We start from the raw sequence: 115,343 nt of genomic DNA on the forward strand, positions 1-115,343 counted from the left end.
CCTTCAGTTTCTTGAATTTCTCTTCCCACACCGCTAGGTTTTCCTTGTGATTTTCTATGTTGTTTAACACGTCTTTGACCAAAGGATTGGTTTTATCGATATTCGAGAAAAATTGAAGATTATTTTCAAGTTGGTTGATTTCTCCTCTTAGTTCATCAATTTTTTTACGGATAAAATGGTGTTCATTATCCAGAAGTCTCGTGTCGTCCGGTTGGGAGAGATGCTCCAATTTGTTTTCAAACTTGATCATTTCCACTTCAGACTTGTCCATTTTTAAATTATTGAACAAACTATCCACCATTTTATTGAATTTACCTTCAATGAAACGTTTGTTTTGTGGCACAGGTCCTAAGGCATTCCACTCTTCGGTCTTTTGTTTAATGGTTTCTAAATCCTGCTCCGCTACGCCACTTAATTTTAATTCCTTCAAATTATCAAGTAACTTTGCTTTCTTTTCAAACGCCTCTGTTTGACCTTTATCGGCAGCATTGCGTTCAGCATTGAGCTTATCAAAATAATGGTTGCAAGCCGCTTTGAAGCGCTTCCAAATCTTGTCGCTATCCTTTCTTGGGACGTGGCCAATGTTTTTCCATTCATTCTGAATGTTCTTCATCAATGGTGTGACCGTGTCAAAATCATCACTGTCCTTATTGTCTTCAGCTGTTTTGATCAGTTCCAATTTCTTTTGTAAGTTGGTATACTGGTCTTTTTTTAGGCCTTTATAAAACGTATTTTTCTTCTTGTTGAACGTCCTTACGGCGCCTTTAAATTTTGCCCATGTGGCTTCATTCACCTTGATTGGCACTTTTCCTGCATTGAAAAACTCAGTACGCAAGCCTTCAATAACTTTTATTTTATTTTGCCACCCTTGATGTGAACTCACCTCATCCTTGGCTATTTCCTCAATTTTAGCAATGATTGCTTCTTTTTTCTCAAGGTTGCCTTCATGCGCTTTATCCACATTGGCGTAATAGGCCTGTCGTTTATCGTGAATGGTTTTGGTAGCATTACTAAAACGTTCCCAAATGGCTTCTCTGTGCTCTTTGTCAACAGGACCTAAATCTTCTTTCCACATTTTATGGAGTACTTGAAGCTCTCTGAACGCTCTGTTTGAATTGTCATCTTTCGCCAATTCTTCAGCACGATCTATAATTTTGAGCTTCTGATCGAGATTGTGTTTAAAGTCCATGTCGCGCAAATCGCGATTGAGATGCAAAAAGTCATAGAAAATCTCCACATGGTGGTGGTAGGTGTTCCATGCGTTATTGTATTTGTCTCTAGGAATTGGGCCGGCAATACGCCATTCTTCCTGTAAATCCTTAAAATGTTTATAGGTGGTGTTGATATTTTCCTCAACATTGATGAGGCCTTTAATGTCCTCAATAATGCGTAATCTGTTTTCTAAATTAGATTTAAGATTGGTCTCTAAAGTCTTGTAGTAGGCAGTTAGATTATTTTTGTAATCCTTATATAATGCATTAAAACGTTTTTTTAGCGGACTGGAATAAAAGAAATCAATCTCACTGCCGCCTTCGCTTAAAAATTCTTCCTTCTTTTCTTCAAGTATTTCAGAAAACTTGGAGTTAAATTCCGTTTTGATCTCATCTATATGAGATTTTACGGTTTGTACTTTTTTATTTTTGAGTAAGTTTTCAAACTCATCTGCCAACTGCTCCATGGACATGGCATGATAATCTTTGTCTTCTAGGGTATGACGCTCAACATTGCTTTCGTCTTCGGCATCTTCAGCGTTGGACTCTTCAATTTCATCCACATGGGTATCTTTAGTCGTCTGCGCAGGTGTTTCTTCTAAAGGCGTTGTTGCTTCCTTCTCCGTTTCTGAAGCTGCATCTGCTTTCTCTTCCTCGTTTGGTGTTTCGGCAGTTATAGCTTCAGTGTTAGATTCTTCAATTTCATCCACATGCGTATCTTTCTTCTGCGCTGGTGTTTCTTCTGAAGTAGTTTCTGAAGTAGTTGTTGTTTCCGTCTCAGTTTCTGGAGTTGCATCTGCTTTCTCTCCCTCGTTTGAGGTTTCGGGAGTAACAGTTTCAGTGGTGCCATCATTATCTTCAACAGATACTAATGGTTCTTTTTTTTCAGTGGAAGCCCTATCTTCTTTTGGGGAGTTTTGGTCTTCAGTACCTGTTTTTTCAGTAGTGATAGCCTCGTGTTTTAAATTCTCATTTCCATCTGCATCATGCAGGTTATCTTTCTCTGACATTGTCGTAATGATTAAAGTTCTTGGTGTTGTAAAGAAGTAAATATACTAACAACCCCTTAGATAACAAAAGAGAAAGTTAGTTTTAGGCTAATTTGATTATTTGTTCCAAATTTCCCATGCCTTTTCTGCTTGGTATTCCAACATCTTAGAACCATTGCATAGTGTGGCACCCTTAATTTCACCACAAATCAAAAATTTTGTTTGGATGGGGTTATAAATCAAATCATAAAGAAGATGCTCCTTGGTGATCCCGTCATACGGAATATCAGGACATTCATTGACCTTAGGATGTGTGCCAATTGGAGTGCAGTTGATAATGATTTGGTGGTTTTTGATAATATCCTCAGTCAGGTCAGTATATAAAAAATTTGCGATAGGATTGGAACTTCTGGAGACATACTCAAAATTGATTTTTAGTTTGTTCAGGGCGTAAGCGATTGCTTTAGATGCGCCACCAGTGCCTAAAATCAGAGCATTCTTATGATGTGGTTTTAAAAACGGTTGGATGGATTTTTTAAACCCGTAATAATCGGTGTTAAAGCCTTTCGTTTTTCCGGAAGGATACCGTTTAATGGTGTTGACGGCTCCAATTTTTTCTGCCGTTTTATGAAGTTCATTTAGATAAGGAATGACCTGTTCTTTATAAGGAATGGTCACATTCAGTCCCAATATGTTTTTATCCTGTTCTAGAATTTTGGAGAATTTTGAAATGTCTTCAATATCAAAATTTTCGTATGTATAGTGCAGGTTTTCATTTTCAAACTTGGCCGTGAAATGGGCTTTTGAAAATGAATAGGCAATATTTTTACCGATGAGGCCAAATTTAGGCATCGACTTTTCTCGTTCTGTGTCCATACCATTCTAATGCTAAAACAATTGCAATTCCAACTACAATATACGCAATTGCCAAATAAGTCTCACTGTTTAAATCGGGAATAAATCGCTCGTAATTTGAGACTACTTTTTTACCTGCTGAGTCATAGATAAATGCGCCGTTATCAGTCAATCTGTATACGGTGTTTTTCCATGGCCAAACTACGCCCAAGGAGCCCACAATAAAGCCGATAATGGAGGCTGTGGTAATGCTTTTGTAATGCTTTAGGATATAACTCAAAATGTGCGAAAACGTGACCAGGCCTGTCACAGACCCGAGTGTAAAAACGATTAATACTTGTAATAGCGTAATGCGCTCAGAGTTGCGGAACACGCTAAAATCGCCCACGATAATCTCATAGAATGTATCTGAAAGCGCGTTGACGGAATCGACCAACAGAAGCACATAATTTCCCAAAAGGATCAATATAAAAGAGCCCGAAAAGCCTGGTAAGGTCATCCCTGAAACACTTATGATTCCGCAGAAAAACACAAAAAATAGATTGTCGTTTTCTTTGGCAGGATCTAAAAAACTAATACCAACGCCTAAAAGAATACCTATAGCGAGCGAGAGTATGGTTTTATAGTTCCAGTCGTTAAAATCTTTATTGATGTAGTAAATAGAACCGATGATCATTCCAAAAAAAAGACTCCATACATACAGTTCAGAATGGATAAGAAAATAATCGAGGATTTTGGAGATGCTGAAGTAGCTCACAATCATTCCAAGAAACAGCAGACTCAAAAAGCGTCCGTTGATGTAATTGAAAAAACTTTTGAATCTTCCGTTGAAAAATAGTTTAAAGGCCGTTTTATTTACTTTTTGAAGCGAATAAATAAACTCCTCGTAAAACCCAGCCACAAAGGCGACGACACCCCCAGATACCCCGGGCACTTTATTTGCAGCACCCATACCCAAGCCTTTAATGACCAGGAAAAGTCTATCTGTAAAGGTTCTGGTGCTTTGCATTTACCGAGTTTTGGAGCCTACTTTTTCGAGTATGAAGATAGTCAAAAATCCGACAACCATCACTCCGGTGGCCAGTGCTATTTGTGGGTCTAATGCGTGATTGATGTCTGAAAAGTGAGCAGGCCAGACGCTCTTTTCTGAGACCATTTTAAACGTCTCAAAATCATTGATTTGTTTCTGGTAGACTTCAATGGTACCTAAGTCTGTAATTTGTTCAATGGAAACCGTCTTTCCAGTCGATTTTTCTAAGACGGTCAAGGTTTCCTTCCAAGGCCAAATCTTGTTTAAGGACCCAAATATAAAGCCGGTCAATACTGCCAAGGTGGTGTTCTTATAGTTTTTGAATAACCATTTGAGAACCCTGCTAAAACTTAGAAGCCCGATCACAGCTCCAACAGTAAAAATGATAATCTTCTTGAGATCAAAATCATGTAGGGCATCACTGAGTGTCTTGTAGGCTCCCAAAATCACCAAAATAAATGACCCTGAAATACCGGGTAAAATCATGGCGCAAATAGCCAAAGCGCCCGCAAAGAACAAAAAGACAGCGCTGTCATTGTTGGCCATTGACGGCAGGGTGGTGATATAAAAGGCGGCAAGAGTACCCGAAATTATGGAAACAACGGTTCCCAAATGCCAATTTTCAATTTGTTTGCCTACAAAAAATATACTGGCAACAATGAGTCCAAAAAAGAAGGACCAAATTAAGACAGGATGGTGTTCAATCAAATATTTTGCAAGCCTCATAAAGGAGACAAAACTGATGATGATGCCAGTCAATAAAGCCACCAAAAAGTTGCCATTGAGCTGTGTCCAAAAAGCCGCAAAACCTTGTTTTCTGAGGGTTTTGAGCAAGCTCAAATTTACGCCGCTGATGGTGTTTATCAATTCTTCGTAAATACCCGAAATGAAAGCGATTGTACCGCCGGAAACCCCTGGAACAGCGTCTGCTGCTCCCATAGCAATTCCTTTAAGTGATATGAATAGGTAATCTGATAAGCGTCTTTGCATCTTTTATGTTACATGTAAGAGGCGTAAAGATATATAAATTTACTTGGAGGCTTTTTTGGAATTTGAAATAATATTTACCACCATTTGATGATCTGCAATTAAAGGAAATAGTTCCTGTAAAATAAAATGGAACTCTGAGTCAAGAAGCAATCCGTTTTTGAGATGGTAGTGTCCTTTTTCGTTTTCTAAAAGGGTATAATAGATGCCTGCCAAACGGTATTCAATCTCAGCGGTTTCTGGATAAAACTCAGCTGCCTGAATAAGATTAAATGCTGAAGCTTCATACTCGCCCAAACCAATAAGCGCGTCAGCTCTTGCAAGCCACGTTTCGAGTTCATAATTACCCAGGTCCAAGGTTTTTTTGTAGCCGCGTTCTGCTTCTTCAATAAAATTTAAGCGGTGATTAATTTGCGCATAAAGTTTCCAATACATCACATTATCGCCGTCGATATTTATCGCCTTGTTAATGTAATACAGCGCTTTGTGGTAATCTTTCTTTTTATTGTAAAAGCGGGTAATCGAGATCCATCCCTTGTCCAATAAAGGATCTTCATGGACCGTTTTAAAATAGTATTGGACGGCCAAATCATCAGACCCTAATTTTTCATAGCAATTTCCAATCCGCAATAAAGCGAAGGATGTTGGTTCATCTAAGGCCAAAGTGACGTTGTAGTTTTCTATAGCTTCATCATATTTTTTCATTTTCTCCAATACTTTTCCTTTTTCAAGATAAGCCCCTACAAAGGTGTCATCAGATATAATAGCAAACTCAAATGCAGCTAAAGCTTTTGGGTAATCTTTTAGGGTGAAGTATTGTTTACCCAATTGGTGCCATGCCACTTCACAATAAGGATTTTCATCCAAATAACGGTTTAGGAAGTCGATGGCTTCTTCATTAAGGTCTAAAAATTCAAAACAATAGATAATATTGTACAGCGCTGAATAATCTTCAAAATCCAACTCCAAACATTTGATAAAATACGTTTTGGCATTTTCAAACTGGTCCATAAACAGATACTCCATGCCAATCAATGCAAATAAATCGGCATCGTCTTCATCTGAATCAGTTAAATTCAGGGCAATTTTTAGCGTATCAATCGCCTTTTCATGTTCATCACGTTTTGATAAAATACTTGCTTTTTGAATATAGATTTCTTCATTGGAGGGCTCCAAAATATAAAGCTCATCTAAAAGTTTTTCTGCTTGTGGCAACTTGTCTTCCAAGATGTAAATTTCTACGTGAAAAAGTTTTAGAATTATAGATGATGGATGTTGTTCCAGTCCTAATTTGACAGCTTTCTTTGCGAGTGCAATTCTGCCATTTTCAAAATAGAATTGAATGATATTTTCAAATTCACTTGAATCAAAAAACAACACATTGTTTGTTTTCAGCATTGATTCGAACTTGGTTAGCGAATAATTATTGTCGTCGTCATGTTGACTGAACTCCATAAGCACTTTGTATTGTTCGTTGAATTAAATGTAACGTTATCATTAGTTAAATGTGATTTTTAAGCCGAATGTTTTCAACAAATTAATTAACAGAGAGGCCGTGAATCATTACCTATTTGGTCGGAAGTCTGTTCAGCAATGGCTTACAGAGGTAAAACAGGCCTAAAATTTTGATGAAATTTCGTCCAAAACTTCGATGATTATCTTACAACCCTTGATGATTTCGTCGTTTGTAATGGTTAAAGGTGGTGTTAACCGTACAGCTTTGGGCTCAAAAAGCAACCAAAAAAGAATCAAACCTTTGTTTTGTGCCTTTAAAATCAGTTGGTTCGTGATCTCTGCTGATGGTGTAAGGGCAGCCAGCATCAATCCGCGTCCCCTGATTTCTGTAATCAGTGGGTGGACCAAATGCGTTCTGAAAACTTGCTCCTTTTCGAGAGCTTCCGCCATCAAATTACTTTCTGTAATTTCTTTAACTGTTGCCAATGCGGCCGCGGCAATTACGGGGTGGCCACCAAATGTTGTAATATGTCCTAATTTAGGAAGATTTTGCAAAGTGTGCATCATGGATCTGGACGCTGTAAAAGCACCAATTGGCATCCCGCCTCCAAGTCCTTTTCCGGTAACTAAAATATCAGGAATACAGTTGTAATGCTCAAAACCAAATAATTTTCCCGTACGTCCTATCCCGGGTTGAATTTCGTCCAAAATTAATAGGGCGCCAACTTCATCACAACGGGTTCTCACTTTAGTCAAATAATTATTGCGAGGCTCTATGAAACCTGCACCACCTTGAATGGTTTCTAAAATGACTGCAGCCGTTTTGGGAGTGATCTGTTTTAAATCGTCTGTATTATTGAAGGTGATAAAATGGACATCCGGTATTAATGGCCTAAACGCTTGCTTGCGCTCTTCATAACCCATCACACTCATTGACCCCATAGTATTGCCGTGATAAGCGTGATGTGCAGAGATTATTTGACTTCGACCTGTTGCGCGTCGTGCCAATTTTAAAGCGCCTTCAATGGCTTCAGTTCCTGAATTGACAAGGTAGGTGCATTCCAAAGATTCCGGTAAGTGTTCCGCCAATAATTTAGCAAGTTCTACAGCGGGTTGTTGAATATATTCGCCATACACCATAACATGCATGTATTTGTCCAACTGATCTTTGATGGCGTTAACCACCTTAGGGTGACGATGCCCCAAACTGCAAGCTGAAACACCTGCAACAAAATCGAGATAGGCCTTATTATTGGTATCATAAACATAACATCCTTCAGCATGCGAAACTTCCATGGCCAAAGGATGGGGTGTGGTTTGGGCTTGGTACTGTAAAAATTCGCTCGTCATTTTAGTTGTCCTTTTTTGTCGGTTTTTGCAACGTATTTACTTTTGTTGAATCTGCTTTTTTAAGAGCTTCCTTTGGAATGGTACGGGATGCTTTTTGCTCGTCATCCTGTTTTGCATCTTTTGGTTTTGCGTCTTCCACACGTTTCAATAAGGCGTCATCAAAAAATTCTTCCTGCGGCACATACTCTCCTAAACCCTTAATTATAGGCAGTACTAAAGGCGGATCGTCCTTAAATAAATCCTCAACACTTTTGGGGCGTTCTTCTTCCCGCCAGTCAAAACCTCTTAATTTTCGGGCATTTTCAGGGAATTTGGATTCTGGATAAATATCGCCATCAACCTGATCAATCAAGGTGATAATTTTATAATCTTCTACAAATTTGAGATTTATTTTTCCAGATTTCGATTTGTTAATACCAATTAATTCCTGATTGTCATCTCTTGAATAGTTGATGACTTCAGCATTTTTAATGATGTCTACGTTATTCAGATCATTGTCTTTAAAAAGTCCGATGAGTCTAAGGCCTTTGATCTGATTAAAGCCATCACCAAGAGTGTCTTTACTGATTAGGAAAGCATTCTCAAACACCAAAAGTGAATCCAACTGCTCTGATTGAGGGTTTGAGATCAGGTGGATGGTATCTCCCGTCATTTGATTGTCAATGCTCCATAGCACCGGCCGGCGTTTTACAGTGAAGGCGTCAGTAGAAGAGAAGCGTTTCAAATTAATGAGCTGTGTGAGTCCAGATTTATGATCGGCATGGATGGAATCTGCTTTTCCGCTCAAATCGCTTTTGAATATTTTGGCATTATAATACGCTCTAGTGATGCGGTGCTCAGGCTTTCCTGTAACCATAAGGGTGTCACTGTGCATGTAAATGGAATCGTTTTCTTGAACAGTTATAGCAAGAGCGCGTTTGGTGATAAAAACAGAATCCTTTGCGCGCCATATTTCGGCATAATGGCCACGTGCAACACTATTATTAATGGTGTCTGTCACTTTAATATTGTTGGTTGCCGAAGCAAAACTGATTTTCCTATCAAAATACATGCTATCTCCTTCAAAAACACGATTCTCATAGTTGATTTTTGAGTTTTTGACAAAATACCCAGTATCAGTATTGGTATTGTAAAAGCCACGCTCGGCATAAATGGTATTGGATTCTCCCACAATAGTAGTAGGTCCGTAAAGGTAGGCGTATCCTGTTTCAGTGTAGAAATCGAGATGCACTGTTTTTAGAGTGTATTTCGGATTGACCAAAACCACATCTTGTACAAACTGGTATTTTTTGCTGGCCATATAATACCTACCAATTTGGCTGGTAATGGTTCCTGAAGTGTCTCTTACAACCTTTCCTTTACTTCTGTAATAGGCTTGCTGTTTAACACGGTCAAAATGAAGCGTATCAGTAGTCAAAACAGATTTTGGTTCTTTCAGCACCACGTCTCCACTTGCAAATGCCAATTGGGTCTTACCGCTATACTCGGCATATTTGGCAGTCATGGCAATGGTATCGCCCTGCGTCATGAGGACATTACTGTAGGCTTCAATAAAATCTTCCTTCTCGTAATAGATGGCCAGGTCGCACCACAGATTAATGCCTTCATGGGTAAAATGGACCTGTTGGGTATTGTCTCTTGTAAATACGGAAACCCCAGGGCCTCTTAAGCTGTCAGAATCGACAAAACCAGCATATTCCACGCGGATTTTCTTGAGCTTTTCCGTTTGTGCAGTTGCAGACAGACTGAAGCATAAAAACAAGACTGAAAAAAGGTATAAAGCTCTCAATATGTGACGAATGATTTTCAAAAGTAACTAAAGTAACTGGGTAATTGAGGTATTATTTGCCTTTAACATAAATTTACAACCAGTATCTACCTAATGATAAGGTCCTCAGGCACGAATCACCACTACCGAGAATGGCTTAAAAATCACCCTAATTGATATTTTATGGAATTACAACACCGCAGCTGATTGTCGGCCTTCACATTTCTCAAATTTTAAAGCATATGAATCCTTTTGCTTCTTGATACGTGAAATTAATAACTATAAATTATCTTATAATAGTCTGTTTTCTGTCCGGACCAACAGAAACAATCGTAATTGGTGTTTCAAGTTCTTTCTCCAAAAATTCAATATAGTCCATTAAAGCCTTCGGCATATTGGAAGCATCAGTCATTTCAGTCAAATCTTCATTCCATCCCTTAAAATCAGTATAGATGGGGGTGACGTTTTCTGCCTCAATATTATATGGGAAATGCTGAATTTCTTCGCCTTTATACTTATATGAGGTACATACTTTTAGGGTTTTAAATCCTGAAAGCACATCACCTTTCATCATGATCAATTTAGTGACGCCATTTACTTGACATGCGTAACGTAAGGCCACCAAATCTAACCAACCACAACGACGGGAACGTCCAGTAGTAGCGCCAAATTCATTGCCAACACGACCCATAGTTTCTCCAGCTTCATCAAACAATTCCGTAGGGAAAGGTCCTGAACCAACTCTTGTGGTATAGGCTTTAAAAATACCATAGACTTCGCCAATTTTATTTGGCGCAATACCTAGGCCGGTACAAGCTCCGGCAGCAGTAGTATTTGACGAGGTTACAAATGGATAGGTTCCAAAATCTATGTCCAACAATGAACCTTGTGCGCCTTCTGCCAAAATAGATTTGCCATCTTTTTGAGCTTGGTGTAAGTATTCTTCAGAATCAATAAATGTCAATGTTTTTAATACGTCAATCGATTTAAAAAACTCATTTTCAAGTTCTTGCAAATCATATTGGACATCAACATTGTAAAAGGCAATCATCGCTTCATGCTTATCGGCCAAAGCACGGTATTTATCTTTCCAGTCTGCTAATTCAATATCTCCAACTCTAATCCCATTTCTGCCAGTTTTGTCCATATATGTTGGACCAATACCTTTAAGGGTAGAGCCAATTTTAGCTTTTCCTTTAGAAGCTTCACTTGCAGCATCAAGCAAACGGTGGGTAGGTAAAATGATGTGGGCTTTACGGGAAATCAACAACGATTTTCTATAATCCACACCTTGTTCTTCAAGTTTGTCCAATTCTTTATTGAAAATAACAGGATCAATAACGACACCGTTACCTACTAAGTTGATTGTACCATCATGAAAGATTCCTGATGGAATGGTATGCAGCACGTGTTTTTTACCGTTGAAAACCAAAGTATGTCCAGCATTTGGACCACCTTGAAAGCGTGCAATAATATTATAATTTGAGGTCAATACATCGACAATTTTTCCTTTGCCTTCGTCGCCCCATTGTAATCCTAGTAGTAAATCTACTGCCATTATTAAGATTCTTTAGGTTCGTTTTTTGTTCCGTAAAAATAAAGTGAGTGGTTGGTAATAGAGATGTCAAATACCTCTTCAATCGTTTTTTTGATCGATTGGATTCTCGGATCGCAGAATTCGAAAACCTCACCAGTATCCGTTAAGATGACATGGTCGTGTTGTTTATCAAAATAGGATTTTTCATAGTGCGCCTGATTTTGCCCAAACTGATGTTTGCGTACCAAGGCACATTCCAATAACAATTCAATGGTATTGTAGAGAGTCGCGCGGCTCACCCGATAGTTTTTATTTTTCATTTTGATATAGAGAGATTCTATATCAAAATGTTCTTCACTATCATAAATTTCTTGAAGTATGGCATAGCGCTCAGGTGTTTTTCTATGCCCTCTGCTTTCCAAAAAAGTGGTGAACACGTTTTTAACTATTTCCTGATTGTTATGTTTTGTTTTTGAACTCATAATTTACGTTGGCAAATTTACACTTTTTAAACTCTTGTCACCTTATCAATCCCGTTAATTTTTTTTAGATTCTCCATCAGTTTTTTGAGCATTGTACTATTATTTACGATGACGTTAATTTTTCCGGAAAAGATGCCATCATCACTTTGAAAACTTATGCTTTTCATATTGACATGCATGTTGTCAGAAATGACTTTAGTGATGGTGTTTACCAAGCCCATATTATCAATTCCAGACAAGGTTATTTGCGCGGCAAATTCTTGCTGTGAAGAGTCAATCCATTTGGCCTGCATGATTCTATACGCATAGTTGGATTGAAGGCTCAAGGCATTGGGACAATTTTTTTTATGGACTTTTATACCTTCATTAATCGTCAAAAAGCCGAACACTTCATCCCCTGGGATTGGATTACAGCAGGCCGAAAGTTTATAATCCAGTTTTTCTTCCTCCTTTCCAAATACCAACATGTCATATTTAGCTGTAATTTCATCTTTATCAATATTCTGAACCACCGTTGGTTTGCGGATCTTACTTTTGATATAGCTCATAAATGCATTGCTGCGTGACGAAGCGAAATCTTTGAGCATGGGATTATTGATAGAACCAATGCCAACTCTATAAAAGAGGTCTAAACTTGTTTTGAGCTTAAAAAAGACAACCATTTCATTGATGGACTTTTCATCCAAAGCAATTTTGAGTTGTTTTAATTTCCGTCTTAAAATTTCCTTGCCATCTTCGGCAACGTCTTTCTTTTCATCTTTTAACGAGGATTTTATTTTGCTTCGCGCTCTTGCCGTAGTGGCATAATCCAGCCAATTTCTATTGGGTTTTATGTTTTCTGAGGTCAAAATTTCTACCTGATCGCCACTTAGCAGTTCATGACTTAAGGGTACCAGTTTTCCATTGACTTTTGCCCCTCTCGTTTTCATGCCAATTTCAGTATGGATGCTGAACGCAAAATCGAGGGGAGTGGCGCCTTTTGGTAAGGATTTTAAATCGCCTTTTGGTGAAAATACATAGATTTCCTTTGAATATAAATTGAGCTTAAATTGCTCCACAAAATCAACGGCGTTGGTCTCATTACTTTCCAAGGCTTCTTGGAGTTTATCTATCCAGGTATCCAGAGCGTCTTCAGCGTTTCCTTCTTTGTATTTATAGTGCGCAGCATAGCCTTTTTCGGCAATCTCATTCATGCGCTCACTTCTAATTTGGACTTCTACCCAGCGTCCTTTTGGGCCCATCACCGTGATATGTAAAGCTTCATATCCTGTTGATTTAGGTGAAGAAATCCAATCACGCAAGCGGATAGGGTTGGGGATAAAATGATCTGTTACAATAGAATAGATTTTCCAGGCGAGAAATTTTTCATTTGCAAAATCAGATTTGTAAATAATTCTTACGGCAAACTTATCATACACTTCATCAAAAGAAACCCCCTGTTTGAGCATCTTTCTTCGGATGGAATAAATAGATTTTGGACGTCCTTTAATATCATAGTTCAAACCTTCCTTATCCAAAGAATCCACAATTACTTTAGAAAATGCATTGATATAGGCGTCTTGCTCTTCTTTACTTTCCTTTATTTTATTGTTAATGTTATGATACACTTCAGGCTCTGTATATTTCAGGCCAAGATCTTCAAGTTCACTTTTTATGTTATAAAGTCCAATCCTGTGGGCCAATGGCGCATAGATATACAAGGTTTCAGATGCTATTTTTTCCTGCTTGTCAGTACGCATGGAATCCATGGTCTGCATGTTATGGAGCCGATCCGCAATTTTGATGATAATGACGCGCACATCATCATTGAGCGTTAAAAGCATTTTTCTGAAATTCTCAGCTTGTGTGGAGACGTCTGTCTCCTTGCTCAAAGACGATATTTTGGTCAATCCGTCCACAATTAAGGATACAGTTTTGCCAAAGGTATTTTCTATAAAGTTATGCGTATACTCAGGATTGTCTTCAACAACATCATGCAATAGGGCTGCAGCAATACATGTGGCGTCCAGCCCAATTTCCTGTGCTACAATTTTTGCCACCGCAATGGGGTGAAAGATATATGCTTCTCCTGATTTGCGGCGCTGATTTTTATGGGCATCAACAGCAACGTCAAAAGCTTTTCTTATCAGTTTTTTATCAGTAACGGTAAGCGTTTGGTAACTTACTTTAAGCAGCTCTTTGTAGGCCTTTGCAATGGCAGCATTTTCCTTTTCTATATCAACTTCTGTCATAAATTAAATGTAAGACAAAGAATGGAAATGGACAATGTTTTTTGTAGAATTTGACTACACCGCTATAAGATTTTGAGAATGATCATCATACAAAGTTTCTAAGTCAAACTTTCGCTCTATATAGTCAATTGTTAAGCAAAAAGAATCTTAGTTTTGACCCAAATTTCTAATAGTCCCAAATCAATCTTTATGTCTTTTGAACGTATACAGGAAAAATTGAAGATCCTTGCTGATGCTGCAAAATATGATGTTTCCTGCGCCTCAAGTGGCAGTAAACGCAGCAATATCAATAAGGGTCTTGGTGATGCTACTGGTATGGGCATTTGCCATTCTTACACTGAAGATGGGCGTTGTGTGTCTTTACTTAAAATTTTATTGACCAACTATTGTATTTTCGACTGTGCCTATTGTGTGACACGCAAAAGCAATGACATTAAACGCGCAGCATTTCAGGTGCAGGAAGTAGTGGATTTGACCATAAATTTTTACCGTCGCAATTATATTGAAGGCTTATTCTTAAGTTCTGGAATATTTAAAAGTGCCGATTATACCATGGAGCGTTTAGTAGCGGTGGCCAAAAAACTGCGTCTCGAAGAAAATTTCAATGGCTATATCCATTTAAAATCCATCCCTGGAGCATCAGATGAGTTGATGAAGGAGGCCGGATTGTATGCCGATAGATTGAGTGTCAATATTGAAATCCCCACTAAGGAGGGTTTGAAATTATTAGCACCAGAAAAAAATCGTGAAGATTTTATAAAACCAATGCTTAAAGTCAAGAATGAAATTATACAATACCAATCTGAGAAGAAAATTATCAAAAGCACTCCCACGTTTGCTCCTGCAGGTCAAAGCACGCAAATGATCATTGGCGCCAGTGGTGAAAGTGATCAGCAAATAATGTGGACCTCCAATTATTTCTATAAGAAGTTCAACTTAAAACGGGTATACTATTCGGGGTACATTCCTATAAGTCATGATCCTCGCTTACCTCAAATTGGCACAGATGTGCCCATGTTGCGTGAAAATAGATTGTATCAAACGGATTGGTTAATGCGTTTTTATGGCTTTGAAGTTCATGAGATTTTAAATAATGAACATCAAAATCTCGACTTGGATGTCGATCCAAAATTAGGATGGGCCTTAAGAAATATGGCACATTTTCCTGTTGATGTCAATAAAGCAGACAAATTTATGTTGGCACGTATCCCAGGATTGGGGATGAAGTCAGTGCATAAAATACTTCAAGCGAGACAATTCAGGAACTTAAATTGGGACCATCTTAAACTTATGGGGGTCGCATTGAACAGGGCTAAATATTTTCTGGTTTGTGATTCGAGAGACTTTGAAAGGCGAGATTTAACAGGGCCTCAATTGAAATCGATCATCTTACAAAATACGACCAGTAAATATCAAAATATCTTGAGTCCGCAATTGAATTTATTTGGATAGATGCTAAATTCAGAGGAATATACTCTTAGTTACGATGGCACTTTTGATGGGTTCCTAACCTGTGTATTCCATAGTTACGAACAGAAAATGTCAAACGTCACGTTTCAAAGAAATCAGCATGTTCAGCAATCACTCTTTGGGAGTACAATTGAAATTATTACGGATTTAGAAAAAGCCGATCGGGTTTGGAAAGGCATCAAAAGCAAAACTAGTGCAAGAGGAAGTTTAAGGGTATATACTGCATTTTTAAGTGAGCAAGCACAAATTGAAGCGCTTTTGCTAAACTATATCCAACAAGCTTTTATTAGTGTATTACCTATGGATTTTGATTTTGCCAATGAGACGGTTTTGAAAGTGTCTCAGATTGCCAAAAGTGTGGGACGGGAAAAGCACAGAATGGAAGCTTTTGTCCGTTTTAAATTGACCACAGACGGCATTTACTTCGCAAATATAGAACCTGATTTTGATGTTCTGCCACTCATTTCTAAACATTTCAAAAGCCGATATGCGGATCAAAAATGGATTATTTATGATCTTAAGCGTAATTATGGATTGTATTATGATTTGAAAAGGGTAGAGATGATGCAGTTGGCATTGCCAGACGATTATGATCCAACAAAAACCAAAACCGACTTTTTTACTAATTCTGAGATTGAATTTCAAACTTTATGGCAAGACTATTTTGAGAGTACCAATATCGCCTCGAGAAAAAACATGAAACTACACGTGCAGCATGTTCCGAAACGGTATTGGAAGTATTTGAGTGAAAAATTGCGCTAAGTTTTTCCTTCAGTTACTCAAAACCGAACATCTCCTTTTGTCGTAGATAGACTGTGAGAAAAATTCTTCTTTTAGTCGTCTTATTTCCATCTGTTCTATTTTCCCAAAAATTGGATCATACAGCGTCCTATAGAGACATTCCATCTGAACGCTATTTCCGTTTCAACTACGATAATGATTATTTTGATGCTACAGACAGAAACTATACCCAAGGTTATAGCTTTGAGCTGGTGTTGCCTGTTTTGGAAAAGAATCCCATCAACAGGTTGTTAATAGCTCCAAAGGAAAATTCAAAGCGTTATGGGGTGGCCGTTGAACATATTGGGTATACGCCGCATTATTATGAACGTCCAGAAATACAGGACGGCGACCGGCCTTTTGCTGCGGCAATCATGCTGAAAAGTTTTGTGATAACAACCAATTCCTCAAAAAAATCAAGACTAAGCTCCTCATTAAGTTTGGGACTCATTGGCCCTGGAGCTTTTGGCAAAGAGATGCAAGTGGGCATCCATAAAGCTACAGGAAATGATATTCCATTGGGCTGGAAGCACCAAATAAAGAATGATGTGGTCGTAAACTACAATGTGCATTATGAAAAACAAGTGTTGAGATATGAAAATATATGGTCTGTGCAAGCCGACGCGTCTGCAAATTTGGGCACTTTATTTACAAATGCCTCCATTGGGGTTAATAGTTCTTTCGGGATATTGAATCAGCCTTTTTCTGCCAACACCGAAAGAAAATTTAAATTATATGCCTATATACATCCTGCTGTTTCTGTGATCGGTTATGATGCCACCTTGCAGGGTGGTGTGCTCAATAAAGAAAGTCCTTATATTATCGATAGCAGTGCGGTGGAACGTTTAACGGCGCAATTTAATTACGGACTTGTGCTCCAAACCCGAACGCTTTACTTTGAATATGCTCGCTCACTTATTACCCGAGAATTTGAGACAGGTACGCCAGCAGGTTGGGGCGGGATTAAGATTGGATTTACGTTTTAGGATTTCCATTTTATCCTATTTCTGAAGTAACTTCTCTTGACATTATTAAAAGTAAGCAATAGTTTATGGCTAACTTTGCAGGATATAAAAACTTTATTTTCTTACTATTTATGTCCCAAATGCTATTTAACCCTTTCAAGGATTTGATTTTTGACCCACATTTCTGCTTTCTTTCAGGAACTTTGACCAATGACACCATGACCGTTTTTCCTGAGTGGTTAATGGATCATTTCAAATTTGGTGATGAAAGAATCGAGATGATGGATAAGGCAAAGACCTATACCTATGAAGATCTCAGACTGCCATGTTCTCCTGTAGTGAAAAAAGCGTTTGAAATATTGGACGTAAAAATTCAGGAGGCTTATAAAACCGGTTTTGAAGGTATGGCCGCTCTTGATGATGTGTTGTTATTTCAATGGACGGGCAGGATGGTCTACGGATTACTCTACTACGAAATGGTTTATGAAAGAGACCGACTCCTAAAAAAAGGGGAAGACTTTGAACTATCAGCAGCTCTTAGGGAGCGCTTTGGCAACTTCCACCTCATGCTGCAATCTGTAATAGAACCTATCTCGTTTATTGGGAAAAAACCATGGAGTATTGTTGTCTTTCCGCTAAAATACTCAGCCGATATTTTTAGCTATCGTGATGATGCTGTCAACTTAATGTTTTCGTTTGGCGTTAACGGATTTGGTTTTATTGCGTGTTTGCAAGATAATGGCGTTATTATGGAGAAGCAAAAAGAAATCCTCCAAAAAATACGAAGGTCACGTTTTGCATCCCTTACAGTTTGAGGAGCTATTCGCGAGGTTTCATTATTCAGATTATATAGTACAGCACCAACCTAAATACGAAGTTGTATACCAAAATAATAATACGACCATCGAAGTCAAAACAGATGTTAAACCGCCACTTTTCGGGTTTTGGAATGAGGATATTTTTGCTCAATTGCTCGCCAATTATTGGCAAGTTTACGGTATTACTAAAGAGCATATTTTGCAACCTCAAAGGCCATTACTAAGTTTTCTTGAAAACCCTTATACCAAAGATTTTGTTGATCCGGAATCCATCAGCCTGCCGTTTTAAACGGATGTTGGGGCAAATTATCGGTAAATGTAAATCGTCGTAAATAAAAAAATTGGTAAGAAACCCTTAATCGGTTTTTAAAATCATTAGTTATCTGTTGCAGGTGTGATCATAATGTGTGAACGATGGGTGTTGGCATCCATTAACCATGGCATTCCCGGTGCTCCTGGCTTGGTAGGCAAACCCGTTTCAGCACCAGTCATATAAGGTTTGTACAACACATATCTGATTTTACTATTTTTCAATACGCCACTTTCAATATCGTGATCTTCTTTTTTTGCAGTCACCATATAAGCAGCAGCGGGCTCTTTTGGCATCATTAACGTTCCTGCGTCGATTTCCTGTTTGCGGGTGTCCCGTTTTTCAACTTCAGTTTGTCCTTCAGCAATCAGTTCACGACCTCTCGCCATGTAAGCTTCCAATTTATCACTATAGCAAGACACACTGATGCCTTCTCTATTTGGATCGGAGGCCAAACAGATCATGCCGTTGTGGCCCTCACGTAGGGTGACGAGTTCTCCTTTTTGGTTGTAGCCCAAAACTTTAGCACCTTCTTGGTGCATTTCAGGACACGCATAAAGCGCCGTTTTGATTTGACTTTCGGCAGACGGGATCTTAGATTGACCAATAACCGATGAGAAACAAATCATCATTGATAAAAGAAATAAATTTTTCATATTTGAGTTTTTTGAATGGACTGGTTAAGTTACGAAATTTATGCGATACGATTGGTCTTGAAATTTGTTTCTTATTTATGAGGTGAATCATGTATACGAAGGTTTGTAAAGAATGAGTTTTTTTGGATTTGAAGGAATAAAAAAATCTCAGATCAATAAATAACCTGAGATTCTGAAACTTAAACAGTTTATGACATATTGATCTATTCAGTCAATTTAATTTTTTCTTTATTCTCAAATCGAAAGTCGTGTAGAACTTTTAAATCAATCTTAATTTTTTCTTTCCATTCTGCAACTTGTTGTTTGTTTCGCCCTGTATCTGTATCTCTCATTAAAGTCAGCCTCATTTCAGAGAGTTCAGACATGATTTCATTATTAATTTTATTGATGATATCAAATCCTTTGGTCAACTGACTCTTGTTTTTCAATACTCTTTTTCTGAAATTACGAGCTTGAATTTCAGCCAGATCAAATTGCATTTGTTGGAAGTCGAGTTGTTCTTGAATGTTTTCAACTCTGGAAGTGTCAATATAAGAGGCATTTCCTAAAAAAATATTCCCTACTTTTTGGTTCATATTCTTCTTCATGAAATCGAATCCTCCAATAGCGTGAGTAATCATAAACTGGCTGAAGGCAACCTCGTTATTCGCTTCACTCACTTTGATCTTGAAATCATCCAAGCTAAGCCTTGTTTCTGAGCTCCATCTCTTTTGACCATCTTGCAATTCTTGACCGAAACTCAAATTTAAGCTTGTGATAGCTAATATAATGCCTAAAAAAACACGCTTTAAAAAGCTACTATCAACTTCTAAGGAATCTAATTTCATAAAAAAAATGATTATCGTTTGAGTGACTAATTTAGAGAATTAGAATGGCTATACAATTTGATCTATAATTCTCATTAAATGCGGGTTTAGTAGAGGTTCTGCAGGAAAAAAAAATATATTTGATGATCGTTGATAAAACACATTAACTGTGACAAATTTATTTTTTATCATAAAAATAACCATTAAAAAGTAATGTCAGCTGTCTTTCAATGAATTCTGGATCGGTTGGTTCTTTTTCCTTATTCGGCATTAATTTCTTGTAAAAAACAATTTCATTTTTTTCTGAGTCAAAGATGAAAGCATGTAATGTTAAATTCGATTTGATTGGAGAGGGCACAACCATTCCTAAAGTTAAAATTCCAACAGCAAGGCCCTTTGCCACTTGCCCACCATAATTTCCTTTTCTTCGTCCAAAACCGGTTGCAACAGTTGAAAGCGCAAAGCGCTGGTTGTTGGTTTCCATAAGGGAGTCAATAGCTGGTGTTAGCGGAATGTCTTTCAAGTTTCTCTGCTGGCCAATCAGTTGGGCCAAATAACCCATTTCATTTTCAACTCTTGTTTTGAGCGCATTATTTTCAATGACAATTTTTTTGGTCAATGGTAAACTGGATTTGTTTTCGGTTATTAAAGAATCCAATTTTGCTCTCGTGATACCCGACAGAGAGTCACTGAAAGTCGGCTTATTTCCTTTTTCAATGTATTGGATGTATGCGGAGGGTTCAAAGTAACCAAGTTTTGAAATCTCACTAGCAGTAACTGAGTTTGTTAAGAATTTATTTGTGCCGCATGATGTCAAGATCAATGCTGATGCAAAAATCAGGAGTTTTTTCATGTATAAGTTAATTAAATAGTTATTGGCAAGCCATTATTAAGAGCCAAAGTAATTAATTTACCAACACATGTATAAAATTATTTAGTGTATTATTTTGAAATTAAGACGGTCACGAAAAATTTGTAACAAGTAGTTTTTTAAAAATTCCTACAGTCGCAAAAATATTGAACTTGCCTAGACGAGAAAATAATTTAAACTCTGGTCTGCTTAGTTCTTAACCCGTAATAACTTATTAAGTTCAACAAGAAACCTATTGTAAACAAGCCTCCTGAAATTAAACTAAGTCTTCCCGATTCTGGATATTTAATTATTAAAAACATTGAAATAGCGAAAGCTATTAGACTTAGTGGGTAGATTACTTTTTGCATGTCTTTGAGGATTATTAGTGTTAGAAGTTCAATTTACGATTTTTAAGTTAATCTTTTTTAAAATTATTTTATTCAAATACAAATCTAAAAGAGAAGAGAATATAGATCGTTTATTTTGTATGAAGTACTTGAGGTTCTTTTTGTTACTCATCTGAAACTGTTAGATATGATCCTGATATTCTAATGTCTGGGTTCAATTTTAATACATCTGAAATCATTTCTTTATTATTTTCAGCCGCAATATATACTTCGTCATGAGCATTAAACTTAATTATTAATCCAATTTTAGATAGTGCTGTTATAATTCCGATGCGCAAAGTTTTTCCTTGAATTATTTCTACTATGGCAGAAGTATCAATTTCACCTCTTAAAAAACCAGTGCGATAGATTAATTTGTTGTTTTTGATGGTATACGGAGTGATGAAATAAATCCAAAACGCTAAAATTATTGGGATCAACAGTGGTAAAAGGATAAGAGGTTTTTCCATGAAGGTATTCTTGTCGAGAAAGAAGATAGCTGTAGGTAGAACTAAGGCACCAATCAAGAGATAATTGATGAATCCTTTCCTTTTTTTGGTTTGTAAGTTTTCTTAACAAACACTCTCTAAAAACAAAAATTAAATCGTCTTATCATAAAGTACTAACATATTATCGATCATGGTATTCTCAGAAAAATTATTCACGGCATGTTTGTAAGCGTTTTCACCTAAATCAATTAATGATTTCGGATCTAAGACGATTTTCTCAATGATTTGTGCCAATTGTAAATGATCTTCAGATTCAAAGAGATAGCCATTGATGCCTTCAAGAATTTGATCGGTGGCACCCTGAATATTTGATCTCACCACTGGTTTTTTCATCATCATAGCTTCTAATGGAACCAACGGAAAACCTTCTTGCCTAGAAGGTAGTATTAAAACATCCATCATATGATATATATCTGTGGGATCTCTGAAAGGAATTAACGTAACCATATCACAAACATGATTGTCTTTTATCAATTGATGTAACCAATCTATTTCTCCATTACCTAGGGCAACAAAGTGAATTTTTAAATGTTTACAATGACTGAACGCTTTAATGATAATATCAACACCTTTTCGATGGCTAATGGTACCAACAAATCCAAAAAGAACAGTGTCCTGGGGTATGCCGTAAGACTCCCGTAAACTAAAATTAGCATTATTTTCTAGAGTGATATGATGGTCCCTTACGCCATTGAAAATAAGTTTAACTTGGTCCTTGTCGTATTTATAGGATGTGATTAAATGCTTCTCCAATTCTCTGCTAATAGCAATAACATAATCCGCCTTTCTGTTCAACAGATGCCTAGGAATTTCCGTAATGTGGTGTGTTACAATAAATTTTTTGCCAGTTAATTTTTTATACATTGCAGCTAAGTAAGTTGTCACGGGATAATGGGCGTGAACTACATCAGGCTTGATTTTAAATAAATGAAATAACGTCACAGGTGTGGCAAAAATATAGGACGCTAGTTGTTGAGATCTTGAAAATAAATTTATTTTTTTGAATAGTGGAAATGGAAGTTTTACAAATTGTACGCCATCTCGTTCAGCTTTTTCATATAAATTAACAGCACTCGAATCATCCCCTGGACCTCTTGATAAAATATAGACCTTGTGACCTCTTTCAATAAGATTTTTAGCTGCGGAATACATGTGTGTTGTAGAACCTTCTGCGGGTAGATATCTAGCTAAGAAAACAATTTTCATGGATGAATTATGGGTATTGTTTGAAAGAGGACTTAACTCCTTTAAAAAGCCTGTTTATTCTATTGTCTACAACTAGTTTTGTCATTCCAAAATGGTCTACATCTTTTTGTTTAGAACTCATAATAACTTGATAAGCAGTTATTTATGTGTGATTTTATTTTCCTTTTAAAGATAATACTTTTATTAACATTGCCAAAAAAAAAGGCTTTTGAGTTTTGGCATGTGTTCAGCGAATTGGATTGCTTTTCAGGTTTATATCATCTAATATACAGTAATATATTGAGTTATAATGAGGTAAATAATAAAAGACGTATTTCTTGTTACTTCCTTAAATTCCTAATCCGCTCCAATAGCGTTGGGTGCGAATAATGAACCCAAACATAAGCAGGATGTGGGGTCAAGTTGCTCAAACTATTCTTGGAGAGCTTTTTTAAGGAGCTTACCAAAGGTTCAGAATTATAGGTGTTTTTGGCATAATCATCGGCCTGATATTCAAACTTGCGCGAATAGTGATTCATGACAAAACCCGTAAGTTCTGAAATTGGCGAGTAGAGCAATCCAAATGCAATCAGGCCTACATGAAAACTGGCGATTTCTACGCCAAGCGCATGAGACAATAACGGATTTGAAATAAAAATGGATAAAATAAACAAGGTCAACCCTGTGAGCAACAACGACGCTATCAGATTGAAGATAATGTGTTTCTTTTTGTAGTGCCCAACTTCATGTGCTAAAACAGCAACAATTTCATCATCTTCCAAATCATTGACCAAAGTATCATAAAGAGTGACACGCTTTTCGCTTCCAAATCCAGAAAAATAAGCATTGGCCTTAGTGCTGCGTTTTGAGCCGTCTATTACAAAGATCTTATCGAGATTGAACCCAACAGAATTAGCATACCCTGAGATTTTATCTCTCAATTCACCTTCTTCCAAAGGGGTTTGTTTATTAAATAGTGGGACAATGAGCCGCGCATAAAACATATTGGTAAAAATACTGAACACTGCTACAAGCGCCCAGGCATACAACCAAAAGTAAGTGCCTGTCACGTCATAAAACCAAATAATCAGCGCCAAAATTCCGCCGCCAACAATGGCCATCATGAGCAATCCTTTGAGTTTGTCAAAAATAAAAGTGGCTTTCGTGGTTTTGTTAAACCCAAAGCGTTCCTCAATGACAAAGGTTTGATAATAGGAAAAAGGCGTGTTGAGGATGTCACTGCCCAACATGATAATCCCAAAAAAGATCAGCGCAATAACGATGGTATTGTCACTATAACTTCTGGCGATTGTATCAACAAACTCAAAACCATCCAAGCCTAAAAACGTCAAGGTTAAAACTATTGAAAATGTAGAGGTAATCAAACCAAACTTATAATTGGTGGCTTTATAACGCTGAGATTTTTGATAGTCTTCTTGATCATAAACATCACTCAACTCCTCAGGAATTGGGTCATTGTAATGTTTTGCGTTTAAGGCATCCAAAATTTTATCAACGACAAAGTCAATGATAATAATGGCGATGATGATATAGAATAGGGTAGTGGAGGTCATGTATTTTAGTCTTCAGTATGTAGTCAACAGTCTGCATTCCAGTTGTTAGTAGATCAAATTTGCGCCTTTGCGCCTTTGCGAGAGATTATTATTTAAAATTTCTCTGTCTGCGAGCTTCAAAAATAAGGATTCCGGCCGCAACAGATACATTCATACTGTCAATTTCTCCTTGCATAGGGATGATAATATTTTGGGTAGATTGCTGCAGCCATGCGTCACTCAAACCACTGGCTTCGGTGCCCATCACAATGGCGGAGGCTTTGGTGAAATCTTGGGTGGTATAGACTTCTGAAGCCTGCAAAGCCGCACAATAAATAGCAATACCGTGTCCTTTTAAAAATGAAATGATATCAGAAGTAGATCCAGTAGCAATCTGATTGGTAAAAAGGCATCCCACACTACTTCTTATGATATTGGGATTGTACAAGTCTGTTTTTGGGTTGGCAATAATGACTGCATCTACATTTGCCGCATCTGCAGTTCTCAAAATAGCACCGATATTCCCTGGTTTTTCAGGAGCTTCGGCCACGAGAATCAAAGGAAACTCAGACTTGAATTTTATGTTATTCAAGTCATGCGATTTTATTTTGGCTACAGCAATAACACCCTCGGTCGTATCTCGATGTGCCAATTTTTGGTAGACTTCTTTCGAAATTTCTATGATAGTAGGATGCTGGGTTGTTAAGTTGTTTAGTTGTGCTTCTGAACACAATTCAGGAACATACAAAAGGGTCTCCAGATGATAATTGCCTTTTATGGCCAAGCCTATTTCGCGTGCACCTTCAATTAAAAACAACCCCGATTTTTTGCGTTCCCTGGATTTTTCCTTGAGCTGAAAAAGCTCTTTGATATAAGCGTTTTGAACGCTAGTTATTTCTTTATTCACAGATTAGTGGTATTTTGCTGCCACAAATTTACTGAATAAGAGCTGAGAATTGCGGAATTAGCTAGAAATTGATCATCGCAGTACGGTTCAATTTAGGTAATTTTAAAACGCTTTAGTTGTCAAATGATCAAACAAAAACACTCACTTATGAAAAAAATCCTGTATTTATTAATGCTGCTTGCGGTTATGGTGTCTTGCAAAGACAAAACTACCGAAACAAAAACCGAAACTGAGCCTTATACTGAGGCAGAACCTGATGTGACCACAAGTGTCTATCCCGATAATTTGACTAAAGTTTTTGATGCCCATGGCGGACTTGATACTTGGAACGAAATGGCTACTTTGGAGTTTTCTGTAGAAAAACCTGGAGGTTATGAAATCACAACTACCGATCTAAAAGACCGTTATGCGCTTATTGAAATGCCTAAGCATACCATCGGATTTGATGGAGAAGTCCTTTGGATGAAAAATAGGGATAAAAGCACCTATGACGGCAATCCAAAATTTTACTATAATCTGATGTTCTATTTTTATGCAATGCCCTTCGTTCTTGCCGATGACGGTGTTATGTATGCTGAGGCAGAACCTTTAATCTTTGAGGGTAACACATACCCAGGCATCCAAATTTCATATGAAACTGGCGTTGGCGTATCTTCTGATGATGAGTATATCTTGTATTATGATGCCGATACACATAAAATGGCTTGGTTGGCATATACCGTTACTTTTGGCAAAGACGAAAAAAGTAAAGCATGGCATTTTATCAATTACACCAATTGGCAAGAGGTTGAAGGTATAGTAGTGCCGGAAACGATGGTTTGGTACACTGTTGAAAACAACCAACCTACCACCATAAAGAGTGAAACCAAATTTGTGAGTCCGATGTTGACCACCGTCAAAATGGATCCTAGAGTCTATGGCAGACCAGAAGGCGCCGAAATGATTCAATAAATAAAAAAAATCTGTCACTCTCCATGTTGAGAGTGACAGATTTATCCAAATTTAAAATATTTCTTTTAAAATCGAAGTGGGGTATTGTAAACTTGTTGCTTCACGCTTCCAACTTCGAACTCAAAAATTACTTCTCAGCCTTATACTTCTCATCATAACGGTGGTATAATTCAGTTTGGTGTGTTTCTAAACTTACTGATCGACCGTCAATAAAAGCATGAGTTAGTTTATTGGTACGCATATCTAAGGCATCACCTTCACTAATAAATAATGTGGCACTTTTACCTTCTTCCAAGGTGCCGTAATCTTGATCGATTCCTAATATTTTAGCAGTGTTTGAAGTAATGAGCTTTAAAGCCTCTTCTTTTTCTAAGCCGTGGGCAACCGTAGTTCCTGCATAAAAAGGAAGGTTTCTTGAGTTCATTCGCTCCATTTGTCCGCCAGCATTTAAAGCGACCATCACACCCTTATCTACCAATAATCTTGCTAATTTATAAGACATGTCATAATCATCATCGTCTTGACTTGGCAAAAGATGGACACGTTGCAAAATCACAGGAATGTTGTTTTGTTTCAACAAGTCGGCTACTTTGTAAGACTCGCTGCCACCAACAATGACCATGTGTTGCACCTTATTGTTTTTTGCAAAATGAATTGCATCTGTAATCCCTTTTTCATCATCAATATTGATGTACAGCTTTTTTGTCCCATCAAATAAACCTTGAGTAGCGGCGTATGGTAAATTGACTATAGATTGATCTCCAGCGGCGTAAGCTTTGGTCTCATTAAAATAGGAAATCAAATCATCCACCTGCTCGCTGTATTTATCATTGATCTTTAATCCAGGATCTTCACCAAGCCACCATCTACCGCGGCTAAAGCTACTTGGCCAATTCATATAGATACCGTCGTTCACTTTTACGGTAGCATCTTCCCAGTTCCAGGCATCAAATTGGACTATTGATGAGGTTCCTGAAATTCGGCCACCTTGAGGTGCAATCTGTCCCATCAACACCCCATTTGGGCGCATCGATTCCACCACTTTAGATTCGGCATTATAGGCGATGATACTCCTAATGTGAGGATTCATTTCTCCAATCTCATCGTCATCAGAGCTTGCTTTTACTGCGTCAATCTCCACCAAACCGAGGGTAGAAGAAGGCACGATAAACCCCGGATAGACATGTTTGCCATCGGCTTTGATCACTTCCATTCCTGAAAGATCTATTTGAGTATTGCTTGACACCGTGGTCAGTTTGCCGTCTTTAAAAACGATAAGACTGTTTTCAATGACCTCGCCATTGCCCAAATGTGCGGTTGCACCAGTAATGGCAATCGGTTTCGATTGCTTTGCTGCTGGTGTTTGTTGTGCAAACCCAAAGGAGGTGCACAGAATTATTATGAGTGTATATATTATGTTTTTCATATGGTTACGTTTTTGTGCCACGAATGCACGACTATTTTATTTTTTTACTGAAAACTGAAAACTGAAAACTGACAACTACTCCGAATCGCAATGCAACAATTCCTTTTCTTTCTTCTTGATCGGTTGTGTTTTTAAACCTTTATTCTTGGCTTGTAACATCTCATTGATCAGTTCACTTTTTTCTTTTTTGATTTGTGCTCTGATCATTTCATCACGTTTTAAATCAAAATAGGTAACGCCTTCAATAATAGTTTTTTCAGCTTTTGCATATATTGAAAGCGGATGGTCCGTCCAAAGCACCACATCGGCATCTTTACCAATCTTAATACTGCCCACACGATCATCAATATGCAACAGTTTTGCAGGATTCAAGGTGACAAATTTCCAAGCCTCTTCTTCGCTAACACCACCATATTTAACTGATTTGGCAGCTTCTTGATTCAAACGACGGCTCATTTCAGCATCATCACTATTGATGGCAACCGTTACGCCCGCATCATGCATAATGGCGGCGTTGTAAGGAATAGCATCATTGACTTCATATTTGTAAGACCACCAATCACTAAATGTGGATCCTCCAACTCCATGCTCAGCCATCTTATCGGCTACTTTATAACCTTCTAAAATATGGGTAAACGTATTGATGGTAAAGTTGAATTGCTCAGCAACCTCCATAAACATATTGATCTCACTTTGTACATAGGAGTGACAAGAGATAAAACGCTCGCCGTTCAATATTTCAACCAAAGTTTCCATTTCGATATCCTTACGGTAAGGTTTACCGCTTTTTTTCAAGGCCTCGTAGGCCTTTGCTCGCGTAAAATAATCCACATACACTTGCTCAACACCCATTCTGGTTTGTGGGAATCGCGTACCATCCCAATTGGATTGTTTGACATTTTCACCTAAGGCAAATTTTATAAACTTCGGACTGTTATCAAATATTAAGTCTTGAGCAGCATGTCCCCATTTTGGTTTGATGATGGCAGAACGGCCACCAATTGGATTTGCTGAACCATGTAAAATTTGAATGGACGTAACACCGCCGGCTAAGTTTCTATAAAGATTGACATCTGTATCGTCAATAACGTCTTCAATGGTGACTTCTGCAGAGGAGTTTTGTCCACCTTCATTGACAGAAGCTGCCGCAATATGTGAATGCTCATCAATAACCCCAGAAGTCAAGTGTTTTCCTGTGGCATCAATAACTGTTGCACCACCATCAGAAAGATTCTTTCCTATTTTGGCAATTTTACCGTTTTTGATCAGGACATCGGTATTTTCTAAAATGCCATCTTTTTCATTGGTCCAAACTGTGGCGTTTTTAAATAATAAGGTTTCAGCTTTTGGTAAGGTTTCAAAACCATAGCCATTATTAGGAAAAGTAATTGGCGATACAAAAGCAGTCGCTTCTTTTTTCTCGTCATCTTCATCCTCTTTTTTGGCATCAGTAGTGGCGTCTTTTTTGGTTTCTGTATGTTTTGAGAAGAAGTTCATTTCACTACCATTGGGCATGATGGCCTTTCCATTCAGATTTTTATTGGCATCCACGTTCGCCACAATTCTGATAAACTCTTGTTTGGTGCTATCTTGAGTCGTAAACGCAATATTTATCCAATCATCAGCATAAGATACTTTTGAGCCACGTTTTTTATCGTTAGAAGTGATTTCTGATTTCAACTTGCTCGATTCACCAGAAAGCGTCATCTCATAAGCCTCACTAGCTAAAGTAAAGGCATAGGTACCAGATATGTCCACAATATTTCTGTTTTCAATCACGTTTTTATGGCCTTGTACCCAGTTTTCAAACAGCGTTGTTTTTTCATCAAAAATATCTCCTGAAGCAATCAAGAAGTTGGCATAAGCGCCATTTGCTAAGGACCCAATTTTGTCAGATTTTCCTAAAAGTTGCGCAGGAACAGTAGTCAAGGCCTCTAATGCTTTTTCTTTGGAAAGTCCAGCTTCAATAGCTTTCATCAAATTTGCTTTGAAGTCTTTGGCTGATTTTAAATCGTGCGTGGTCAGTGCAAACGTGACGTTTTTATCTGCCAATAATTTTGGGTTGCTCGGTTTTTGATTCCAAGCTCTCATGTCTTGAACGGAAAGGGTAGAGGCCAAAAACGCATTTTCAACATCATAGGCATCCGGGAAATTAATTGGGATGATCATTGGGGCGTTCATCGCCTTAATTTCATCAATGCGCTCATATTCATCACCACCACCTAAAATAATGTATTGGATGTTGAAGAGATCGCCTACTTTATCGGCACGCAAATCATTAGCTCTACTGCCAGCTTCAAAAATTTGAACCATCGCTTTGTTGTTGTTCAACGCTTCAATGGAAAGATCTTTGGTTTTTGAATTGCCTTTGGCATACCAATCGGCATCATTATAAAGTTGTCTCAACAACGCCATACTTCCCATGATGGAAGAAGGGTAGGATTGATTGGAGGTGACACTTTTGCTGAAAGAAAGATATTGTGCAGACTTGGCATCGATGATACGCAAAGAATTATCATCGTCAGAATTAAGGGCAACCAAAGTTCCTGTACCACGCACAACGCCATCTTGGATGTGTGTGTTAACGACTCCAAAACCAGCTTTGATCAAATCTTCAGCCTTTTTAGAATCATATTTAAATTGATCAATGGCGTTGTTTTCCGGCATCACATGGTCATTCCAGTAAAAACCAGAACGCGAAGGATCATACTGTGAGCTTCTGCCACCACTTTCACGCTTTGGTTTTTCAACTCCAAAGTCAGAATACATATCAATAAACGAAGGGTAAATGCTTTTACCTGAAGCATCAATTTGTGTCGCGTTTTTCGGAATTGTTACCGAGGTTCCTGTAGCAACCACCTTACCATCCTTTATAAGTAATGTTCCTTTCTCAATCACTTGAGTAGGGCTTACATAAATTTTGGCATTTGTAATTGCGGTGTAATTGGTGTTTTTGGTCGCAACACCATCGTTTTTAGGGAAGTAGTCCTGTGCTAGAATAGAAAAACTGCACATGACGGTCATGATAGTCAAAATTTGTTTAATCATACGGTTGAAATTAGTTAGAAATTTGATTTCTAAAGATAAAGATAATGACCATTTTTGATGGGTATTAAGATATTTTTAACACTTTACAAAGGGTGTGTGTCAAAATAGTTAACTAAAAGCGCCACCACGTAACTGTAACTCTCAATGCCCCCTCTTTGATTGTTGGCCATTAAGAAACCGCTGTATGTATTTTTGAAAAATGGTTCTGAAATGTTTTCATAAGATTGCCAGAATAATCGCGCTTCCTCATAATTTTTGAGAACGCCTATATGTATTGTGATAAGCAGTTCTTCATATTTCGCAGGATCTCTCACATAAAGATCGTTCAAGCAATGCTGCAATGCAAAGGAATACCCTGAATAGTTGAAATAAATATTGTCATGTTTCATAGCAGCCATCGCGCCAATAAAATTGGCCTCATTTTCGGCAGCAAACCCCAATTGGTGTGCAATTTCATGACTTGTTGTGGTAGGATATTTATAGGTAGGAATTAGGCCGTCAATTTGAGCCTCATTAGTAAATGGATTCAAATAGCCACTGAAACCCATATAGGTCAACGGCAGACTGTAAATAGAGCGCTTTAAACTACTTGGCCAATACGCGAGATTTGGATATTCTTTAGCGAGCCGGTCATAGCCTTTGGGTGCCAAAGCAATAAGTTCACGTTTGGTATAGGGCATGATAACCATACTCGTATCTTGCTCTTCAATGATGCCATGTATGACGTTGGTTTTTAAAATTAACTCTTCTGTAAATTTGACCAGCTGTTCTGTAGAATACTCGTTTTTAATGTTCAGTGATTTATGGAGTGGTAACCTGTAGTAATTGAAAGCCCAAAGAATGTGAAAGGCAAAATATCCTACTGATACGGCGGAAAGAATGTCCAAAAAATAATTTTTTGTGTCTTGTCGAACGCGTTTTCTGTTTTTGAAAAACCATCGGATAACATAAAGTACTGCTACAGTATAAAGTATATCTCCAACAGAAAAGGGAATCCAACCAAATACAAAGTGCATCAGTTTTGAAATCCATTGGTAAATGCCGTTGCTGTAATATTTTTCGACAAATTCAGGAAAATTGGCCAATACTTTTATGAGCAAAATTTGTAAGATCAATGAAAGGGCAATAATAAGTTTGGTGTGTTTGCGCATGCCTCAAAAATAGAAAATAGTTTTATATAACATCCATGAATCCTTACCTTTGTAAAACAACATAAAATAGACCTATGAAATGAGCATGAGCAAAATTCGGCCACAGATACGAATGAAAATTTGCGAATTGCATATGACCATTAATAATAAATAAACATCAACATATGAATACAGAAATAAGACAATTAGAGCCTCAAGAACTTTGGAATAAGTTTGCCGATTTAAATGCCGTACCACGACCTTCAAAAAAAGAAGAGCGCGTGATTGCCTTTATGAAAGATTTCGGGAAGCAATTGGGATTGGAAACTTTAGAAGATACTGTTGGTAATGTGATCATCAAAAAACCAGCCACGGCCGGAATGGAAGATCGTAAAACAGTGGTGATGCAATCGCATTTGGATATGGTGCATCAAAAAAACAATGATACCAACTTTGATTTTGATAACCAAGGGATTGAAATGTATGTGGATGGCGATTGGGTAAAAGCGAAGGGCACGACACTTGGTGCTGACAACGGATTGGGAGTTGCTACGATTATGGCCATTTTAGAAAGTAAAGATATTCCGCATCCTGCTATTGAAGCCTTGTTTACCATTGATGAAGAAACGGGGATGACAGGAGCCAAAGGATTAGAAGGTGGTTTATTGACCGGCGCTATCCTTTTGAATCTTGATACCGAAGAAGATGATGAAATTGGTGTTGGATGTGCCGGAGGTATTGATGTCACGGCGACAAGAACCTATGAAGAAGAAGAAACACCTGAGTTTAAAACGGGTTATAAAATTACAGTTAAGGGCTTGAAAGGTGGCCACTCCGGAATGGATATCCATGAAGGATTGGGTAATGCCAATAAGTTGATGAACCGTTTGCTTTTTGATGGTTTTGAAAACTTCGGATTGCGTATTGCTGAAATTGATGGCGGAAGTCTGCGTAATGCCATTCCTAGAGAAAGCAACGCCATCGTAGCGGTTGACACGATGAATGACGCTGCATTCGAAACTGAAATGGAAGAAATCATCAATGATATCAAAACTGAATATAAAACGCTAGAACCTAATTTGACCGTCGAAATTTCTAAGATTGAGACGCCTGCAATGATGATGGATTTAGGGGTTCAGGAAGGGTTGACTAGAGCGCTTTACGCAGCGTGTAATGGGGTTTATAGAATGAGTCCTGATATTCCTGATTTGGTGGAAACCTCCAATAACATAGCACGAGTGATCGTTAAAGATGGAGACATCAAAATTGGATGTTTGACACGCTCGTCTGTAGAAACATCAAAATGGGATTTGGCAAATATGCTGCGTGCTACTTTTGAACTGACAGGCTGCGAAGTGGAATTTTCAGGTGATTATCCAGGATGGAAACCAAATATGGATTCTGCAATTTTGAAAGTCTTATCAAACCTATATATTGAAATGAACGGCAAAGAAGCGCATGTAGCCGCGTGTCATGCAGGTTTGGAATGTGGGATTTTGGGACAGAACTATCCTGAGATGGATATGATCAGTTTTGGACCTAATATTAAAGGAGCGCATTCTCCTGATGAACGTGCTCAAATTTCGTCTGCACAAAAATATTGGAAATTTGTATTGGAGATTTTGAAGAATATTCCGAAGAAGTAAATTTCAAATTTCAAATTCCAAATTCCAATTCCAAAAATCAAGCTAAAAGATAGGATGTATTTTTTGTAAAAATGGCTTGAAAAAAATTTCGTAAACTAATTTATTACCGGAATAATTGGAAATTAAAAAGCAGCTTTAAGAGGTCTTAAAGCTGCTTTTTAATTTCCAAAAAAATAGATATTTGAATTTGGAATTTTCCTATTGGAAATTGAACAATCTATTATTCAATTCCAACCATTTCTATAATAAAGATCAGGTCTGTATTTGGCGGAATGACACGGTTGCCACGCTCTCCATAAGCCAAGTGCGATGGTAAATAAAAGAATGATTTGTCACCCACACGCATTTGTGAAGCAGCCTCTCTAAAGCCGGCAATCATTGGAGCATCAGGACCAATTTTTGTTGGCATTGGGTTGTACATTTGCGCTTGATCTTTTTGCTCATTATACATCCCGTACAGCTCTTCAACACTTTTTACGTTACTGTCAAACAATCGTCCATCAGTATAGTAACCTTCATAATTCAATATTGCAGTGGCTCCTGTTTTTGGTTTATCGCCCGTACCCTTTGTAATGTTGTACATTTTTAAGCCAGAAGCCAAAGTTTTTGATTTCCCTTCATAAGTTTCTAAGGCAGGTTTCATGTCAGCAGCAGCGGCAGCACTTTTTTCAGTTCTAGCTTTTTGCAGTTCTTCCTCTTTAGCAAGACGCTCTTTTTCTTCTTGTTCAGCTTTTGCAAAATGATCTTTGAATACATTTGGTGCATCAAAATTTTTGGCATCCTTTCCTTTTCTGATGATGTTAACTTCTTCCATAATGACAGGATTTACCGGTTTGTCGCCAGGTTTAGTAGTTTCAACCCCTGATAGCGTGTGCAACACATCTTCGCCCATAACGAGATATCCAAAAACATTATAGCCACCATCTAAGTTGGGTGTTGCGCCTTCTGTGATAAAGAATTGACTGCCGTTAGTGTTTGGGCCAGAATTGGCCATAGATAAAGTTCCAACTTTATCATGTTTAAGATCGTCAGAAATTTCATTATTAAATTTATATCCAGGGCTGCCGCTTCCAGTTCCTGTAGGGTCGCCACCTTGGATCATAAATTCATCAATAATTCTGTGAAATGTCAATCCGTTGTAATATTTTTTACCAATGTAAGCACTATCCACAAGCGTGTTGGTACCTTCAGCTAATGAGATGAAGTTAGCCACAGTTACAGGTGCTTTCTGGTATTCCAATTGGAGTACCATTGTGCCCTGATTTGTGATAATTTCAGTGTACAATCCATCTTCTAAATCTGGATATTTGTCGTTGCAGGCAGTTGCCGTAACAAGGAGCATTAACAATATGAGGCCAAAAGCCTTTTGAATCAATCGCATAGTTTTAATCGTTTTGGTTTTGAATTATTGAATTTACGGTTACTTCGCAAATAACGGGAGTATTGGTGCCAATTTTGTTCTTGTCACCATAGTAACCATAAGCTTTTTGAGAGGGGAATAAAAAGGTGATTGTTTCACCTGGTTTCATAAGTTTTAAACCTTCTCTTAGTCCTGTAAATAGTTCTTCTTGATCCATGGCGTAATCACGCGGTTGGATGTCTTCATCTGAATAAATGTCATTACCATTGAAGTCTTTAATGTCATAATCAAAATTGACAATGTCTCCAAAGGAAGGTGTAATGGTGTCCTTCTCCACTTTGGTATTATAGTAGTACCAAAAACCACTTTCTGAAGCAATATAGTTTTGAGAAGTGTCTTTATCAATGATATTTTGGATTTGTGCAGACTCTTGAGTATGTAGTTTTTTGTTGCGTTCTGCCGAAATTTTTATAAAGGAACCTGTTTGTTGGGAAATAGGTCTTCTAGCTTCGGGAGACTTACAACTACTGACGCTGATGGTTAAGATAAGGATGATAAGAAGAGCTCTTGTCATGAATTTAGGGTGTGTTTATAGCGTGGCAATATACTAATAAATTTTTCAACTGTATCATTTAATCCGAGGTCGCTTTTGCCACCCGCTGCATTGGTATGGCCTCCACCGCCAAAATTTTCTCGTGAGAATTCGTTGACGGAGAAATCACCTTTGCTGCGCAAGGATATCTTAATAATACCCTCTTGTTTGTGCTCAATAAAAATGACTGCAAAAATAAATGTTTTTTATAGAAAGCCCATAATTTACGAAGCCTTCCGTATCACCTTTTCTAAAGTTGGCTGCATTCAGTTCTTCTTGAGTTAGGGTAATGTATGCCGTTCTATATTCAGGAAGTACGTTTAAATTCTTAAGTGCCACACCTAAAAGTTGCAGGCGCTCGTAACTATTGGTGTCATAAATGGCATTGTATATTTCAGAATGGTCAGCACCTTTTGCAATCAAGTCAGCAGTCACCAAATGCGTGGTGCTTGTAGTGGATGAGAACCTGAAAGATCCTGTATCTGTCAAAATGCCTGCATAAAGACATGTTGCAATTTGGTCATAAATGGCTGCAGTATCTCCGAGCATGCTTATAAACCGATAGATCATTTCACAGGTAGAACTCATGGTGATGTCACTAAACATATAGTCAGCGTATGAGTCGGGTTGTTGATGATGGTCAATCATGATTTTAATGGCTTTTGAATTGGCCAAACCAGTCTCCATGTCTCCAGCACGATGAAGCGCATTAAAGTCGAGGGTAAAGATGATGTCTGCGTTTTCTATCAGGCTTTCTGCCTTGGTTCTATCAGATTCATGAATAATGACTTGGTCTTGCCCAGGTATCCATTTTAAAAAATCCGGATAATCATTGGGAGCAATCACCAATGCCTTGTGATTGTTTTTTATAAGATAGTGGCAAAGGCCTAAAGTAGAACCCATCGCGTCTCCATCAGGATTTTTGTGTGGTACAATGACGATGCGTTTTGGGGTGGCCAATAAGGCCTTTATTTCTTTAATATCCTGTTCATTCATAGCGTGCGAAGATACTAATTTTTTAATATTCACAATATGGTTTTTAGTTATAAATGCCTTACTTTTGCACGAAATTTATAAGTACTTTATAAAAATATAAGGGTTTTAAAGTGCTTGATTTAATAAGACCAAAAACTAAAAATTAATATTAATCAGAATCAATTAAATTACAAATATGGCAACAAATAGAACGTTTACAATGCTTAAGCCAGATGCAGTCGAAAAAGGACACATTGGTGCAATCTTAGAAAAAATCAGTGCTTCAGGCTTCAGAATTGTAGCATTAAAATTAACGCATATGACTACTGCTGATGCAAAGGAATTTTACGCTGTACATAGCGAAAGACCTTTTTATGGTGAGTTGGTAGAATATATGACCCGCGGACCAATTGTAGCTGCTGTTTTAGAGAAAGAAAATGCTGTTGAAGATTTCAGAACCTTAATTGGAGCTACCAATCCTGCGGATGCAGCTGAAGGAACTATCCGCAAATTATATGCTGCCTCTATTGGCGAAAATGCTGTTCACGGAAGTGATAGTGATGAAAATGCCGCTATTGAAAGCGCGTTTCATTTTGCTGGAAGAGACATGTTTTAATTAGAGAAATAAGACCGCTTCGCTTTGAGACATGAGATATCAGACTTGAATCTGATATTAAAATTGTAAGTATCTATTTTAAAGATGATGTGAAGCACAATATTGAAAGCTTGGATAAATTTTTATCCAAGCTTTTTTTAGTGGAGGTGATTAAAAACAAAAAGCCCCGCAACATTTGTTGCGGGGCTCTACATTTAAAAAAGCTTATATATTAGATAACTTTTACGTTAACTGCGTTTAATCCTTTTTTTCCTTCTGTAAGATCGAATTCAACTTCGTCGCCTTCACGAACTTCGTCGATTAATCCTGAAATGTGAACAAAATGTTCTTTGTTGTTTCCTTCTTCTACGATAAAACCGAAGCCTTTAGCATCGTTGAAAAATTTTACTGTTCCTTTACTCATTGTAATAAATATTAAATTATTTGTATATAATACGCCAAAGATAATACCTAAAGGGATACAAACTACCTTTTTGGCTATAAATATTTTTGAAAGACTTCATTACCTAAAATTTTTGAGAATTTTTAGTCTGAAATATAGCTTTATTAAAAATTTGTTTTCAAGTCGATCTCAAGTTTGACAGCACTCATATCTCTTTAAAGGGATCCACAAATAGCTACTATCGTTTAATTAAGAGACGACATTGATTTCCTAATAAAGCCGCTACGCCAGCAGCAACACCACCAATAAAACCCGTAACCAAGAGCAATAGCGGCCAACTGCCACCTAATGGTAGCAACACCGCTATTTTTTCTGCCAAAATAAAATCGTTGGCATTGCCTAGCCAAAAGGCATATACCATCCAAAATAAAAGGACGGCCAAAAATGGGATAAAAAAAACAGCCGAACGTTTCAGACCAAAAAATAAAGTGGAGACAAAACCTGCGACCATGACATGCCACCAAGGCAAGAATTGAGAGAGGATAATGGCAATAATCAAAGTGACTGCAAAATTAATAAGATTGTTTTTCATCGATTTGGTATTAATGTTTGGGTTGCCATAATATCTTTTTTAGCGTCTTGATCTTGCATAAACAACAAGCTTATATAGTCTCCTGCGGCCCATTGATCAATAAAATTATCGTAATATTTACTGCCCGGATTCCCTGATTGACCGCCTGGATAAATCCCATAGCCAATAGGAGGGGATGTCATTTCTACAATCATTCGCCATGAAGGCCCATGGTTTTTTGAAGCGGCATTTACGGTGTTGTAATCGCCACCAATAGGTACATCAAATCGAGAAAATGCAGGAAGCGCTTGGAGCAAGTGGCCTACGAAGGTAGCTTTGTAGGCACTCCAATTATAATCGCCATGTGCTGCCTTCCATTCCACAAGCTCTTTTGCAGTCTCTTTAAACGTAATCAAAAATAAATCTTTTGCGGTTTCTTTTTCTGGCGTGCTGACAATATCCATCAATTCATCTTCAGGCTGGTTCTTGAGCATTTCAATAGTTTGATAAGTAAAAGGTTTGTCCATTACCAAAGGATCAGCATCATATTCATCCCAAATAATTTCTGACAATTTGGTCCACCAACTTTCCCAAATACTTGGTGCCAGTTGATCAATTTCGCTGTAGAAATCCCACATTTTGATCGTATTAAGAATATCCATTTCTTCAGTATTTAATGAGGAGGTGTCCATATTGGCGAAAACATAAGGCAGCAACTCAGACGCTTTTAAATTGTAATTGTTGTTCTGTAAGTTCTTAAAATCTTGAATGTCGAATTTGTCCTTCGATCTGAAAAAATCATTGATAGTGCGGTTTCTGTAGGTTTCATAACCATCGTTAAAAACATAAAACGGATAAGATTCATCCACAGGATGCTGATTTGCAGAACTCACAAAACCGCGTTCCGGATTTTTAGTATGCGCATTAAATGCCTGAGGAATAAAGTTTTGCCAATCGTGTTGCGGATTGCTGCCATCTAATAAAAATTTACCTTGTCCTTCCCATTTATTGGGGAATTTTCCTTGAATCCATAGGGCAATATCACCTTGGGTAGAGGCAAAGACAAAATTTTGGGCTGGAGCGGTATAGCCTTTAAGCGCATTAAGATAATCATCATAATTTTTTCCTTCGTTAAATTTTAAAAAGGTACGTTGGTTGTTGCCACCCATATGTCCTACCCATTGCATGGCATAGCCTGCTTTTGGATTATCGCCTTTAAAATTATGGTCATAGGTTACAGGACCATGGTGTGTATAAATAATGGTGTCATAAAGCGTTTTCCCATTTCTGATTTTGATTTCCTCAATACGCTGTGTGGTCTTTTTCCATTGGCCATCATGTTTATATTCTTTTCTGGTGGTGTCTTTAAATTCGATTTTATACCAATCCAAAACATCCCGTGTGGCATTGGTTTCACCCCAAGCAATATGATTATTAAACCCTGAAATGATTCCCAAAGCCCCGGGAAGTGTGGCGCCAAAACTGTTATGCTCTGGGGTGGCCAATTGCATGACAAACCAAATGGAAGGAAGATTCAAACTTAAATGTGGATCATTGGCCAAAATAGGATGTCCGGAATATGACTTTTCTCCTGAAACAGCCCAGTTATTACTGCCATTATGAGGATTCGTTTTCTCTAGCGTTTCTGAAAGGGTAATCGAGTCAGAGGGTATTTCTGATTCAGGCGTTTCAGGCATTTTCATATCGATAAAACTCCAATCGGTTTCTTTAGAAATAACGGGATCGTTAATATCAAAAAAATCAGGATATAAAAGATCAAAACGATCCTTTCCAAATACTTTTAAGAGCATTGGTATATTCCAGATCAGAATCACCACCGGCCAACATTTTTGTCATATACATGAGCAACAGCGCCGTTTTTTTAGTAGTCCAAAGTTCAGGTGCATAATCCAGCAGTTTGTATTCTACAGGATAGTCTTTGGGTTGCAACTGCTTGATGTAGCTATTGACACCGTCACGATACGCTTCCATGTATTTTAAAGTTTCAGGATCTTTCTGCATTTCTTCGAGCGCTTTTTCTGCACCAAAATCCATGCCCCGGCGGCGTTCTTGACGGTCATATTCCAGTGCTTTGTCGCCAATAATTTCTGCCAAGCGTCCACCAGCGGCAAAGGTTTGAAATTCCAGTTGCCACAAGCGGTGTTTTGCCGTGAGATAGCCTTGCGTAAGATATAGGTCTACGTCATTTTGGGCAAACACGTGCGGAATCAAATACTGATCATAATGAACAGTAACCTCACTCTCTAAACCATCAATAGGCATGTTGGTGCTGAGGTTTTCATCCTGCTCGTTTTGCCAAAACCCTTGATTGGGACTCAAAAATTTACCCATGGGAGGAATGCTGCCAAATTTGCCATTCAGACCAATAAACACGACTATAGTAAACACTAAAGCAAGCAGTAGTTTGAAATATTTCATAGAGGTAATTTAGTTGAGGATTTGAAAATAGGGACTAATACGGAAATAAAGTGTTAATGAAGAATGAAGTAGCGGTTACAAAATAAAGGACCTATTTAACGCAATACCAATTTTTTAATCACGTCTTTACCTAAAGATTCATTGAGCATTTTTATAATTTTATCCTTACCATAACTTAGTTCTTCTCGTAACACACTAGAACTGAGTTGTACATAAAGCGTATCGCGCTCCAATTGAATAGCCGTAGTATAGTTGTTGACGCCATTGCCCATCATCTGGGCCCAAGCATCTTTTACGTTCACTTTGTCCAGTCCTGGTTGAAGTTTATTATTGTCCACAAATTCTTTTAGGAGATCACTGATAGAAAGATGATCATTATTTCGTCTTGCCATTTTAGATGTGTTGTATATTATTTGGAATTTGAAATTTGTTATTTTGACTTTGTTATTCGGAACTTGATTTTTCCACAGTTATCGGTTCAAAGCGTTTATAAAGATACTTTACTTTTTGCTCGTTTATAATCAAAAGCTGATCTTCAGTCGCATTTAAAACAGTTTCTTTCCATGTGGCGTAGGGTGTGGTATAGTAAATACGCAGACTGTCATTTTCAATTTTCACTTTCAAACCTTCAGCGTCATCTGATGTTGTATAGGTACCATCAAAACTAGGCTTCAATTTTTTTCTGAATCCTGTCAAACTATCGTTCACGCTCAAATAATCAACAGTTTCATTATATACGTAATCTCGCTTAGAACCATCTGCCATGGTGACTTCATCAATTTCCCAATAGCCGGTCAAATGCTCCACAAATGAATTGGGATCATTGGAACAGCCCATTAAAATGAAACTCAAAAGTAAAATTGTATATCTTTTCATGGTTGTGTAAAATTTAAGTTCCAAAATTTAAGCTCTAAATCCCAAAAGGAATGTCATTCTAATGTGTTCTTGCGATTTGGAAATTTAAATCTGGAATTTGCATCAGAGTTTAAATATCTTATAAGACTGATGCACCTGTTTAATAATGTCTTCGGTACGATCAGCATGTGTGTCACTGATAAAAAGCTGTCCGAAATTCTCATTGTCGACCAATGCAATTATTTGTGCAACGCGGTTTTCATCTAATTTATCAAAAATATCATCCAAAAGCAAAATAGGAGAGACGCCACTTCTTTGTTTTATGAAATCAAACTGTGCTAATTTCAGAGCAATCAAAAATGATTTTTGCTGTCCTTGACTGCCAAATTTTTTAATCGGGAAACCGTCAATCTCAAAATTCAAATCGTCTTTATGAATTCCAACTGAGGTGTACTGAAGCGCTTTGTCTTTATTGATGTTGCTCTTCAAAAGTGAATTCAAATCGGTTTCAAACAAATCACTTCTATAGCTCAAATCAACAGGTTCCTGCTTATTGCTGATCGCGTTATAGCGCTCCTTAAAAATAGGAATAAAAGTTTCCAGAAACGCTTTTCTAATGGTGAAAATTTCAGAGCCATACGTGTGCAGCTGCTCATTATAAACTTCCAATGTTTGGGCATTAAAGGTATTGTTCAGTGCAAAATATTTCAATAGAGCATTACGCTGCTGGAGTATTTTGTTATAGCTGATCAGTTGATTGAGATAATTTTTATCACTTTGTGAAATCACACTATCTATAAATTTCCTTCTGGTATCACTGCCTTCAATGATCAAGTCCCTATCAGCTGGAGAAATTATGACCAAAGGAATAAAGCCAATATGGTCACTAAATTTTTCATATGCTTTCCCATTGCGCTTGATCATTTTTTTTTGACCTTTCTTTAGCGAAACGATTATTTTTTCATCACGATCTTCTTTCTCAAAAATGCCTTCTACCACGAAAAAATCTTCCCCGTGTCTGATGTTTTGGGTAGCGATGGGATTGAAATAACTTTTCCCAAAAGATAAATTGTATATAGCGTCCAAAACATTGGTTTTTCCTATGCCATTGGCACCCACAAAGCAATTGATTTTGTGATCAAAAGTAAAGTCTTGACTATCAAAATTTTTGTAATTAAGTAAGGAAAGTGAGTTTAAAACCATGTAAAAAATTCGCTTTTAAATAAGATTGATGATCAACTGCGCGAAAGGATGTGCAAATTATTGAAAAATAACAAATAATTTACCTTTTATATACCAATTAAAATTTTAATTTTGCGGCGCACAAATTACGACACTATGGCAACTTATAAGAAAAGAGGTTACAAACCAAAAACCCAAGCTGAAAAAACTGAAGCTTTAGAAGACAACTCAACAACGGCCGAGGTATTTAACACCTTGGATGAGTCTGCTTCCAGAACTGAAGAATGGGCAGTTAAAAACCAAAATTATATTATTGGGGCTGTAGCGGTGATAGCTTTGGTTGCCTTAAGCTATTTGGGCTACAACAAATTTGTTGCAGAACCTAAGGCGAGTTTAGCAATGAACGATATGTTCCAGGCACAGCAGTATTTTGAGCAAGCAGTCAATGGTGTTGCAGCTAAAGACTCTTTGTATACCTTGTCCTTAAACGGCGGTGAAGGAAAGTTTGGGATGTTGGACATCATCAACGAATACGGTGGAACACCTGCAGCTGATTTGGCTACCTATTACGCCGGAATGGCCTATTACAATTTGAATGACTACCAAAATACTGTAAAATATTTGAGTGATTTTTCAGGTGACGATTTATTATTAGCACCTATTGCGAACGGTAGGATTGGAGACGCTTTTGTACAGCTTAACCAACCTGAAGATGCTTTGAGCTATTACGAAAAGGCAGCCAGTATGAATGAAAATGGTTTTACAACGCCAATGTACTTGTTTAAAGCAGGTAACGTTGCACTTACTCTAGGAAAGACAGAAGCCGCTCTTGAGCACTTTAATACTATAAAAGAAACGTATCCAACATCAAGCCAAGCGGCCAATATTGAGGTATTTATAGGACAGGCACAGGCAAGTTTGTAAAAGCATGGCAACAAAAAATCAGAATTTATCAGATTATGATAAAAACACAATCCCAAATGCGAAAGACTTTCGATTTGGGATTGTTGTTTCAGAATGGAACAGTACTATCACCGATAATCTTTTTCAGGGTGCTTTCGATACGCTGGTTGCGCATGGCGCATTATCTGAAAACATTGTCAGCTGGCATGTTCCTGGTAGTTATGAGCTGATTTATGGCAGTAAAAAAATGCAAGACCAAAAGGTGGATGCAGTTATTGCGATAGGTTGCGTGATTCAAGGAGATACCAAGCATTTTGACTTTGTGTGTGAAGCGGTTTCCCAAGGGATCAAAGATTTGAATGTGATGCATGATACGCCAGTCATTTTTTGTGTGCTCACTGATAATACGATGCAACAATCTATTGACAGATCAGGTGGCAAACACGGCAATAAAGGTATTGAGGCGGCAGTAGCGGCTATTAAAATGGCGGTGTTGCGTCAACAGGCTTGATTTAGTCTTCAGTCCTCAGTCTTCAGTCCTCAGTCTTCAGTCTTCAGTCCTCAGTCTTCAGTCCTCAGTCTTCGGTCTTCAGTCTTCGGTCCTCAGTCCTCAGTCCTCAGTCTTCGGTCATCCGTCACCCGTCACCCGTCATCCGTCACCCGTCATCAATCTCCGCGCTTCAAGCTTCAAGCTTCCTTCTTCAAGCTTCCATCTTCCTCCTCTTTTGTTAACAATTTTTAGCAGTTGAAGCGACGTTTTTCCTCGTATTTTAAGTACATTTGAAGTTCACAAAGACAAAGTTTTCAATAGTGAATTTATTTAAACAGCGTCAACCAAAACGTTTTAGTTACACGCCAAGACATCTCAAAGAACATCATAAGGATAAATCTTATGAATTTGATCCCCAATGGCGTCAAAAAACACAGCGCAAGAAAAAAACGTCGTCATTACTCGTGCTCATGATTATCTTAGGTATGGTAATTGTTATTTGGTATGTTTTAAGTAACTACGAAATTTAGAAATTATGGGCATCTTTAAGACACGTCAAAACAAGAAATATAATTATATACCAAGGCACTATCAAGGTGAGGGAAATCCGTTTGAGATCAAGCATAAATTTGATGAGCACAGAAAAACGGTCGGAAATGTAGGTTTAAAAGGTAAATTCGAAAACGCTTGGGACGACTATAAAAATACACCTGACAAAACCGCAAACAGACGAATTCTCATTATTGCTGCGTATTTTAATATTCATTTTTCTGTTAATCATAGGCTTTGATTTGTCAATATTCTTTCCTAAAGGCTAATGTCAGATATCATTCAACTTTTACCAGATCATGTTGCTAATCAAATTGCAGCAGGAGAGGTCGTACAACGTCCTGCTTCTGTAGTGAAAGAACTGCTTGAAAATGCCATTGATGCTGATGCCACCGTAATAAAACTAATTATTAAAGACTCTGGTAAGACGCTTGTTCAGGTCATTGATAACGGCAAAGGGATGAGTGCTACAGATGCCCGTTTGAGCTTTGAACGTCATGCCACTTCCAAAATCCGTTCGGCAGATGATTTGTTCAGTCTGCATACCAAAGGTTTTAGAGGTGAGGCTTTAGCCAGTATTGCGGCCATTGCGCATGTGGAGTTGAAGTCGAAACAGGATTCTCAAGAACTCGGAACCTTGATTGCTATTGAAGGGAGTGAAATTAAAGCCCAGGAGGTCACGGTAACGCCCACTGGCACTACTATAGCCGTAAAACATTTATTTTTCAATATTCCTGCGCGTCGTAATTTCTTAAAATCGAATACGGTAGAGTTGCGCCATATCATTGACGAATTTCATCGTGTGGCTTTGGCACATCCAAAAGTTGGTTTTGCAATGTACCATAATGGGAGCGAACTTTTCAATCTGCATGAGAGTAACTACCGCCAACGTGTGGTTCATATCTTTGGAACAAAAACCAATGAAAAATTAGTTCCTGTTGAAGAAACTACTGAAGTTTTGACCATTTCCGGATTTGTGGGCAAACCACAATTTGCAAAAAAAACGAAGTCAGAGCAGTTCTTTTTCGTCAACAATCGGTTTATCAAAAGCCCTTATCTCAATCATGCTGTTAATGCGGCTTTTGATGGCTTGATAAAAGATGGCAGTCATCCCATCTATTTTTTAAATTTAACAGTCGATCCAAAATCGATCGATATCAATATCCATCCCACTAAAACCGAAATCAAGTTTGACGATGAGCACACGCTGTATGCTATTTTAAGATCATCGGTTAAACATAGTCTGGGACAATTTAACATTGCACCAATTTTGGATTTTGAGTACGATACCAATTTAGATACGCCCTACAATTACAAAGATAAAGGCGCTGAAACGCCAACTGTGGAAGTTGATCGTGACTACAATCCGTTTAGGGAAGAACGCACTTCAGGGAAGCAAGTCACAGCATTTAGGAAACAGACGCTCAATAATTGGGATAGTCTTTATGTTGGACTGGAATCTAAAGGAACGCGGGACACCCAAGATTTCAGCCAGGTAGAATTTGAGAGTGAACCGGAAAAAGCAACCTTGTTCGGTAATCAGCCACAAACTGAAACCACGCAAAGCACTTATCAATTTCAGAATAAATACATCATTAGCACCATTAAATCTGGCATGTTAATGATTGATCAGCACAGAGCACACCAACGGATTTTATATGAAGGGTTGCTGAAGAGTATGACCGTAAAGGAAGCGGTGAGCCAACAATTGTTATTTCCATTACAATTGCATTTTACGGGTGCTGAATTAACCATTTTAAAACAGTTGCAGGATGATTTGGAAGCTACCGGCTTTGTGTTTTCAACAATTGAGGAAGGACAGGTTGAGATTACAGGGCTTCCGATAAATGTGCCAGAAAGTGAAGTATCCATTATTTTGGAGCAACTAATTAGCGATGTAGAACAGGAAGTGCCTGATAGCCATTTTAGCGCTACAGATTTATTGGCAAAATCAATGGCTAAGAGTTTGGCCATAAAAACTGGACAATCTTTGTCAAACCTAGAACAGGAGCATTTGGTGAACAGTCTATTTGCATGTAAGGAACCTTCCGTATCACCAACCAATAGAGCTACATTTATTACGATGGCAATTGATGAGGTTGACAGAAAATTTATGTAATTTTAATAACGTTAAGATCAAAAAGAATGAGAGGAATTACAGACACCGTTAAGCATTTGCTCATTATCAATGTGGTGATGTTTATCGGTACACTCGCTATAAAGAATGGTATATTTTACAATTGGTTTGCCTTACATTTTCCTAAAAGTGATGCATTTCAACCTTGGCAAATTATCACCCATATGTTTATGCATGGTAATTTTATGCACATCGCTTTTAATATGCTAGCGCTTTGGATGTTTGGCACCGCGGTAGAGCAAGTGTTTGGAGCCAAAAAGTTTATATTTTTCTATATTTCCGCGGGATTGGGAGCTGCTTTAGTGATGTTGGGTGTTTATTATTTTCAATATTTACCTTTAGAATCCGATATTCTCGCTGCTGGTTTTACATCTTCGCAAATTCATGAGACCCTCAGTACAGGAAAGGTTATGCAAGGTGTCAATGCTGTACAAGTAGACCAGTTGCAAACTATGTTCAATATTTTTAATTCCTCTATGGTTGGTGCGTCTGGGGCAATTTTTGGTGTGTTGGTGGCTTTTGGAATGTTATATCCTGAGTCTAAATTGATGCTCATCTTTTTGCCTATTCCTATTAAAGCCAAATATTTTATTCCAGCAATCATCGCCTTGGATTTAATTTCAGCAGTATCAGGACAGTCGTTTTTCAGTCCGAATAACACGGCCTATGCTGCCCATCTTGGTGGCGCATTGACCGGATTCTTGATGATGTGGTATTGGAAAAAAACGCAGTTTAACAAAAACCGTTGGGACAGATGACAACATTAAATCAAGATCTTAAGGATAAGTTGAGACATCTCAACGTACTCGAAAAAATAATCGGTATCAATGTGGCTATTTTTTTGATCGGCCTGCTGCTATCGTTGGTTGTAAAATCTGGTGGTAGCTTATATTGGTTGGAATTGCCAAAAGATCTTGGAGATTTTATCTTCAAACCTTGGAGTATCATCACTTACGGATTTACGCACTACGGTTTCTTTCATCTGCTGTTCAATATGATGGTGCTCTACTTTGTCTCTCAAATGATGCTCAACTTATTCAGTCCAAAATTGACCTTAAATGTTTATTTTCTGGGAATCATTATGGGCGGACTCTTTTTCTTTTTTGCCTATAACGTTTTTCCAGCAGACTTTTTAAAACCAGCCGGGGCCTTGGTTGGCGCTTCTGCAGGTGTGAGAGCACTATTGATTTTTCTATGCGCATACATGCCCAACACTCAGGTGCGCATGATCTTCTTCAATATTAAATTATGGCATTTGGGGATTGCCCTGGTTGTTTTTGATATTATTGGACTTTTCGGATTGAACCAAGGGGGCAATATCGCTCATTTAGGTGGCGTGGCATTGGGTTATTTTTACGCCAAACAGCTGATTAAAGGTCATGATATAGGCAAGGGTTTTGAGAAAATTATGGATGGATTTTTTAATCTTTTTAAACCAGGAAAGAAATCGCCATTAAAAACAGTACACAAACGAAAATCAAATTCAGTTGCAGGCCATACTAAATCTGAGTTTAAAGAGTTTAGTAAACAAAAGCAAATCGATATCATTTTGGACAAGATCAGTAAAAGCGGCTATGAAAGCCTGACGGAAGAGGAAAAGGCTTTCTTATTCAAAGTTAAAGATTAAGTGCAATGGCAAAACTCAATCTCTTCGATAAGTTTGTGTTTTTCTTAAATTCTATAGCAGCAACCACACTTTTGCTGTCTTATCTATTGCTGTATGTAGAGCCAAAACGCTTCGCTTTTGTATCCGTTTTAAGTTTGACGGTTCCTTTTCTCATTATTGTAAATCTTCTCTTTGTTATCTATTGGCTTTTAAAGGTGAAAAAGCAGTTGTTTTTATCTTTAATTGTTCTGTTGATAGGGTTTAATTACGTTACTTCCTTATATAAGTTTTCGACATCCAAACAATTGGAATCTCCAGAGAATATTGCCGTTATGAACTACAACGTGCGGTTATTCAATCTGTTTAAATGGATTCCTGATATTAGCGTTGCCAAAGATATTAGTGAATTTATCAGTGATAAAAAACCTGATATTATCAGCATGCAGGAGTACCGACATGATGACGGATTGTTACTGAAAGGGTATTATAAATTTGAAATGCTTTCTGGTGATAAAATCAGAAACGGACAAGCTATATTTTCTAAGTTTCCCATTATCAACAAGGGTTCTATCGAATTTCCTAACACCTTTAATAATGCCATTTTTGTGGACGTGGTAAAAGGTAGAGACACGATTAGAGTTTATAATGTGCATTTGCAGTCTTTGAAAATTGATGCCAGTAAAGATCCGTTGAAGAATGAAACTTCTGAAAACTTGGTAAAGCGTGTTGGTAATACGTTTAGGATGCAACAGGCTCAGGCCGATTTGTTTTTAGAACATAAGGCGAAGTGTTCATATAAGATTATCGTATGTGGCGACTTAAATAATACAGCCTATTCTTATGTCTATAATTCTATTAAAGGTGACGATTTGAAAGATACCTTCGTGGAAGCTGGAAATGGCTTTGGGCGCTCTTTTGATTTTAAATTTTTTCCGGTTCGGATTGATTTTATAATGGTAGATGACCATTTTGAGATCAACGGTTTCAAAACCTTCAATGTGAAACTTTCTGACCATTTCCCGATTATGAGCACTGTGAAGGTTAAGTAGTCATCAGTCATCAGTCAACAGTCATCAGTCAACAGTCATCAGTCCTCATTATTCTCATGCAGATTTCATAGATTAGCGCAAAAGTTATCTGCGTAAATCTGCGTTATCTGCTGGAACGGAAAGGATAGCTTTCAGTCTGCGGTTTTCGGTCTGCTTTTCTGTCACGAATTCACGAATCCTTCGACTCTATGCTCTGTGCTTCTCTGCGAAACTCTGTGTAATAAACTAAACAATCAAGAATTAACGATCCCAACCCTACATCATCCAACAATCCGTCGCATCGGCAATCATATGGATTACCAATCCGATTCCTAAAATGCGAGTTTTCCTGAAAAACAGAAATCCCACATAAACGATCATCGCGTAATAGGTATGCAGCGGATGGAAGTTAATGCTACAACGCCCCGGATCAAAAAGAGGTACGGCCAAAAGATGGTCTAAATCGATCAGCATGGTCGCAATCATAATCAAGTAGGCTACTTTCCAATTGGCTCTAAAAAAAACGTATGCGACAACTAATGGCAAACCAAAGTGAATTCCGTAATGTATAAAAGATTGTAGCATTATACTGGTAATTGTTGTTTTTCAAGATACAGTAGCGCATTGGGGCCAACATTGAAAATCAAATCCAAGATGCTCAAATTCGGTATAAAACCGTGTTTATCATCAAAGACCTGAACATAAGGTTTAAAAGCTTGTTCTGATTCTTTTCTATGATCTACCAAATAGCGATAATCAGAGCTATGTTGCGGGTTGAGTTCAAATTCAGTAGTCGTTCCAAGCTTTAAATTCTGTTGCAAACATTCCAAAACAGCATCTAAGCATCTGAAATTGAAATCCATTAAATGGGTGGCTTCATCGTTGAAAATTGGCATCAAATCATGTTCATAAAACTCAAAAAAAGGAGAGCTGCTGTAAGCCGACTGAATGGATTTCCAATGCAAATCCTGCCATTTTTCATCATTTGAAATGATGATGTCTTTATAGAGTTGTCTGTTTTTTTGCGAATATACCACAGGCACAGTAAGAGGCATTCTGCCCTGAGCGCCATAGATGTTCATTCGGTTTCTATAGGTTTGCTTTTGGTAATTATCGCAAACTTCAAAGGTTACTTTTTTCGCCTGAATCATCGCAACACACTGCGCAATGCTAGGGAAGTAGGTGGGATGAAGTAGAATGTCCATGTTGCAAAATGCGACTTATTTAGAAGCTCTTCTTTTACGCCAAGCATTAAATGCAAACCAAATACCGAGTAGTACAAGGAAAGGAATCAAATAAGAAACCAATTTGCCATTGCCACCAACGGTAGTGAAAAAGCGTTCCCAACGCGGATTCTTGCCATCCCAACTCATCCAAACGAGAACAGGTTTACCTACCACATGATTAAATGGCACAAAGCCCCAAACGCGGGAATCTTGTGAGTTGTGGCGGTTGTCTCCCATCATCCAATAATAATCTTGACCAAAGGTGAATTGGTTGGTGATTTGGCCATCAATACTGATTTGATTGCCGTTTACAGAAAGTTCATGGCCTTCATAAGCGGTGATGACACGTTTGTATAATGGTAAATTCTCTGGTGTTAAGGTGATGGTTTTTCCTTTTTCTGGAATGTATAAAGGTCCAAAATAATCATTGTTCCAGTCATAGGCAGGATTCATGGGGAAAATGCCGGCATCACGATTGCCCAAAGAGTCTTTTCTGATTTCGATGGAAGCAATATTAGGATGGTTTTTTGCCCGTGCTACAGCATCTTCGGTTGCGGCAGGGATGATCCACTTGTCATTTTCTTGGTCATAACCTAAACCATCAGTCATATCAAAACGCTCCAAAATTTCATAAACTTGTGCGTTTGAGGCTATCTGACCTTTGAAGGTCACATTGTATGAAAATTGGATTCGTGCACGATCATTCAGTGCGTTTTGCTTCCCATTGATATAGACATAACCATCTTTTACAGATAGCGAATCTCCAGGTAAACCAACTGCTCGTTTAACGTAATTTGTTTTTTTGTCGATAGGTTTATAATAAAACTTATCGGTATGGCGCATGTCGAGCATCGTGTCTACAGGCCAATTGAATACCACAATATCATTGCGTTTGATCTTCTGAAAACCTGGAAGTCTCATATAAGGGAGCTCAGGATTTGAGAGATATGATTTGACTTTTAAGATTGGAATGGTGTCGTGTACCATCGGAGCTGCTACTGTAGTCATAGGAAGTCGCGCGCCATAATGAAATTTGCTCACAAACAAGAAGTCGCCCACCAACAATGTTTTTTCCAAAGAGGAGGTCGGAATGGTAAATGGCTGAATAAAATAGGTATGGACAATGGTTGCGGCTACAATGGCAAATAAAATAGAACTTACCCAATCTCCAGCGGCCGATTTTGGATATAAACTTCTGTCTTTGATATGCACGGCATCCGTAAAATAATTAAGATAGTAGTTATAAAATCCTAAAGTGATCAGCGCCAAAACCGTATCTGTAGTCGAGTTTTTCCCAAAACTTCTGGCAGTTTCCACCCAAATGACAGGAAACATAATAAGATTGACAATAGGCACAAATAGCAAAATGGTCCACCACCAAGGCCTGTTGATGATTTTCATCAAAACGACCGCATTGTAAATAGGTACAAAAGCTTCCCAAGCTTGTCTGCCTGCTTTTGTGTATAATTTCCATGTGCCAAATCCGTGTATGACCTGAACCACGAAAAAGAATATAAACCATTCTATTAATGTCATCTGATAAGCTTTAGTTGTTTAGTGTAAAATTTAAGGCTTTAATGGTTGGATTTTAAGCCTCTCAACAAATATATTGTAAATGATAAATCGCAATTTAGAAATAGTGAATAAGTTAACCAATGTTTAACACATCTTTCATTGAAAAAATGCCTTTTTTCCCAACGATCCATTCTGCTGCAATCACGGCACCCAGGGCAAACCCTTCTCGGCTATGGGCAGTATGTTTAATGTCAATGGTGTCTACACCAGACGTGTAGGTCACTGCGTGGGTTCCAGGAACATTTTCAATACGTTTCGCTTTGATAAGCAGTTCTTCAGGCATCGCTTTATCTAACGTCCACGTACCGTAAGCTGAATTTTCAATAATGTCTTCTGCCAAAGTAATAGCGGTACCACTTGGGGCATCCAACTTTTGTGTATGATGTGTTTCTTCCATGCTGATGCTGTATTCTGGAAGATTTGCCATTAATTTTGCAAGCGTTCTGTTCAACTCAAAAAAGATGTTGACGCCTAAACTAAAATTGGAAGCGTAAAGAAAGGTGCCCTCTTTCTCTTTACATAAAGCGAGGACCTCATCATACTGGTTCAGCCATCCTGTAGTTCCAGATATAACGGGAACATTGTGGCTGAAGCACTTTAAAATATTATCAACTGCCGCGTCAGGAGTACTAAAATCAATGGCAACATCAATGTTGTCAAGAACATAATGCTCAGTGTCTTTATCAACTTTCAAAACGATCTCGTGCTGCCGTTGAATGGCTATTTTTTCGATGGTTTTTCCCATCTTTCCATAACCTAAAAGACCTATTTTCATGTTTAAAATTTAAAATTTAAAGTCACACCCAAATCGGTGGAATTTTCTTGTTCGTTATATTTAAAATGAGGCTTTAGAGCTAAGTTCTCATCTAAATTGTACTGTAGCAAATGCGCATCCACATTGGCGTCAATGATATTGAGGGCGTAGAGTCCGAAGGTGATCAACAAGGCCAATTCCTTGTTGCGACGCAACGTATTTTGTGCGCGGATAAGGCCTTCACTGGAGACTTTAGGTGTTGGCCCATCTCCATAGAATTCATCATTTGTAAAACCAGCTAATCTGCTTTTATAGGCATCACGATAGCGGTTATATACCTTATCATTATCTAAGTAAATATAGATACCTGTACCAATTGCTGCATACACAATTGGGATTTTCCAATATTTTTTGTTGTAAGCTTGCCCCAATCCTGGGAGGATGGCAGAATAAAAAGCGGCTTTTGCAGGCGCTAGGATATTTAATGGTTTTCTGACAATAGTATCAATAACAACATCATTGGAAATAGCTGCTGGAAGCGGATCATTTGTTGTTGGAATACTGTCGGTTTCGGTTTGTGAAAATCCGAAGAAAGACACAAAACATAAAATAAAAAAAGGTGTATAAATGCGTTTATTTGGCACTTTTAACTAAGTTTTTTGATACGGTTAAAATCTTCCTCAGAATGGAAAGGAATACTGATGGTGCCTTTACCGTTCTTGCTCACTTTAACGCTAATTTTTTGTCCAAAGTATTCTGAAAACTCTTTTACGCTATTCTTAACAAAATTTGGTAGTTCTGGTTTTGCGGTAACTTTGGCTTCACTAATGTTGTGGTAATTTTTAACTAAAGACTCCGTATCTCTAACAGACAATTTATCTGAAAGGATTTTTTCATAAATATCAAGTTGGTGGGATTGGTCTTCAATATTGATAATGGCACGGCCGTGACCCATTGAGAGAAAGCCGTCGCGCATGCCCGTTTGAATAATGGGGTCAAGCTTTAAAAGACGCAGGTAGTTGGCTATGGTAGATCGTTTTTTGCCAACGCGCTCACTCATTTGTTCTTGTGTCAACTGGATTTCGTCAATCAAACGTTGGTAGGATAAGGCTATTTCAATAGGATCTAAATCCTGACGTTGGATGTTTTCAACCAAAGCCATTTCTAAAGATTCCTGGTCATTAGCAATTCTTATATATGCAGGAATGGTTGGTAATCCTAGAAGTTTGGAAGCTCTAAAACGTCGTTCTCCAGATACCAATTGGTACTTGTTAAAGTCTAGTTTTCTTACGGTTATAGGTTGAATGACACCCAATTCCCTAATAGAGGATGCTAATTCTTTGAGTGTTTCTTCATTAAAATTGGTTCGTGGCTGAAACGGATTGATTTCAATAACCTCTAATTCGAGTTCCACAATATTCCCGATCACTTTATCGGCATTTTTATCCTGCACCGATTTGATGTCGTTTGATGGATCTTTTAACAGTGCTGATAATCCTCTTCCTAAAGCTTGTTTTTGTGTTGCCTTCGCCATTAACCGTTCTTTTTAATAATTTCCTTCGCTAAACTTAAATAATTGGTGGCACCTTTACTGCTCACGTCATAATTAATGATGCTCTCGCCAAAACTTGGTGCTTCTCCCAATCGCACATTTCGCTGAATGATGGTATCAAAAACCATTTCACTAAAATGCTTTTGCACTTCTTCAACCACTTGGTTTGACAGTCTTAAACGCGCGTCATACATGGTCAATAACATGCCCTCAATATCTAAATGCTCATTATGTATGCGTTGCACACTTTTAATGGTGTTCAGTAATTTACCTAAACCTTCCAAAGCAAAATATTCACATTGGATAGGAATGATAACGGAATCAGCCGCTGTAAGGGCATTTAAGGTCAACAACCCTAAAGACGGTGCGCAGTCAATCAAAATATAGTCATAACTATCTTTGAGATGACGGATTGCTTTTTTGAGCATGTATTCACGTTCATCCTTATCAACCAATTCAATCTCAATGGCGACCAAATCAATGTGCGCCGGAATGATATCTACATTTGGTGCATTTGTGGCAATAATACAGTCTTCTGCCGCAGCGGAATGTTCAATAAGTTGATAAGAACCAACTTCTACACTATCTACATTAATGCCTAAGCCTGATGACGCATTGGCCTGTGGATCAGCATCTATTAATAATACTTTTTTTTCTAAAGCACCTAAGGAAGCGGCTAAATTTACTGACGTTGTCGTTTTACCAACGCCTCCTTTTTGATTGGCTATTGCAATGATTTTACCCATTAAATGATCTGGTTTTAGTCGTGGTAAAAATACAATTATTTGCGAGTTTAAAAAATGTTACTTGTTAATAAATGGTTTAAGCAAACATGGTAAAACGGACCTAACTAATTTGATTTTCTATCCTTCTGGTCAGATGTTTAACGACTGCTTTTAATGATTGAGGCTTAATTGCAAGCTCAAGAAGCGTACTTTAAGAAAGGAAAAACGATTGGGTCTCACCTCTATTACGGACTTATATAACGAAAAAAGCAGTTTCGAAAGAAACTGCTCTTAATAGGACTGATGTTTTTAGATTTACTTTTCAGGATTCTGAATTCCGATAATATAGCCCTGCGTTAAATACTTTTTGGCCACATTATGGAGGTCTTCTTTTGTCAAATTAGCAACAGACTTTTCATAATCCAACATTTTCTTAGCATCCATGCCTTGATAATCTGCATTTTTAAGCGTTCTTAACCAGAAGCGATTATCTTTTAAATCTTCTTTATAATCTAAAAGTTGCGCTTCTTTAATTTTGGCTAAATCTTGATCTGTAGGACCATTTTTGACCAATTTGTCAACTTCAGCTAAGGTTGCAGCAGTTAGTTTATCAACATTTTCTGGTCCGCAAGGGAAACTGATGTTAAAACTGTACCAGCCATAAGGCATTTTATTGATGTTGCCACGTGCACCAACGCCATAAACGCCACCTTCTTCTTCCCTAAGTTTTTCAATGAGTTTGATAGAAAGCACTTCGCCCAAACTTTGAAGGGCATAATCCTCTTTTTCAGTATATTCTGTTGGTCCATGGTAGGTCATGCGCACCATACTTTTTTGGTCCTTGCCAACTTCTACTATTTTTTCGTGCTGTCCTGTCAATGGGCGGAAATCATCCACTTTGTATGTTTCTTTCGCTGTTGTAGACGGTAAATTGGCTAAATACTTCTCACTGTATTCCGCCAATTTCTTTTCATCAATGTTACCTACAAAGTAGAAGTGAAAATCGCCGGCATCAGCAAAGCGTTCTTGATATTTTTTGTATGCCAAATCATAATCGGCGTTATCCATATCTTCAGGAGAGGGGAAGCCTAGATATCTCGGATTGTCGCCATACATAAACTTGCCCATTTCTATTTGGAAGAAAAACTGTGGACTTGACATCATGTTGGTCATAAAGGCCTTTTGTTTTTCCTTATAGGAGTTGTAGGCGTCTTTGTTTTTGTTCAAGGCTGTAAAATATAAATGGGTCAGTTGGAAGAGTTCTTCCAGATCTTTAGGTGATGCATTCCCTGACAACCCCTCGCTGTAAGTGCCAATGCTTGGCCTAACATTGACTATTTTACCAGACAGGATCTTGCTCATTTCATTGATGTCAAAATTATTGACACCAGCTTCACCCAAACCATTATTGGCAAAACTTGTGGCTTTGTAATCTTCATTAGAATACAATGAGGTACCACCAAAGCTAAAGGCATCAAACAATATTTCGTCATTTTTAAAATCAGTAATTTTGTAAGTAACCTTGGCTCCATTGCTCAACGTTAAAGTGGTGGTGCCCAGCGCATCGTCTTTGTCATAATTGACAATCTGGCCTGCAGCAGGAACATTGGTCAATAAAGCAGCAGCTACTTCCTTATCTTCATATGGCGTTAATTCAGTGTTTTTTACATTGTCCAAAACAGCTTGTACTTCAGCCTCAGTGACTTTTGCAACACCTTCTTTTTCAGGACCTGTTAAAATGATCACCCGGTTATCTTCTTTGATATAATTGGTGATTAAAGAATTGACATCCTCTAAAGTGATGTTTGGCATTTCCTCTTTTTGGAAATTGTACTCCCATTCAATGCCTGGCATTGGTTCTTCTTCCAAGAAATTATTGACAAACTCGCCTACAATTCTTTCCGATTCTGTTTTGTCTTTATCCTTGTATGTTTTTTCCAATCGGGCAAGAATGTCTTTTTTGGCACGCTCCAATTCGCCTTTAAAAAATCCGAACTTTTTAACACGCTCGTTTTCTTCCAATAAGGTTTTAAGGGCATTGAGTTGTCCTGTTTCACTGGTCATGGCAAAAGACTGATAAGCTTCCTTGGTTCTGGCATAAGTGCCGCCATGATAACTAAATCCGAATACGAATGGCGGATTTGGGCTGTTTCTCAATTCATCCAAACGGTTGTTCAGCATTTGCCCAAACAACGATTCTACCATGGAATGCTTATAGTCAGCAATTGTAAGATCTGGCGTGGCGGTTTCATAATCCTTAAACAGCACCTGAACCTGAGACATGGAAGCCTCTTTATCTGTTTCAATAGCGATAAAAGTTTCTTTGTGGTTTGGCATGTCAAAAACCTCACGCTTTTTAGGATTTTTTGCTACGGGAATACTGCCAAAATGAGATTTTATTTTGGCTTCCAAGGTATTGACATCCAAATCGCCAACAGCCATTACCGCCATCAAATCAGGTCTGTACCAATCCTTATAAAAGCGTCTTAAGCTCTCATGATCAAAAGTTTCAAGATTCTCTTTGGTACCAATTGGTAATCTATCGGCATATTTGGAGCCATAGAGTAATTTTGGCAGATAGTTTTGGCGCATACGCTCATCAGCACCTTTTCCCAAACGGTATTCTTCTAGAACTACACCGCGCTCACTGTCAATTTGTTCACTGGTCAGGAGGGCATTGTGCGCCCAATCTTCAATGATCTGAAACCCTTTCTCCAATTTTTCGGGATCATCACTTGGTATCGGAAGGATATAAACGGTTTCATCAAAACTGGTATAGGCATTTAAATGTGCGCCAAATTTTACACCAATACTTTGTAGATAGTCTACCAATTCATTTTTTTCAAAATTTTTGGTGCCATTAAAATTCATGTGTTCCATAAAGTGGGCTAAACCCAATTGCTCTTCATCTTCTAAGATAGATCCTGCATTGACCACCAAGCGCAATTCTACTTTATTTTCAGGTTTCCCGTTGTTTTGAATGTAATAGGTGAGACCGTTCTCAAGTTTGCCCATTTTTACTTCGGGGTTAAAAGGAATTTTTTCACTGGAGACGTTCTTGGTCGCTGTTTCTTTTTGTTTGACCGCTTTAGTTTGTTGGGCAAAACCTGCAACGGAAGTCATGAAAGAAACTGTCATAACAAGGCCTGCAAGTTTAAGGGATTTTAGCATCATAGTTTATGGTTTTTAAATGAATGAAATTTCTGACGTTAAATATAACTAAAATTTTAGTTGGGCAAAATTTTTATTTTTATAAAGTGTTAATTGGTAGACTTTTTAGCTCTAATCATCGCTTCCAGTTGATCCCACATTTCCTCTGGGATCTCTTCCAATAAATTAAATTGGCCTGCACCTTTAAGCCATTCGCCACCATCAATAGTAATTACTTCACCATTGACATAAGCTGAAAAATCAGAAACCAGATAGGCGGCAAGATTTGCCAATTCCTGATGTTCTCCCACACGGTTTAAAGGCACTTTTTTGGCCATGTCAAACTTCTCCTTTAAATCTCCGGGCAAGAGTCGGTCCCAAGCACCTTTTGTTGGGAACGGTCCGGGAGCAATGGCATTAAAACGCATCCCGTATTTTGCCCATTCCACAGCAAGACTGCGGGTCATGGCCAGTACGCCAGCTTTTGCTGTAGCACTAGGCACAACATAAGCTGATCCTGTCCATGCATAAGTGGTGACAATATTTAAAACAGAAGTATTGGTTTGCTTAGTATCGATCCAATGTTTCCCAAACGCTAGCGTACAGTTTTTGGTCCCTTTTAGGACAATGTCAATAATGGTGTCAAAGGCATTGGCAGAAAGTCGCTCTGTTGGCGAAATGAAATTTCCCGCAGCGTTATTAAGCAAAACGTCCACTTTCCCAAATTTATCCACAGCGCCTTTTAACATGGCTTCAACCTCGTCATAATTACGGACATCGCATTGAAGGGGCAGACAAGTGCCGTTGGTCTCCTGTTCCAGCTCGTTGGCTGTTGCTTTTAGTTTATCAAGGTTGCGGGAGGTGATGGCCACATTGGCGCCCAACTCCATAAAATATTTGGACATGGCTTTTCCTAAGCCGCTGCCGCCACCAGTTACGACTATTGTTTTTCCTTTTAGTGCTCCATCTCTGAGCATTTTTTGAGTATACATCATGCTGTTTTTTTATAAAAATTGAATTTAAAATTACGGATAAAATTTACGATTGTCCTTTTATACAATCAAATTATTCTTAATTAGTACAAGGTTCTGATTGAAAGCTTTAATGACATCAAACATTTTGTCTCAAAAAAATTCCTACAAATTTTTATGAGTCGTAAAACCAACTTATTTTTTTGTTATATATTTAAAGTCAATTAATTATCCATATACAATGAGAAAAAATAATCAATTAATCAGAGTTGCATTTGCAATGCTCTTGTGTTTTTCGCTGTCCCTCACTGCCGAAGCACAAATCAAAAAAGTAGCCAGCGTAGAAGGTATTACGGAATACAGCTTGGACAACGGCTTAAAAGTGCTGTTGTTCCCTGACAATTCTGCCCAAACCATCACCGTCAACATTACCTATTTGGTGGGTTCCCGCCATGAAGGCTATGGCGAAAAAGGCATGGCGCATTTATTGGAACACATGCTGTTTAAAGGCACGCCAAACCATCCCAATATTCCGGAAGAACTATCATCTCATGGCGCCAGGCCCAACGGCACCACCTGGTACGATCGCACCAATTACTTTGAAACATTTAATGCAACGGATGAAAATTTAAATTGGGCTTTAGATTTGGAATCTGACAGAATGGTCAATTCCTATATCGCTAAAAAAGACTTGGAATCTGAATTTTCCGTAGTGCGTAATGAGTTTGAAATGGGCGAAAATTCGCCTACAGGTGTCTTAATGGATAACGTGATCAGTGCTGCTTTTTTATGGCATAACTATGGTAAATCTACCATTGGTAATCGGTCTGACATTGAGCGTGTGCCTATTGAAAATTTACAGGCATTCTATAAAAAATATTACCGTCCGGATAACGCCGTCTTAATGGTAACAGGAAAGTTCGATACCGAAAAAACATTGGCGTTAATTGAGAAGAAATTTGGACCGATTAAAAATCCAGAAGGCAAATTGAAAGATGTACCCACTATTGAGCCAGAACAAGATGGTGAAAAGCGGGTGACTTTAAGTCGTGTGGGCGATTTGCAAATTGTTTCCGCACTTTACCATGTGCCCGCAGGATCTCATGAAGATGCCGCTGCCTTGGCCATTGCTGAACAAGTTTTGACAGATGAGCCTTCCGGCAGATTGTATCAAACCTTGGTAGATGGTAAAAAAGCATCTAGCGTTTGGTCATTTACGCCGTTTACAAAAGAGCCTTCCTTTTTATATATGAATGTTGATGTGCCTTCAGATAAGTCATTGGCAGAAGCTGAAAAAACCTTCTTGACTACCTTGGATGGTTTGGCAGCTAACCCGATTACGGAAGCCGAACTGAGTCGGGCAAAAGCAAATATGTTGAAACAGATGGATCAAACTTTTAGAAATTCATCTTATTTAGGAACATATATGAGCGAATTTATTGGAGCTGGCGATTGGCGATTGGCTTACATCTTTAGAGACCGTATTGAAGAAATGACAGTGGATAAAGTCAATGCCGCTATCAAAAAATACATGATCCCAACCAATAGAACTGTTGGAAACTTTATCCCAACAAAAAATCCCGTCCGTGTGGGGATCCCTCATACAGAAAATGTTGAAACACTAGTTGCCAATTATAAAGGCAAAGAAGCAATGGATGCCGGTGAGGCTTTTGATGTGTCTTACGAGAATATCCAAAATAAATTGCAGACGGGGACATTAAGTGACAGTGGAATTGAATATGGACTCATCAAGAAAGATAACCGCGGCAAAACGGTGAACCTTACGTTCAACTTGCGCACAGGAAACGTGGACCAGTTGATGGATAAAGGACTTGCTGCAAGATATACGGCGAGGATGCTGAACAAGGGCACCAAAACCAAGTCTAGACAAGATATTGAGGACAAGTTGAGTGCTTTAAAATCTTCTGTATTTTTTAATGGTTCCAACGGAAGGGTTAGTGCCTCTGTTAACAGTACCGAGGAAAATTTAATGGAAACCTTGGCGCTAATGGGCGATATGTTGAAGAACCCCACTTTTGATGCCACGGAGTTGGAGAAACTCAAAACACAGGATCTTGCTAGTCTTGAAGAAAGCAAGTCAGAGCCACAGTCTGTCGTGTCAAGACAAATAGGCTTGTTGAACAACCGTTATAAAAAAGGACATCCTTTATATAGCAGAACCTTGGAAGAAGAAATTGACGCAATAAAATCTGTTAGTGTTTCCGATTTGAAAGCTTATCATAACAATTTTTATGGGGTCAACAAAAGTACATCGGTGGTGGCCATTGGCAATATGGATGAGGCAGCTGTGAAAACTTATTTTGACACCACCTATGCCGATTTTAAATCTGATAAACCCTACACTGAAATCAGTGACAAATTTCAGAACAGCAGGCCTGCAAATGAAAAGATTTTAACACCAGACAAGAAAAACGCCTTCACCTTAGGTATTTTATCTTTTGAAGGTAGCCAATATGATGAGGATTACGCTGCCTTGCAAGTGGCTGGAGAAATTTTTGGTGGTGGATTTTTAAATTCCCGTATCGCAGGGCGTTTACGTCAAAAAGACGGGGTAAGCTATGGCGCTGGTGGTAATGTTGGTGTGGACAGTAATAAGGATGACAAAAACTCATCCATGTATATTTATGCCATTTATGCACCAGAAAACGAAGCGAAAGTGCAGCAAGGTTTCAAAGAAGAGATTGCACGCTATATTTCAGAAGGTATTACTGAAGATGAACTTAACAACGCTGTCAGTGGTTGGGTACAGGAACAAAATGTATCGCGAGCCAAGGACGAAGAATTGGCAAGTGTGATCAACACCAACTTGTATTTGGACAGAGATATGATGTTTCAGAAAAACGTTGAAAATCAAGTCCAAAAATTAACTGTGGCAGATGTCAATGAGGTCATTAAAAAGTATTTTAAGAACTATGACAATTGGACGGTAGTGAATGGTGGCGACTTTGACAATTTTGAGGTCAAGAAAGACGATAAAAAGATAGATTGATAGTACATCTATAAAAGCAATACCCTGCTCCAACTTTTTTTGACCTTGGAGCAGGTTTTTTGTTTTTTGAAATATAGTTTTATTAATTTCATAAAAATTAGGGCGTTTTGAAATAGTTGTCTATTAGCGTTTTATACCACATCTGTAGCTGTTGTCTGCCTTCTTAAATAACTAAAATTAGATGCTCTAATAACTATTTAAATTTTGTAAATTTGCCTGCGTTTAACAGCGCAACATGACAACTACTACAAAATACATATTCGTCACGGGTGGAGTAACGTCTTCCTTAGGGAAAGGCATTATTGCAGCTTCTTTGGCAAAATTACTTCAAGCTCAGGGATACAGAACAACAATCCAAAAATTAGACCCTTATATTAATGTAGATCCTGGTACGATGAATCCTTATGAACATGGGGAATGTTACGTAACAGATGATGGTGCTGAAACCGATTTGGATTTAGGACATTATGAGCGTTTCTTGAATGTGCCTACCAGTCAATCAAATAACGTGACTACGGGACGCATCTATCAAAGTGTGATTGAAAAGGAGCGTCGTGGGGAGTTTTTGGGAAAAACCGTGCAGGTCATTCCCCATATTACCGACGAAATTAAAAATAGGGTTCAGATCCTTGGAAACTCTGGTGATTATGATATTGTCATAACAGAAATTGGAGGCACTGTTGGTGATATTGAGTCCTTACCTTATATAGAAGCCGTACGTCAATTAAAATGGGATTTGGGAGAGCACAATGCTATTGTTATCCATTTAACGCTGGTGCCGTATTTGTCAGCAGCAGGAGAACTGAAAACAAAACCTACCCAACATAGCGTCAAAACTTTGATGGAAAGCGGGGTTATGGCAGATATTTTAGTATGCCGTACAGAGCATGAATTGCCATTAGATTTACGCCGTAAACTGGCCTTATTTTGTAACGTTCGTGAAGAAGCAGTCATTCAGTCTATTGATGCCTCAACTATTTATGATGTGCCCAATTTAATGTTGGAACAAGGACTGGATAAAGTAGTGCTTAAAAAGTTGGATCTTCAAAGTGATGTCCCAGATTTAAAGCAGTGGAATCAATTTTTAAAACGCCTCAAACATCCTAAGAGTGAAGTTACCATTGGTTTGATTGGAAAATATGTTGAATTACAGGATTCTTACAAATCAATTTTAGAAGCGTTTATCCACGCAGGTGCTGAAAACGAAGTAAAAGTCAACGTAGAACCAATCCATTCTGAACATTTAACGGTAGAAAACGCTTCAAAACAATTGGCTCATTTAGATGGGGTTTTGGTAGCTCCAGGATTTGGAGAACGCGGCATCGATGGTAAAATTGAGGCCGTAAAATATGTGAGAGAACAAAATATTCCTTTTTTGGGAATTTGTTTAGGGATGCAAATGGCAGTAATAGAATATGCCCGCAATGTGGTAGGATTGAAAAATGCAAATTCAACTGAGATGAATCCGCACACTTCTGATCCGGTTATTGATCTCATGGAATCGCAAAAAAATATCACAGATAAAGGTGGAACAATGCGTCTTGGCGCATGGGCCTGTCATCTGGAAGAAGGAAGCATCGCAAGAGAAGTCTATCAAAAAACAGATATCTTTGAGCGTCATCGCCATCGTTATGAATTTAATAATGCTTACAAACAGCAAATTGAAGAGGCTGGAATGAAAACAACAGGATCAAATCCTGATACTGGTTTGGTCGAGATTATTGAAATCCCATCCCATACTTGGTTTGTAGGGGTACAGTACCATCCAGAATATAAGAGTACCGTAGCCAATCCACATCCACTTTTTGTGGCTTTTGTAAAGGCAGCTGTAAATTATAAGAAAGATGAAAACCGTGTCAGTATGGCACAAAAGTAATTTTGGTTGCATTTTTGTGCTAACAATTTTTATCAAAAAAAATAATTACCAACTTAAAAAGGACCTTAAGTTTTTGTGAACCGTCGGTCTGAACACAAAATAAATGGAAGAAAAAAAATTTGACATTAATTCTATTATAGGATTCGTTCTTATTTTCGGAATATTGTTGTTCATGCTTTGGCAGAACCAACCAACTCCTGAAGAAGTTGCAGCAGAAGAAAAAGCAAAGCAAGCGCAAGTAGAGGCAGAGCAAAAAGCAAAAGTTGAAAAGGACACGTTTGTTTCAACCGCTGAAGATTATTCCAACACCACAGCCTTAGATTCTTTAAAGTTGGAAGGCTTGAAAAATAAATTGGGTGCTTTTGCGTATGCATCAACTTTACCATCTGCCACTGACAATGAAACCGTGGTTGAAACAGATTTGTTACAATTAAAATTTAGTAACAAAGGTGGTTATTTGTCTGAAGTGAAACTCAAAAATTTTGTCTCTTATGATTCTGTGCCCATTTATATCATTAAGGATGGCAATGCGGCTTTTAATATTTCATTTTCTACCACAGATAATAGAAATCTAAATACCCAAGATCTTTATTTTGAGCCAACAGTAACTGAAAATGGTGAAAACACCGTGGTTTCCATGAAGCTTAAGGTTTCTGAAACTGAGTTTTTGGAGTATCGCTATGAATTAAAACCAGACGATTATATGTTTGGTTTCGATGTGCGCTCTAAAGGCTTGGATGATGTGATCGACAGTTCAAAAGAAGTGAATTTGGATTGGGAGATCAAAACCTACCGCCATGCCAAAAGTATTTCTTATGAAAATAAATATACTGAGCTGATCTTTGAATATGAAGATGGTAAGGATGATTATCTAGGCCAAGGCGATTTTAAGGATGATACCGCTGAAGACGTGAGTTGGGTTGCATATAAGCAGCACTTTTTTACGTCTATTCTTTTAGCAGATCAAACTTTCAAAACCGGATTTTTCACTTCTAAAGACTTAGTTGAGAATGAAGATGTAGATACCACTTTCACAAAAGCGTTTAGCAGTAAGATGCCATTGGCACTTGAAGGAGGTGAAATCAACAAAAGCATGGACTTGTATTATGGCCCTAGTGACTATAAAATTCTGAATGCCTATGATAGAAATTTAGATGAAGTAATACCGCTAGGCTGGGGTATTTTTGGGTGGATCAACAGGTATTTATTTATTCCGTTGTTTTCGTTTTTAGGCTCCTTTATGCCTTACGGAATTGCCATTGTGGTGATGACTGTTTTGATCAAATTATGTTTGTCATTTGTACAATACAAACAGTTCTTGTCTCAGGCTAAGCTTAAGATCATTAAACCAGAATTGGATGCCATTCGTGAAAAACACAAGGACAATAAGCTTAAAGTTCAACAAGAAACTATGGCCTTGCAGTCTAAGGCAGGTGCAAGCCCTTTAAGTGGTTGCTTGCCGGCATTGATTCAATTGCCAGTCTTTTATGCGTTGTTCCAGTTTTTCCCATCAGCATTTGATATCCGTCAGAAAAGCTTCCTTTGGGCAGATGATTTATCATCTTATGATACCATTGCGAACTTACCATTTAATATCCCATTTTATGGTGACCACGTGAGTTTGTTCCCAATATTGGCGTCCATCGCTATTTTCTTTTATATGAAAATGACCACGGGGCAACAAATGGCATCGCAACCAACCCAAGAAGGGATGCCAGATATGGCAAAAATGATGAAGTATATGATTTACTTATCGCCAATTATGATGTTGTTCTTCTTTAATAACTTCGCCTCTGGATTGAGTTTGTATTATTTTATTTCTAACTTGATTAGTATAGGTATCATTTTGGTCATCAAGAATTATATTTTGGATGAAAACAAGATCCATGCTCAAATTCAGGTGAGTAAAGCAAAACCTAAAAAAGAAAGTAAGTTCCAAAAGAAAATGAAAGAAATGATGGAGCAAGCTGAACAGCAGAAAAAACAAGGAAAACGATAACCGGTTTCCTTAAAAACTATAAAATGCCTCTGAAGTTGTCAGGGGCATTTTTGTTTATGGCAACTCTTGGTTGATTTATCACATCACAATGTTTTTGTAGCGATACCATTTGATCAATCAATATCGAAAATATCGGATATAAAAAGGGCTTGATCTAAATTTTAAGTAAAAATCTCGGTGTCTCACGGATAAGGATCGGCTTATGGATTCTATAGCTTAGGAATATCCTAGGCATCTGTCTGTATGAAGTCAAATATTTCTACCTTAGATGCCGAAGGTCTTTCCATATCATAAATATAGTTTAGGAGCACTTACGCAATTGGGTTCAATCTGATTGGATTATACAAAAAATGCCCCTGAGCTATCAGAGGCATTTCACTAACAATCACTAAAAACTTAAAAACAACTTCAAAATAAAAATTATTGAGGTGGTAAGATCACCTTGTCAATGGCGTGCACGACGCCATTTATAGCTTGTATGTCTACTAAAGAAGGAATAATGTTACTTACTCTGTTATTAGCGTCAGTAATTGTAAGATTGGATGCATTCAGGGTCACATTTCCTCCCAAGGTTGGGACAGTACCTGTAGGAATCATGTCAGAAGTTACATTACCACTTACCACATGATAGGTCAATACAGCCTGTACGGTTGCAGGAGGTATAGCACCTAAACTCGCAGCACCCAATTCTGTCAACAATGCACCAAAAGCATCATTTGTAGGTGCAAATACTGTAAATGGTCCATCTCCTTGCAAAGTAGGGATTAGGTTAGGTGATGGTGTTTGCGAATCAGCGGACTGTAAGGCTGCAACTAAACTTGATAATGCAGGATTAGCTAATGCAAAATCAACTACGGTCGGTAAACCGATAACAGCGTCTACCACATGAATTGTGCCGTTGGTTGCCATGATATCTGCCGCAACTACTTCAGAAATCCCATTAAATTGAACGCCATCAGATGTATTGAAATATAAACTCAAGTTTTTTCCCCCAGGCCCTGTAGCACTAGTTTTGGCATAACCTGAACCTGCAGTAACTAAAGCTGAAGAAGGAACGTTACCTGTAATAACATGGTTCAATAATATTTGAGAAAGCACATCAGTAGGGACGTCGCTTAATCTAGCAAATCCATTATCAGTTAAAAATTTTTGGAAAGCTGCGTTAGTGGGAGCTAATACTGTGAACGGTCCAGGTCCGCTCAATACGCTTACTAAATTGCCATCTGCTGCCTGTAATGCCGCCACTAAACTGGTTAGGTCTGGAGATGCAATTGCAGTTTGTACAATGTCCATTTCTTGTGGTGCATTGTTGTCATCATCATTACTACAAGATTGGAGTCCAATCAACAGTAATAACAAAGGTAAAATCTTGAAAGTTTTTGAAATAATTTTCATTTTTTTGAGTTTATTTGTTCAACATTAAATTTAACTGTGCATCAGTTGTGTTTAACAAATTTATATAATGATTAAACAAAATACTCTTTTCGTGTTGTTTTTAACATTATTTTTAACAACTTCCCATGCTCAAGACGGGATCAATCTACTTGATAATGAGGGCAAGCGGCATGGTTTGTGGAAAAAAAATTATGAAGGTACAGACCAACCAAGATATGAAGGCACCTTTAAGCATGGAAAGGAAGCGGGGGTGTTTAAGTTCTACAAATTGGATCAGAAAAGAAGTGTGTTGAGTGCCACTAGAGCATTTAATCCTGACAGCGATGATATACTTGTGAAATTTTTCTCTTCCAAAGGGAAATTGATTAGTGAAGGCCATATGACCGACACCCTTTTTGTTGGTAAATGGGTGTATTACCACAATAAGTCAAAAGCGATCATGACTGTAGAACATTACAATATTAAAGGGAAACTTGAGGGCGAAAGAATGGTGTATTATGAAAATGGCCAAATGGCTGAGCATTCCAACCATATCAATGGGAAAATGGAAGGCATTTCCAAAATATTTTCTGAAAAAGGTGTGGTCATCAAAGAGTTTTCATATAAAAATGACATGCTTAACGGCATGTCTAAATATTACAATGGGGCAGGAGAATTAGTGGCAGAAGGGGCTTATAGAAACGATCAAAAACACGGCATTTGGAAGTATTATGAGAATGGTGTTTTGACTGAAGAAAAGGATTTTACGGTCTATAGTAAAAATCCGAAGAAGCAGTAGTTTTAGTCGGCAGTTGGCAGTTGGCAGTTGGCGGCCAGCAGTGCTAAGTGTTAAAAGTGTAATGAACATTGGATGTTTCAAGTGTTCAACTTCAATTTCAACTTCAAATTCAATTTCTATACGCCATCTGCTCGAAACTTTGTAATTTTGCAAAATGAAAAGAGTAATTGTAGGACTTTCAGGAGGTGTTGATTCAAGCGTCGCGGCATATTTGCTAAAAGAGCAAGGTTACGAGGTTATTGGCTTGTTCATGAAAAACTGGCACGATGATTCGGTGACCATTTCTGACGATTGCCCTTGGTTGGATGATAGTAATGATGCCATGTTGGTGGCCGATAAATTGGGGATTCCCTTCCAGACGGTCGATTTAAGCGAGCAATACAAAGAACGCATCGTCGATTATATGTTCGACGAATACCAGAAAGGAAGAACCCCAAACCCAGATGTGCTCTGTAACAGAGAAATCAAGTTTGACGTCTTTATGAAAATCGCTCTCAATTTGGGTGCCGATTTTGTAGCTACTGGCCATTATTGCCGTAAAGGTGTGTTCCAAAAAGACGGAAAAGATATCTATCAGTTGCTTTCTGGCGTGGACACTAATAAAGACCAGTCTTACTTCTTGTGCCAATTGTCACAAGCACAATTATCAAAAGCATTGTTTCCAATTGGGGAATTGACAAAACCTGAAGTACGTAAAATTGCTGCCGACTTAGATTTGGTTACCGCAGATAAAAAAGATTCCCAAGGCCTTTGTTTTATTGGTAAAGTTAGGCTCCCGGAGTTTTTACAACAAAAATTGCAGCCCAAAGAAGGTGTGATTGTTGAAATTCCGTCAGAACAAAACCTATACACTCAGTCCCAACCTACTTTCACTTCTGAAGAGGAGCAACTGGCGTATTTGACGCGAAAAATTGATTACCATGTCTCTGATGGTAAAATCGTTGGGAAACATCAAGGTGCTCATTACTTTACCAAAGGTCAGCGTAAAGGGCTTGCCGTTGGTGGTACTGTTGAACCCCTATTTGTTATAGAAACGGATGTTGTGGAGAATGTCATTTATACAGGTCAAGGAAAGGAGCATCCAGGATTGTTCAAAAAAGCGTTGTTCGTTAAAAATGATGAAGTGCATTGGATTCGTGAGGATTTAAAGTTGGAATTGGACCAAACCATGGTGGTCGAAGCACGAATTAGATACCGTCAACCGCTGCAAAATGCAACCTTGCATCAAGTTGACAACGGACTTTACGTGGTTTTCGAAGAACTTCAATCTGCTATTACTGAAGGTCAATTTGTAGCGTGGTACCTTAATGATGAATTAGTTGGTTCGGGAGTTATTTCTTAAATTGCAGTATTGATGTTACCGAATGATTACTCTTGAAAATGAAAAGCCTCCTGTTCTTCTTATGTTGCATTTCCAATGCTGTTTTTGCACAACAAGACGCATGGGTATATTTTGCGGATAAGGAAAATGTAGAAGTTGCTATTCAAACCCCAATCAACCTACTTTCACAACAAGCCATCGCTAGAAAAAAAGCCTACAATATTAGTATTGATAGCAGAGACGTGCCTATCAACCCATCTTATATTTCACAGCTGAAAACTGCCAAAGGCATTCGGGTTATGGCCAAATCGAAGTGGATGAATGCCGTTCATGTAAGGGGAGAGGCTTCAGATATCAGAGCGCTTTTTGATTTGGAATTTGTGAGCACAATTGACTTTGCAGATAAAAATTTAGACGATTTGTCACGGTCATCAATTCAAAATAATAAGTTTGCGATTGAGGACGGTTTGATAGATTTTGATTACGGCAGGGCTCAAAATCAAGTGGACATGATTAATGTAGATGCGCTTCATATGGAGAATTTTACAGGTCAAGGCATCATCATTGCCGTTTTAGATTCTGGTTTTCCCAATGTGGATACGATGTCTTCATTTAGCAGATTGAGATCAAACAACGGCTTATTGGGAGGTTACGATTTTGTAAACAGAACCTTGGCTATTTATGACGCTGCTGCCAATTCTCACGGAACGCGCGTCCTGAGTACCATGGCAGGTTATATTGAAAATGACTATGTGGGTACTGCTCCGGATGCGTCTTATTACTTATTCCGAACTGAGGATGCAGCAAGTGAAAACCCCGTTGAAGAAAGCTATTGGGTAGAGGCTGCGGAACGTGCGGATAGTTTGGGGGCGCATATCATCAATTCTTCTTTGGGTTACAATAAATATGATAATGCTAGCTATAACTATACGCCATCAGATATGGATGGCAATACAACTTTTATAAGTAGAGGGGCTAACATTGCCTCTCAAAAAGGAATGATAGTAGTCAATTCGGCGGGAAATTCTGGTGCCAACTCATGGGGAATTGTGACCGCACCAGCTGACGCTTCAGGCGTTTTTACTGTTGGTGCTGTTAATGGCGACGGAATCTACGCCGCCTTCAGTTCTCGTGGTAGTTCAACGCAGCCCACCCAAAAACCTGATGTAGTTGCCCAAGGATTAGGATCAATAGTTATTGATGAAACGGATACTATTGTCAATAATATCGGCACTTCTTTTAGTGCTCCCATTGTAGCGGGTGCGATAGCGTGTTTATGGCAAGCGCTTCCTGAAGCCAATGCAGAAGAAATGAAGCAATATGTAAGGCTTTCCTCTTCCCAGTATCGTTTACCAGATTATTTCTTGGGGTTTGGGATACCTGATTTTCAACTAGCGCTATCCCTTGGTTCTTCAATGATGGGAGAGGGTGACGCGGTAATCAAGATCTATCCCAATCCGGTGTCTACTCAGCTTTATATTCAAACGCCGCCAAGTACTGCGCTAAGAACGCTCACTGTTTATGATGCTATTGGCAAAAAAATTATAGAAAAAATTTATTCCAACACGTCTTTTAATTTGGATGTCTCACATTTTGCTTCAGGATTCTACACACTTACTATCAGTTCTGAAACGACATCCTTCAATTTCAAATTTATAAAATCATAGATGTCAAATAAAATCACAACGCTTTTTCAAATCCAATACCCAATCATTCAAGCAGGCATGATCTGGAACAGTGGATGGAAACTGGCTTCGGCTTCAAGTAATTCTGGAATTTTAGGTCTCATCGGCGCAGGGTCAATGTATCCTGAGGTGTTGCGGGAACATATTCAAAAGTGTAAAAAAGCCACAGACAGACCTTTTGGAGTTAATGTGCCCATGCTTTATCCTAATATTGAAGAGATCATGAACATCATCGTAGAAGAAGAGGTGAAAATTGTCTTTACTTCTGCCGGTAACCCTAAAACTTGGACGGCTTGGCTAAAAGAGCGTGGCGTCACCGTGGTTCATGTGGTGAGCAGTGTAAAGTTTGCACTAAAAGCTCAAGAAGCCGGTGTTGATGCCGTAGTTGCTGAAGGTTTCGAGGCGGGAGGCCATAACGGCAGGGAGGAAAGTACCACGCTAACCTTAATCCCGATGGTGAGGGAGGCTTTGGAAATTCCGCTCATTGCTGCAGGAGGAATCGCTACCGGACAAGGTATGTTGGCAGCTATGATTTTGGGTGCTGATGGCGTTCAGGTTGGCAGTAGGTTTGTGGCGAGCATAGAAAGCTCTGCCCACCAAGCTTTCAAAGAAGAGGTGGTGAGCGCCAAAGAAGGTGCAACACATTTGACATTAAAGGAATTAGCGCCAGTAAGGGTAATTAAAAACAAGTTTTATAATGATATTGTAGAACTTTATAAAACATCACCGAGTATTGATGATCTTAAAAATTTACTCGGAAGAGCAAGATCAAAAAGAGGCATGTTTGAGGGCGATTTGGAGGAAGGCGAATTGGAAATTGGTCAGATTGCAGGATTGATCCACGATATCAAACCGGTGGCACAGATTGTTGAAGATATGCTGTCAGAATATGAAGTTGCAAAGCAAAATGTTCAAACTATTTTTTAATTTTGTTCTGAAAGCAAATCTTTTATATTTACTTGATATAATCGGCTCAAACCATTTTCATAACTTTTGAAAAGTGCTTTCAATTGAGAGATAGATGTTCCCGATACCATGTTTAGACTATTGCGCTTACTGGTAAAATAGAGCGTATGGGTTGACATGTTCACAAAAGGACAATAGTCCATTTTATCAGAATTGATTGTGGCGCCTAAATTTTCTGATGCACCCCATTCGCCACCTATCAGTTTTCGACTCATATACAGGTCACCACTGCCAAAACCACCTTCTCTATTGTAACTGGTATAGATGATCAAGGATTCATCAGGAGATACAAACGCATTAAATTCATAACCATCGGAGTTGATGCCTTCATTCAATTGTTTTGGTTGCTGGTAGGTGCCACCAACATATGCACTCATATAAATAGTATCTTTTTGATTGAGTTCTGGATTGTCTAAGGTGAAGTAAATGTTTCGTGAATCACCAACAGCAGGATAAAATTCGTCCATAGCTGTATTGACCGGCGCTCCAAGATTTATGGGTTGAGACCATTCGTCTATGGACGTTTTGCGTGTAACATACCAGATGTCAAAATCTTTAATTTCTTTGGATTCAGAGTCTAATGGTCTGTTGGATACAAAATATAGCGATAGTCCATTTGGTGAAAAGTAAGGTTCCAAATCAAAATATACACCAGAAAATGAAACTATTTTTGGTTCCAGCCATTCATTCTTTACTTTTTTAACACTCAACAAAACTGAAATATCACCCATATAACTTTGAGCAGAAAATAACACTTCGTCTTGATTTGGTGATAAAGTAATGTCTCTTACATTAGGAAATTGTTTAACAATAGATTCCAAAAAAGGGATCACCACAGGCTTCTGTGATTGTGAATAGCCAAAAAAGGAAATGGTCAATACTATAAAGCTAAAGTACTTCATGAATCGGATTTTAATAAGCAACTTACGAAACTCTTGTGTAAATGACAAGGGGGAATTTCCATTGCTGATATGAAATTGTATAAGAAATAATATTAAATCTCTCTGAAATAACAGCAGAAATTTTATATGAAAAGTACTATATTTCTAGAAATCGTTCAAAATATCATCTGCTTTAATTCCTATTGAAATAATAGGCACTCTATTTTGGAGCAATTAAATAGGAACAATATATTAGTGCGTCTCTATGCATATTTCGACTAATCGTTGCTTGGTGTATTTTCAACTAAATTACCTCAGAAAATGATACATAAAGTTAGGCAATCAATTACCTTTGCACTTTCAAAAATTCGATGTGGTTTTAACGCAATATACTAAAGAATTCAAATACAATTTAAACTTGGCAGCACCTGTCATGTTGGGCATGCTTGGGCATACTTTTGTGAGTCTTGTAGACAACATCATGGTGGGCCAATTGGGAGCGACAGAATTGGCAGCCGTGTCTTTGGGCAACAGTTTTGTTTTTATTGCCATGTCTTTAGGGATTGGCTTTTCTACAGCTATCACTCCTTTGGTAGCAGAGGCTGATTCTGAAAATAATTTCGCAAAAGGAAAATCGGCGTTCAAACACGGATTGTTCTTATGTATCGTATTGGGCATCTTTTTATTCTTGATGCTGTTGTTGGCCAAACCCTTGATGTATGTCATGGATCAGCCAGTGGAAGTGGTAAAATTGGCCATTCCTTATTTAGATTTGGTTGGCTTTTCATTAATTCCGTTGATTATTTTTCAGGCGTTCAAGCAATTCAGTGACGGTCTTTCGCTCACAAAATATCCGATGTATGCTGCCATTCTATCCAACCTTATTAATGTAATTTTAAACTACCTATTAATCTTTGGTAAGTTTGGATTCCCTGAAATGGGTTTGGTGGGTGCTGCTCTCGGAACCTTGATTTCTCGGGTAATCATGGTCTTTTTCTTATGGTGGCTTTTGAGAGCGCGAGATAAATCGAAGGCATTTGTGACCAATATTAAGATTTTTGTGTTGGAATCACCAATGCTTAAAAAGGTTATCAACATTGGATTCCCCAGTGCAATGCAAATGTTTTTTGAAGTCGCTATTTTTACGGCTGCCATATGGCTCAGTGGCACTTTGGGACAAAATCCGCAAGCCGCAAACCAAATTGCCTTAAATCTATCTTCCATGACTTTTATGGTGGCCACAGGATTGAGTGTTGCCGCTATGATTAGAGTAGGCAACCAAAAAGGGCTTCAAAATTTTATCGAGTTGCGTCGCATAGCCATTTCCATATTTTTATTGGGCATTGTCCTTGCCGTAATTTTTGCCTTGATATTTTTACTGTTTCACAAAGTCCTTCCAACCATTTATGTAGATTTAGACGATCCTATAAATGCTATTGATACTAGAGAGGTGGTTTCTATAGCCTCTACCTTACTTTTGGTAGCTGCTGTTTTTCAGATTAGCGACAGTCTGCAAGTAGTCGCCTTGGGTGCGCTAAGAGGTTTGCAGGATGTGAAAATCCCTACTATAATTACATTTATTTCCTATTGGGGCATTGGCTTTCCCGTAAGTTATTTTTGTGGAAAGGAAGATGCATTAGGAAGTATGGGGATCTGGCTTGGACTCATAGCAGGACTCACAAGTGCTGCGATTTTGTTGTATATTCGTTTTAATTATTTGACTAAGAAATTAATTTTGAATAAAGAATAAAGAATAAAGAATCATTTCATATGGAATTACCAAAATTTATACTCGGCGATAACACCGATTTCCCAGAGGCTATTTACATCATACATACTGAGTTTCCAAGATTTATATTAAATCTTGAAGATGACGAGGTTGAGTGGATGGAAGAATTTGATGACCATGATGAAAAGGAAATTGCTTCTGAAACTGAGAACTTGATTCAGCTGGCTACAGATTTTTACGATCGTGAAATTGAAAGATACAATGCCTAATGATGGATCAAATTTCACAGTTAGATACGGATCTTTTTATCTATTTGAACAGTCTGGGAACAGCAACCTGGGACCAGTTTTGGTTGGCCTATACCTCTAAATTCAACTGGATTCCGTTGTATGCAGTTTTGCTGTATTTGATTTTTAAACAGATGCGGTTAAAGGCATTTTTGATTACTATTGTGGTAGTAGCCTTGATGATTTTGGTTACCGATCAAGTGACCAACCTATTTAAAAATGGATTCCACAGATTGAGACCTTGCCATTTAGCAGAACTTATTGATGGGATGCGCCTAGTTAAAGCGCGTTGCGGTGGTCAATATGGATTCTTTTCTGGGCACGCCTCTAATACCATGTCGGCAGCATTGTTTATCGGTTTGACCTTAAAAAAACGCTTCAAATATATCTTGTACTATTTGATAGTCTGGGCACTGTTAATGGGTTATAGCCGCATTTATATTGGGGTGCATTATCCTTTGGATATCTTGTTGGGCGCCTTGTTTGGTGCGGTCACAGGAACACTTTTTTACATGTTGAACCTTTTGGTAATAAAAAAATTCAACGCCAACACTAAGTTAGGCGATAACATGAAGTGATTTTTCCAATAAGGAAATAGCAATGGCTTCACTCTCGATGTTGAAGAACTCGCCGTCAATCTGACTTTCATAGCTCTGCTGATTGGCTTGACGGATTGTAATGGCTTTAGATTGGTAGCTTTGTGCTTCTTTGATGAGATGCTGCTTTTTAAGCAAGATCAATAATCCGAAAAACAGGGATCTTAACCTCGACATTTTCGAAACGATAAGTACATCCAACAAACCATCCTGTAATGATGCCATTGGCGTTAAACTGATGTTATACCCCATCTCATTGGAGTTGGAGACAAACACCAAAAAAGGATAGGTTCGTATAGTTTGTCCGTTAATTTCTACAGTCATTTCATTCTTGTAGTTTAAACCGATTAAGGCTTTTAGAGATGATTTGATATAACTGGTAAATTTTCGCTCGTTGGAATTTTCGTAATGCATGATCACCTGTGCGTCGATGCCAATACCTGTGTTGCTAAAAAAATAGTGCTCGTTAATGCGTCCAACGTCAATTTTCTTAACGCTTGTAGACTTTATAAGTGCAATGGCGCGCTCAATACATGTCGGTATTTTCAAATTAGAGGCCAACCCGTTTCCTGATCCTAAAGGAATGATGCCCAAAGCGATGTCAGTGTTTACTAAGCATGACGCCACTTCATTGATGGTTCCATCCCCACCGCATGCTACAATAATGTCTGCACCTTCTGTAATGGAAGCTCGAGTTAGGGTTTTGGCGTGTTTTTTATAGTCAGAATTTTTAATGGTAATTGTATAGGTGTGCTTATCAAAAAATTTATTCAAAAATTTTTCGGAAACCGGATGGTTGCCTGAACCAGCAATAGGATTGACTATAAAGTGGATATGTTTCAAGTTTGTAATGGTCAAAAGGATTCAATTGTTCAGGTATTGAATTGTTGAGGTCAACATATCAGTGTCTTAGCAATTTTTTAAAATTCAAAATTCTGTTACAGATGCTCCGTCTACAGAATATTTCTTGCACAAAATAAAAGCCCTGAAGCCCGAGATTGCTCGTAATTTTTTGCCCAAGTGCAAAAATCCGAAATGCCGACGTAATATTTCACATTGTGAATATAATTTATCAAAATTTTAAGGATTTGCATGTTCAAGACTTTTGTGCTTATAAACAACTTGTGACCGCCAATTTTTGGTTTTTAAACCGCCGACAATCAAAATTTTAATGACATTATAACAAACCTATCACTACCTTTAAAATAAAGTTGATCTATAAAAATCATTGCCTTATACAAACGCGCTGTATCCGGTAATAGCTCTTCCCACAATTAGCGTATTGATTTCCTTGGTGCCTTCATATGAATAAATAGCCTCCGCATCTGCCACAAAACGCGCCACATTGTACTCCAACAAAATGCCGTTTCCGCCCATGACCTCCCGTGCCTGGCTTACCACATCTCGCGTTCTTAGGGAACAAAATACTTTGGCCAAGGAGGCGTGTTCATCTGTCAACAAGCCTTGATCTTGTAATTCAGAAAGTCTGTAAACCATCGTCTTCATGGCGGTCAAATTGGACAACATCTCTACCAAATGGTTTTGTACCAATTGAAAAGAGGCGATTGGTTTTCCAAATTGTTCACGTTTTTTGGTGTATTTCAATGCACTTTCATAGGCGCCTCTTGCGCAACCTACGGCTTGCCAGGCAACACCCGCTCTGGTCATACGCAATACCTTGGCGGTATCTCTAAAAGAATTGGCGTTTTGGAGTCGATCTTTTTCTGGAATTTTGCAATCCTTTAATGTGATGATAGCGTTCTGGACGGTTCTCAAAGCCATCTTATCTTCCATTTTTTCAGTTGTAAACCCTGGGGTATCCTTTCTTACTAAAAATCCTTTGACTTTGTTACTTGTTTCTTCTCTTGCCCAAATGATCGTCACATCAGCAAACGTGGCATTCCCAATCCATTTTTTTTGTCCATTTAATACCCATGCATCACCTTCAATCCGGCAGGTGGTTTCCATGCCTCTAGAAACAGCACTTCCCACGTTAGGTTCTGTCAGACCAAAAGCACCAATCAGTTCCATTTTTTGCATTTTAGGCAGCCATTCTTCTTTTTGTGCTTCGCTTCCGCATAGGTATATTGACCCCATAGCAAGTCCGCTATGCACGCCAAAAAATGTAGAAATAGAAACATCTACGCGCGCTAATTCTTCGGCAATAATACCTTCCATGACAAATGGAAGATCAGGACAGCCATAGCCTTTATAGGCAACACCGCAAATGTTTAGGGCTGCTAACTTTGGGATGATTTCCATTGGGAATTGCGCCTTTTTCCAACAGTCATTGGCGATAGGCTCTACTTCATCCTCCATAAAATTGCGTACTTTCATTTGAATAGCACGTTGTTCTTGGGTCAGTTTTAAATCGAGATCATAAAAATCGCCGTCAATGGGAGGAAGCTGGTGTTGGCCTTTTTTGCTTTTCTCGGTTAGCATTTTCATGAGTCCGTCGAGTTGCTTCTCATCAAGCTCACCTACGGTTTTCATGATTTTTGGTAAATCTATTTTTTCTGAAATTTTGCTGAGATCGTCAAAATCCACTTCTTTCATTAAATGGATAATGGACTTAATTTTAGTAAAAAACTGCATGGTGCGCTTATGATTTTAAATTAGTTGTTGAAAAGTTAGTCATTTCTTAGAAAATAATGGGCGCACTTAGAGAGATTTACAAAGAATTTAACGCTGATGAAATCGAAAAACGACTATGGGTTTGAAATTGAAGATGACACTGAAAATGAAAGAAAATGTAGCATTATTCAGGTTTCCGCGGCAGCTAACCAAGTTGCTCAACCTTGATGAATTGTCCAAATATATTTTTTAATTGGGTCTTAATGGGCAATTCATAAATAAAGGTTTATGAGTCTATTTGTCTAACCATTTAGAAGATAGCTCATAACAAACTATAGTATCTAAACCTTTAAACTCATGCACTCATAAACCTTTCAATCTAAACGAAATGTTTTTTATGTATTGACTACTTAATCATTTTCATAAACGCCATTCGCTCCAATGCCTGCAGTAAATGTTTTTAATAATTTTCCGTCAAGGTCGTAGACTTTTACTTCAGAATTTTGAGTAAAACCTTTTACATCGGTATAAAATATTTTATCATTGACAACATTAAATCCATAACCTATAAAATAAGATTCGTCGGATACCTGTGTGTCTAACAATTCAGTATTGGTTAAAGACATCACATCTTTATTGAATTTGAAAATTTTTGAACCCGAGACAAAGTAGATAAAGTTATCTTCTATTTCCAGTTTATTGGCATTAGTTAGTCCTTCTGCAAAAGCAATTTCTCCAATAACGGCGTTATTGCTAGTGGTAATTTTAGTAATGCCTGTATTGTGCAAGGCGTACAAGATACCATCCTCGATCTCAATGGAGTTTAAACCAATGCCAACTGTAATATCCTTAATAATGGTATTGGTTTTAGAGTCTATAACAGTAATGTTATTGCTAATATTGTTATAATTAGTGTCATATAAAGTATTCATCACATAAATAAAGTCATTATCTTCTTTTATTTCCTCTACAGCTTTATTAACCTCAATGGTTGTAAGATGTGCGAAACTTTTCGCATCAAAAATCTCTACGGAATTTGTCGCACTATTAGTCACATAAAGTTTGCCCTCTTCAACTACAGCAAATCTTGGTTGGCTTATTTTTTCAGTAATTGTAGCGACACTCTGAAATGTGTATCTGTTTACAACTTCTATTTTATTGCTGTTGTTCACTACCATAAAGGCATAGTCATCATCAAAAGCAACGTCTTGTAAAACATCTCCAAGACCAGAACCGTTTACCTTTTGAAATATGTTGTTGATAGGTTCCGTCAAATCAGAACCAATAAAAGTGATGGACGCATTTGGCGTACCAAAGTTGCCTTCGTTGCTAATAAAATATCCGTTGTCAAAATCGCCTTTGGGTAATTCTATAAAGTCGTCAGAATCACTTTTACAAGAGGTGAATCCTAAAAGGACAATTAAGCTGAGTGTGCTGAATTTGATAAAGTGTTTAATCATTTTTATTATAGTTTTAAAGTTAAATTGATGTGATAATTTATGCCTGGCATCGGTCGGTATGCCATAGTTTTGTAGTCATTATTGAAGAGATTGTTGATACCGGCGCCAATGATCCAATGGTCTTTTTTTCCAAAAGCATAATATGCCGAGAGATTGGTCAAGGAAAAATTATCAAGAACGGTATCAGGATTATTATCGGTATAAGTGTACACTTCTCCAGTATATAACGTATTCAATCGTGCAGAAAAACGGTTGATTTTATAAGATAGTCCCAGTGTTGCCTTATGATAAGGCACATAAGTTAATTGAAAGTCAGTTTCCTTGTTTTTAGAAACTGTATAACTGTAAAGTGCATTGATATTGAAATGATGCTTGTTTAGCTTGAAGCCATAGTTTATAGTGCTTTCCAATCCATAAGATGCCACACTGTTTGTGTTTACCGGTCGCCATAAGTCGCCCGAATAGGGTAGCCAACGTATCAAATCATCGATGTCATTATAATAGCCCGTGAAGACCAGTTTTAAGTTCTCAAACGTGAATTCGTTAGAAAGTTCATATTGTAGCGACGATTCTGCTTTTAAATTTGGGTTTTCAGCCCCAGGCCAGTACAGATCATTGAACGTGGGGATTCTATAATTTTTGGAAATGGAGGCATTAAGTGCATATTCAGAAATGGGTTGCCATTTGGTGCCGACAGAAAATAGAAGAGGGCTTTTGTAATCTTCGCTCAGTTCTCCGCGTAACGTGGCCTGATACGTGAAGTTTTTGGCGAGTTGATGTTTGAGATAAAGATTGGCGCTTCCTGTATTGCGTTTGACGTTGTCGTAATTTGTTCCCGTTGCAGTGGCCAAATTATATTCGCCCCCAATATTAAGCAGTAGTTTTTTGTAGTTGATTTGATAATTGTATTTCGCAATATAGGTCCAGCCATTGCCATTATTTGAACCTTCTCGGCTGTCTAACTTTGGGTAGAATCTGTACTTTTCATTAATCAAAGCCAACTTTAGGGTAGATTGTTTTTTACCTGATTGATGTTGATATTCGCCCAATACGCGTAAATGGGCATCAGAATATTTATTGCGGGTTTGCGACGTTTCTACAATGGATAGATGCCGGTCACTAGTAAACCAATTGGAATATACTTTAAAGGTGTTTTTAGCATTCGGTTTATAGATGCCATTTACAGAAGCGTTGACATTATAAAACTGTCCATTCTCATTGTACTTGTCGGTATTTGGATAGTTATAATCGTTGTCAGAATCTAAATAACTGGCCCCAATTTGTAGGCTTGTTTTTTCACCTGAAATAGTGTGGTTGGTACTTAAATTTTTGGTATTGAAACTTCCGTATGATGTACGGATGTCATGGGTGTTTTCCTGATTGGTCTCCAAAATATTGTTCAAGTATACCACACCGCCGATGGCTCCGGTACCAAACTGGGTACTTCCACCACCAGGACGCACCAAAACTTCTGAAAGATTTTGTGTGTTGATAAGGCTAAAATCGGTTTGTCCTAAAAACGTGGAGTTGATGTTGATGCCATTCCAGACGACTGCAGTTTGTTGCGCCGTAGTGCCTCTAAAAGAAGCAGAACTGACCATTCCAAATCCGTTTTCTTTAAAGTGAATAGGGGTTTCAAACTGTAATACCTCGGTAAGTTGCGGACGGTAGTTGGCCAATAATTCCTTATTGATCTTGATGATAGGCTGCCCAACAGATTTGTCCTCTAACTTTTCAGCAGTGAGATAAATAGTATCCAAAGAGGTTTCTCTCTCTTGCGAATAGCTAAGGAAAGTGCATAGAAATACAACGTAAGTGATAACATATCTCATAAATTCTGTTTATCCCGAACAGGTGATTTTTTTTAAAAGTTGTTGCATTGGCAGGTCTCCTGGCTTGCGTCTTAGTGTGCACCTTCCCATCACGCATGTGGTGACAGTGGTAAGTAGTTTTCACAATAAGCATCCCAAAAAAATGGGACTAAGCGTACAGTTGCGGGAACAGCTTCTGATTTTAACAGAATTCCCTTTTAATTTCACCGTTATTTCTCAAACAATGGTGTAAAACCAATAAGCTGTAAAGATAGATTATTAAGTATGAAATGCAATCACTATTGTGGGAGAAAAGAATCAAGACCGCTTCGCTCTTAGAATCAAGAATTAAGACTCTGACAATAATGTCGATAGTATGATGTTTGAAAATTAGCTAATGAGATTTTTCAGTGATCATTTCTGGGAAATTGAAATTGAAGTCGAAATTGAAATTGAAATTGAAATCGAAATGAATAGAATTTATAGTAACTACCAACAAAATATGGACAACCTAGAAACAAGAACAAGAACAAGAAACAAGAAACAAGAAACCAAAAACTCGAAACTTCATTTTAGGCCTAACAAGAGTTCTGCGGCAGCGAAAGGAGAAGTTTCGCCATTTTCAATACGTTCCAATTGGATTTTTAATTCGGTTTTAATAAAAGGGTTATTATAAAAATCAGATTTCAAGCGGTCTTCAATGGTCTGAAGCAACCAGAATTTATTCTGTTCGTTGCGATTGTGATCAAAAAAATGAGTGTCTTTTGCTAGCGATAAATAGTCTCCAATTAATTTCCAAACCTCAGGAATGCCTTGATTTTGAAGTGCGCTCGCGAGTAAAACCTTCGGTTGCCATCCAGAGGCTTTTGGAGGATAGAGATGCAATGCTCTGTTAAATTCTACTTTAGCAATTTTGGCATTTTTAAGATTGTCACCATCTGCCTTATTGATCACAATAGCATCTGCCATTTCCATAATACCGCGTTTGATGCCCTGCAACTCATCTCCTGCACCGGCCAATTTCAAGAGTAAAAAGAAATCGACCATACTGTGAACTGCAGTTTCGCTTTGGCCAACTCCGACGGTTTCAATCAAAATGGTATCAAAGCCAGCCGCTTCGCACAAAATGATGGTTTCTCTACTTTTGCGAGCCACACCACCAAGTGATGTTCCGGAGGCTGAAGGCCTGATAAATGCGTTGTCATCCTTGACCAGATCTTCCATACGGGTTTTATCACCCAAAATAGAGCCTCTGCTCAAGGTGCTACTTGGGTCTACCGCCAAAACGGCAACCTTCTTTCCGTGTGAGGTTAAATACGTGCCAAACGTTTCAATAAATGTGCTCTTGCCAACACCGGGAACGCCGGTAATTCCAATCCTGACAGAGGTGTTTGCATGGGGAAGACATTGCTGGATAATGGCATTGGCTTTTTTTAAATGCTCAGGATTGGTGCTTTCCACTAAGGTTATGGCTCTGCTTAAAGCTGTGATGTCTTGAGCCAAAATACCTTGCACCAATTGAGCCGCTGAGGGTTTGCTGTGACGCATATTTTTGATGGCTTCAATAGCGCTTTTGCTAGTGGTTTCCGGTTCAGAAACACCTTCATTTTCTTGTAGTGCTGAAGATTTGCGCTTAGTGCTCAAACTAATTTTATTTTGACATTAACTATTAAAATCCTTCCTCTTAAAAAATAGTTTTAAAAAAGGACTATTGATCATACTGTCGATTTCGCAATAACCCAAAAAGAAGTATTAGGAACAATTACATTCTACATTCACCGCACGGTAATTTAAACCGTTTATTTAGGCTGCTCTTTGCTGATTTCCATCGGGACTTCAATTTTGGTGTGATCCCAAGCCATGGTCAATTTTAAATTATCAGTGGTATTGTCAAAAGCGATGGTAAATTGTTCAACGGTATTATCTAAATTGATAACGGGAACATCAACTTCCAAAAGATCATATTTAGGTTCTCGCATAGGTCGCATTTGCTCGTCAACACCCCATGGATACTGCTTTGTGTTGATAAAAACTTTCCAAATACTATCTTGCGGAACGGTCCATAGTGTATAGGTTCCAGTTGGTACCGTGGTACCATCAACCACTAAGAATTTGTTGGTGGTAAAGGTGGTTGCCTCGTTAGCACCTGTACGCCAAACCTGATTATAAGGTACCAAGGCGCCAAAAATCTCGCGGCCTTTTTTTAACGGTCTGTTGTAAAGTACTTCCAATTTGGTGTCATTTAGCTCAAATTTCACGGTGTCTTTTGGACTTAAACGCTTTGAGAAAATATCTTCAACAAAATGGGAATATAAAAATAAGCCTACCGCTACAACGGCAAGGATAATTAAAAGGCGTTTTAAAAACGTATTCATAAATGTTATCGATAAAAAGATTGAAACTAGGGATAAATATAAATCAAAAAGCTTGCGCTTTAAAGTACTTAACGCTGTTTTATGGAATGTTGGTACTATTTTTAGAATAAATAGCCAAATTTTGCAAGGTTGTGTTTTGCTTTTAAGTTCTGATGGATATAGCGATCATCGGCTTAAGAGCCTTTTTCAAAATGAGAACTTACGGCAGCGGAAAAATCAGCTTTCCCATTAGCATCAAAATTCTATATTTGACAAACTATTTTGACAACTTATGACCTCAAAAGATTTCACTTCATTTTTAAAAAGCATCAGTACAATACCTCTTTCAGTTTTGGATGCCAACATTCCCAAAAATAACTACACGCCTTTGGAATTATCGATTTCAAATAAAGATTTGCAACACGTTGATGTGGGATCTTCTTCCGCATTGGAAGTTTATATCACTAATCATATGCACAATCACAACGCTCTAGTCGCTTTTGGAGGCTATAATGAAACGCGAAACATCTACCAACGGAGCGTCTATTTTAACCAAACCAATTTAGATACAGAACGTAACATTCACATTGGAATGGATTTATGGATTGCTGCTAATAGTCCTATTTTCTCACCGCTTAATGCCACCGTCCACAGTTTTAAGAACAATACCAATCACGGCGATTATGGCCCCACTATTATTTTAAAACATCATATTAATACTGTTGAATTTTATACACTTTACGGTCATTTGAGTGTGGCTTCTATTGCTGATTTAAAAGTAGGACAAGTTTTTAATGAAGGTCAGCAAATTGCTACTTTGGGAGAGGCTACAGTAAATGGCGATTATCCGCCACATTTGCATTTTCAGATCATTAAGGATATGCAGGGTCTTGAGGGCGATTATCCCGGAGTTTGCAATAAAAAGGATTTGGAGTTTTATTTGGAGAATTGCCCTGATCCTAATTTGTTGCTGGGGCTTTAAGCTTTGGGATGGTCTTGCCACAGTTATAAAAGTTCAACAATTGTACCTGTCTTTGTAAAATTCTAAGAGTGATTCCTTTAACTTTAAAATAGGTAATAGCTTAGTGTGTAGGGTAGAAAATTATTTAAACGAAGGATCATAGTTATTCATTTGATATTTACACGTACTTTTGCGCCCTCAAATAATTGATATGAAGCGCATAAATGAATACAAGAAACTCTTTGGAGTGGAAAACGAGCTTGAATTAAAGACTTTAAAGAAGAGCTACCGCGATTTGGTAAAAGAATGGCATCCTGACAAGTTTCAAAACGGAGACGCTTTACAGGAAGAAGCCGAAATACAAAGCCGAAAAATTATTGACGGCTATCATTTTTTGGTCAGTATAGCACCAGAAACCATTGCCTCTAATTTAGGTAACTATACGGAAACAATTACCAATTCCATGATTGTAGATTACACACATAAAGGTCTACTGTTGGAAATTATTTTTCAAGACGGATCTTCTTACGAATATTTTGGCGTGACAAAACAAGTCTATATTAAGATGATCAATAGTGATAAGGTGAATCGTTTTGCCAAACGTAACATCTATCCTAACTATACCTATAGAAAAACAAAAAGAAGCTTGGAAGAAGCTTAAAAGATTTTTTTTGTATTAAAAGACCTTAGTGCGCATTTGATAAGACTGCAACTAAGGTCTTTTTTTTGCCAATTTACAGCTAAATCTATCGCTTCTCTAGTTGTCTCGATTCTTTTATTTTCGAGCTTTTATAACTGCTATTATTACGATAATAAGGACAGCAGATGTTAATACTAGACCTTGGTAACTTCATAAAATAAAGTATCTGTCATGTTATTTTAATAAAACTGGATCCTAGTCAATAGCAGACCAATAGAACATTGCCTTAAAATTTGAAGGCAAAACGATCGTTACCTCTACAAATAATCGGGGATTTTATAGACACTCTTATTTTGCAGGTTTTTGTTAATTCTCATCGCGAAAATTTATAACTTGAACTCTTAAATAAAATGTATCATTCTACAATTCAAATCCTTCATATGAAACCTATTTCTCTCAAAACCCTTGTCATCCTTTTTCTGCTTTTACATTTTAACCATTTGGTAAAAGCACAAGTTTTAAGCACTTCTCAAATTGATAGTTTGGTACAAAAAACTATGACAACCTTTGACGTGCCGGGAATGGCTGTGGCGGTTTTAAAAGATGGTAAGGTTTATCATAAAAACACGTATGGCGTACGCTCTATTAAAACAAATGCAGAGGTAAACGAAAACACGCTTTTTGGAGTGGCTTCAAACACCAAAGCATTTACTGCAGCGGCATTGGGACAACTTGTTGATCAAGGAAAATTAACATGGGATACCAAAGTAAATGATGTGATACCAGAGTTTAAACTTTATGATCCTTATGTAACATCTGAATTCACTGTCCGTGATCTTATTACGCATAGAAGTGGTTTAGGACTGGGCGCTGGTGATTTAATGGTTTTTCCTGCCAGCAATACCACGACATTACCAGAAATGATCCACAATATGAGGTATTTAAAGCCTGTTTCCTCTTTTCGTTCGAAGTTTGATTATGACAATCTCCTTTATATTATTGCAGGTGAAATTGTAGCACGAGTTTCTAAAACCTCTTATGATGAGTATATTAAAGAGAACTTTTTTAAGCCGCTAGGAATGAATCGGTCTTTGCTTTCTATGGCTAAAATCGATGCCGATGCCAATCGCATTGATGGCCACGCCCCCGTTAAGGGCAAACTGGAAATTACAGGATATACCTTTACTCAAATTGCAACGCCTGCGGCCGGAATATACGCTTCTATCAATGACATGAGTACTTGGGTACAAGCGCAATTGGATGAAGGAAAATACGGAGCTCAACTCAAGGATAGTCTTTTTAGCAAAAAAACGCATCGTGAAATGTGGACGCCCCAAACGCTTATAAAATCAGGAAGGGGTTCTTATAACACCCATTTTTCAGCGTACGGCCTTGGATGGTTTTTAAGTGATGTCAATGGGTATTTTCAAGCAACTCATACTGGAGGTCTGTTGGGAATTGTGAGTCAGGTGGTCATCATTCCTGAGCTCGATTTGGGTATTATAGTGCTTACCAACCAACAAAGCGGTGCGGCTTTTAATGCCATTTCAAACACTCTTAAAGACGGATATTTTGATATCAAAGGGAAAGACAGAATAAAAGCATATAACGATCGACGCTTGGCTGGAGAACGTGAGGAAGACAGTATTGTTTCTGCCTTGGAAAAAGATATCGCCGCACAAATTAAAAGCAAAACCCCGACCCCTAATCCGTCAGATTATATAGGAACTTACAAAGATCCATGGTTTGGAGATGTCATGATCAGCAACCAAAATAATAACCTTCATTTTAGGTCAGACAAGCTTTCTGATTTAACTGGAACCATGACGTTTTATAAAGGTACAACCTATGTGGTTCGCTGGAATGATCCTTCTCTTAAAGCTGATGCCTTTGTGACTTTTAGTTTGGATATTGAAGGAAAAGCTAACGGTTTTACGATGAGCCCGATTTCTCCGCTGACAGATTTCAGTTATGATTTTCAGGATCTTGATTTTAAGAAAGTGGAACACTAAATAATTGCTGATATGTTGGATCTCAATAGAGGGAAAACATTCCTATAATACAAAAGACCTTGTTGAAGCTGGTCCTTTGCTATTTCTAAATTTGAATAAGAAATCAATCAATATTAGTATATTTTGTACAATTAAAAATTTAAAACCAAACGCTTTTGAACATTACAGCTGCTTATACTGATCTTTATCAACTCACCATGGCCCAAGTCTATTTTGGCACTAAACCCGATGGACGCGCCGTTTTTGATTACTACTTTCGACACAATCCTTTTAATAGTGGCTATTCAATATTTGCAGGTCTGGAAGATGTCTTGGACATTCTTGAAACGCTCAAGTTCTCATCTTCTGATGTGACGTATTTGGAGCAGCACGGATTTGAAAAGGATTTTTTGCACTATCTAAGAGATTTTCGCTTCCGCGGAAACATTTTTTCAAGCAAAGAAGGTGACGTCGTGTTTCCAAACCGTCCTATTTTACAGGTCGAAGCCAATATTATGGAAGCACAGATCATAGAAACCCTTTTGTTGAACATTCTTAATTTTCAGACGCTGATAGCCACAAAGGCCAGCAGAATACGGCGTAGTGCCCAAGATGGAATGTTATTGGATATGGGATTACGACGGGCTCATGCCACAGGTGGTTATTATGCGTCAAGAGCGGCAGCCATTGGTGGTTTTGACAGCACCAGTAATGTCAAGGCAGCTGAAGATTACAATATACCTTCCTCAGGCACCATGGCCCATTCATTTATCCAAAGTTATGATGATGAATTAGAGGCATTTCGTGATTTCTCAAAGATGCGACCAAAAAAATGCGTGTTTTTGATTGATACTTACAATACCCTCAAAAGCGGATTGCCTAATGCGATTACGGTAGCGAAGGAAATGGAACGTAACGGACAGCAGTTGTTGGGCGTACGATTGGACAGTGGTGATTTGGCTTATTTAGCAAAAAAAACACGAAAAATGTTGGATGATGCCAATCTGAGTTATGTAAAAATTGTGGCCTCCAACCAATTGGATGAATTTGTAATAAAGAGTCTGAAGGAGCAAGGTGCTCCGATTGATATTTTTGGTGTGGGGACTAACTTAGTGACCGGAAAACCAGATGCAGCATTGGATGGCGTCTATAAATTATCTGAATATAACGGCGATCCACGTATCAAGCTTTCCGAAAACATCCTCAAGGTGTCGCTGCCTTCCAAAAAGCAAGTGTATCGCATGTTGGATAAAAACGGCATGTTTTATGGCGCAGATGCCATAGCTCTTTTTTCTGATGATAAGCTAGAGCAAATGGAACATCCATTTGATGCTACAAAGAGCTTGAATCTTGATCGTTTTGATCATGAACCTTTACTTGAAAAAGTGATGGAACATGGCAAAAAGGTAAATAAGCCGCGATCTGTTACTGAAATTGCTGACTATTCGAAATCTCGTTTGGAGAAACTTCCTGAAGAATATAAACGTTTTCAAAATCCGCATATTTATAAAATAGGTCTTAGTCATCAACTCAAGCAAGAGCGGGATAAGCTGGTTTTAAAACATACATTCTAAATTTGATTTGATAATATGATTATATAGTGAATCGCTATTTTTTGGATTCTTTTAGACAGGGATGACGGATGATGGATGACGGATGATGGATGACGGATGATGGATGTAGGATGATGGATGAAACAGATTACACAAATGACACGGATTGCACGGTTGACACGGATTGCACTTATTAAACAAATGTTGGTCTGCCTTAAAAAAAATTGAGTTGATTTATTTGTGTGGTCATTCTATATTGATGATGTCATGAATTTCAAATGAATTGGATTTCTTTAGTAGTGATGATTAGTGATCCCGAAACTTCGATAGGGTCAAAAAAATACTATTAACTATATATTTAGACCACTTCGTAAAGATTTAAGCGATCTCAAAAGTGGTATTTAGTTAACTTTACGTAAAAGCTCACAAAAAAAATAAATAGATGAAAACGCTTCTTATTATTGATGTACAAAACGACTTTATGCCTGGCGGATCGCTTCCCGTTCCCGACGGAGACAAAATAGTTCCTATAATCAATAGTATGCAACATAAATTTGATTTGGTGGTGGCTGCCCTAGATTGGCACCCACAAGATCATGTGAGCTTTGCGTCCAATCATGAGGGGAAATCAAGCTTTGATGAGATTGAAATTCAAGGCGAATCCCAAACCTTATGGCCACATCACTGCGTACAAGGCACCGAGGGTGCCAAATTTCACCGAGACCTTAACACAAACAAGTGGGAGGCTGTTTTTAGAAAAGGAACAGACAAGGAGATTGACAGTTACAGTGCATTTTATGATAATGGCCATTTGAAGTCAACAGGTCTCACTGGGTATTTAAAGGATAAAGGGGTTTCGCAGTTATTCTTGTGCGGGCTAGCAGCAGATATTTGTGTTTACTTTTCTGCTTATGATGCGTTTAAAGAAGGGTTTGCATGTTTTTTTATTGAGGATGCCTCGCAGCCATTGGATCCTAAAAAAATTTCAAGAACTAAAAAAGAAAATGAACTATCTCGGAATTCAAATCATTTCCTCAGAAGATATTTAAAGTCGGTTTTGAAGAGAAATTATCTCTAAGCCAATCATCAAAAATGATGTTTCTATCAAAGTTGGTATTTTTTAATTGAATGTTGTTGGTGGAAAACACCAACAACGGCTTAATAAAAATGAACTATCTCGGAATTCAAATCATTTCCTCAGAAGATATTTAAAGTCGGATTTAAAGAGGAATTATTTAATTGATATGTATAACCATTGTTGTTGCTATTTGATGACATGGTGTTGGTGGAAAACACCAACAACGGCTTAAATGTTATTGGTAAAAAACACCAACAACGGATTACATGGTGTTGGTGGAAAACATCAACAACTGCTTAAGAATGATTTGCTGCAGCAGTTGCCTTATCGTTTTTTAGTATAATCACAAGCCTCATCAATAACTATTTTCTGATCAGTTTTCCAATAGTTTATCAGGGTTACTTTTGTGGATAGTTTGCCATTGTATTCTATAAAGTACTTTTCATAAAAAATACCGTTAGGTATATTTTTATTGGTCTTCCATTGTTGATAGGCTGTATAAAAATCCAAAATAGGGAGATGAAATGAAGTTTCTTTGGCGATGATATAAAATTTAGTACCTATTTTTTTCTTTTTTACTCTTTTGGGTTTTATTGATGCTAATTTATACCTAGCGTAAGACTTCCCGTTAATTAGAGTATCATTTAGCTGGAAAAAGTCATAATTTTTTGTCTGATATCTAAAGTGGAAATGATGACTTACACTGTTACAGTCTATGTCTATAAACTCTGCCTTGAATAATTCAGATTTTAAAACTTTGACGTTTGCAGAAATGCCCTTCTCATCTTTAAAGAACATCTGATAGTTTAAGCTGTCTAATTCTGTAATGAACGCATTATAATTATTCTTCTTTGAGTTTGTCAAATAATATATTTTTCTTTTTTCTTCTTTTTCCCTGAATTTATGATTCGGAATTTTTAGAGAGTCCTTGTAAAAAGTCTGTTCATATTCAATAAGATAATCAAATTCATAAATTTTTTGTGAAAAACAAATCGTTGAAAATAGAAGATATACTGTTAGAAGTAATTTCATCACACATGGGGTTTTAGTAACTCTAGTAGTTGATAATTTTAATTTCATTTAGCTATCATTTTTTGATTTTGCATTTTTTTTAATATATGTGGTTCTCATTATATAATCACCGAACTAATTTGAACTATCCCGCATTTTTCTCAGTTTTCTATTCCCCAATCTTATTTTGACTTTAAGCTTTTGTTGCCTCGCTTTGGTGCTGTTTTCATACTGAACAAACTGAATAAAGAATTTTGAACCTGCATCTTCATAGGTTGTTTTTTCTGGTAGCGCTAAGCCATCATTGCTTTTAAGGTTTTTATAAGGTAGCGCTAGCCAAATGTTCACATAGTCATTCAACTTCATCCGTCCTTCCACATACATATGCATGGCTGAGGATTGAATTTCTGTTCTTGGAATAAGGATCTCACCGTTTCTGATTTCAAAAGTCTGAACAATAGGCCTAAATCTTAAATTTTTGAAGCGTTCGTCCTTCATCAATGGCGTGTTTTCCATGATGGGCTTGTAATCATAAAGCATCAGGTTTTGGAGATCTAAACTAAGAAAGCCATTTAGAGAATTCATATTTAGTTGCCCTTCATTATCCAAGCTACCAGTGGCGTTGATGTTATAATTTAGAGTGCCCCCAAGGTGTTCAGCCTGTTTTAAATCCTCATTTTTAAAATAATCAAAGTGCGTTACCATTTCATGGAGGTCCACATCATTAGCTTTCATTGCAATGGTCACTTCTGTATTTTTGTCCTTCTTTATGCCTATTTCCACAGTCATGGCAATTGTGCCACCATAAAAATCAAGTTGTGTGTCTTCAATTTTAAAGAGACCTTTATTATCAAACAACAGTTGAGATTCAAAATCTGTGATATTGAAATTGTTGTGTTTTAAGGTGTCCACCTGAACCGCTACGGAAGGGTAAAATGATTTATTAATCTTAGTGAGGACTTCTTTCCATTTTTGGAGATTGAGGTCTGTTGCTTCTATTTTTTTGGTTGTAGACTCTGATCTATCTAAAAATTCCTTAATATCTGAAGTATCCAAATATGGGGCATGTATGGAAAAATTGGAGCTGTGTTGACGATTTTCTGCGGCACCATTTATAAATTCTGAAAAGTTATCAATGGCACCAGAAAACACCACTGAGCTCTTTCCTGGCAATTGGATGTCAAGTGTTTTAAGGGTGGCCAGATCATTATTGATTTCAATGTGCAAACTGTCTACAGGAATTTGAAGATCTGCGGCTTCAAAATCTACAAGGGTGCCTCCAATTTTCAAATCGCCCGATGCTTCTGAATTGAGTAGTTTTAAGTTTTTAGATTGGCCTTTATAGTTCCCGTAAAACTCAAAATCACCCGACTTGAAAACAAAGTTGCTAGTTTTTAAATAATCATTTAAATCTTTGGATTTGCCTTTTACCTGAACTGAAAAATCAAGATCAAACGGATTGTCGTTCAATAAATCCTCACGACTGGTATGCGCATTAATGTCGCCTTGAATGTTGGCTATCGTTTCTTTGTAGTTTAAATTGAGATGGTCCAGTTTTAAGATGGAGTCATTTTCAAAATATATTTGGGCAGCTATTTTTTCTGTAATGAGGTCTCTGAACTTTAGAGAGTCAATGGCCAATTCAATTTCAGGATTGAACTTGTTGATGTCTTTAAAAATGTTGTGGAGTGCCCTTTTCGTTTTTTGCTGCTTTATAATGGAATCTCTAGTGAAGGAATTTATGGTAGTCAGCAGATGATCACCGTCAAAAAATGGCGCTGTTACTTTTATAAAAACCGATCCCGATTCTTTAATGTCATCCAACAAGAAATTCGGGAATTTCTTGATAATTCCATTGAGTTTGACGGGGTGGAATTCATCAATTTCTAAATTGAACTGATTCAGAATAATGTCAGCGTTATTCACAAACAAAGCCAAAGAATCAATGGCAATGTCCATCTCAGCCGGAGGATAATAGAGCTTTGTATCTAGTAGGGTCAAGTCGCCTTTGGCATTGTTCAGAAGTTCGTTAAAAGCTTTGACATTACCATTGACATTGCCGTTAAACTTAAAACGGCCAGAATCTATTCTGAAAAGCTCAATATTGAACAACTCTTTAAATACCTGTAAAGACCCTTCAGAAGTGGCTTCGGCATTCATGTAAACCGCGTCTTTTAGTCCGCTTTCAGGTGGATATACTTTAACATTGCCTTTAAGGGTCGTCACGGCATCATCATAATTGAAGTTGAAATTGCGCAGGCGGATGGTCTCAGAATCGATGAGCTCAATTTTTGATTTTAAATCCGTGATCACCACATCCTTATACTTAAGAGCTCCAATAGTGATATCAAATTGCGGATGAAATTGGCTATAAATGGCATCGAGCGTTTCATGCAATGTTCTTCGGTCATTAACATTTGCATCAGCGTCGGGTACAAATTCTTTTGCCATTTCAATCACTTCGGAGATGTTGAGGTTTTCAGAATCTAAAGAGATATGGCTTGTGGTGGGGCTTATGGGCGATTTCGATAAAAGTCCAGAGATGCTTTTTAAAGTTCCTGTAAATACCAAATCCTCACCATTTGGTAACTTCACCGTCAATTCTCTTAAAATAGAAGTTTCCCTTTCTAAGGCAATAGAAATGGATTGTATAGGCAATTGTAGGCCATTTTTTTTGAGAACTACGCGCGTATTGTTCAGTTTAAAATCGCCAGTAGCTTTGTTTAAAACTTGATACGGGTTTGGGATGTCTCCAACGATGTGCGTGTTTAATTGAAAATTTCCACCCTTAAAATCAAAATTGTCGGTTTCAATAAGCTTGGCTAAGGTTTCATTAGTTCCCTTTAACCGGACATTGGCTTCTATAAAGTTGAGTGCTTCTGGCGTGCTCTGAAAATAGGAGTTGAGAATAGCGACGTTGACGTCTTCCAATTCTGCATTGAGGCTATTAAAAAAGACTTTAATGTCTTTGGGCGACTTTTTTGCAGTCTTTAAACTGTCAGTTTTATAAATATCAGTGGTCAAATTACCCGTAAAGGCAACCTTTTTAAAGCGAAACTTGTCTGAAATTGTAATCTCATTATCGGTCGTTGAATAGTCAGCTTCTATATCTGGGCTGTTGCCATAAGCAAATTTCCCTGAAATTTTGATGGCACTTTTTAAAGGCTTTTGTATTTCGAAATCTTTTAATATGGAAAAAATACTATCGTTTAAAAATCTTTTGACCGCTTGAAAATCGGTAGTAGGATTTTGTAGGTTAAACTCATACCCATTAGATTCCGACAGATTAAAGTTTGCGGAGAGTTGAAAGGTTTGGTCATCAATAGAGAGTGGAAAGTCTGGGATTTGGATACGGTCATTCTCAACATCGACACTAAATTTTGGACTTCCAGTAACATGCGCGTTCTTAAAAAAACTGCCTTTTGTGGTATTGAATCCTAAATGATTAATGGTGACATCCATTGCGGCATCACCGTTTAATTGAGTGCCATTGGCTTTAAAGCTTGCTTTAAATTTGTGAATGTGAAGATCAAAATGCTTGTTCAACACAGTATCCTTACTGATGTATTTGATATTTTCCAATGTCACAGTTGCCCCGTTGTGATTGAGCCATTCTGGGAGCTGAAACCCCTTGTGGTCTTTCTGCTTGTCCTGCTTTAATTGTTGATGATAGGCGATTGGCCTGTTTGAGATAACTTCAGAAGAGAATTCCGCATTTTTGATGCCTATTTTTCTAAATATAAAATCACCGCGCAAAAGGTTTCCAGCGCCAATAATCAGTTTGGCTTCATCAATTTTAAGGGTAGAAAATTGGTCGGTGATGGTATCTCTGTTGGTATGTTTGATGTCTCTTAACGTAAAACCCACGTTGGGGAACCCGCTTAAAAAACTAGCATTTACCTTCCCAATAACCAAGGTGCCCGACGTGTTCTCAGCATACCAGGCTTGCAACATATCAATCACGCTATCTCTATTAAACCACCCTATCGTAAAAAGGCTGAGCGGCAATAGAATACAAACTGCAAGTGTTATAAGAATGCGCTTTAACCATTTCCGGTTTCTGGAGATATTGATCTTGGCGTTTGGGGTTTTCAAGTTCGAAATTTATTGAAAAATAAGGAGAATATTTGGGTTGGAAAACATAACGACTAAAATACTTTAGGCCAACAAACATATCCAGATGGGTTACCAATTTTTCTGTAAGGTGAAAACAAGATAACACCTGCATCTTTTTCAGGGATGACAGAAAGTTTACAGCCCAAGCTTGGACCCACTTGAAAGAAACAGGTACTCCTTATTTTAATTATATGACTTATTGTTAATTAGACAGTATCTATGATAATAACTTCAATGGGCAACTAAAGTAAAAAGTATACCAACAATCTTCAAAATATCAGTTATAATTTTATAATTTACAACTTTTAAAAAGTCAAATAGAAATGGTACAAAAAATAGCAAAATTCGGTTTTCCCCTTTTAGCTTTAGTGGGATTGTTTAGCTGCGGACCGAAAGTTGAAAACAAAAATTACTTGACGGCAGAAATACAAGCTGTTAAAGCCGAATATGCTCCAGACAAAAGAGTGGCTCTTTTTGACGTCAATGCACAAAAGAACGGGAAGACCTATATTTTGAAGGGTGAAAGCAATTTGCCAGAGGCAATTACGACATTGAAGAATAACCTTAAAAATGCTGAAATTGATTATGTAGATAGTATTCAGCGTTTGCCAGCATCTAATTTGGCAGATAAAACTGTGGGCTTGGTGACAATATCTGTAGCTAATTTGAGAAGTCAGCCTAAACATTCAGCGGAATTGGCTACGCAAGCTACTTTAGGAACACCGGTAGAAATTTTGAAAAAAGAAGGCAGTTGGTCATTGATCCAAACCCCAGACATGTATTTGGCATGGGTGGATGATGGCGGTATCGAACCCATTACGCCATCTGAACTTGAAGGCTGGAAAAATAAAACGAAGGTGATATACACCACCATGCAAGGGCACAGTTATTCTGAGGCAGATGCTCAGTCGCAAGTGGTATCAGATATCGTGGCAGGTGGGATTTTAGAACTTCGGGACGAAGAAAATGATTTTTATAAAGTTGCTTATCCTGATCAACGAATTGCATTTATCAAGAAAACTGAGGCCGATCTTTATGATTCATGGTTATCACGTACAGATCCGTCTCAAGAAAATTTAGTGGCGACTTCAAAACAGTTAATGGGCCTGCCTTATTTGTGGGGTGGCACGTCAACAAAAGGAGTGGATTGTAGCGGTTTTACTAAAACAATATATTTCTTAAACGGGATTGTTTTACCTAGAGACGCTTCACAACAAATCCATACTGGTGAGCAAGTGGATACCGATAAAAATTTTGAAAACCTTCTTCCAGGTGATTTATTGTTTTTTGGTAAAAAGGCCACCGCCTCTTCGTCAGAGCGTGTTATTCATGTGGGCATGTGGATTGGTAATAACGAGTTCATTCACTCGGCAGGCCGAGTAAAAATAAGTAGTGTTGATAAAGATGCGCCAAATTATGATGCCTACAATCTGAATCGTTATTTACGAACCAAAAGACCACTTAATGGCAGTACAGAAGGTCTTATAAATTTAAAAAAGACACCAGTCTTTTAGTCGGGCGATGAGCTTGCTCAAGAATTACTTGCTTTCTCTCATTTTGCTATAGCATCTTTAATTAAAGGAAATAAAAAAGACCACTCTGCATGTGCAAAGTGGTCTTTCATTTTGATTCTTAACTCTTTATTTACTCTTCAATCAACACCCAGTCACCTTTGGCCAACAAAGGCTCAGCCTGTTTGTATTTTAAAGTTTTATTTTCGCCACTCATGACGTGTTTTATGGTCACCTTGTCATTACGGCCAACTTTTGGTTTATCGCGTACAATGGTTTCCACAACTTCCTTCCGTTGGGTATTGCTACCTGCAGCTCTACTTTGTGCGGAACGCTCGTCCAGATTAGGAATTTCTTCCTTGCGGGTTTCCAACTGTTCTTTAGAACGTACCTGACGTGCTTCTTGAATGGCGTCTGTAGTTTCTGATGGCAACTCGCCTTTGAACAAAAATGAAATCACATCTTTATTGACTTGGTCAATCATCACCTTAAACAATTCAAAAGCTTCAAACTTGTAAATCAATAAGGGATCTTTTTGCTCATGGACTGCCAACTGCACAGATTGTTTCAATTCGTCCATTTTACGCAAATGCGTTTTCCATGCCTCATCAACTATAGCAAGGGTGATGTTCTTTTCAAAATCCGTGATCAGTTGTTTACCATTAGTTTCATAAGCTTTTTCAAGATCTGTAACTACTTGCAAACTTTTTACACCGTCTGTAAACGGCACCACAATGCGCTTGAATTTATCACGCTGTGTCTCATATACATTTTTGATGACAGGAAATGCCATTTCTGCATTGCGCTGCATTTTTAGTTTGTAATGTTCAAAAGCCGCTTTGTAGATTTTACCAGCGACATCCTGTTCTGATAATTTACTAAATTCAGCTTCCGTAATAGGGGAGCCCATTGAAAAATAACGAATCAGCTCAAATTCAAAATTCTTAAAGTCGTTCGCCGCTTTATTGGTTTGTGTGATAATTTCTGAGGTGTCAAAAATCATATTCGCCAAATCGACGCGCAAACGTTCACCATGCAAGGCATGACGGCGGCGTTTGTAGATCACTTCACGCTGGGCATTCATCACATCATCATATTCCAACAAACGCTTACGAACTCCAAAGTTATTTTCCTCAACTTTTTTCTGGGCACGCTCAATGGATTTTGAAATCATGGAATGTTGAATCACTTCCCCTTCTTCCAAGCCCATTCTGTCCATCATTTTGGCAATACGTTCACTACCAAAAAGACGCATTAAATTATCTTCCAAAGACACATAAAAATGTGAACTTCCTGGATCTCCCTGACGTCCGGCACGACCACGTAACTGTCTGTCCACACGACGCGAATCATGACGTTCCGTACCCACAATGGCCAAACCGCCAACTTTTTTCACTTCCTCTATTAATTTGATATCCGTACCACGACCAGCCATATTGGTTGCAATGGTTACCTGACCCGGTTGTCCAGCTTCAGCGACAATATTTGCCTCTTTCTTGTGGAGTTTTGCATTCAGTACATTGTGAGGAACTTTGCGTAAGGTCAACATTTTTCCCAAGAGCTCACTGATCTCAACGTTGGTGGTTCCAATCAATACGGGGCGTCCTGCTTGAGAAAGTTTGGTAACTTCATCAATAACGGCGTTGTATTTTTCACGTTTCGTTTTATAGACTAAATCTTCCTGATCGTCACGTGCAATAGGTCGGTTGGTTGGAATTTCAACCACATCCAATTTATAGATTTCCCAAAACTCACCAGCTTCCGTCACCGCAGTACCCGTCATGCCCGCCAATTTGCGATACATTCTGAAGTAATTTTGAAGGGTTACCGTGGCAAAAGTTTGGGTGACTGCTTCAATTTTTACATTTTCTTTGGCCTCAATAGCTTGGTGCAAACCATCACTATAACGACGCCCATCCATAATACGACCCGTTTGCTCATCAACAATCATCACTTTATTGTCAATGACGACGTATTGGATATCCTTTTCAAATAAGGCATACGCTTTTAATAATTGGTTCAGGGTATGGATACGCTCTGATTTGATCCCAAAATCTCTGAACAATTCTTCTTTAGCTTCTGCTTCTTTTTCTTTAGAAAGGTTTTGCGATTCAATTTTTGAGATCTCCATCCCAATTTCTGGCATCACAAAGAAGTTAGGGTCATCATCTCCAGATAAAAATTCCACCCCTTTATCTGATAATTCTACTTGATTATTTTTTTCGTCAATCACATAGTACAATTCCGAATCTACCTTTGGCATTTCTCGGTTATTGTCCTGCATGTATTGGTTTTCGGTTTTTTGAAGCAATTGTTTGATGCCTTCCTCACTCAAGTACTTAATCAAAGCCTTGTTTTTTGGAATTCCTCTGTAGACGCGCAACAATTTAAAGCCACCTTCTTTAGTATCGCCATCAGCGATTAATTTTTTGGCTTCAACTAACACGCCTGTCAAATATTGGCGTTGTACAGCGGCAATACTATCTACTTTTGGTTTGAGCTCTGTAAATTCATGGCGATCACCTTGAGGGACAGGACCGGAAATAATCAATGGCGTACGGGCATCATCGACTAAAACGGAATCCACCTCATCCACAATGGCGTAATGGTGCGGTCGTTGCACCAAATCGTCAGGAGAATGTGCCATATTATCACGCAGATAATCGAAACCAAACTCATTGTTGGTACCGTATGTAATGTCAGCCAAATACGCTTTTTTACGGGCGGCAGAATTAGGCTGGTGGTAATCAATGCAGTCCACACTCATGCCATGAAATTCGAACAATGGAGCCATCCACGCACTATCACGTTTTGCTAAGTAATCATTGACGGTTACTAAATGAACGCCTTTGCCAGCAAGGGCATTTAAGTACATTGGAAGGGAGGCTACAAGGGTTTTACCTTCACCCGTTTGCATCTCTGCAATTTTACCTTGATGTAGTGCCACACCACCAATCAGTTGCACGTCATAGTGAATCATGTCCCAGGTAATAGGTTTGCCGGCAGCATCCCAAGAATTTGCCCAAACAGCCTTGTCGTCTTCTAAAGTGACATAGGTTTTGGTTCCTGAAATTTCACGGTCAAATGTACTCGCGGTAACCGTAATGGAGGTATTGTGTACAAAACGTTTCGCAGTTTCTTTAACGACACCAAAGGCTTCTGGTAAGATGTCATTCAATACATCTTCAGTGGCTTTGTAGATGTCATCTTTGATACGGTCAATTTCTTGATAGATATCTTCACGCTCATCAATATCTTCTGTAGCTTCTGCATCTTTCTGAAGTTTTTCAATAGAATCGTTAAAAGGCTGTCGTGCGTCTGCTATCCTAGACCTGAAAAACGCCGTTTTCGCCCTCAATTCGTCATGCGAAAGGGCTTCCAAGGCTTTTTCAAAAGTTCTAATTTGTTCTACAAGAGGAGTGATGGCTTTGACATCCTGTTTGGATTTATCGCCAACAAAGACCTTCAATACTGAATCTAAAAAACTCATAAGGTGTTTTTGTTTAAGCTACACTTTGACAAGCGCAGTGTGCAGTTATGATAATATGTTATTTGTATGATGTTTTGCTTTTTGAGGCTCACAAAGATACGGTTTGTGCTAAGGTTAATAAAAAATAGCGCACAAAAAAAGTCTCGTAAGGAGTACTTTTTAACTATTTTTTCTGATTTATTTAATATTCGTCCTCATTCCAGAGGTAATCTTCATCGGTTGGATAATCTGACCAGATCTCTTCGATTGAATCGTAAGAGTCACCTTCATCTTCAATTGACTGCAAATTTTCCACCACTTCTAAAGGCGCACCAGTACGGATTGCATAATCAATTAATTCGTCTTTAGTGGCTGGCCAAGGCGCATCACTCAAATAGGATGCTAATTCTAATGTCCAATACATTTGTTATTCGTTTTAAATTTTTGCAAAAATAATTTTTTTGTCGAGAAATTCAAGTAAAAAATGAATTATTTAATCATTAAAAAAAAGAGCGTATACTTCTTACATGATTTCTTGACTTCTAATAGATAATACAAAAAAAATGTAAGCGCCTAATTTTCTTTAAGATTCTTTTTGGGGAATCCATTGAATTTCTTCGGCTTTCAACTCATGGGACAACTTTCGTGCCAACACAAATATGTAGTCAGATAAACGGTTTAAATAGACTAATGACTCTGGTTGAAAAGGCTCCAAGTCGTTAAGTGCCGTTGCTAAACGTTCAGCTCTACGGCATACACAGCGCGCAATATGACAGAATGACACCGTTTGATGGCCGCCAGGTAAAACGAAGTGTGTCATTTCGGGCAAGGCGTCGTTCATGCTATCAATTTCATGCTCCAAGAGTTCGATATCCTGCGATGAAATCTTAGGGATATTCAAGCGTTGTTTGCCATTTTTAAGCGTTGCCTTTTCAGGGTCGGTAGCCAAAATAGCACCCACCGTAAATAAACGATCTTGGATGACCATTAAAATTTCTTTGTAGTGCTGATTAATATTTTGGTCTCTAATTAAACCGATATGGGAATTGAGTTCATCAACGGTTCCGTAACTGTCAATACGGATGTGGTGTTTCGGGACTCGTGTGCCGCCAAATAGGGCAGTAGTACCTTTGTCACCTGTTTTAGTATAGATTTTCATGGTAAGGTATTAGTGATTAAAATTCAAAGTTAAAGATTTTGCCACGAATGCACGACTATTTTTTATTGAGCTGGAAGATGGAAGGTAGAAGGCAGAAGCTGGAAGTTGGAAGTTAGAAGCTGGAAGGCAGAAGATAGAAGTTAGAAGCTGGAAGATAGAAGATAGAAGATAGAAGCTAGAAGATAGAAGCAAGAAGCAAGAAGCATGAAGGAATTAATGTTTGAAAGTTTAGTTATAAGAAAAATTAGGTCTTAGAAATTGTTTGATCAGGAATAGCAATTTTTGAACACCGAACACCGAACACCGAACACCGAACACCGAACACCGAACATCGAACAACTGATAACTGATAACTGACAACTGATAACCGCCCGCTCGTCCGCAGCTTTTGCGAAGGCGGGAACACTAAATTAGTTCCTCACATCACTCTCTATCTCTCCATCGCGCAACCGAATTACACGGGCAGCTCTTTTAGCAACATCCTCTTCGTGGGTCACAACGATTACGGTATTTCCGGCCACGTGGATATCGTCAAACAATTGAAGAATCTCCAAAGAGGTCTTGGAATCTAAATTCCCTGTAGGCTCATCGGCGAGGATGATGGAAGGTTTGTTTACGAGGGCACGACCTACAGCAACACGCTGGCGTTGACCGCCTGAAAGTTCATTGGGTTTATGGTGGATACGATCTGCCAAACCAACATCGGTCAATACTTCTGTGGCACGGGCGTCACGATCTGCTTTTGAAGCTCCTGCATAAATCATGGGTAGAGCAACGTTGTCTAATGCCGTAGTTCTTGGGAGCAAGTTGAAGGTCTGAAATACAAAACCGATTTCTTTATTTCTAATTTCGGCCAATTGGTCATCGCTCAGTTTGCTCACATCTTGTTCGTTGAGAACATACGTGCCAGAAGTTGGAGTATCCAAACAACCTAACAAATTCATTAACGTCGATTTTCCTGAACCCGATGGTCCCATAATGGCCACGTAATCGCCACGTTCTATGTCTAGGTCAATGCCTTTTAGTACGTACACGGTTTCTGAGCCTAATTGAAAGTTCCTGACGATATTTCTGATGTGAATGACGTTGTCCATGGGGATTATTAAAAGTTTAAAATTCTAAATTGGAAATTCAAAATTCAAATGTCAGTCTGCCAACTGCTGCCTGCCAACTAAGGACTTTTGAAATTGCAATATAATTGATTTCCGATTGGTATGACGTTCAAATGGCCCAGTTGTTACACTCTAATTTTAAAATGTTCTTTCGGCTGTTCTTTTCTGAAAAATACAATGCCCCAATTAAAGGTGTCCACGGTGACCGTCACTTGGGGATGTTCTTTAATGATTTTCCATGCGTCTGTCATGCCTTTGGACCAATAAATATCATCAAAGATAAAGACGGAATTATTATGGGCTGTGGGTAAAAGCATTTCAAAATATGCTAAGGTGGCTTCTTTGGAATGGTGTCCGTCAAAAAAAATAAAATCCCATTTTGATGGGGACAATTCCTGAATTTTATCCTGAAAGCTACCCTGAATGCTGTGGATGTTTGTGAAGTTTTTGTTAGAAAAAAGGTGGGTGGCAACCTTCAAGATTTCCGGACAGCCTTCAATGGTAATAATGTTGGCGTCAGGGTTTGCCAAAGCCATGGCCTGAGTGCCAATACCGAGATTGGTACCAAGTTCTAAAATATGTCTGGGTTGGAAATACCTGACCATCCTAAAGAGGAGTTTCGTGTTTTTTGAGGTTGTGCCTGAAGTTTTTGCGATGGCTTTAATGCTCCGATTGTCAGACTTAAACACTTTTGAGCCCGATCCGAAATCGGTTATTTTTATGACATTGTCGTTTTTGAGGAGTTCATCACGGTAAGACGCTATTGCATTGTATTCATCATGTTTCGATGTGTCATAAAAACATTTGGTCACCAAATTATAAACAAATGGCGAATGGACGCCATGTTGGTTATTTGACTTTAAAAGGAATTTTAGGTAAGCGATGAGTTGATACAATTTTTATTTGTTTCGGGTTTTTATTGTTTCGGGTTTCTATTGTTTCAGGTTTCAAGTTTCTGTTGTTTCTTTTTGATTTTAAAGAGCGACTTAATGTTTCGAAATTAAAGATTAAAATTTATTCGATAGATTTTTCATCTCATTAAACACCAAGCCCTTAAACGTTCGAATTTTAAGCCTGCAACCAATAAATAATGATAATAAACAATACTAATAAATTACGATTCCAATTTTTCCGATAGATCATACCTCACACCTCACACCTTTAACCGCAAGGCTCGCAAAGGTTGCGCAAGGTTCGCAAGGGGTGAATTGCTAGGTTTTTCGATAATCTTAAAATAAAATAACAATAAAGAATAACAATAAAGAATAACAATAAACAATCCTAATAAATCACGATTCCAATTTCTCAGATAGTTCAAACCACCGTGCCTCTTTTACGGCAATCTCATCGATAATTTTTTGTAAATCCTGTGACAGTTTGTTGATTTGATCCTGCTTTAATGACGTGTCATGAAATTTGGTTTCAAAGGCTTTTTTGTCCAATTCCAAAGATCTGATTTTGCCAGTTAGTGATTTTAGTTCCTTTTGCTCGTTATAGGAGAGTTTTTCGGCCTCATTTTTTTTGGGATCTTCAACAGAAGTTTGGGTTTTGGCAACTTCCACATAGGGTGTTGACGCTTCATAATCACGATAGTCAGAGTAATTACCTGGGAAATCTTCTACCTCACCACCGCCTCTAAAAACAAATAAATGGTCGACAATCTTATCCATAAAATAACGGTCGTGGGACACCACTAGCAAGCATCCAGGAAAATCCAAAAGGAAATCCTCAAGTACATTTAGCGTTACAATATCCAAATCGTTGGTAGGCTCATCCAGAATTAGGAAATTTGGGTTTTGGATTAATATGGTACAGAGATACAAGCGTTTCTGCTCGCCACCACTCAGTTTTTCAACAAAATCATAGGACTTTTTTCTATCAAATAAAAAACGCTCCAGTAATTGTTGCGCACTGATCTGACGACCTTTGGTTAAGGGGATGTATTCACCAAATTCTTTAATAACGTCAATCACCTTTTGGCCTTCCTTGATGTTGATGCCACTTTGGGTGTAATAGCCGAATTTCACGGTTTCCCCAATGATGACTTTTCCTGCATCAGGTTGAATGGACTGTGTCAACATATTTAAAAAAGTCGATTTGCCCGTCCCATTTTTCCCAATGATACCAATACGTTCACCTTTTTTGAACACATATTCAAAACCATCCAAAATCACCTTATCCTTAAAGGATTTTGAGACTTTATGAAACTCTACAATTTTACTGCCCAAACGTTCCATGTTGATTTCCAACTGTATCTGGTGGTCATTTCTACGCTGGTGGGCTTTCGCTTTAATATCGTGAAAATCGTCAATGCGCGATTTAGATTTGGTGGTTCGGGCCTTTGGCTGACGGCGCATCCAATCCAATTCTTTTTTGAAGAGTTGTTTGGCTTTGCCAGTTTCAACCGTTTCATTGGTTACCCGCGCCTCTTTTTGCTCTAAATAATAGGTGTAATTGCCTTTATAGGTAAAGAGTTTACCGTGGTCCAATTCAATAATTTCATTACAAACGCGCTCCAAAAAATACCGGTCATGCGTTACCATAAATAAAGTCATTTGCGCCTTGGCGAAATACTGCTCCAGCCATTCAATCATTTCCAGATCGAGGTGGTTGGTAGGTTCATCCAATATTAAAAGATCAGGATTATTGATAAGCGCCGTGGCCAGGGCCAAACGTTTTTTCTGACCCCCGGATAGTGTTTTGATTTTTTGACTGAGATCGTCAAGTTTCAATTGCGATAGGATTTGCTTGAAACGCAATTCAAATTCCCAAGCATTATGTCGATCCATCCCTTCAAAAGCTTTTTGGTAAGCATCAGCGTCTTCCGGATTTAAAAGCGCCTTTTCATAGCTTTCAATGATCTTTAAAATTGGGAGATCAGAATTAAAAATAGTGTCTTCTATCGTAAGCTCGTCTTCAAATTGAGGGGATTGCGATAAAAATGATAAGCGCAGCCCTTTCCTGATTACCACTTGACCATTGTCAGGCTGGTCCATTCCAGAAATGATATTGAGGATGGAGGTCTTGCCACTTCCATTTTTTGCAACAAAGGCAATTTTATCATCTTTATGGATGCTAAAGGAAAGGTCTTCAAATAGCGACACTTCGCCATAAGATTTTGAGATGGATTCAACGGTAAGAAAGTTCAAAGTCTATTTTTTTGCAAATAACGTGAATATGTATAAGAATAGAGAATAAAGAATAGAGAATAAAGAATAGAGAATTGGGAATCAATAATCAAGAATACTTTTTAGAGAAGAAAGTCGTTGAATGCTGTAGCATGTGGCCATTCACTAAAAAAAGGTATATTAATTTTGATATTGTTAGTGATACGTTATATTTGTGCCACAACAAGAACCCTTAATATGAATAGAGTTTTATTGGCTATTGCACTGTTTTCCATAAGTTTATTGACCTCCTGTATTCCTCACAAAGACATCGTGTATCTCCAAAATAAAAATACTGCCACAGATTCTTTACAGATGATGGTAGAGCAGCAAAAACCGTATCGTGTTCAGATTAATGATATTTTGAACGTTCGGGTCAAGTCCATCGATCAAAATACGGTGAGTATCCTGAATCCTATCGGCGAAGGAAATTTGAGTGCCAGTTCAAGTGAACGCGCCTATTTTGATGGGTTTACTGTGGATGTTCATGGTAATATTCGCATTCCAACCTTAGGCATGATAAATGTTTTGGGATTTACTACTGAGGAGATCGAAAAAATGATTGAGGCCAAACTTCTGGATGAACAATTCAAGGAAACCGCCAATATTTTCGTAACTGTTAAACTGGCAGGTTTACGCTTCAGTGCCAACGGTGAAGTAGGCAGTCCGGGAACTCAGGTACTGTTTCAGGAACGTGTTAACATCTTTCAAGCCATTGCCAATGTGGGTGAAATTCCAATAACTGGAGACCGTAAAGATGTGATGGTCATCAGGCAATATCCTCAAGGACAGCAAATTCATCATTTGGATTTAACAGATGTCAATGTTATGAATTCGCCATACTATTATATTCAGCCCAATGATATGATCTACGTTAAGCCACTCAAACAGAAAACTTGGGGTACTGGTATTACGGGACGTGAAACATTGGCTACTTTAGTTTCTGTTATAGGGATTTTAACCACAACCATCTTATTAATTACCAGGTAGACTCTTATTATGGAAGATTACGACAACGACTATTCAGAACCAAGAGGGGTCACCTTTGATTTTAGGGGATTCTTATTTAAGGCTCTTAACCTTTGGAAGTTGGTGCTGTTGAGTATTGGTATTGCATTGGTTATCGCCTATCTTATTAACGTAAGAAAACAAAATATTTACCGTTTGGATTCTCTGATTTCTATAGAGAGTGAGCAAAATCCTTTCTTTACGGCCAATACCAGTATTTCATTTAATTGGGGTGGTGTTTCAGGTAAAGTAGGAAAGATTATGACGTCCATCAAGACCAGAACTCATAATGAGTTGGTGGTCGATTCATTGCAATATTACATGCAATATCTTGAACAGGGGAAGTACCGAATGGAAGACATCTATAAGGAAGCACCTTTTGTTGTAAACCTTGATAAAACCAAAGGCCAAATTCTTGGACCGCCCGTAGGGATTAGGTTTATCAATGACAATCAGTTCGAGATTTTTATGGATTTTGCGGTTACCGTAGCTACTGTGCAACGCCCATCTGATAAAGAAACCTATCAAGAAAGAGTGCCTCAAGGAGTATTCAAACAAACGTATAATTTCGGACAGACCATCAGTCTGCCGTTTTTTAACGCTACCATAAGTCCCAGGCCCAATCACATCCCAGAGAAAAACGCTGAATATTTTGTAGGGTTTCTGAATTTTGATGGCGTCGTGAATGGTTTTCAAAACGGTATTAAAATTGAGCCTTTTTCTAAAGAATCAGCATCAGTTTTGAAGTTGTCGTTAATAGGAAACAATAAATCCAAGATTGTAGATTACCTCAATGCCACAACTGCTATTTTGAGCAAAATGGAATTGGATCGGAAAAACCTTTACGCTACAAATACGATCAAATTTATTGACAGCAGCTTAAGTGCGGTAAATGATAACTTGAAGGATGTGACAGATGAAATGAATACCTTCAGAAGACAGAACAAAGTTTTTGATGTTAGTGAAGAAATGCAGATTATTTCTGAAAAGTTAAAAGAATTGGATATCCAAAAAGAAACGGAGCAATCCAAACTTAATTACCTCAATGCGCTTGAAAATTATTTACGTACCAAAACAGATTATACCAAAATTGCCGCCCCAACATCAGCTGGGATTGAGGAGGTCAATATATTAGCTAGCGTTTCTAAAATTACAGCCTTGGCCATTGAGCGCCAAAATTTAGAATATACCACTAAGGAAGGCAGTATTTTATTTAAGGAAATTGATAGCCAATTGAATTCTGAAAAGAATGTGCTGTTGGAGACCATTGATGCAACACAAGGTACCATCAGACTGCAGCTCAATACGATGTCAAAAATCATTGGCAATTTGGAATCACAATTGAATGGGTTGCCAGAAGATCAACAACAATTTTTAAAGATTCAGCGTAAGATGAATATCAGCCAGCAGGCCTATGATATTTACTTGTCCAAAAGAGGTGAGGCAGCCATTGTAAAGGCAGCAAATGTTTCTGACATCACGTCTATTGATGAAGCTAAGGATATTGGGGGAGGGCTTATAGGACCCAACAAGTCGCTCAATTACATGATGGCTTTAATGGTTGGTTTTTTTGCACCTATGTTTTTGATCTTCATAATTTTCTTGTTGGACAGTACTATTCATGGTTCTGATGAGGTGGAGCGTTTATCTAACATTCCAATTCTCGGATTGATAGGGAAATACAATTATAAGAACAATTTGGTTGTTTTTGAAAAGCCAAAATCTGCTGTTGCGGAATCCTTTAGATCCATCCGCTCCAGTTTACAATTTATTTATAAAAAACAAGGAAAGAAAGAGGGAAGAGGAAAAACCATTATGATCACGTCTTCTGTAAGTGGTGAAGGTAAAACCTTTTGTTCCGTTAATATGGCCACTGTATATGCCCTATCAGGAAAGAAAACCTTGTTATTGGGATTGGATTTGAGAAAGCCCAAAATTTTCGGTGATTTTGAAATCACCAATGATAGAGGTGTCGTCAATTATTTAATTGGTGAAAGTACATTTGATGAGATTAATTATCAATCGCTCATTGAAAATCTTGATGTCATTCCTTCAGGGCCCGTGCCTCCAAATCCGTCAGAGTTGTTGATGGGAGACCGAATGAAGACACTCATGGAACATGTTCGCAGTACCTATGACATTATTGTTTTGGATACGCCGCCTCTTGGGTTGGTTACTGATGCTTTAGAGCTTACCCAATATGCTGACGCTACCTTGTTTATGGTGCGGTTGGATTATACCAAAAAGGGAATGTTGGCCCTAATCAATGCTAAATACAAGATGGGGGAAGTCAAGAATATCAGTTTTGTACTCAATTTTTATAAACACAAAACCAACCATAATTACGGCTATGGCTATGGTTACGGTTATGGCTACGGGTATGGCGTTTATGGAAATGCCTATCATGAAGGTAATGGCAAAAAATCGGTGTTGAAACGTTTCAAGAAATTTATAAAAAACAATACCTAAGCACTCGCATTGATCACTTCCCAACAACTACTTGTAAAGCGTGTTTTTGATCTGTTGCTGGCGCTATTGTTGTTGCCCATTCTCATTATTCCTATTGTGCTTCTTGTTATAATGGCCAGTATCGACACTCGAGACAATGGTGTGTTTTCTCAAGTTCGGATAGGTCAGTTTGGGAAGCCTTTTAAAATTTATAAAATTAGAACATTAAAGAAAGGTGTGCACCGCTTAGGTCATTTGGAGACTAGCGCGACCTCTCTTGGCAAGTTCTTGAGAAATTATAAATTGGATGAGCTCCCACAGCTTTTTAATGTTTTAAAGGGCGATATGAGTTTTGTTGGTCCAAGACCGGATCTTGCAGGATTTGCTGATGTACTTGAAGGAGAAGATCGGCTCATCTTAAAAGTCAAACCGGGCATTACTGGGCCTGCCACTTTAAAGTACAAAGATGAAGAGCTTATTCTGGCCAAACAGCTTAACCCTGAAACTTACAATAGAACGGTTATTTGGAAAGATAAGGTCGATATCAATAAAAAATACGTAAAGAATTGGAGTTTTTCTTTAGATTTGATCTTTCTATTAAAATCACTAAAAAGCTAATATGAATACCCAACCCAAAATTACCGTAATAGGTTTAGGATATGTAGGTTTGCCGCTCGCGGCAGAATTTGCAAAAAAGTTTCTTGTCGTCGGATTTGACATCAACCAGAAACGGATTGATGAGTTAAATCAAGGTATTGACAGAACACTGGAAGTTGATAATGAGGATCTCAAATCTATTTTGGTAAAGGATACATCGGTTAAAACCGGTTTGCTCGTCTCTAACAAATCTGCAGATATAGAAGATTCTGATTTTTATATTGTTACTGTGCCAACGCCAACAGATGCCCTCAATAAACCAATTTTCACTCCTTTGGTAAAAGCCAGTGAAACCGTGGGTAAAATATTGAAAAAGGGTGCCGTTGTAATCTATGAATCTACTGTATATCCTGGAGTTACAGAAGATATTTGTGTACCCATTTTGGAGAAAGAATCGGGATTGACATTCAACGTTGATTTCTTTGCAGGATATTCGCCAGAACGGATCAATCCGGGAGATAAAACCCATACGGTTACTAAAATTTTGAAAGTTACTTCAGGTTCTACGCCAGAAATAGCTATAAAAGTTGACAACCTCTATAAAACTATCATTACGGCAGGAACCCATATGGCACCCACCATAAAAGTTGCCGAAGCTGCGAAAGTGATTGAAAATTCACAGCGCGATATCAATATTGCCTTTGTGAATGAACTCTCAAAAATATTCAGATTGCTTGACATTGATACCAAAGCCGTATTGGAAGCTGCAGGTACCAAATGGAACTTTATCAAAATGTCGCCAGGTTTGGTTGGCGGACATTGTATTGGCGTAGATCCTTATTATTTGGCCCAAAAAGCTATTGAATCAGGTTACAATCCTGAAATTATATTGGCAGGCCGTAAGATGAATGATAGTATGGGCAGCTATGTAGCTCAAGAGACTGTTAAAATGATGATCAAAAAAGGAGCCACTATTAAAGGCGCAAAAGCATTGGTATTGGGGATTACCTTTAAAGAAAACTGTCCGGATATTCGGAATTCCAGAGTGATCGATATCGTAAAAGAGTTTCAGAGTTATGATGTAGAGGTGGATGTTTTTGATCCGTGGGCTTCTACTGAGGAGGTGAAACATGAGTATGGTTTGGATTTAATAGGATCAAAAAGTGATCTGGCATCAAATTATGATGCCATTGTATTGGCCGTATCGCACAATCAATTTTTAGAATTGGATTTCAAAGGATTAAAATCAGATATAGGCGTTATTTTTGACGTCAAGTCCTTATTGCCTAAAGAATCCGTAGACTCCAGATTATAATGTACACACACGCCCATCATACCGAAGATTTATCAAGATACAGCTTTCTAATTACAGGAGGGGCAGGATTTATTGGCTCCAATTTGGTGCAGTACCTCTTGCAACATGGTGCCAAAAAAGTGCGTGTATTGGATGACTTTTCAAATGGCTATCGTGAAAATATTGCTGAGTTTATGGCACATCCTGCTTTTGAACTGATGGAAGGCGATATTAGGGATGTGGACACCTGCCATAGGGCAGTTAAGGATATAGACTATGTGTCGCACCAAGCAGCATTGGGGTCTGTACCGCGCTCTATCAATGACCCTGCAACTACAAACGCCGTCAATATTTCAGGCTTTTTGAATATGATGATTGCTTTAAAAGATAATTCTACGGTTAAACGCATGGTGTATGCGGCCTCAAGTTCTACTTATGGTGATAGCAAGTCGTTGCCAAAAAAGGAGGATACCATAGGGAAACCGTTATCGCCTTACGCCGTTACTAAATATGTGAATGAGCTTTATGCCGATGTATTTGGAAAAACCTACGGCACTGATGTGATTGGGTTGCGTTACTTTAACGTCTTTGGGCCTAAACAAAGTCCGAACGGTGCTTATGCGGCAGTTATTCCTGTGTTTATGCAGGCCTTAAAAGATGACAAGTCGCCTAAAATAAATGGCGATGGCGGACAAACCAGAGATTTTACATTTATTGATAATGTGGTTCAGGCCAATGTAAAAGGCTTTTTTGCCTCAAAAGATGCCGGCAATCAGGTGTATAATGTGGCTTGTGGTGAGCGTATTGATATCAATTATTTATGGGACTCCTTAAAATCAGCCGCCGATTCTCAGTTGGAAGCTGAATACGGGCCAGACCGTCAGGGTGATGTGCGCGATTCTTTAGCCGATATTTCTAAAGCTAAGAACTTATTGGGTTACAAACCCCGATATACGGTTAGAGAAGGGCTCAAAATCACTTGGGATTGGTTCGAGAGATCTACGCTTTCGCAGGGGTAGATTTGGGGATGGGTTTAGGGAATATTAACTCAAACTCTCCGTCCGCACTTAAGGTTTGAACTCCCCGTCCAGACTATTTGCCAGCTCGCCAGTTCGCCTCTTCGCTAAAATAGTTCACTCAACTATTTTCTAACGCTCGGTCGCCTCTTTAGAAAAAAAAGAGGGGAGCTTGATTGTTAGGGTTTATTGGGGTTTGGGCTTTAATTAATTGACTTTTTTCTTGTTTACTTTAAAACTCCCCGTCCAAACTAGTTGCCAGCGCGCCAGCTCGCCCCTTCGCTAAAATAGTTCACTGAACTATTTTTTAACGCTCGGTCGCCTCTTTGAAAAAAAAGAGGGGAGCTGGATTGTTAGTGTTTATTAGGACTTGGCGTTGATTAATAGTCTATGTGTATTTTTCATGCTAAAATTTTATTTTTTTTTGCAGGTAACGTCCAGATTATAATTAATTCTAACCAAACTGCTCCTCCCTTTATTTTCAAAGGGAGGTGGCCGAACCGACGTTAGGAGGTTTGGACGGAGGGTTCCGCACTTCTCGTTATTTCCAAGGTTAAGTGGCTATACCGATATTAGCATGTTTAGACGAAGGGTTCCGATTTGCCCTGTCATATTCCAGTATTAAAACATTCCCTAATTTCTTGTAAAACCGACGGCAGATAATCAAAAACCATTTTGTTTTCAAACCGAATAACTTTATAACCTAAGCTCTCTAGATAGACAGTTCGTTTTTTGTCATATTCTTGAGCTTTCGGGGTGTTATGAATCTCTCCATCCAATTCAATGACTAATTTTTCAGAAGCACAATAAAAATCAACGATATAAAAGCCAATGCTGTGCTGCCTGGTAAACCGTTTGCTGTCCAGTTGTCTTGATTTCAACTGTGTCCATAGAAAGGCTTCTGCGGGAGTTAGCCTTTTACGCAGGGCTGTCCTGTAATCTTTTAATTCTTTTTTGGTATGGATTTGCTGTTTGGACATGTATGAAATTTACGGAATTTATTTGAGAACTCCTCTTTTGAACACCCCGTCCAAACTAGTTGCCAGCGCGCCAGCTCGCCCCTTCGCTAAAATAGTTCACTGAACTATTTTTTAACGCTCGGTCGCCTCTTTAAAAAAAGAGGGGAGCTGGATTGTTAGGGTTTATTGGGGTTTGGGCTTTAATTAATTGACTTTTTTCTTGTTTACTTTGGAAAACTCCCCGTCCAAACTGCGTTTGTCCACCCCTCTTTAAAAAAAAGAGGGGAGCTGGATTGTTAGGGTTTATTGGGGTTTGGGCTTTAATTAATTGACTTTTTTCTAGTGTTAGGGTTTATTGGGGTTTTGGCTTTAATTAATTGGCCTTTTTCTTGTTTATTTTAAAACTCCCCGTCCAAACTGCGTTTGTATACCTCTCATTTTTGTTTGTAAACTCCCCGTCCAAACTAGTTGCCAGCGCGCCAGCTCGCCCCTTCGCTAAAATAGTTCACTGAACTATTTTTTAACGCTCGGTCGCCTCTTTTAAAAAAAAGAGGGGAGCTGGATTGTTAAGGTTTATTGGGGTTTAGGCTTTGGTTAAGAACCTATGTTTATGATTCATGCTAAAGGCCTTCTTTTTTTTTGAAGGTAACGTTCAGTTTATTATTAATTCTAACCAAACTGCTCCTCCCTTTATTTTCAAAGGGAGGTGGCCGAACCGACGTTAGGAGGTTTGGACGGAGGGTTCCATACTTCTCGTTATTTCACCATAGAGGTGACTCAGCCGACGTAGTGGGAGAGTTTAGACGCAGAGTTCCGGTTTGCTTTGTTATTTACTTCAATATTGAACTACTCCCTCAGGTTATTAATTTTAAGATTATTAAACGTGTAGTTCTGTCTATTTTTTTATATTCGTTTTACATTTCAGGTTGAATGGTAGTAAAGACCTCCTGAATATTTTTAAAGTGAAGGGTATCATCCATTTAAAAGATGGCCTTTCTTTACTATTTAAAAGATCCTATGACCAATTTTTTAATTACAGGTGGTGCCGGCAATATTGGAAGTGCTTTGGCTGCTAAATTGGCGGAAACCCAAGACTACCAAATCCTAATTGTCGATAATTTATCTACGGGACATCTCTCCAAAATTCCGAAACAACCAAACATAAAATTCATCAATGCTGATGTTAATGTCTACAATGATATGATGCCTGTTTTTGGACGTTTTGATTTTGATTACGTATTCCATTTTGCGGCCGTGGTTGGCGTGACGCGCACCTTAGAGCATCCTGTGGCTGTTTTGAATGATATTGAAGGGATAAAGAATGTGTTATCACTTTCAAAAAACTCGGGGGTCAAGCGGGTCTTTTACTCCAGTTCTTCGGAAGTGTATGGCGAGCCTTTTGAAATCCCCCAAAACGAAAACACCACCCCTCTAAATTCGCGGTTGCCTTATGCCATTGTCAAGAATGTGGGGGAGGCTTTTTTTAGATCCTATCAAAAAGAATATGGTTTGGACTATACTATTTTTCGGTTTTTTAATACCTATGGGCCACATCAGAGTGGAGACTTTGTGATTCCTAAATTTTTAAAGGCTGCTTTGGCAGATCAGCCCATACATATTCATGGCGATGGACTACAGACCCGATCGTTTTGTTATATAGAAGATACGGTTGACACGTGCCTCAAAACATTGCAAGACGCCTATAGAAACACGGTTTTAAATGTGGGTAATGACCTAGAGATGACTGTTCTGGAACTGGCGGAACGCATTATCGCAGTTACCGGCTCCACTTCTAAAATTATTCACTTGCCGGCTTTAGTGGAAGGCGATATGCGCCGCCGCTGCCCCGATGTCACCAAAATGAAAGCTATTTTACAACGGGAGCTTACTTGTTTAGACGCCGGCTTGCAGCACATGATCAAATTTTACAAGTCCCCTTCAAAATGTTAGGGCTAACCGCATAATTTCTTTTATCTTAGCGCCGTAAAAATGCCTGCTTTTTATGACACCACAAGATCAATGGTTGTACACCATTTCTTCAAAGCACAAACTTATTGACCTCAACTTCAAAGAGATTTGGCGGTATCGTGATTTGTTGATTCTTTTTGTGAAACGGGATATTGTTACGGTTTATAAACAGACCATTTTAGGGCCGCTTTGGTATGTGATCCAACCCCTATTTACCTCGGTTATTTTTACCTTGATATTTAATAACCTCGGACAGATTTCTACCAATGGGGTGCCTCCATTTTTATTCAACTTGGCAGGAATTACCGCCTGGAATTACTTTCGGGAATGCCTTACCGGAACCTCCAGCACCTTTACCAGCAATCAGGGGATTTTTGGGAAAGTGTATTTTCCAAGGGTCATTATGCCCATGTCGATTACGATTTCCAATCTTTTGAAGTTTGGGATCCAATTGGGTATTTTTATTGGCTTTTATGTGTATTATGCGTTTCAGGGGAGTACCTTGGGCTTTAATAGCCATATCGTTTTGCTTCCTGTATATATCATCATGATGGCTTTATTGGGCTTGGGCTTGGGGATGATCATCTCCTCCATGACCACTAAATATAGAGACTTAACCATTTTGGTTAGT

The 115,343-nt window shown here is 38.2% G+C and carries 94 protein-coding genes, 1 pseudogene and 1 riboswitch (1 of these 96 running past the window's edge); of the genes and pseudogenes, 39 read left to right on the plus strand and 56 right to left on the minus strand.

Annotation, left to right across the window (positions count from 1 at the left end; genetic code table 11):
* From A9996_RS07090 to A9996_RS07135, 10 genes are all read right to left on the minus strand, one after another.
* The coding region (locus A9996_RS07090; protein WP_066432668.1) for a DUF349 domain-containing protein at positions 1 to 2,221 on the minus strand (2,221 nt) is incomplete at its 3' end.
* A gap of 96 nt (positions 2,222 to 2,317) precedes the next feature.
* Positions 2,318 to 3,076, minus strand: coding sequence for a shikimate dehydrogenase family protein (locus tag A9996_RS07095; RefSeq protein ID WP_245905284.1), 759 nt, complete (start codon positions 3,074 to 3,076; stop codon positions 2,318 to 2,320).
* Complete coding sequence (locus A9996_RS07100) at positions 3,045 to 4,064, minus strand: DUF368 domain-containing protein (protein ID WP_066432671.1); 1,020 nt, start codon at positions 4,062 to 4,064, stop codon at positions 3,045 to 3,047. The genes A9996_RS07095 and A9996_RS07100 overlap by 32 nt, the downstream gene beginning before the upstream one ends.
* Entirely contained in the window at positions 4,065 to 5,075 is a 1,011-nt protein-coding gene (locus A9996_RS07105) for a DUF368 domain-containing protein (protein WP_066432673.1), read from the minus strand.
* Between the two features lie 39 nt (positions 5,076 to 5,114).
* Positions 5,115 to 6,527 (minus strand): tetratricopeptide repeat protein, encoded by a 1,413-nt coding sequence (locus A9996_RS07110; RefSeq protein ID WP_066432675.1) that lies wholly within the window; start codon positions 6,525 to 6,527, stop codon positions 5,115 to 5,117.
* A 162-nt stretch (positions 6,528 to 6,689) separates the two neighbouring features.
* Positions 6,690 to 7,877: an aspartate aminotransferase family protein gene (locus tag A9996_RS07115; RefSeq protein WP_066432677.1), complete on the minus strand. Its 1,188-nt coding sequence runs from the start codon at positions 7,875 to 7,877 to the stop codon at positions 6,690 to 6,692.
* Position 7,878: 1 nt separating this feature from the next.
* Positions 7,879 to 9,666: an OstA-like protein gene (locus A9996_RS07120; protein ID WP_245905283.1), complete on the minus strand. Its 1,788-nt coding sequence runs from the start codon at positions 9,664 to 9,666 to the stop codon at positions 7,879 to 7,881.
* Positions 9,667 to 9,931: 265 nt separating this feature from the next.
* Positions 9,932 to 11,203 (minus strand): adenylosuccinate synthase, encoded by a 1,272-nt coding sequence (locus tag A9996_RS07125; protein ID WP_066432679.1) that lies wholly within the window; start codon positions 11,201 to 11,203, stop codon positions 9,932 to 9,934.
* A 2-nt stretch (positions 11,204 to 11,205) separates the two neighbouring features.
* Entirely contained in the window at positions 11,206 to 11,664 is a 459-nt protein-coding gene (locus tag A9996_RS07130) for a Fur family transcriptional regulator (RefSeq protein ID WP_066432681.1), read from the minus strand.
* 26 nt (positions 11,665 to 11,690) lie between these two features.
* The gene (locus A9996_RS07135) at positions 11,691 to 13,895 is read right to left on the minus strand and encodes a RelA/SpoT family protein (protein ID WP_066432683.1); all 2,205 of its coding nucleotides are present in this window, start codon (positions 13,893 to 13,895) and stop codon (positions 11,691 to 11,693) included.
* Between the two features lie 189 nt (positions 13,896 to 14,084).
* Here A9996_RS07135 and A9996_RS07140 point away from each other — a divergent pair, with 189 nt between their 5' ends.
* From A9996_RS07140 to A9996_RS20490, 5 genes are all read left to right on the plus strand, one after another.
* Positions 14,085 to 15,347 (plus strand): putative DNA modification/repair radical SAM protein, encoded by a 1,263-nt coding sequence (locus A9996_RS07140; RefSeq protein ID WP_066432684.1) that lies wholly within the window; start codon positions 14,085 to 14,087, stop codon positions 15,345 to 15,347.
* Positions 15,348 to 16,127, plus strand: coding sequence for a TIGR03915 family putative DNA repair protein (locus A9996_RS07145; RefSeq protein WP_066432685.1), 780 nt, complete (start codon positions 15,348 to 15,350; stop codon positions 16,125 to 16,127).
* Between the two features lie 53 nt (positions 16,128 to 16,180).
* Positions 16,181 to 17,131, plus strand: a complete 951-nt coding sequence (locus A9996_RS07150; protein WP_066432689.1) for a lipid A deacylase LpxR family protein — start codon at positions 16,181 to 16,183, stop codon at positions 17,129 to 17,131.
* A gap of 65 nt (positions 17,132 to 17,196) precedes the next feature.
* A complete protein-coding gene (locus tag A9996_RS07155; protein WP_248912325.1) occupies positions 17,197 to 17,925 on the plus strand; it encodes a hypothetical protein in 729 nt (242 codons plus the stop codon).
* The gene (locus tag A9996_RS20490; RefSeq protein ID WP_248912326.1) at positions 17,906 to 18,217 is read left to right on the plus strand and encodes a hypothetical protein; all 312 of its coding nucleotides are present in this window, start codon (positions 17,906 to 17,908) and stop codon (positions 18,215 to 18,217) included. Before A9996_RS07155 ends, A9996_RS20490 begins: the two co-directional genes overlap by 20 nt.
* Positions 18,218 to 18,303: 86 nt before the next feature.
* Here A9996_RS20490 and A9996_RS07160 read toward each other — a convergent pair whose 3' ends face one another.
* The 7 genes from A9996_RS07160 to A9996_RS07190 all read right to left on the minus strand — a co-directional run bounded on the left by A9996_RS07160 (position 18,304) and on the right by A9996_RS07190 (position 25,093).
* Complete coding sequence (locus tag A9996_RS07160; protein ID WP_066432691.1) at positions 18,304 to 18,894, minus strand: hypothetical protein; 591 nt, start codon at positions 18,892 to 18,894, stop codon at positions 18,304 to 18,306.
* A gap of 203 nt (positions 18,895 to 19,097) precedes the next feature.
* Complete coding sequence (locus tag A9996_RS07165; RefSeq protein WP_066432693.1) at positions 19,098 to 19,721, minus strand: hypothetical protein; 624 nt, start codon at positions 19,719 to 19,721, stop codon at positions 19,098 to 19,100.
* Positions 19,722 to 19,878: 157 nt separating this feature from the next.
* Positions 19,879 to 20,553 (minus strand): hypothetical protein, encoded by a 675-nt coding sequence (locus tag A9996_RS07170; RefSeq protein WP_066432695.1) that lies wholly within the window; start codon positions 20,551 to 20,553, stop codon positions 19,879 to 19,881.
* 511 nt (positions 20,554 to 21,064) lie between these two features.
* Positions 21,065 to 21,409 (minus strand): PH domain-containing protein, encoded by a 345-nt coding sequence (locus A9996_RS07175; RefSeq protein ID WP_083993882.1) that lies wholly within the window; start codon positions 21,407 to 21,409, stop codon positions 21,065 to 21,067.
* A gap of 129 nt (positions 21,410 to 21,538) precedes the next feature.
* Positions 21,539 to 22,654: a glycosyltransferase family 4 protein gene (locus tag A9996_RS07180; protein WP_066432699.1), complete on the minus strand. Its 1,116-nt coding sequence runs from the start codon at positions 22,652 to 22,654 to the stop codon at positions 21,539 to 21,541.
* Positions 22,655 to 22,974: 320 nt separating this feature from the next.
* Complete coding sequence (locus tag A9996_RS07185) at positions 22,975 to 24,207, minus strand: M48 family metallopeptidase (RefSeq protein ID WP_066432700.1); 1,233 nt, start codon at positions 24,205 to 24,207, stop codon at positions 22,975 to 22,977.
* A gap of 88 nt (positions 24,208 to 24,295) precedes the next feature.
* On the minus strand, positions 24,296 to 25,093 hold the full coding sequence (locus A9996_RS07190) for a TrmH family RNA methyltransferase (protein WP_066432701.1): 798 nt from the start codon (positions 25,091 to 25,093) through the stop codon (positions 24,296 to 24,298).
* Between the two features lie 147 nt (positions 25,094 to 25,240).
* On the opposite strand from A9996_RS07190, the gene A9996_RS07195 reads away from it, so the two are divergent.
* Positions 25,241 to 26,044, plus strand: a complete 804-nt coding sequence (locus A9996_RS07195; RefSeq protein WP_066432843.1) for a DUF6503 family protein — start codon at positions 25,241 to 25,243, stop codon at positions 26,042 to 26,044.
* Positions 26,045 to 26,171: 127 nt separating this feature from the next.
* Here the strand turns inward: A9996_RS07195 and A9996_RS07200 are convergent, their stop codons facing one another.
* The 3 genes from A9996_RS07200 to A9996_RS07210 form a co-directional block, all read right to left on the minus strand.
* Positions 26,172 to 27,470: an amidohydrolase family protein gene (locus A9996_RS07200; protein WP_066432845.1), complete on the minus strand. Its 1,299-nt coding sequence runs from the start codon at positions 27,468 to 27,470 to the stop codon at positions 26,172 to 26,174.
* 75 nt (positions 27,471 to 27,545) lie between these two features.
* The gene (locus tag A9996_RS07205; RefSeq protein WP_066432702.1) at positions 27,546 to 30,518 is read right to left on the minus strand and encodes an amidohydrolase family protein; all 2,973 of its coding nucleotides are present in this window, start codon (positions 30,516 to 30,518) and stop codon (positions 27,546 to 27,548) included.
* A gap of 83 nt (positions 30,519 to 30,601) precedes the next feature.
* Positions 30,602 to 31,669 (minus strand): DUF3810 domain-containing protein, encoded by a 1,068-nt coding sequence (locus tag A9996_RS07210; protein WP_066432704.1) that lies wholly within the window; start codon positions 31,667 to 31,669, stop codon positions 30,602 to 30,604.
* A 164-nt stretch (positions 31,670 to 31,833) separates the two neighbouring features.
* Here A9996_RS07210 and A9996_RS07215 point away from each other — a divergent pair, with 164 nt between their 5' ends.
* Positions 31,834 to 33,294 (plus strand): aminoacyl-histidine dipeptidase, encoded by a 1,461-nt coding sequence (locus A9996_RS07215; RefSeq protein WP_066432705.1) that lies wholly within the window; start codon positions 31,834 to 31,836, stop codon positions 33,292 to 33,294.
* Positions 33,295 to 33,514: 220 nt separating this feature from the next.
* Here A9996_RS07215 and A9996_RS07220 read toward each other — a convergent pair whose 3' ends face one another.
* The 3 genes and pseudogenes from A9996_RS07220 to A9996_RS07230 all read right to left on the minus strand — a co-directional run bounded on the left by A9996_RS07220 (position 33,515) and on the right by A9996_RS07230 (position 36,242).
* Complete coding sequence (locus A9996_RS07220; RefSeq protein WP_066432706.1) at positions 33,515 to 34,675, minus strand: peptidylprolyl isomerase; 1,161 nt, start codon at positions 34,673 to 34,675, stop codon at positions 33,515 to 33,517.
* A gap of 4 nt (positions 34,676 to 34,679) precedes the next feature.
* The gene (gene gldI / locus A9996_RS07225; protein WP_066432707.1) at positions 34,680 to 35,228 is read right to left on the minus strand and encodes a gliding motility-associated peptidyl-prolyl isomerase GldI; all 549 of its coding nucleotides are present in this window, start codon (positions 35,226 to 35,228) and stop codon (positions 34,680 to 34,682) included.
* Positions 35,225 to 36,242: pseudogene (locus A9996_RS07230) on the minus strand (DHH family phosphoesterase). The gene gldI and the pseudogene A9996_RS07230 overlap by 4 nt, the downstream one beginning before the upstream one ends.
* Before the next feature lie 175 nt (positions 36,243 to 36,417).
* Between A9996_RS07230 and A9996_RS07235 the strand changes: the two are divergent.
* Positions 36,418 to 36,837, plus strand: a complete 420-nt coding sequence (locus A9996_RS07235; protein WP_066432708.1) for a nucleoside-diphosphate kinase — start codon at positions 36,418 to 36,420, stop codon at positions 36,835 to 36,837.
* A 211-nt stretch (positions 36,838 to 37,048) separates the two neighbouring features.
* Here the strand turns inward: A9996_RS07235 and A9996_RS07240 are convergent, their stop codons facing one another.
* The 7 genes from A9996_RS07240 to recF all read right to left on the minus strand — a co-directional run bounded on the left by A9996_RS07240 (position 37,049) and on the right by recF (position 42,287).
* Complete coding sequence (locus tag A9996_RS07240) at positions 37,049 to 37,240, minus strand: cold-shock protein (protein ID WP_066432710.1); 192 nt, start codon at positions 37,238 to 37,240, stop codon at positions 37,049 to 37,051.
* A 217-nt stretch (positions 37,241 to 37,457) separates the two neighbouring features.
* Positions 37,458 to 37,811 (minus strand): hypothetical protein, encoded by a 354-nt coding sequence (locus A9996_RS07245; protein WP_066432713.1) that lies wholly within the window; start codon positions 37,809 to 37,811, stop codon positions 37,458 to 37,460.
* Positions 37,808 to 39,601: a penicillin acylase family protein gene (locus A9996_RS07250; RefSeq protein WP_282955924.1), complete on the minus strand. Its 1,794-nt coding sequence runs from the start codon at positions 39,599 to 39,601 to the stop codon at positions 37,808 to 37,810. Before A9996_RS07250 ends, A9996_RS07245 begins: the two co-directional genes overlap by 4 nt.
* Positions 39,567 to 40,229, minus strand: a complete 663-nt coding sequence (locus A9996_RS20825; protein ID WP_282955925.1) for a penicillin acylase family protein — start codon at positions 40,227 to 40,229, stop codon at positions 39,567 to 39,569. The genes A9996_RS07250 and A9996_RS20825 overlap by 35 nt, the downstream gene beginning before the upstream one ends.
* 95 nt (positions 40,230 to 40,324) lie before the next feature.
* On the minus strand, positions 40,325 to 40,621 hold the full coding sequence (locus tag A9996_RS07255; RefSeq protein WP_066432715.1) for a DciA family protein: 297 nt from the start codon (positions 40,619 to 40,621) through the stop codon (positions 40,325 to 40,327).
* A 52-nt stretch (positions 40,622 to 40,673) separates the two neighbouring features.
* Positions 40,674 to 41,105 carry a lipocalin family protein gene (locus tag A9996_RS07260; RefSeq protein ID WP_066432719.1) on the minus strand — a complete coding sequence of 144 codons (432 nt, stop codon included), beginning with the start codon at positions 41,103 to 41,105 and terminating at the stop codon, positions 40,674 to 40,676.
* 102 nt (positions 41,106 to 41,207) lie between these two features.
* On the minus strand, positions 41,208 to 42,287 hold the full coding sequence (gene recF / locus A9996_RS07265) for a DNA replication/repair protein RecF (RefSeq protein ID WP_066432722.1): 1,080 nt from the start codon (positions 42,285 to 42,287) through the stop codon (positions 41,208 to 41,210).
* A gap of 135 nt (positions 42,288 to 42,422) precedes the next feature.
* Between recF and A9996_RS07270 the strand changes: the two genes are divergently transcribed.
* From A9996_RS07270 to A9996_RS07305, 8 genes are all read left to right on the plus strand, one after another.
* Positions 42,423 to 43,190 (plus strand): tetratricopeptide repeat protein, encoded by a 768-nt coding sequence (locus A9996_RS07270; protein WP_066432724.1) that lies wholly within the window; start codon positions 42,423 to 42,425, stop codon positions 43,188 to 43,190.
* A gap of 4 nt (positions 43,191 to 43,194) precedes the next feature.
* Positions 43,195 to 43,680, plus strand: coding sequence for a 6,7-dimethyl-8-ribityllumazine synthase (ribH, locus tag A9996_RS07275; protein WP_066432728.1), 486 nt, complete (start codon positions 43,195 to 43,197; stop codon positions 43,678 to 43,680).
* 299 nt (positions 43,681 to 43,979) lie between these two features.
* Positions 43,980 to 44,189 carry a hypothetical protein gene (locus tag A9996_RS07280; protein ID WP_066432729.1) on the plus strand — a complete coding sequence of 70 codons (210 nt, stop codon included), beginning with the start codon at positions 43,980 to 43,982 and terminating at the stop codon, positions 44,187 to 44,189.
* 5 nt (positions 44,190 to 44,194) lie between these two features.
* Complete coding sequence (locus tag A9996_RS07285) at positions 44,195 to 44,449, plus strand: riboflavin synthase subunit beta (protein WP_346210591.1); 255 nt, start codon at positions 44,195 to 44,197, stop codon at positions 44,447 to 44,449.
* A gap of 27 nt (positions 44,450 to 44,476) precedes the next feature.
* A complete protein-coding gene (mutL, locus tag A9996_RS07290) occupies positions 44,477 to 46,327 on the plus strand; it encodes a DNA mismatch repair endonuclease MutL (RefSeq protein ID WP_066432731.1) in 1,851 nt (616 codons plus the stop codon).
* A 26-nt stretch (positions 46,328 to 46,353) separates the two neighbouring features.
* Positions 46,354 to 47,103, plus strand: coding sequence for a rhomboid family intramembrane serine protease (locus A9996_RS07295; protein ID WP_066432732.1), 750 nt, complete (start codon positions 46,354 to 46,356; stop codon positions 47,101 to 47,103).
* On the plus strand, positions 47,100 to 47,972 hold the full coding sequence (locus A9996_RS07300) for a rhomboid family intramembrane serine protease (RefSeq protein ID WP_066432734.1): 873 nt from the start codon (positions 47,100 to 47,102) through the stop codon (positions 47,970 to 47,972). The genes A9996_RS07295 and A9996_RS07300 overlap by 4 nt, the downstream gene beginning before the upstream one ends.
* A gap of 5 nt (positions 47,973 to 47,977) precedes the next feature.
* Positions 47,978 to 49,000: an endonuclease/exonuclease/phosphatase family protein gene (locus A9996_RS07305; protein WP_066432735.1), complete on the plus strand. Its 1,023-nt coding sequence runs from the start codon at positions 47,978 to 47,980 to the stop codon at positions 48,998 to 49,000.
* Positions 49,001 to 49,255: 255 nt separating this feature from the next.
* Here A9996_RS07305 and A9996_RS07310 read toward each other — a convergent pair whose 3' ends face one another.
* The 9 genes from A9996_RS07310 to A9996_RS07350 all read right to left on the minus strand — a co-directional run bounded on the left by A9996_RS07310 (position 49,256) and on the right by A9996_RS07350 (position 58,956).
* Positions 49,256 to 49,564, minus strand: coding sequence for a DUF6122 family protein (locus A9996_RS07310; protein WP_066432737.1), 309 nt, complete (start codon positions 49,562 to 49,564; stop codon positions 49,256 to 49,258).
* A complete protein-coding gene (locus A9996_RS07315; RefSeq protein WP_066432739.1) occupies positions 49,564 to 50,184 on the minus strand; it encodes a WbqC family protein in 621 nt (206 codons plus the stop codon). Before A9996_RS07315 ends, A9996_RS07310 begins: the two co-directional genes overlap by 1 nt.
* 15 nt (positions 50,185 to 50,199) lie before the next feature.
* The gene (gene lepB / locus A9996_RS07320) at positions 50,200 to 51,741 is read right to left on the minus strand and encodes a signal peptidase I (RefSeq protein WP_066432741.1); all 1,542 of its coding nucleotides are present in this window, start codon (positions 51,739 to 51,741) and stop codon (positions 50,200 to 50,202) included.
* Between the two features lie 112 nt (positions 51,742 to 51,853).
* Entirely contained in the window at positions 51,854 to 52,555 is a 702-nt protein-coding gene (gene dapB / locus A9996_RS07325; RefSeq protein WP_066432743.1) for a 4-hydroxy-tetrahydrodipicolinate reductase, read from the minus strand.
* A 2-nt stretch (positions 52,556 to 52,557) separates the two neighbouring features.
* Positions 52,558 to 53,178, minus strand: a complete 621-nt coding sequence (locus tag A9996_RS07330; protein ID WP_083993883.1) for a DUF5683 domain-containing protein — start codon at positions 53,176 to 53,178, stop codon at positions 52,558 to 52,560.
* Between the two features lie 2 nt (positions 53,179 to 53,180).
* The gene (locus tag A9996_RS07335) at positions 53,181 to 54,068 is read right to left on the minus strand and encodes a ParB/RepB/Spo0J family partition protein (RefSeq protein ID WP_066432745.1); all 888 of its coding nucleotides are present in this window, start codon (positions 54,066 to 54,068) and stop codon (positions 53,181 to 53,183) included.
* Entirely contained in the window at positions 54,068 to 54,832 is a 765-nt protein-coding gene (locus A9996_RS07340; protein WP_066432747.1) for a ParA family protein, read from the minus strand. The genes A9996_RS07335 and A9996_RS07340 overlap by 1 nt, the downstream gene beginning before the upstream one ends.
* A gap of 294 nt (positions 54,833 to 55,126) precedes the next feature.
* Entirely contained in the window at positions 55,127 to 57,985 is a 2,859-nt protein-coding gene (locus tag A9996_RS07345; RefSeq protein WP_245905280.1) for a M16 family metallopeptidase, read from the minus strand.
* A gap of 86 nt (positions 57,986 to 58,071) precedes the next feature.
* Complete coding sequence (locus tag A9996_RS07350) at positions 58,072 to 58,956, minus strand: SDR family oxidoreductase (protein ID WP_066432749.1); 885 nt, start codon at positions 58,954 to 58,956, stop codon at positions 58,072 to 58,074.
* 217 nt (positions 58,957 to 59,173) lie between these two features.
* On the opposite strand from A9996_RS07350, the gene A9996_RS07355 reads away from it, so the two are divergent.
* The 3 genes from A9996_RS07355 to yidC all read left to right on the plus strand — a co-directional run bounded on the left by A9996_RS07355 (position 59,174) and on the right by yidC (position 65,817).
* The gene (locus A9996_RS07355) at positions 59,174 to 61,942 is read left to right on the plus strand and encodes a M16 family metallopeptidase (protein WP_066432751.1); all 2,769 of its coding nucleotides are present in this window, start codon (positions 59,174 to 59,176) and stop codon (positions 61,940 to 61,942) included.
* Positions 61,943 to 62,177: 235 nt separating this feature from the next.
* Positions 62,178 to 63,818, plus strand: a complete 1,641-nt coding sequence (gene pyrG / locus A9996_RS07360; RefSeq protein WP_066432752.1) for a CTP synthase — start codon at positions 62,178 to 62,180, stop codon at positions 63,816 to 63,818.
* 103 nt (positions 63,819 to 63,921) lie between these two features.
* Positions 63,922 to 65,817, plus strand: a complete 1,896-nt coding sequence (gene yidC, locus A9996_RS07365; protein ID WP_066432754.1) for a membrane protein insertase YidC — start codon at positions 63,922 to 63,924, stop codon at positions 65,815 to 65,817.
* Positions 65,818 to 66,237: 420 nt separating this feature from the next.
* Here the strand turns inward: yidC and A9996_RS07370 are convergent, their stop codons facing one another.
* Positions 66,238 to 67,212 carry a fasciclin domain-containing protein gene (locus A9996_RS07370; RefSeq protein WP_066432756.1) on the minus strand — a complete coding sequence of 325 codons (975 nt, stop codon included), beginning with the start codon at positions 67,210 to 67,212 and terminating at the stop codon, positions 66,238 to 66,240.
* A gap of 67 nt (positions 67,213 to 67,279) precedes the next feature.
* On the opposite strand from A9996_RS07370, the gene A9996_RS07375 reads away from it, so the two are divergent.
* The 4 genes from A9996_RS07375 (at position 67,280) to A9996_RS07390 (ending at position 71,923) form a co-directional block, all read left to right on the plus strand.
* Complete coding sequence (locus A9996_RS07375) at positions 67,280 to 67,990, plus strand: toxin-antitoxin system YwqK family antitoxin (RefSeq protein ID WP_066432757.1); 711 nt, start codon at positions 67,280 to 67,282, stop codon at positions 67,988 to 67,990.
* A gap of 154 nt (positions 67,991 to 68,144) precedes the next feature.
* Entirely contained in the window at positions 68,145 to 69,332 is a 1,188-nt protein-coding gene (gene mnmA / locus A9996_RS07380) for a tRNA 2-thiouridine(34) synthase MnmA (RefSeq protein ID WP_066432759.1), read from the plus strand.
* Positions 69,333 to 69,370: 38 nt separating this feature from the next.
* Entirely contained in the window at positions 69,371 to 70,978 is a 1,608-nt protein-coding gene (locus tag A9996_RS07385; protein ID WP_066432765.1) for a S8 family serine peptidase, read from the plus strand.
* Positions 70,979 to 71,923: an NAD(P)H-dependent flavin oxidoreductase gene (locus A9996_RS07390; protein ID WP_066432766.1), complete on the plus strand. Its 945-nt coding sequence runs from the start codon at positions 70,979 to 70,981 to the stop codon at positions 71,921 to 71,923. It begins immediately after the preceding gene.
* Here A9996_RS07390 and A9996_RS07395 read toward each other — a convergent pair.
* On the minus strand, positions 71,920 to 72,864 hold the full coding sequence (locus tag A9996_RS07395) for a TolB-like translocation protein (protein WP_066432767.1): 945 nt from the start codon (positions 72,862 to 72,864) through the stop codon (positions 71,920 to 71,922). The two genes, A9996_RS07390 and A9996_RS07395, sit on opposite strands and share 4 nt — an antisense overlap.
* 352 nt (positions 72,865 to 73,216) lie before the next feature.
* Here A9996_RS07395 and A9996_RS07400 point away from each other — a divergent pair, with 352 nt between their 5' ends.
* The 3 genes from A9996_RS07400 to A9996_RS07410 are packed head-to-tail and all read left to right on the plus strand — an operon-like array spanning position 73,217 to position 75,437.
* On the plus strand, positions 73,217 to 74,593 hold the full coding sequence (locus A9996_RS07400) for an MATE family efflux transporter (RefSeq protein ID WP_066432768.1): 1,377 nt from the start codon (positions 73,217 to 73,219) through the stop codon (positions 74,591 to 74,593).
* 20 nt (positions 74,594 to 74,613) lie between these two features.
* Entirely contained in the window at positions 74,614 to 74,841 is a 228-nt protein-coding gene (locus A9996_RS07405; RefSeq protein ID WP_066432770.1) for a hypothetical protein, read from the plus strand.
* Positions 74,841 to 75,437 carry a phosphatase PAP2 family protein gene (locus A9996_RS07410; RefSeq protein ID WP_066432772.1) on the plus strand — a complete coding sequence of 199 codons (597 nt, stop codon included), beginning with the start codon at positions 74,841 to 74,843 and terminating at the stop codon, positions 75,435 to 75,437. The genes A9996_RS07405 and A9996_RS07410 overlap by 1 nt, the downstream gene beginning before the upstream one ends.
* Here A9996_RS07410 and A9996_RS07415 read toward each other — a convergent pair.
* The 6 genes from A9996_RS07415 to A9996_RS07440 all read right to left on the minus strand — a co-directional run bounded on the left by A9996_RS07415 (position 75,417) and on the right by A9996_RS07440 (position 83,675).
* Positions 75,417 to 76,298 carry a diacylglycerol/lipid kinase family protein gene (locus A9996_RS07415; protein ID WP_066432851.1) on the minus strand — a complete coding sequence of 294 codons (882 nt, stop codon included), beginning with the start codon at positions 76,296 to 76,298 and terminating at the stop codon, positions 75,417 to 75,419. The genes A9996_RS07410 and A9996_RS07415 overlap by 21 nt on opposite strands.
* Positions 76,299 to 76,688: 390 nt before the next feature.
* A complete protein-coding gene (locus A9996_RS07420; protein ID WP_066432774.1) occupies positions 76,689 to 78,050 on the minus strand; it encodes an acyl-CoA dehydrogenase family protein in 1,362 nt (453 codons plus the stop codon).
* Between the two features lie 389 nt (positions 78,051 to 78,439).
* Entirely contained in the window at positions 78,440 to 79,489 is a 1,050-nt protein-coding gene (locus A9996_RS07425) for a YncE family protein (protein ID WP_066432776.1), read from the minus strand.
* A 5-nt stretch (positions 79,490 to 79,494) separates the two neighbouring features.
* A complete protein-coding gene (locus A9996_RS07430; RefSeq protein WP_066432778.1) occupies positions 79,495 to 81,321 on the minus strand; it encodes a TonB-dependent receptor plug domain-containing protein in 1,827 nt (608 codons plus the stop codon).
* A gap of 32 nt (positions 81,322 to 81,353) precedes the next feature.
* Positions 81,354 to 81,575: riboswitch (cobalamin riboswitch) on the minus strand.
* A 292-nt stretch (positions 81,576 to 81,867) separates the two neighbouring features.
* Positions 81,868 to 82,944, minus strand: coding sequence for a methylmalonyl Co-A mutase-associated GTPase MeaB (gene meaB, locus A9996_RS07435; protein ID WP_066432780.1), 1,077 nt, complete (start codon positions 82,942 to 82,944; stop codon positions 81,868 to 81,870).
* A 155-nt stretch (positions 82,945 to 83,099) separates the two neighbouring features.
* A complete protein-coding gene (locus tag A9996_RS07440) occupies positions 83,100 to 83,675 on the minus strand; it encodes a DUF2911 domain-containing protein (RefSeq protein WP_066432782.1) in 576 nt (191 codons plus the stop codon).
* 271 nt (positions 83,676 to 83,946) lie between these two features.
* Here A9996_RS07440 and A9996_RS07445 point away from each other — a divergent pair, with 271 nt between their 5' ends.
* The 5 genes from A9996_RS07445 to pncA all read left to right on the plus strand — a co-directional run bounded on the left by A9996_RS07445 (position 83,947) and on the right by pncA (position 89,877).
* Positions 83,947 to 84,636: a peptidoglycan DD-metalloendopeptidase family protein gene (locus A9996_RS07445; RefSeq protein WP_066432783.1), complete on the plus strand. Its 690-nt coding sequence runs from the start codon at positions 83,947 to 83,949 to the stop codon at positions 84,634 to 84,636.
* Positions 84,637 to 84,826: 190 nt separating this feature from the next.
* Complete coding sequence (locus tag A9996_RS07450; RefSeq protein WP_066432785.1) at positions 84,827 to 85,276, plus strand: KTSC domain-containing protein; 450 nt, start codon at positions 84,827 to 84,829, stop codon at positions 85,274 to 85,276.
* Between the two features lie 419 nt (positions 85,277 to 85,695).
* Positions 85,696 to 87,267 carry a serine hydrolase gene (locus tag A9996_RS07455; RefSeq protein WP_066432852.1) on the plus strand — a complete coding sequence of 524 codons (1,572 nt, stop codon included), beginning with the start codon at positions 85,696 to 85,698 and terminating at the stop codon, positions 87,265 to 87,267.
* 155 nt (positions 87,268 to 87,422) lie between these two features.
* Positions 87,423 to 88,820, plus strand: coding sequence for a nicotinate phosphoribosyltransferase (locus A9996_RS07460; RefSeq protein ID WP_245905279.1), 1,398 nt, complete (start codon positions 87,423 to 87,425; stop codon positions 88,818 to 88,820).
* 421 nt (positions 88,821 to 89,241) lie between these two features.
* Positions 89,242 to 89,877: a bifunctional nicotinamidase/pyrazinamidase gene (gene pncA / locus A9996_RS07465; protein WP_066432787.1), complete on the plus strand. Its 636-nt coding sequence runs from the start codon at positions 89,242 to 89,244 to the stop codon at positions 89,875 to 89,877.
* A 324-nt stretch (positions 89,878 to 90,201) separates the two neighbouring features.
* On the opposite strand, the gene A9996_RS07470 is transcribed toward pncA, so the two are convergent.
* Together A9996_RS07470 and A9996_RS07475 are read right to left on the minus strand one after the other, a co-directional pair.
* Entirely contained in the window at positions 90,202 to 90,957 is a 756-nt protein-coding gene (locus A9996_RS07470; protein WP_066432789.1) for a hypothetical protein, read from the minus strand.
* A gap of 66 nt (positions 90,958 to 91,023) precedes the next feature.
* The gene (locus tag A9996_RS07475) at positions 91,024 to 94,983 is read right to left on the minus strand and encodes an AsmA family protein (protein ID WP_146608931.1); all 3,960 of its coding nucleotides are present in this window, start codon (positions 94,981 to 94,983) and stop codon (positions 91,024 to 91,026) included.
* 344 nt (positions 94,984 to 95,327) lie between these two features.
* Here A9996_RS07475 and A9996_RS07485 point away from each other — a divergent pair, with 344 nt between their 5' ends.
* Positions 95,328 to 96,518, plus strand: coding sequence for an SH3 domain-containing C40 family peptidase (locus tag A9996_RS07485; RefSeq protein WP_066432796.1), 1,191 nt, complete (start codon positions 95,328 to 95,330; stop codon positions 96,516 to 96,518).
* Between the two features lie 130 nt (positions 96,519 to 96,648).
* On the opposite strand, the gene secA is transcribed toward A9996_RS07485, so the two are convergent.
* The 6 genes from secA to A9996_RS07515 form a co-directional block, all read right to left on the minus strand.
* Positions 96,649 to 100,005, minus strand: coding sequence for a preprotein translocase subunit SecA (gene secA, locus A9996_RS07490; protein WP_066432797.1), 3,357 nt, complete (start codon positions 100,003 to 100,005; stop codon positions 96,649 to 96,651).
* Positions 100,006 to 100,186: 181 nt separating this feature from the next.
* Positions 100,187 to 100,408 carry a DUF2795 domain-containing protein gene (locus A9996_RS07495; protein WP_019387375.1) on the minus strand — a complete coding sequence of 74 codons (222 nt, stop codon included), beginning with the start codon at positions 100,406 to 100,408 and terminating at the stop codon, positions 100,187 to 100,189.
* Positions 100,409 to 100,567: 159 nt separating this feature from the next.
* Positions 100,568 to 101,143: a cob(I)yrinic acid a,c-diamide adenosyltransferase gene (locus A9996_RS07500; protein ID WP_066432798.1), complete on the minus strand. Its 576-nt coding sequence runs from the start codon at positions 101,141 to 101,143 to the stop codon at positions 100,568 to 100,570.
* Between the two features lie 410 nt (positions 101,144 to 101,553).
* Positions 101,554 to 102,237, minus strand: a complete 684-nt coding sequence (locus A9996_RS07505) for an ABC transporter ATP-binding protein (RefSeq protein WP_066432800.1) — start codon at positions 102,235 to 102,237, stop codon at positions 101,554 to 101,556.
* A 143-nt stretch (positions 102,238 to 102,380) separates the two neighbouring features.
* Positions 102,381 to 103,151, minus strand: coding sequence for an O-methyltransferase (locus A9996_RS07510; protein WP_066432802.1), 771 nt, complete (start codon positions 103,149 to 103,151; stop codon positions 102,381 to 102,383).
* A gap of 393 nt (positions 103,152 to 103,544) precedes the next feature.
* Positions 103,545 to 105,404 carry an ABC-F family ATP-binding cassette domain-containing protein gene (locus tag A9996_RS07515; protein WP_066432805.1) on the minus strand — a complete coding sequence of 620 codons (1,860 nt, stop codon included), beginning with the start codon at positions 105,402 to 105,404 and terminating at the stop codon, positions 103,545 to 103,547.
* A 216-nt stretch (positions 105,405 to 105,620) separates the two neighbouring features.
* Between A9996_RS07515 and A9996_RS07520 the strand changes: the two genes are divergently transcribed.
* From A9996_RS07520 to A9996_RS07540, 5 genes are read left to right on the plus strand one after another with little or no spacing between them, the layout of a single operon-like run.
* Positions 105,621 to 106,412 (plus strand): polysaccharide biosynthesis/export family protein, encoded by a 792-nt coding sequence (locus A9996_RS07520; protein WP_066432807.1) that lies wholly within the window; start codon positions 105,621 to 105,623, stop codon positions 106,410 to 106,412.
* Positions 106,413 to 106,421: 9 nt separating this feature from the next.
* The gene (locus A9996_RS07525) at positions 106,422 to 108,899 is read left to right on the plus strand and encodes an exopolysaccharide transport family protein (protein WP_066432811.1); all 2,478 of its coding nucleotides are present in this window, start codon (positions 106,422 to 106,424) and stop codon (positions 108,897 to 108,899) included.
* Between the two features lie 9 nt (positions 108,900 to 108,908).
* On the plus strand, positions 108,909 to 109,496 hold the full coding sequence (locus A9996_RS07530; protein WP_245905278.1) for a sugar transferase: 588 nt from the start codon (positions 108,909 to 108,911) through the stop codon (positions 109,494 to 109,496).
* 1 nt (position 109,497) lies between these two features.
* Positions 109,498 to 110,790 carry a nucleotide sugar dehydrogenase gene (locus tag A9996_RS07535; RefSeq protein WP_066432814.1) on the plus strand — a complete coding sequence of 431 codons (1,293 nt, stop codon included), beginning with the start codon at positions 109,498 to 109,500 and terminating at the stop codon, positions 110,788 to 110,790.
* The gene (locus A9996_RS07540; RefSeq protein WP_066432816.1) at positions 110,790 to 111,788 is read left to right on the plus strand and encodes an SDR family oxidoreductase; all 999 of its coding nucleotides are present in this window, start codon (positions 110,790 to 110,792) and stop codon (positions 111,786 to 111,788) included. The genes A9996_RS07535 and A9996_RS07540 overlap by 1 nt, the downstream gene beginning before the upstream one ends.
* 605 nt (positions 111,789 to 112,393) lie before the next feature.
* On the opposite strand, the gene A9996_RS07545 is transcribed toward A9996_RS07540, so the two are convergent.
* Positions 112,394 to 112,765, minus strand: a complete 372-nt coding sequence (locus A9996_RS07545; protein ID WP_066432818.1) for an endonuclease domain-containing protein — start codon at positions 112,763 to 112,765, stop codon at positions 112,394 to 112,396.
* A gap of 996 nt (positions 112,766 to 113,761) precedes the next feature.
* Between A9996_RS07545 and A9996_RS07550 the strand changes: the two genes are divergently transcribed.
* Both A9996_RS07550 and A9996_RS07555 read left to right on the plus strand, forming a co-directional pair.
* The gene (locus tag A9996_RS07550) at positions 113,762 to 114,694 is read left to right on the plus strand and encodes an NAD-dependent epimerase/dehydratase family protein (RefSeq protein WP_111625843.1); all 933 of its coding nucleotides are present in this window, start codon (positions 113,762 to 113,764) and stop codon (positions 114,692 to 114,694) included.
* Positions 114,695 to 114,746: 52 nt separating this feature from the next.
* Positions 114,747 to 115,343, plus strand: the 5' portion of a protein-coding gene (locus A9996_RS07555; RefSeq protein ID WP_066432822.1) for an ABC transporter permease. It continues 264 nt past the right edge of the window; only the first 597 of its 861 coding nucleotides appear in the window; the start codon lies at positions 114,747 to 114,749; the stop codon falls past the right edge of the window.

It is taken from the genome of Gelidibacter algens (assembly GCF_001678675.1).
GTDB lineage: Bacteria > Bacteroidota > Bacteroidia > Flavobacteriales > Flavobacteriaceae > Gelidibacter > Gelidibacter algens.

Bases quoted from the DNA above. Each gene is read 5' to 3' on its own strand.
- A9996_RS07095 (WP_245905284.1), bottom strand. From the start codon at position 3,076: ATGGACACAGAACGAGAAAAGTCGATGCCTAAATTTGGCCTCATCGGT.
- A9996_RS07100 (WP_066432671.1), bottom strand. From the start codon at position 4,064: ATGCAAAGCACCAGAACCTTTACAGATAGACTTTTCCTGGTCATTAAA.
- A9996_RS07105 (WP_066432673.1), bottom strand. From the start codon at position 5,075: ATGCAAAGACGCTTATCAGATTACCTATTCATATCACTTAAAGGAATT.
- A9996_RS07110 (WP_066432675.1), bottom strand. From the start codon at position 6,527: ATGGAGTTCAGTCAACATGACGACGACAATAATTATTCGCTAACCAAG.
- A9996_RS07115 (WP_066432677.1), bottom strand. From the start codon at position 7,877: ATGACGAGCGAATTTTTACAGTACCAAGCCCAAACCACACCCCATCCT.
- A9996_RS07125 (WP_066432679.1), bottom strand. From the start codon at position 11,203: ATGGCAGTAGATTTACTACTAGGATTACAATGGGGCGACGAAGGCAAA.
- A9996_RS07130 (WP_066432681.1), bottom strand. From the start codon at position 11,664: ATGAGTTCAAAAACAAAACATAACAATCAGGAAATAGTTAAAAACGTG.
- A9996_RS07135 (WP_066432683.1), bottom strand. From the start codon at position 13,895: ATGACAGAAGTTGATATAGAAAAGGAAAATGCTGCCATTGCAAAGGCC.
- A9996_RS07140 (WP_066432684.1), top strand. From the start codon at position 14,085: ATGTCTTTTGAACGTATACAGGAAAAATTGAAGATCCTTGCTGATGCT.
- A9996_RS07145 (WP_066432685.1), top strand. From the start codon at position 15,348: ATGCTAAATTCAGAGGAATATACTCTTAGTTACGATGGCACTTTTGAT.
- A9996_RS07155 (WP_248912325.1), top strand. From the start codon at position 17,197: ATGGCTAACTTTGCAGGATATAAAAACTTTATTTTCTTACTATTTATG.
- A9996_RS07160 (WP_066432691.1), bottom strand. From the start codon at position 18,894: ATGAAAAATTTATTTCTTTTATCAATGATGATTTGTTTCTCATCGGTT.
- A9996_RS07165 (WP_066432693.1), bottom strand. From the start codon at position 19,721: ATGAAATTAGATTCCTTAGAAGTTGATAGTAGCTTTTTAAAGCGTGTT.
- A9996_RS07170 (WP_066432695.1), bottom strand. From the start codon at position 20,553: ATGAAAAAACTCCTGATTTTTGCATCAGCATTGATCTTGACATCATGC.
- A9996_RS07175 (WP_083993882.1), bottom strand. From the start codon at position 21,409: ATGGAAAAACCTCTTATCCTTTTACCACTGTTGATCCCAATAATTTTA.
- A9996_RS07180 (WP_066432699.1), bottom strand. From the start codon at position 22,654: ATGAAAATTGTTTTCTTAGCTAGATATCTACCCGCAGAAGGTTCTACA.
- A9996_RS07185 (WP_066432700.1), bottom strand. From the start codon at position 24,207: ATGACCTCCACTACCCTATTCTATATCATCATCGCCATTATTATCATT.
- A9996_RS07195 (WP_066432843.1), top strand. From the start codon at position 25,241: ATGAAAAAAATCCTGTATTTATTAATGCTGCTTGCGGTTATGGTGTCT.
- A9996_RS07200 (WP_066432845.1), bottom strand. From the start codon at position 27,470: ATGAAAAACATAATATATACACTCATAATAATTCTGTGCACCTCCTTT.
- A9996_RS07205 (WP_066432702.1), bottom strand. From the start codon at position 30,518: ATGATTAAACAAATTTTGACTATCATGACCGTCATGTGCAGTTTTTCT.
- A9996_RS07210 (WP_066432704.1), bottom strand. From the start codon at position 31,669: ATGCGCAAACACACCAAACTTATTATTGCCCTTTCATTGATCTTACAA.
- A9996_RS07215 (WP_066432705.1), top strand. From the start codon at position 31,834: ATGAATACAGAAATAAGACAATTAGAGCCTCAAGAACTTTGGAATAAG.
- A9996_RS07220 (WP_066432706.1), bottom strand. From the start codon at position 34,675: ATGCGATTGATTCAAAAGGCTTTTGGCCTCATATTGTTAATGCTCCTT.
- gldI (WP_066432707.1), bottom strand. From the start codon at position 35,228: ATGACAAGAGCTCTTCTTATCATCCTTATCTTAACCATCAGCGTCAGT.
- A9996_RS07235 (WP_066432708.1), top strand. From the start codon at position 36,418: ATGGCAACAAATAGAACGTTTACAATGCTTAAGCCAGATGCAGTCGAA.
- A9996_RS07240 (WP_066432710.1), bottom strand. From the start codon at position 37,240: ATGAGTAAAGGAACAGTAAAATTTTTCAACGATGCTAAAGGCTTCGGT.
- A9996_RS07245 (WP_066432713.1), bottom strand. From the start codon at position 37,811: ATGAAAAACAATCTTATTAATTTTGCAGTCACTTTGATTATTGCCATT.
- A9996_RS07250 (WP_282955924.1), bottom strand. From the start codon at position 39,601: ATGCTCTTAAAAGTATTTGGAAAGGATCGTTTTGATCTTTTATATCCT.
- A9996_RS20825 (WP_282955925.1), bottom strand. From the start codon at position 40,229: ATGAAATATTTCAAACTACTGCTTGCTTTAGTGTTTACTATAGTCGTG.
- A9996_RS07255 (WP_066432715.1), bottom strand. From the start codon at position 40,621: ATGGCAAGACGAAATAATGATCATCTTTCTATCAGTGATCTCCTAAAA.
- A9996_RS07260 (WP_066432719.1), bottom strand. From the start codon at position 41,105: ATGAAAAGATATACAATTTTACTTTTGAGTTTCATTTTAATGGGCTGT.
- recF (WP_066432722.1), bottom strand. From the start codon at position 42,287: ATGGTTTTAAACTCACTTTCCTTACTTAATTACAAAAATTTTGATAGT.
- A9996_RS07270 (WP_066432724.1), top strand. From the start codon at position 42,423: ATGGCAACTTATAAGAAAAGAGGTTACAAACCAAAAACCCAAGCTGAA.
- ribH (WP_066432728.1), top strand. From the start codon at position 43,195: ATGGCAACAAAAAATCAGAATTTATCAGATTATGATAAAAACACAATC.
- A9996_RS07285 (WP_346210591.1), top strand. From the start codon at position 44,195: ATGGGCATCTTTAAGACACGTCAAAACAAGAAATATAATTATATACCA.
- mutL (WP_066432731.1), top strand. From the start codon at position 44,477: ATGTCAGATATCATTCAACTTTTACCAGATCATGTTGCTAATCAAATT.
- A9996_RS07295 (WP_066432732.1), top strand. From the start codon at position 46,354: ATGAGAGGAATTACAGACACCGTTAAGCATTTGCTCATTATCAATGTG.
- A9996_RS07300 (WP_066432734.1), top strand. From the start codon at position 47,100: ATGACAACATTAAATCAAGATCTTAAGGATAAGTTGAGACATCTCAAC.
- A9996_RS07305 (WP_066432735.1), top strand. From the start codon at position 47,978: ATGGCAAAACTCAATCTCTTCGATAAGTTTGTGTTTTTCTTAAATTCT.
- A9996_RS07310 (WP_066432737.1), bottom strand. From the start codon at position 49,564: ATGCTACAATCTTTTATACATTACGGAATTCACTTTGGTTTGCCATTA.
- A9996_RS07315 (WP_066432739.1), bottom strand. From the start codon at position 50,184: ATGGACATTCTACTTCATCCCACCTACTTCCCTAGCATTGCGCAGTGT.
- lepB (WP_066432741.1), bottom strand. From the start codon at position 51,741: ATGACATTAATAGAATGGTTTATATTCTTTTTCGTGGTTCAGGTCATA.
- dapB (WP_066432743.1), bottom strand. From the start codon at position 52,555: ATGAAAATAGGTCTTTTAGGTTATGGAAAGATGGGAAAAACCATCGAA.
- A9996_RS07335 (WP_066432745.1), bottom strand. From the start codon at position 54,068: ATGGCGAAGGCAACACAAAAACAAGCTTTAGGAAGAGGATTATCAGCA.
- A9996_RS07340 (WP_066432747.1), bottom strand. From the start codon at position 54,832: ATGGGTAAAATCATTGCAATAGCCAATCAAAAAGGAGGCGTTGGTAAA.
- A9996_RS07345 (WP_245905280.1), bottom strand. From the start codon at position 57,985: ATGATGCTAAAATCCCTTAAACTTGCAGGCCTTGTTATGACAGTTTCT.
- A9996_RS07350 (WP_066432749.1), bottom strand. From the start codon at position 58,956: ATGATGTATACTCAAAAAATGCTCAGAGATGGAGCACTAAAAGGAAAA.
- A9996_RS07355 (WP_066432751.1), top strand. From the start codon at position 59,174: ATGAGAAAAAATAATCAATTAATCAGAGTTGCATTTGCAATGCTCTTG.
- pyrG (WP_066432752.1), top strand. From the start codon at position 62,178: ATGACAACTACTACAAAATACATATTCGTCACGGGTGGAGTAACGTCT.
- yidC (WP_066432754.1), top strand. From the start codon at position 63,922: ATGGAAGAAAAAAAATTTGACATTAATTCTATTATAGGATTCGTTCTT.
- A9996_RS07370 (WP_066432756.1), bottom strand. From the start codon at position 67,212: ATGAAAATTATTTCAAAAACTTTCAAGATTTTACCTTTGTTATTACTG.
- A9996_RS07375 (WP_066432757.1), top strand. From the start codon at position 67,280: ATGATTAAACAAAATACTCTTTTCGTGTTGTTTTTAACATTATTTTTA.
- mnmA (WP_066432759.1), top strand. From the start codon at position 68,145: ATGAAAAGAGTAATTGTAGGACTTTCAGGAGGTGTTGATTCAAGCGTC.
- A9996_RS07385 (WP_066432765.1), top strand. From the start codon at position 69,371: ATGAAAAGCCTCCTGTTCTTCTTATGTTGCATTTCCAATGCTGTTTTT.
- A9996_RS07390 (WP_066432766.1), top strand. From the start codon at position 70,979: ATGTCAAATAAAATCACAACGCTTTTTCAAATCCAATACCCAATCATT.
- A9996_RS07395 (WP_066432767.1), bottom strand. From the start codon at position 72,864: ATGAAGTACTTTAGCTTTATAGTATTGACCATTTCCTTTTTTGGCTAT.
- A9996_RS07405 (WP_066432770.1), top strand. From the start codon at position 74,614: ATGGAATTACCAAAATTTATACTCGGCGATAACACCGATTTCCCAGAG.
- A9996_RS07410 (WP_066432772.1), top strand. From the start codon at position 74,841: ATGATGGATCAAATTTCACAGTTAGATACGGATCTTTTTATCTATTTG.
- A9996_RS07420 (WP_066432774.1), bottom strand. From the start codon at position 78,050: ATGCAGTTTTTTACTAAAATTAAGTCCATTATCCATTTAATGAAAGAA.
- A9996_RS07425 (WP_066432776.1), bottom strand. From the start codon at position 79,489: ATGATTAAACACTTTATCAAATTCAGCACACTCAGCTTAATTGTCCTT.
- A9996_RS07430 (WP_066432778.1), bottom strand. From the start codon at position 81,321: ATGAGATATGTTATCACTTACGTTGTATTTCTATGCACTTTCCTTAGC.
- A9996_RS07440 (WP_066432782.1), bottom strand. From the start codon at position 83,675: ATGAATACGTTTTTAAAACGCCTTTTAATTATCCTTGCCGTTGTAGCG.
- A9996_RS07445 (WP_066432783.1), top strand. From the start codon at position 83,947: ATGACCTCAAAAGATTTCACTTCATTTTTAAAAAGCATCAGTACAATA.
- A9996_RS07450 (WP_066432785.1), top strand. From the start codon at position 84,827: ATGAAGCGCATAAATGAATACAAGAAACTCTTTGGAGTGGAAAACGAG.
- A9996_RS07455 (WP_066432852.1), top strand. From the start codon at position 85,696: ATGAAACCTATTTCTCTCAAAACCCTTGTCATCCTTTTTCTGCTTTTA.
- pncA (WP_066432787.1), top strand. From the start codon at position 89,242: ATGAAAACGCTTCTTATTATTGATGTACAAAACGACTTTATGCCTGGC.
- A9996_RS07470 (WP_066432789.1), bottom strand. From the start codon at position 90,957: ATGAAATTAAAATTATCAACTACTAGAGTTACTAAAACCCCATGTGTG.
- A9996_RS07485 (WP_066432796.1), top strand. From the start codon at position 95,328: ATGGTACAAAAAATAGCAAAATTCGGTTTTCCCCTTTTAGCTTTAGTG.
- secA (WP_066432797.1), bottom strand. From the start codon at position 100,005: ATGAGTTTTTTAGATTCAGTATTGAAGGTCTTTGTTGGCGATAAATCC.
- A9996_RS07495 (WP_019387375.1), bottom strand. From the start codon at position 100,408: ATGTATTGGACATTAGAATTAGCATCCTATTTGAGTGATGCGCCTTGG.
- A9996_RS07500 (WP_066432798.1), bottom strand. From the start codon at position 101,143: ATGAAAATCTATACTAAAACAGGTGACAAAGGTACTACTGCCCTATTT.
- A9996_RS07505 (WP_066432800.1), bottom strand. From the start codon at position 102,237: ATGGACAACGTCATTCACATCAGAAATATCGTCAGGAACTTTCAATTA.
- A9996_RS07520 (WP_066432807.1), top strand. From the start codon at position 105,621: ATGAATAGAGTTTTATTGGCTATTGCACTGTTTTCCATAAGTTTATTG.
- A9996_RS07525 (WP_066432811.1), top strand. From the start codon at position 106,422: ATGGAAGATTACGACAACGACTATTCAGAACCAAGAGGGGTCACCTTT.
- A9996_RS07535 (WP_066432814.1), top strand. From the start codon at position 109,498: ATGAATACCCAACCCAAAATTACCGTAATAGGTTTAGGATATGTAGGT.
- A9996_RS07540 (WP_066432816.1), top strand. From the start codon at position 110,790: ATGTACACACACGCCCATCATACCGAAGATTTATCAAGATACAGCTTT.
- A9996_RS07545 (WP_066432818.1), bottom strand. From the start codon at position 112,765: ATGTCCAAACAGCAAATCCATACCAAAAAAGAATTAAAAGATTACAGG.
- A9996_RS07550 (WP_111625843.1), top strand. From the start codon at position 113,762: ATGACCAATTTTTTAATTACAGGTGGTGCCGGCAATATTGGAAGTGCT.